General features: G+C 71.1%; 103 protein-coding genes and 1 riboswitch (2 of these 104 cut by a window edge). Of the genes, 57 read left to right on the top strand and 46 right to left on the bottom strand.

Features of this window, described 5'->3' with window-relative positions:
* The 3 genes from NNL39_RS02925 to NNL39_RS02915 all read right to left on the bottom strand — a co-directional run.
* Positions 1–612 carry the 5' portion of a riboflavin synthase gene (locus NNL39_RS02925; protein WP_255160214.1) on the bottom strand. It extends 6 nt beyond the left edge of the window, so only the first 612 of its 618 coding nucleotides appear in the window; it begins with the start codon at positions 610–612; its stop codon lies off the left edge, out of view.
* A gap of 1 nt (position 613) precedes the next feature.
* Positions 614–1,669, bottom strand: a complete 1,056-nt coding sequence (gene ribD / locus NNL39_RS02920) for a bifunctional diaminohydroxyphosphoribosylaminopyrimidine deaminase/5-amino-6-(5-phosphoribosylamino)uracil reductase RibD (RefSeq protein ID WP_255160213.1) — start codon at positions 1,667–1,669, stop codon at positions 614–616.
* A 63-nt stretch (positions 1,670–1,732) separates the two neighbouring features.
* A riboswitch (FMN riboswitch) is annotated at positions 1,733–1,865 on the bottom strand.
* A gap of 125 nt (positions 1,866–1,990) precedes the next feature.
* Positions 1,991–3,829 carry a dienelactone hydrolase family protein gene (locus NNL39_RS02915; RefSeq protein WP_255160212.1) on the bottom strand — a complete coding sequence of 613 codons (1,839 nt, stop codon included), beginning with the start codon at positions 3,827–3,829 and terminating at the stop codon, positions 1,991–1,993.
* A gap of 283 nt (positions 3,830–4,112) precedes the next feature.
* On the opposite strand from NNL39_RS02915, the gene NNL39_RS02910 reads away from it, so the two are divergent.
* From NNL39_RS02910 to NNL39_RS02895, 4 genes are all read left to right on the top strand, one after another.
* Positions 4,113–5,123 (top strand): sugar-binding transcriptional regulator, encoded by a 1,011-nt coding sequence (locus tag NNL39_RS02910; RefSeq protein ID WP_255160211.1) that lies wholly within the window; start codon positions 4,113–4,115, stop codon positions 5,121–5,123.
* 127 nt (positions 5,124–5,250) lie between these two features.
* Positions 5,251–7,020, top strand: coding sequence for a glycerol-3-phosphate dehydrogenase/oxidase (locus NNL39_RS02905; RefSeq protein WP_255160210.1), 1,770 nt, complete (start codon positions 5,251–5,253; stop codon positions 7,018–7,020).
* Entirely contained in the window at positions 7,017–8,534 is a 1,518-nt protein-coding gene (glpK, locus tag NNL39_RS02900) for a glycerol kinase GlpK (RefSeq protein WP_255160209.1), read from the top strand. Before NNL39_RS02905 ends, glpK begins: the two co-directional genes overlap by 4 nt.
* Before the next feature lie 460 nt (positions 8,535–8,994).
* The gene (locus NNL39_RS02895; RefSeq protein ID WP_255160208.1) at positions 8,995–9,642 is read left to right on the top strand and encodes an endonuclease domain-containing protein; all 648 of its coding nucleotides are present in this window, start codon (positions 8,995–8,997) and stop codon (positions 9,640–9,642) included.
* Between the two features lie 166 nt (positions 9,643–9,808).
* Here the strand turns inward: NNL39_RS02895 and NNL39_RS02890 are convergent, their stop codons facing one another.
* From NNL39_RS02890 to sdhC, 8 genes are all read right to left on the bottom strand, one after another.
* Positions 9,809–10,588 (bottom strand): HAD family hydrolase, encoded by a 780-nt coding sequence (locus NNL39_RS02890; protein WP_255160207.1) that lies wholly within the window; start codon positions 10,586–10,588, stop codon positions 9,809–9,811.
* Complete coding sequence (gene trpS, locus NNL39_RS02885; RefSeq protein ID WP_255160206.1) at positions 10,585–11,589, bottom strand: tryptophan--tRNA ligase; 1,005 nt, start codon at positions 11,587–11,589, stop codon at positions 10,585–10,587. Before trpS ends, NNL39_RS02890 begins: the two co-directional genes overlap by 4 nt.
* 35 nt (positions 11,590–11,624) lie before the next feature.
* The gene (locus tag NNL39_RS02880; RefSeq protein WP_255160205.1) at positions 11,625–12,473 is read right to left on the bottom strand and encodes an exodeoxyribonuclease III; all 849 of its coding nucleotides are present in this window, start codon (positions 12,471–12,473) and stop codon (positions 11,625–11,627) included.
* Positions 12,474–12,514: 41 nt separating this feature from the next.
* Positions 12,515–13,555, bottom strand: a complete 1,041-nt coding sequence (locus NNL39_RS02875; protein WP_255160204.1) for a YihY/virulence factor BrkB family protein — start codon at positions 13,553–13,555, stop codon at positions 12,515–12,517.
* A gap of 61 nt (positions 13,556–13,616) precedes the next feature.
* On the bottom strand, positions 13,617–14,369 hold the full coding sequence (locus NNL39_RS02870; RefSeq protein ID WP_255160203.1) for a succinate dehydrogenase iron-sulfur subunit: 753 nt from the start codon (positions 14,367–14,369) through the stop codon (positions 13,617–13,619).
* Positions 14,369–16,153 (bottom strand): succinate dehydrogenase flavoprotein subunit, encoded by a 1,785-nt coding sequence (gene sdhA, locus NNL39_RS02865; protein ID WP_255160202.1) that lies wholly within the window; start codon positions 16,151–16,153, stop codon positions 14,369–14,371. Before sdhA ends, NNL39_RS02870 begins: the two co-directional genes overlap by 1 nt.
* Before the next feature lie 14 nt (positions 16,154–16,167).
* Positions 16,168–16,638, bottom strand: coding sequence for a succinate dehydrogenase, hydrophobic membrane anchor protein (gene sdhD, locus NNL39_RS02860; protein WP_255160201.1), 471 nt, complete (start codon positions 16,636–16,638; stop codon positions 16,168–16,170).
* A 2-nt stretch (positions 16,639–16,640) separates the two neighbouring features.
* Complete coding sequence (gene sdhC / locus NNL39_RS02855) at positions 16,641–17,057, bottom strand: succinate dehydrogenase, cytochrome b556 subunit (protein WP_255160200.1); 417 nt, start codon at positions 17,055–17,057, stop codon at positions 16,641–16,643.
* A gap of 202 nt (positions 17,058–17,259) precedes the next feature.
* Here sdhC and NNL39_RS02850 point away from each other — a divergent pair, with 202 nt between their 5' ends.
* The 7 genes from NNL39_RS02850 (at position 17,260) to NNL39_RS02820 (ending at position 25,765) form a co-directional block, all read left to right on the top strand.
* A complete protein-coding gene (locus NNL39_RS02850; protein ID WP_255160199.1) occupies positions 17,260–18,381 on the top strand; it encodes a mannose-1-phosphate guanylyltransferase in 1,122 nt (373 codons plus the stop codon).
* A gap of 234 nt (positions 18,382–18,615) precedes the next feature.
* Positions 18,616–19,695 carry a BMP family lipoprotein gene (locus tag NNL39_RS02845; RefSeq protein WP_255160198.1) on the top strand — a complete coding sequence of 360 codons (1,080 nt, stop codon included), beginning with the start codon at positions 18,616–18,618 and terminating at the stop codon, positions 19,693–19,695.
* Positions 19,696–19,935: 240 nt separating this feature from the next.
* Entirely contained in the window at positions 19,936–21,450 is a 1,515-nt protein-coding gene (locus tag NNL39_RS02840) for an ABC transporter ATP-binding protein (RefSeq protein ID WP_255160197.1), read from the top strand.
* Positions 21,447–22,778, top strand: coding sequence for an ABC transporter permease (locus NNL39_RS02835; RefSeq protein WP_407665143.1), 1,332 nt, complete (start codon positions 21,447–21,449; stop codon positions 22,776–22,778). The genes NNL39_RS02840 and NNL39_RS02835 overlap by 4 nt, the downstream gene beginning before the upstream one ends.
* Positions 22,775–24,061 carry an ABC transporter permease gene (locus NNL39_RS02830; protein WP_407665142.1) on the top strand — a complete coding sequence of 429 codons (1,287 nt, stop codon included), beginning with the start codon at positions 22,775–22,777 and terminating at the stop codon, positions 24,059–24,061. Before NNL39_RS02835 ends, NNL39_RS02830 begins: the two co-directional genes overlap by 4 nt.
* A 10-nt stretch (positions 24,062–24,071) precedes the next feature.
* A complete protein-coding gene (locus NNL39_RS02825; protein WP_255160195.1) occupies positions 24,072–24,473 on the top strand; it encodes a cytidine deaminase in 402 nt (133 codons plus the stop codon).
* A complete protein-coding gene (locus NNL39_RS02820) occupies positions 24,470–25,765 on the top strand; it encodes a thymidine phosphorylase (RefSeq protein ID WP_255160194.1) in 1,296 nt (431 codons plus the stop codon). Before NNL39_RS02825 ends, NNL39_RS02820 begins: the two co-directional genes overlap by 4 nt.
* Positions 25,766–25,867: 102 nt before the next feature.
* Here NNL39_RS02820 and uriH read toward each other — a convergent pair whose 3' ends face one another.
* Positions 25,868–26,839, bottom strand: a complete 972-nt coding sequence (gene uriH, locus NNL39_RS02815) for a uridine-preferring nucleoside hydrolase UriH (protein ID WP_255160193.1) — start codon at positions 26,837–26,839, stop codon at positions 25,868–25,870.
* A 62-nt stretch (positions 26,840–26,901) separates the two neighbouring features.
* Between uriH and NNL39_RS02810 the strand changes: the two genes are divergently transcribed.
* The 5 genes from NNL39_RS02810 to NNL39_RS02790 are packed head-to-tail and all read left to right on the top strand — an operon-like array spanning position 26,902 to position 30,666.
* A complete protein-coding gene (locus NNL39_RS02810) occupies positions 26,902–28,128 on the top strand; it encodes an adenosylhomocysteinase (RefSeq protein ID WP_255160192.1) in 1,227 nt (408 codons plus the stop codon).
* Entirely contained in the window at positions 28,125–28,808 is a 684-nt protein-coding gene (locus NNL39_RS02805) for an IclR family transcriptional regulator (protein WP_255160191.1), read from the top strand. The genes NNL39_RS02810 and NNL39_RS02805 overlap by 4 nt, the downstream gene beginning before the upstream one ends.
* Before the next feature lie 21 nt (positions 28,809–28,829).
* Positions 28,830–29,948 carry an adenosine deaminase gene (locus tag NNL39_RS02800; RefSeq protein WP_255160190.1) on the top strand — a complete coding sequence of 373 codons (1,119 nt, stop codon included), beginning with the start codon at positions 28,830–28,832 and terminating at the stop codon, positions 29,946–29,948.
* A complete protein-coding gene (locus tag NNL39_RS02795) occupies positions 29,945–30,397 on the top strand; it encodes a PTS sugar transporter subunit IIA (protein WP_255160189.1) in 453 nt (150 codons plus the stop codon). Before NNL39_RS02800 ends, NNL39_RS02795 begins: the two co-directional genes overlap by 4 nt.
* On the top strand, positions 30,394–30,666 hold the full coding sequence (locus NNL39_RS02790; protein ID WP_255160188.1) for a PTS sugar transporter subunit IIB: 273 nt from the start codon (positions 30,394–30,396) through the stop codon (positions 30,664–30,666). The genes NNL39_RS02795 and NNL39_RS02790 overlap by 4 nt, the downstream gene beginning before the upstream one ends.
* 56 nt (positions 30,667–30,722) lie before the next feature.
* Here the strand turns inward: NNL39_RS02790 and NNL39_RS02785 are convergent, their stop codons facing one another.
* The 4 genes from NNL39_RS02785 to NNL39_RS02770 are packed head-to-tail and all read right to left on the bottom strand — an operon-like array spanning position 30,723 to position 35,160.
* Positions 30,723–31,352, bottom strand: a complete 630-nt coding sequence (locus NNL39_RS02785) for a hypothetical protein (protein WP_255160187.1) — start codon at positions 31,350–31,352, stop codon at positions 30,723–30,725.
* Positions 31,349–32,614, bottom strand: a complete 1,266-nt coding sequence (locus NNL39_RS02780; protein WP_255160186.1) for a hypothetical protein — start codon at positions 32,612–32,614, stop codon at positions 31,349–31,351. Before NNL39_RS02780 ends, NNL39_RS02785 begins: the two co-directional genes overlap by 4 nt.
* A gap of 23 nt (positions 32,615–32,637) precedes the next feature.
* On the bottom strand, positions 32,638–34,317 hold the full coding sequence (locus tag NNL39_RS02775) for a phospho-sugar mutase (RefSeq protein WP_255160185.1): 1,680 nt from the start codon (positions 34,315–34,317) through the stop codon (positions 32,638–32,640).
* A 9-nt stretch (positions 34,318–34,326) separates the two neighbouring features.
* Positions 34,327–35,160 carry a purine-nucleoside phosphorylase gene (locus NNL39_RS02770; protein ID WP_255160184.1) on the bottom strand — a complete coding sequence of 278 codons (834 nt, stop codon included), beginning with the start codon at positions 35,158–35,160 and terminating at the stop codon, positions 34,327–34,329.
* Positions 35,161–35,309: 149 nt separating this feature from the next.
* Between NNL39_RS02770 and NNL39_RS02765 the strand changes: the two genes are divergently transcribed.
* Both NNL39_RS02765 and NNL39_RS02760 read left to right on the top strand, forming a co-directional pair.
* Positions 35,310–36,752: an NAD(P)H-quinone dehydrogenase gene (locus NNL39_RS02765; protein ID WP_255160183.1), complete on the top strand. Its 1,443-nt coding sequence runs from the start codon at positions 35,310–35,312 to the stop codon at positions 36,750–36,752.
* A gap of 3 nt (positions 36,753–36,755) precedes the next feature.
* The gene (locus tag NNL39_RS02760) at positions 36,756–37,529 is read left to right on the top strand and encodes a hypothetical protein (protein WP_255160182.1); all 774 of its coding nucleotides are present in this window, start codon (positions 36,756–36,758) and stop codon (positions 37,527–37,529) included.
* A gap of 17 nt (positions 37,530–37,546) precedes the next feature.
* On the opposite strand, the gene NNL39_RS02755 is transcribed toward NNL39_RS02760, so the two are convergent.
* Positions 37,547–39,322 (bottom strand): acetyl/propionyl/methylcrotonyl-CoA carboxylase subunit alpha, encoded by a 1,776-nt coding sequence (locus NNL39_RS02755; RefSeq protein WP_255160181.1) that lies wholly within the window; start codon positions 39,320–39,322, stop codon positions 37,547–37,549.
* Between the two features lie 69 nt (positions 39,323–39,391).
* Complete coding sequence (locus tag NNL39_RS02750; protein ID WP_255160180.1) at positions 39,392–40,054, bottom strand: Maf family protein; 663 nt, start codon at positions 40,052–40,054, stop codon at positions 39,392–39,394.
* A gap of 35 nt (positions 40,055–40,089) precedes the next feature.
* Between NNL39_RS02750 and NNL39_RS02745 the strand changes: the two genes are divergently transcribed.
* From NNL39_RS02745 to NNL39_RS02730, 4 genes are all read left to right on the top strand, one after another.
* Positions 40,090–41,322: a class I SAM-dependent RNA methyltransferase gene (locus NNL39_RS02745; protein WP_255160179.1), complete on the top strand. Its 1,233-nt coding sequence runs from the start codon at positions 40,090–40,092 to the stop codon at positions 41,320–41,322.
* A gap of 147 nt (positions 41,323–41,469) precedes the next feature.
* The gene (locus NNL39_RS02740; protein ID WP_255160178.1) at positions 41,470–42,147 is read left to right on the top strand and encodes a response regulator transcription factor; all 678 of its coding nucleotides are present in this window, start codon (positions 41,470–41,472) and stop codon (positions 42,145–42,147) included.
* Positions 42,134–43,402, top strand: a complete 1,269-nt coding sequence (locus tag NNL39_RS02735) for a sensor histidine kinase (RefSeq protein ID WP_255160177.1) — start codon at positions 42,134–42,136, stop codon at positions 43,400–43,402. Before NNL39_RS02740 ends, NNL39_RS02735 begins: the two co-directional genes overlap by 14 nt.
* Positions 43,399–44,439 carry a hypothetical protein gene (locus NNL39_RS02730; RefSeq protein ID WP_255160176.1) on the top strand — a complete coding sequence of 347 codons (1,041 nt, stop codon included), beginning with the start codon at positions 43,399–43,401 and terminating at the stop codon, positions 44,437–44,439. Before NNL39_RS02735 ends, NNL39_RS02730 begins: the two co-directional genes overlap by 4 nt.
* Positions 44,440–44,858: 419 nt before the next feature.
* Here the strand turns inward: NNL39_RS02730 and NNL39_RS02725 are convergent, their stop codons facing one another.
* A complete protein-coding gene (locus tag NNL39_RS02725) occupies positions 44,859–45,110 on the bottom strand; it encodes an acyl-CoA carboxylase subunit epsilon (RefSeq protein WP_255160175.1) in 252 nt (83 codons plus the stop codon).
* Positions 45,107–46,720: an acyl-CoA carboxylase subunit beta gene (locus NNL39_RS02720; RefSeq protein WP_255160174.1), complete on the bottom strand. Its 1,614-nt coding sequence runs from the start codon at positions 46,718–46,720 to the stop codon at positions 45,107–45,109. The genes NNL39_RS02725 and NNL39_RS02720 overlap by 4 nt, the downstream gene beginning before the upstream one ends.
* Positions 46,721–46,901: 181 nt before the next feature.
* Between NNL39_RS02720 and NNL39_RS02715 the strand changes: the two genes are divergently transcribed.
* Genes NNL39_RS02715 through NNL39_RS02685 form a run of 7 tightly spaced genes read left to right on the top strand, consistent with a single transcriptional unit; the run spans position 46,902 to position 53,328 of the window.
* Positions 46,902–47,822 carry a hypothetical protein gene (locus NNL39_RS02715; RefSeq protein ID WP_255160173.1) on the top strand — a complete coding sequence of 307 codons (921 nt, stop codon included), beginning with the start codon at positions 46,902–46,904 and terminating at the stop codon, positions 47,820–47,822.
* The gene (locus NNL39_RS02710; RefSeq protein WP_255160172.1) at positions 47,819–48,541 is read left to right on the top strand and encodes an acylneuraminate cytidylyltransferase family protein; all 723 of its coding nucleotides are present in this window, start codon (positions 47,819–47,821) and stop codon (positions 48,539–48,541) included. Before NNL39_RS02715 ends, NNL39_RS02710 begins: the two co-directional genes overlap by 4 nt.
* A 2-nt stretch (positions 48,542–48,543) precedes the next feature.
* Positions 48,544–49,416, top strand: coding sequence for an N-acetylneuraminate synthase family protein (locus NNL39_RS02705; protein WP_255160171.1), 873 nt, complete (start codon positions 48,544–48,546; stop codon positions 49,414–49,416).
* Positions 49,413–50,639 (top strand): DUF6716 putative glycosyltransferase, encoded by a 1,227-nt coding sequence (locus NNL39_RS02700; protein WP_255160170.1) that lies wholly within the window; start codon positions 49,413–49,415, stop codon positions 50,637–50,639. Before NNL39_RS02705 ends, NNL39_RS02700 begins: the two co-directional genes overlap by 4 nt.
* 26 nt (positions 50,640–50,665) lie before the next feature.
* Positions 50,666–51,448, top strand: coding sequence for a biotin--[acetyl-CoA-carboxylase] ligase (locus NNL39_RS02695; RefSeq protein WP_255160169.1), 783 nt, complete (start codon positions 50,666–50,668; stop codon positions 51,446–51,448).
* A gap of 3 nt (positions 51,449–51,451) precedes the next feature.
* Positions 51,452–51,988 (top strand): PH domain-containing protein, encoded by a 537-nt coding sequence (locus NNL39_RS02690; protein ID WP_255160168.1) that lies wholly within the window; start codon positions 51,452–51,454, stop codon positions 51,986–51,988.
* 47 nt (positions 51,989–52,035) lie between these two features.
* The gene (locus tag NNL39_RS02685) at positions 52,036–53,328 is read left to right on the top strand and encodes a UDP-glucose dehydrogenase family protein (RefSeq protein WP_255160167.1); all 1,293 of its coding nucleotides are present in this window, start codon (positions 52,036–52,038) and stop codon (positions 53,326–53,328) included.
* On the opposite strand, the gene NNL39_RS02680 is transcribed toward NNL39_RS02685, so the two are convergent.
* Positions 53,314–53,835: a GtrA family protein gene (locus NNL39_RS02680; RefSeq protein WP_255160166.1), complete on the bottom strand. Its 522-nt coding sequence runs from the start codon at positions 53,833–53,835 to the stop codon at positions 53,314–53,316. The two genes, NNL39_RS02685 and NNL39_RS02680, sit on opposite strands and share 15 nt — an antisense overlap.
* A 31-nt stretch (positions 53,836–53,866) precedes the next feature.
* Here NNL39_RS02680 and NNL39_RS02675 point away from each other — a divergent pair, with 31 nt between their 5' ends.
* Genes NNL39_RS02675 through NNL39_RS02665 form a run of 3 tightly spaced genes read left to right on the top strand, consistent with a single transcriptional unit; the run spans position 53,867 to position 56,833 of the window.
* Positions 53,867–54,967 (top strand): 5-(carboxyamino)imidazole ribonucleotide synthase, encoded by a 1,101-nt coding sequence (locus NNL39_RS02675; RefSeq protein ID WP_255160165.1) that lies wholly within the window; start codon positions 53,867–53,869, stop codon positions 54,965–54,967.
* A 16-nt stretch (positions 54,968–54,983) separates the two neighbouring features.
* The gene (purE, locus tag NNL39_RS02670; protein WP_255160164.1) at positions 54,984–55,496 is read left to right on the top strand and encodes a 5-(carboxyamino)imidazole ribonucleotide mutase; all 513 of its coding nucleotides are present in this window, start codon (positions 54,984–54,986) and stop codon (positions 55,494–55,496) included.
* Entirely contained in the window at positions 55,493–56,833 is a 1,341-nt protein-coding gene (locus tag NNL39_RS02665; RefSeq protein WP_255160163.1) for an LCP family protein, read from the top strand. Before purE ends, NNL39_RS02665 begins: the two co-directional genes overlap by 4 nt.
* Positions 56,834–56,846: 13 nt before the next feature.
* Here NNL39_RS02665 and NNL39_RS02660 read toward each other — a convergent pair whose 3' ends face one another.
* Genes NNL39_RS02660 through NNL39_RS02640 form a run of 5 tightly spaced genes read right to left on the bottom strand, consistent with a single transcriptional unit; the run spans position 56,847 to position 61,367 of the window.
* Positions 56,847–57,986, bottom strand: coding sequence for a glycosyltransferase family 4 protein (locus tag NNL39_RS02660; protein ID WP_255160162.1), 1,140 nt, complete (start codon positions 57,984–57,986; stop codon positions 56,847–56,849).
* 14 nt (positions 57,987–58,000) lie between these two features.
* Positions 58,001–58,765 carry an HAD-IIB family hydrolase gene (locus NNL39_RS02655; protein WP_255160161.1) on the bottom strand — a complete coding sequence of 255 codons (765 nt, stop codon included), beginning with the start codon at positions 58,763–58,765 and terminating at the stop codon, positions 58,001–58,003.
* Positions 58,762–59,703: a dTDP-4-dehydrorhamnose reductase gene (gene rfbD / locus NNL39_RS02650; protein WP_255160160.1), complete on the bottom strand. Its 942-nt coding sequence runs from the start codon at positions 59,701–59,703 to the stop codon at positions 58,762–58,764. Before rfbD ends, NNL39_RS02655 begins: the two co-directional genes overlap by 4 nt.
* Positions 59,700–60,704, bottom strand: coding sequence for a dTDP-glucose 4,6-dehydratase (rfbB, locus tag NNL39_RS02645; protein ID WP_255160159.1), 1,005 nt, complete (start codon positions 60,702–60,704; stop codon positions 59,700–59,702). The genes rfbD and rfbB overlap by 4 nt, the downstream gene beginning before the upstream one ends.
* Before the next feature lie 9 nt (positions 60,705–60,713).
* The gene (locus NNL39_RS02640; RefSeq protein WP_255160158.1) at positions 60,714–61,367 is read right to left on the bottom strand and encodes a glycosyltransferase family 4 protein; all 654 of its coding nucleotides are present in this window, start codon (positions 61,365–61,367) and stop codon (positions 60,714–60,716) included.
* Between the two features lie 72 nt (positions 61,368–61,439).
* On the opposite strand from NNL39_RS02640, the gene NNL39_RS02635 reads away from it, so the two are divergent.
* Positions 61,440–62,057: a dTDP-4-dehydrorhamnose 3,5-epimerase family protein gene (locus NNL39_RS02635; RefSeq protein WP_255160157.1), complete on the top strand. Its 618-nt coding sequence runs from the start codon at positions 61,440–61,442 to the stop codon at positions 62,055–62,057.
* Entirely contained in the window at positions 62,054–62,926 is an 873-nt protein-coding gene (gene rfbA, locus NNL39_RS02630; protein ID WP_255160156.1) for a glucose-1-phosphate thymidylyltransferase RfbA, read from the top strand. The genes NNL39_RS02635 and rfbA overlap by 4 nt, the downstream gene beginning before the upstream one ends.
* A gap of 31 nt (positions 62,927–62,957) precedes the next feature.
* Here the strand turns inward: rfbA and NNL39_RS02625 are convergent, their stop codons facing one another.
* On the bottom strand, positions 62,958–64,298 hold the full coding sequence (locus NNL39_RS02625; RefSeq protein ID WP_255160155.1) for a hypothetical protein: 1,341 nt from the start codon (positions 64,296–64,298) through the stop codon (positions 62,958–62,960).
* A 234-nt stretch (positions 64,299–64,532) separates the two neighbouring features.
* On the opposite strand from NNL39_RS02625, the gene NNL39_RS02620 reads away from it, so the two are divergent.
* Genes NNL39_RS02620 through NNL39_RS02605 form a run of 4 tightly spaced genes read left to right on the top strand, consistent with a single transcriptional unit; the run spans position 64,533 to position 69,917 of the window.
* On the top strand, positions 64,533–65,615 hold the full coding sequence (locus tag NNL39_RS02620) for a nitroreductase family protein (protein ID WP_255160154.1): 1,083 nt from the start codon (positions 64,533–64,535) through the stop codon (positions 65,613–65,615).
* A complete protein-coding gene (locus NNL39_RS02615) occupies positions 65,612–66,580 on the top strand; it encodes a lysylphosphatidylglycerol synthase domain-containing protein (RefSeq protein ID WP_255160153.1) in 969 nt (322 codons plus the stop codon). The genes NNL39_RS02620 and NNL39_RS02615 overlap by 4 nt, the downstream gene beginning before the upstream one ends.
* The gene (locus NNL39_RS02610) at positions 66,577–67,836 is read left to right on the top strand and encodes a polysaccharide pyruvyl transferase family protein (protein ID WP_255160152.1); all 1,260 of its coding nucleotides are present in this window, start codon (positions 66,577–66,579) and stop codon (positions 67,834–67,836) included. Before NNL39_RS02615 ends, NNL39_RS02610 begins: the two co-directional genes overlap by 4 nt.
* Positions 67,833–69,917 carry a hypothetical protein gene (locus NNL39_RS02605; protein WP_255160151.1) on the top strand — a complete coding sequence of 695 codons (2,085 nt, stop codon included), beginning with the start codon at positions 67,833–67,835 and terminating at the stop codon, positions 69,915–69,917. The genes NNL39_RS02610 and NNL39_RS02605 overlap by 4 nt, the downstream gene beginning before the upstream one ends.
* A gap of 42 nt (positions 69,918–69,959) precedes the next feature.
* On the opposite strand, the gene NNL39_RS02600 is transcribed toward NNL39_RS02605, so the two are convergent.
* The 4 genes from NNL39_RS02600 to NNL39_RS02585 form a co-directional block, all read right to left on the bottom strand.
* The gene (locus tag NNL39_RS02600) at positions 69,960–71,207 is read right to left on the bottom strand and encodes a glycosyltransferase family 2 protein (RefSeq protein WP_255160150.1); all 1,248 of its coding nucleotides are present in this window, start codon (positions 71,205–71,207) and stop codon (positions 69,960–69,962) included.
* A gap of 5 nt (positions 71,208–71,212) precedes the next feature.
* Positions 71,213–71,548, bottom strand: coding sequence for a hypothetical protein (locus NNL39_RS02595; protein WP_255160149.1), 336 nt, complete (start codon positions 71,546–71,548; stop codon positions 71,213–71,215).
* Between the two features lie 82 nt (positions 71,549–71,630).
* Positions 71,631–72,506 (bottom strand): glycosyltransferase family 2 protein, encoded by an 876-nt coding sequence (locus NNL39_RS02590; protein ID WP_255160148.1) that lies wholly within the window; start codon positions 72,504–72,506, stop codon positions 71,631–71,633.
* Positions 72,493–73,644, bottom strand: a complete 1,152-nt coding sequence (locus NNL39_RS02585) for a glycosyltransferase family 4 protein (protein WP_255160147.1) — start codon at positions 73,642–73,644, stop codon at positions 72,493–72,495. Before NNL39_RS02585 ends, NNL39_RS02590 begins: the two co-directional genes overlap by 14 nt.
* Before the next feature lie 196 nt (positions 73,645–73,840).
* Here NNL39_RS02585 and NNL39_RS02580 point away from each other — a divergent pair, with 196 nt between their 5' ends.
* Complete coding sequence (locus NNL39_RS02580; RefSeq protein ID WP_255160146.1) at positions 73,841–74,824, top strand: GDP-mannose 4,6-dehydratase; 984 nt, start codon at positions 73,841–73,843, stop codon at positions 74,822–74,824.
* Positions 74,824–75,774, top strand: coding sequence for a GDP-mannose 4,6-dehydratase (locus NNL39_RS02575; RefSeq protein WP_255160145.1), 951 nt, complete (start codon positions 74,824–74,826; stop codon positions 75,772–75,774). The genes NNL39_RS02580 and NNL39_RS02575 overlap by 1 nt, the downstream gene beginning before the upstream one ends.
* Here the strand turns inward: NNL39_RS02575 and NNL39_RS02570 are convergent.
* Positions 75,771–77,354, bottom strand: coding sequence for a DUF4214 domain-containing protein (locus tag NNL39_RS02570; RefSeq protein WP_255160144.1), 1,584 nt, complete (start codon positions 77,352–77,354; stop codon positions 75,771–75,773). The two genes, NNL39_RS02575 and NNL39_RS02570, sit on opposite strands and share 4 nt — an antisense overlap.
* A 269-nt stretch (positions 77,355–77,623) precedes the next feature.
* Here NNL39_RS02570 and NNL39_RS02565 point away from each other — a divergent pair, with 269 nt between their 5' ends.
* Genes NNL39_RS02565 through NNL39_RS02540 form a run of 6 tightly spaced genes read left to right on the top strand, consistent with a single transcriptional unit; the run spans position 77,624 to position 83,395 of the window.
* Positions 77,624–77,773 carry a hypothetical protein gene (locus NNL39_RS02565; protein WP_255160143.1) on the top strand — a complete coding sequence of 50 codons (150 nt, stop codon included), beginning with the start codon at positions 77,624–77,626 and terminating at the stop codon, positions 77,771–77,773.
* Positions 77,770–79,269: a glycosyltransferase gene (locus NNL39_RS02560; protein WP_255160142.1), complete on the top strand. Its 1,500-nt coding sequence runs from the start codon at positions 77,770–77,772 to the stop codon at positions 79,267–79,269. The genes NNL39_RS02565 and NNL39_RS02560 overlap by 4 nt, the downstream gene beginning before the upstream one ends.
* Positions 79,266–80,756, top strand: a complete 1,491-nt coding sequence (locus tag NNL39_RS02555) for a glycosyltransferase family 4 protein (RefSeq protein WP_255160141.1) — start codon at positions 79,266–79,268, stop codon at positions 80,754–80,756. Before NNL39_RS02560 ends, NNL39_RS02555 begins: the two co-directional genes overlap by 4 nt.
* A complete protein-coding gene (locus NNL39_RS02550) occupies positions 80,753–81,724 on the top strand; it encodes a glycosyltransferase family 2 protein (protein ID WP_255160140.1) in 972 nt (323 codons plus the stop codon). Before NNL39_RS02555 ends, NNL39_RS02550 begins: the two co-directional genes overlap by 4 nt.
* Positions 81,717–82,661, top strand: a complete 945-nt coding sequence (locus NNL39_RS02545; protein ID WP_255160139.1) for an ABC transporter permease — start codon at positions 81,717–81,719, stop codon at positions 82,659–82,661. Before NNL39_RS02550 ends, NNL39_RS02545 begins: the two co-directional genes overlap by 8 nt.
* Positions 82,661–83,395 carry an ABC transporter ATP-binding protein gene (locus NNL39_RS02540; RefSeq protein ID WP_255160138.1) on the top strand — a complete coding sequence of 245 codons (735 nt, stop codon included), beginning with the start codon at positions 82,661–82,663 and terminating at the stop codon, positions 83,393–83,395. Before NNL39_RS02545 ends, NNL39_RS02540 begins: the two co-directional genes overlap by 1 nt.
* Here NNL39_RS02540 and NNL39_RS02535 read toward each other — a convergent pair.
* Genes NNL39_RS02535 through NNL39_RS02525 form a run of 3 tightly spaced genes read right to left on the bottom strand, consistent with a single transcriptional unit; the run spans position 83,392 to position 87,458 of the window.
* Positions 83,392–84,876 carry a polysaccharide pyruvyl transferase family protein gene (locus NNL39_RS02535; RefSeq protein WP_255160137.1) on the bottom strand — a complete coding sequence of 495 codons (1,485 nt, stop codon included), beginning with the start codon at positions 84,874–84,876 and terminating at the stop codon, positions 83,392–83,394. The two genes, NNL39_RS02540 and NNL39_RS02535, sit on opposite strands and share 4 nt — an antisense overlap.
* A gap of 27 nt (positions 84,877–84,903) precedes the next feature.
* On the bottom strand, positions 84,904–86,166 hold the full coding sequence (locus tag NNL39_RS02530; protein ID WP_255160136.1) for an O-antigen ligase family protein: 1,263 nt from the start codon (positions 86,164–86,166) through the stop codon (positions 84,904–84,906).
* The gene (locus tag NNL39_RS02525) at positions 86,163–87,458 is read right to left on the bottom strand and encodes an O-antigen ligase family protein (protein ID WP_255160135.1); all 1,296 of its coding nucleotides are present in this window, start codon (positions 87,456–87,458) and stop codon (positions 86,163–86,165) included. The genes NNL39_RS02530 and NNL39_RS02525 overlap by 4 nt, the downstream gene beginning before the upstream one ends.
* A gap of 118 nt (positions 87,459–87,576) precedes the next feature.
* Between NNL39_RS02525 and NNL39_RS02520 the strand changes: the two genes are divergently transcribed.
* Positions 87,577–87,861, top strand: a complete 285-nt coding sequence (locus tag NNL39_RS02520; protein WP_255160134.1) for a hypothetical protein — start codon at positions 87,577–87,579, stop codon at positions 87,859–87,861.
* 7 nt (positions 87,862–87,868) lie between these two features.
* On the top strand, positions 87,869–90,211 hold the full coding sequence (locus tag NNL39_RS02515) for a glycosyltransferase (RefSeq protein WP_255160133.1): 2,343 nt from the start codon (positions 87,869–87,871) through the stop codon (positions 90,209–90,211).
* Here the strand turns inward: NNL39_RS02515 and NNL39_RS02510 are convergent.
* The 5 genes from NNL39_RS02510 to NNL39_RS02490 form a co-directional block, all read right to left on the bottom strand.
* On the bottom strand, positions 90,185–91,279 hold the full coding sequence (locus NNL39_RS02510) for a glycosyltransferase family 2 protein (RefSeq protein ID WP_255160132.1): 1,095 nt from the start codon (positions 91,277–91,279) through the stop codon (positions 90,185–90,187). The two genes, NNL39_RS02515 and NNL39_RS02510, sit on opposite strands and share 27 nt — an antisense overlap.
* A 5-nt stretch (positions 91,280–91,284) precedes the next feature.
* A complete protein-coding gene (locus tag NNL39_RS02505) occupies positions 91,285–91,824 on the bottom strand; it encodes a dTDP-4-dehydrorhamnose 3,5-epimerase family protein (RefSeq protein ID WP_255160131.1) in 540 nt (179 codons plus the stop codon).
* Positions 91,825–91,889: 65 nt separating this feature from the next.
* Positions 91,890–93,593, bottom strand: coding sequence for a serine hydrolase (locus NNL39_RS02500; RefSeq protein WP_255160130.1), 1,704 nt, complete (start codon positions 93,591–93,593; stop codon positions 91,890–91,892).
* A 93-nt stretch (positions 93,594–93,686) separates the two neighbouring features.
* Positions 93,687–94,865, bottom strand: a complete 1,179-nt coding sequence (locus NNL39_RS02495; protein WP_255160129.1) for an acyl-CoA dehydrogenase family protein — start codon at positions 94,863–94,865, stop codon at positions 93,687–93,689.
* A 138-nt stretch (positions 94,866–95,003) separates the two neighbouring features.
* Positions 95,004–97,649 carry a fibronectin type III domain-containing protein gene (locus NNL39_RS02490; protein WP_255160128.1) on the bottom strand — a complete coding sequence of 882 codons (2,646 nt, stop codon included), beginning with the start codon at positions 97,647–97,649 and terminating at the stop codon, positions 95,004–95,006.
* A 152-nt stretch (positions 97,650–97,801) separates the two neighbouring features.
* On the opposite strand from NNL39_RS02490, the gene manA reads away from it, so the two are divergent.
* Positions 97,802–98,923 carry a mannose-6-phosphate isomerase, class I gene (gene manA, locus NNL39_RS02485; protein WP_255160127.1) on the top strand — a complete coding sequence of 374 codons (1,122 nt, stop codon included), beginning with the start codon at positions 97,802–97,804 and terminating at the stop codon, positions 98,921–98,923.
* Here the strand turns inward: manA and NNL39_RS02480 are convergent.
* Both NNL39_RS02480 and NNL39_RS02475 read right to left on the bottom strand, forming a co-directional pair.
* Complete coding sequence (locus NNL39_RS02480) at positions 98,898–100,865, bottom strand: hypothetical protein (RefSeq protein ID WP_255160126.1); 1,968 nt, start codon at positions 100,863–100,865, stop codon at positions 98,898–98,900. The two genes, manA and NNL39_RS02480, sit on opposite strands and share 26 nt — an antisense overlap.
* Positions 100,866–100,912: 47 nt before the next feature.
* Positions 100,913–102,145, bottom strand: a complete 1,233-nt coding sequence (locus tag NNL39_RS02475; protein ID WP_255160125.1) for a hypothetical protein — start codon at positions 102,143–102,145, stop codon at positions 100,913–100,915.
* A gap of 87 nt (positions 102,146–102,232) precedes the next feature.
* Between NNL39_RS02475 and galE the strand changes: the two genes are divergently transcribed.
* From galE to NNL39_RS02455, 4 genes are all read left to right on the top strand, one after another.
* Entirely contained in the window at positions 102,233–103,204 is a 972-nt protein-coding gene (galE, locus tag NNL39_RS02470) for a UDP-glucose 4-epimerase GalE (protein ID WP_255160124.1), read from the top strand.
* A gap of 154 nt (positions 103,205–103,358) precedes the next feature.
* Positions 103,359–103,679 (top strand): WhiB family transcriptional regulator, encoded by a 321-nt coding sequence (locus tag NNL39_RS02465; RefSeq protein ID WP_255160123.1) that lies wholly within the window; start codon positions 103,359–103,361, stop codon positions 103,677–103,679.
* A gap of 55 nt (positions 103,680–103,734) precedes the next feature.
* Positions 103,735–106,611: a glycosyltransferase gene (locus NNL39_RS02460; RefSeq protein ID WP_255160122.1), complete on the top strand. Its 2,877-nt coding sequence runs from the start codon at positions 103,735–103,737 to the stop codon at positions 106,609–106,611.
* Positions 106,598–108,133, top strand: coding sequence for a DUF5719 family protein (locus tag NNL39_RS02455; RefSeq protein WP_255160121.1), 1,536 nt, complete (start codon positions 106,598–106,600; stop codon positions 108,131–108,133). Before NNL39_RS02460 ends, NNL39_RS02455 begins: the two co-directional genes overlap by 14 nt.
* A gap of 13 nt (positions 108,134–108,146) precedes the next feature.
* Here the strand turns inward: NNL39_RS02455 and NNL39_RS02450 are convergent, their stop codons facing one another.
* The gene (locus tag NNL39_RS02450) at positions 108,147–108,575 is read right to left on the bottom strand and encodes a hypothetical protein (protein WP_255160120.1); all 429 of its coding nucleotides are present in this window, start codon (positions 108,573–108,575) and stop codon (positions 108,147–108,149) included.
* 52 nt (positions 108,576–108,627) lie between these two features.
* Here NNL39_RS02450 and NNL39_RS02445 point away from each other — a divergent pair, with 52 nt between their 5' ends.
* On the top strand, positions 108,628–108,840 hold the full coding sequence (locus NNL39_RS02445) for a DUF3499 family protein (RefSeq protein ID WP_255160119.1): 213 nt from the start codon (positions 108,628–108,630) through the stop codon (positions 108,838–108,840).
* Here NNL39_RS02445 and NNL39_RS02440 read toward each other — a convergent pair.
* Genes NNL39_RS02440 through NNL39_RS02430 form a run of 3 tightly spaced genes read right to left on the bottom strand, consistent with a single transcriptional unit; the run spans position 108,813 to position 110,702 of the window.
* Complete coding sequence (locus NNL39_RS02440; RefSeq protein ID WP_255160118.1) at positions 108,813–109,541, bottom strand: DUF2306 domain-containing protein; 729 nt, start codon at positions 109,539–109,541, stop codon at positions 108,813–108,815. The genes NNL39_RS02445 and NNL39_RS02440 overlap by 28 nt on opposite strands.
* Entirely contained in the window at positions 109,541–110,239 is a 699-nt protein-coding gene (locus NNL39_RS02435; RefSeq protein ID WP_255160117.1) for a hypothetical protein, read from the bottom strand. Before NNL39_RS02435 ends, NNL39_RS02440 begins: the two co-directional genes overlap by 1 nt.
* A 7-nt stretch (positions 110,240–110,246) precedes the next feature.
* Positions 110,247–110,702 carry a DUF6326 family protein gene (locus NNL39_RS02430; RefSeq protein WP_255160116.1) on the bottom strand — a complete coding sequence of 152 codons (456 nt, stop codon included), beginning with the start codon at positions 110,700–110,702 and terminating at the stop codon, positions 110,247–110,249.
* A gap of 133 nt (positions 110,703–110,835) precedes the next feature.
* Here NNL39_RS02430 and NNL39_RS02425 point away from each other — a divergent pair, with 133 nt between their 5' ends.
* The 3 genes in view from NNL39_RS02425 to NNL39_RS02415 are tightly spaced (at most 30 nt apart) and all read left to right on the top strand, a layout consistent with a single transcriptional unit that may run on beyond the window.
* Complete coding sequence (locus NNL39_RS02425) at positions 110,836–111,519, top strand: TetR/AcrR family transcriptional regulator (RefSeq protein ID WP_255160115.1); 684 nt, start codon at positions 110,836–110,838, stop codon at positions 111,517–111,519.
* Between the two features lie 30 nt (positions 111,520–111,549).
* Positions 111,550–113,052, top strand: a complete 1,503-nt coding sequence (gene ahcY / locus NNL39_RS02420) for an adenosylhomocysteinase (RefSeq protein WP_255160114.1) — start codon at positions 111,550–111,552, stop codon at positions 113,050–113,052.
* Between the two features lie 24 nt (positions 113,053–113,076).
* Positions 113,077–113,248, top strand: the 5' end (the start) of a protein-coding gene (locus NNL39_RS02415; protein WP_255160113.1) for an FkbM family methyltransferase. Its footprint extends 584 nt past the window's final position; only the first 172 of its 756 coding nucleotides appear in the window; its start codon is at positions 113,077–113,079; its stop codon lies off the right edge, out of view.

Genomic DNA, 113,248 nt, shown 5'->3' with positions numbered 1-113,248 from the left:
CAGGGTCCTTCCGTCAGCGGTGGCGCCGAATCGCACCAGCCGTGCTACGTGTCGAGCGAGGATGTCGGTCTCGAGGTTGGCGGCGTCGCCGACCTCCTTGCGGCCGAGGGTGGTCACGGCGAGCGTCTCGGGGATGAGCGAGACCTCGAACCAGTCGTCGCCGGCCGCGCTCACGGTCAGGCTCACGCCATCGACCGCGATCGAGCCCTTGTCGACGACGAGGGGAGCGTGCGCGGCGTCCAGCGAGAACCGCAGCACCCGCCAGGCGTCGTTCTGGCGCACCTCGAGCACGGTCGTCGTGCCGTCGATGTGGCCCTGCACGATGTGCCCGCCGAGGCGGTCGCCGACCGCCGCGGCGCGCTCGAGGTTGACCGGCTCGCCCTCGGCCCAGCGGCCGATCGTGCTCATCGCGAGGGTCTGCCCCATGACGTCGGCGGTGAACCAGTCGTCACCCTGCTCGACGACGGTGAGGCACACGCCGTTCACCGAGATGGAGTCGCCGTGGGCGGCATCGCTCACGACGAGCGGCCCGCGCACGGTGAGGCGGCCGGCGTCGCCGACGGCCTCCCAGCGCACGATCGCGCCGAGCTCTTCGATCAGTCCGGTGAACATGTCAGTCCTTCATCGCAGGGGTGGGGGTGTCGCGCGGGCGGGCCACGACCAGCAGGTCGTCGCCGAGGGTCTCAATTCGGTGGATGCTCAACCGGTGCACCTCGCTCATCGTGGTCACCCCGAGATCGTCGAGGGCCACCCGCGGACCGCCGATGAGCAGCGGCGCGAGGTACACCAGCACCTCGTCGGCCAGCCCGGCGCGCAGGAACGCGCTGGCGAGCGTCGGCCCGCCTTCCACATACAGACGTCGGATGCCGCGCTCATGCAGGTCGGCGAGCGCCGCGCCGAGGTCGCGATGGCCGAGCTCGATGAGTCCGGCAGGGTGCTGGCGCAGGCGGGCATCCACGGGCACCGCGGTCTCGCCGAACACGACGGGGATCGGCTGGTGGGGCAGCAGCTCGCCACCGTCGCCCCGCGCCGTGAGGGTGGGGTCGTCGGCGAGCACCGTGCCGGTGCCGACGGCGATCGCGTCGTGCATCGCGCGCTGCTCGTGCACGCGCTGGCGGGCCGCGGTGCCGGTGATCCACTGGCTCGTGCCGTCGGCGGCGGCGGCCCGGCCGTCGAGGCTCGAGGCCCACTTGACGGTGACGAAGGGGCGGCCGAGCCGCACGCTCGTGAGCCACGGCCGCAGCAGCTCAGCGGCCTCGTCGGCCAGCACACCACCGATCACCTCGACGCCCGCGGCGCGCAACCGGTCGGCGCCGCCGCCCGCGATCGGGTTGGGGTCATCGAGCGCGTACACGACGCGCGCGACCCCGGCATCGATGAGGGCCTGCGCGCAGGGGCCGGTGCGGCCCGTGTGGTTGCAGGGCTCGAGCGTGACGACGGCCGTGAGGCCTGCCGCGCCGGCCACGTGAGACAGGGCATCGACCTCGGCGTGATCGGTGCCCGCGCCGCGGTGCCAGCCCTCGGCGACGACGGTGCCGGTGGCGTCGAGCAGCACGCAGCCGACCTGCGGGTTCTCGCCGACAGCGGGGCCGTGCGTCGCCAGGCTGAGGGCGCGCCGCATCGCCGCGACGAGTGCCTCGTCAGCGTGTGATGCGGCGGTGCGGGTCATCCGGGGTCCTCAGTGAGATCGGGACGCATCCGGGGTCGCGCGCGCGAACGGCAGGCTGCCGCTCGCGTGTTCCTCCCATCCGGACTTTCACCGTCGGCACCGGATTTCCACCGGTTCAACCGCTCTCGAGTCGCCTCGATCACGGGTCGCGGGCTTTCACCGCCGGCTCGGATTTTCACCGACCCCGGAACACGTACTGCTATCAGAGTAGTCAACCGCCGCGGGCCTGGAGTATTCCCGATCGTTTGCTGGGAATGACGCGCACGAACGGCCCCCGCGCGAGGAGCGCGAGGGCCGTTCGTGAGGGTCGTGCGATGGTCGCTAGTAGGTGATCACCAGCGAGTTCGACACCGACACCAGCGCCACGATCGCGGCGTTCAGGAAGCCCGCGATGTAGGGGTTTCCGGTCGCGCGGTAGAGCTTGCGCGACACGATCGCCGTGACCGCGAGGATCACGATGACCGGGAACAGCCAGATGCTGAAGATGCCGCCGAACCCGGGGATCAGCTCGCCCGACACGGCGAACACCGAGTACTGCGCGATCACGAGCACGAGCGGGGCGAGCGAGTTCGCCGCCGCGAGCACCGCGGTGTTGACCCACTCGCGCCCGGCGATCGTGAACCGGTTGAAGGCGTTGATCGCCACCGAGTTGGCCACGAAGTAGATCAGGAACAGCGGCAGCACGAACAGCGCAAGCCCGATCTTGTCGACCGAGAACCACTTCACGCCGATCACCCAGAGGCGGAAGTCGGTCTTGAAGAGGAAGTCGAGCACGAACACGACCGCGTAGACAGCGACCACGGTGGTGAGCGCGAGCCCGATGCCGTGGAAGAACGCGCGCCAGCCGGGCAGCACGCCCGAGTCACGCAGGCTCATGCCGCCCTTCTTCGCGAACGCCAGGTAGGCGCCGGCCATGATCATCATCGCCGCGAGGCCGTTGATGGCTGCCCAGAGCGCGATGAAGAACACCGAACCCTGCGGCACGATCGACGGCACGGCGTTGAAGGTGATCCCGAGCACGGGCGCCTGCTGGCTCAGCCAGATGTAGCTGACACCCGAGATCAGCGCCGAGACGAGCATCCCGCCCCAGAACCAGATGGCCGGGATGCGCCCGCTGAGCGCGACCGCGGGCGCCGCCGGCGTCGCGAGTGCGCGGAACGCGGGCGTGCCGAGCAGGGCGCGCGGCACGGTGACCAGCAGGATTCCGAAGGCGATGAGGCCGAGGGCGGTGAAGAACTCCTTCAGCTGCCACAGCTGGTTGCCCGAGTCGATGGGCTCCGGGGCGCCGAGCGACTCGTCGAAGAAGTCGACGAGGTGCCCGACCGCGGTGCTCGAGATCGTCGTCCACGGGTGCGTCTGCGGCAGCGAGTAGATCACGCGCATCGCCTCGGTGCCGTCGATCGACTCGGTGTAGACCGTGCCCTGCTCGCGCACCTCACCGGCGATGTCGTCGGGCGCTGCACCGAAGTGCAGGAACGACTGGGCGTTCGGCGTGCCGAGGTAGTCGCGCGGCGCCGTGAGCGGCACGCCCTCGGGGCTGTAGCTGCGGAAGAAGAACTCGTCGTACTGGGCCTGGATCAGCCCGACGTCGCGCGTGCCGTAGGCGTTGACGTACGCACCCTCGGCGTCGGTGTAGATCGGGTCGTAGTCGACCAGCAGCACCGAGGCGATGAGCTGCTCGGCCGCCGCATCGTCGAGCGGGATCGAGAAGTTCGCGGCGCGGGCACCGTTCGAGTGGCCGGTGATGCCGATCTTGTCGGCGTCGACGTAGGGCAGGTCGGCCATGAGCAGCACGGCGTCGTACATGCCCGTGCCGCCCACCATGAGCTCATCGGCGGGCAGCGGGTCGGAGTTGCCGTGGCCGTACATGTCGATCGAGAGCACGACATAGCCGCGGCGCGCGAGCTCGACGTAGTTCGCCGACTGCATTTCGCGGTTGTTCCACCAGCCGTGGCTGACCACGATCGCGGGGGCCGGCGAGTCGGCCGTGGCCGTCTCGGGCGTGAACAGCAGGGCGTTCATCATGCGGCCGCTCGCGGTCTCCCACTTGAGGTCCTTGACCGTGACGGCGCCGGCGCTCGTCTGCACGAGCGATGCGCCGATGGCGGAGACGAGGGCGAGGATCAGGGCGATGACGAGCCAGAACCCGTTGCGTTTCATCAGAGCGGATCTCATTGCAGTTCAAACTCCCTTGTTGTGAACGTGTGCGGGCACGCGTGCGCCGCGGGGGTGGTGATGCGGTCGTGGCGAGGTGGGGATGGTCGTCCCCGCCGCCCGCAGACTATTGGTCACATGAATGCCCGCGGGGCGCATTCTGAGCAATCTGCACACATGTGCACGGTGCCGCCCGGGCGGGCCCGATGATCTCGGGCGTGACATACGGTGAGAAGGCGCACCCCCGTCCAGGCGGCCTGCACGAATACTCACCACGCGGAAGGCATCGATGAGCGAGAGCAATCCGGAGAACGCGAAGATCGTCGCGGCCCTGACGGCTGCGCAGATGTACTACATGCAAGACCTCACGATGGGGGCGATCGCGAGCGAGCTGTCGACCTCGCGTTCCTCGGTGTCGCGCCTGCTGAGCTTCGCGCGGGAGTCGGGACTCGTCGACATTCAGATCCGCTCTCCCTTCGACCGCGGCCTCAAGCTGGAGCACACCATCCACACGCGGCACCGCGTGGTCGCGTACGTGGTGCCGATGCCCGAGTCGATCAGCGACATCGATCGTCTTGAGCGGGTGGCGATGACGGCGGGCCGACTGCTGGGCCGATTCGTCGACTCGAACATGGTCGTCGGAGTCGCCTGGGGCTCGACGCTCGGGGCCATCAGCCGGCACCTGGTCAAGAAGCCGACGCACAACTCGACCATCGTGCAGATGAACGGTGCGGGCAACACGCAGACCACGGGCATCGACTACGCGAGTGAGATCCTGCATCGCTTCGGCGAGGCCTTCTCGGCGCAGGTGCAGCAGTTCCCGGTGCCGGCCTTCTTCGACGATCCGCGCACGAAAGAGGGCCTCTGGCGCGAGCGCAGCACACGGCGCCTCCTCGATATCCAGTCGCGCATGGATGTCGCGGTGTTCGGCCTGGGTTCGCCGTTCGCCGAAGTGCCGAGCCAGGTGTACATCGGCGGCTACCTCGACGCCGAGGACTACCGCAGCCTCAGCGCCGATGGGGTCGTCGGCGACATCGCCACGGTCTTCTACCGGGGCGACGGCACCTTCGCCGACATCGACCTCAATGCTCGGGCGTCCGGACCGAATCTGGAACGGCTTCGTCGGGTGGCGCGCCGCATCTGCGTCGTCTCGGGAGTGCAGAAGCTTCCGAGCCTTCGCGGCGCGCTCGCCGCCGGCCTCATCACCGACCTCATCCTCGACGAGAGCCTGGCGAGCGCGCTCGTGCGCGAGGTCGCCCTCGAGACCCGCGCCACCGGGGCGCCGCGGGCGCTGCGCTGACCCGCGCGCGCCGCGCTCGACCCGCTCTGCACGTTTGTGCAGGGGCCTGGCAAGTTTGTACTCACGCCGCCATGATGAAGACCACCACCGCGCGCGAGCGCCCGCCCACAGAACGGTTCCACCGACGATGACCCCCCGCTCCGCATCGGCTTCCCGCCCCTCCTCGTCCGCCGCCCGCGCCACCGTCGAGGCGCTGCGCGCCCGGCCCGAGTGCGATGTGCTCATCATCGGCGCCGGCATCAACGGCATCGCGACGTTCCGCGATCTCGCGCTCAACGGCGTCGACGTCGTGCTCGTCGACCGCGACGACTACGTCGCGGGTGCCTCCTCGGGCTCATCGCACATGATCCACGGCGGCATCCGCTACCTCGAGAACGGCGAGTTCCGGCTCGTGCAGGAGTCGGTGCACGAGCGCAACGCCCTGCTGCGCCTCGCCCCCCACTACGTGCGGCCGCTGCCGACGACCATCCCCATCTTCTCGACCTTCTCGAGCCTGCTCTCGGCGCCGCTGAAGTTCATCGGCGTGAAGACGCGCGGCAAGAAAGAGCGCGGCGCCCTGATCATCAAGGTCGGGCTCACGATCTACGACATCTTCTCGCGCGACGGCGGGCGCGTGCCGCGGCACCAGTTCCGCGGCGCCACGGCCTCGCGCGCCCTCCTGCCCGCGCTGCGCGGCGACGTCAAGTGGACGGCGACCTACTACGACGCCTCGATGCACGACCCCGAGCGGCTCGCGCTCGACGTGCTGATGGACGGCGTCGCCGTGGGCGACCGTGCGCGCGCATCCAACTATGTCGAAGCGGCCGGCATGGACGCCGAGGGCGCGGTGCTGCTGCGCGACGCGATCACGCGCGAGGAGTTCTCGATGCGCCCGCGCGTCGTCGTCAACGCCTCCGGCCCGTGGACCGACCTGACGAACGACGCGCTCGGAGCGCCCTCGCAGTTCATGGGCGGCACGAAGGGCTCGCACATCGTCGTCGATCACCCCGAGCTGCTCGCCGCCTGCAACGGCCGCGAGATCTTCTTCGAGTTCACCGACGGCCGCATCGTGCTCATCTACCCGCTCAAGGGCCGCGTGCTCATCGGCACGACCGACATCGCGCACGACATGGCCGAGCCGATCCGGTGCACCGAGGAGGAGGTCGACTACTTCTTCGACGTCGTGAAGTACGTCTTCCCGAGCATCCCCGTCGATCGCTCGCACATCGTCTTCCGGTTCTCGGGCGTGCGCCCCCTGCCGCGACAGGACGCGGCGTCGAACGCGCAGATCAGCCGCGACTACCGCGTCGAAGAGGGTGCCGTCGCTGGCACTCCCGTGTTGAGCCTGGTCGGCGGCAAGTGGACCACCTTCCGCGCGCTGGGCGAGCAGCTCGGCGGGCGCGTGCTCGCACTGCTCGGCCGCTCGCGGTCGGTCAGCACCGACGGCCGGCTCATCGGCGGCGCCGTGGGCTATCCGACGACGCCCGAGGCGCGCGCGGAATGGCTCTCCCAGCACGGCGCGACGGTGGGTGCTGAGCGCGCCGCCGAGCTGCTCGAGCGCTACGGCACGAGCGCTGAGGCGATCATCCGCCGCATCGAATCGGTTCCGGATGCGCCCCTCGCCGCGGCACCCGACTATTCGCGCGCCGAGATCGCGCACCTGGCCGAGACCGAGCAGGTCGTCCGGCTCGTCGACGTGCTGCTGCGGCGCACCTCGCTCGCGTTCCGCGGGCTCGTCACCGAGGCGCTGCTCGCCGAGCTCGCCGAGCTGCTCGGAGACTCGCTCGGCTGGGATTCGGGCAGGCGCGCTCAGGAGCGCGACGATGCCAGGCTGTATCTCGCCGACCGGCATGGGATCGATCTCACGCCGGCAGACACGACCGGCGCAGCGTCGCGCCGCGGAAAGGGTGGAGCATGACCACGCACATCGTCGCGATCGACCAGGGCACCACGAGCACGCGGGCGGTCGTCGTCGACCACGCGGGCGCGATCGTGTCGGTCGGGCAGCACCCGCACGAGCAGATCTTCCCGAAGGCGGGCTGGGTCGAGCACGACCCCATGGAGATCTGGCACAACACGCAAGAGGTCATCGGCATGGCGCTCGGCAAGGCCGGCCTCACGCGGCACGACGTCGCCGCGATCGGCATTACCAACCAGCGCGAGACCGCTGTGGTGTGGGACCGCTCCACCGGGAAGCCGGTCTACAACGCCATCGTCTGGCAAGACACCCGCACCCAGGACCTGGTCGACGCGCTCGCCGCTGACGGCGGTGTGCGCCGCTTCGCCGAGACGACGGGTCTTCCGCTCGCCACCTACTTCAGCGCCACCAAGATCGCGTGGATCCTCGATCACGTCGACGGCGCCCGCGCCCGCGCCGAGGCCGGCGAGCTGCTCTTCGGCACGATCGACACCTGGGTGCTCTGGAACCTCACGGGCGGGGTGAACGGCGGCGTGCACGCCACCGACGTGACCAACGCCTCGCGCACGCTGCTCATGGACCTCCGCACGCTCGACTGGGACGACGCGCTGCTCGCCGCCTTCGGCGTGCCGCGGGCCATGCTGCCCGAGATCCGCTCCTCGGCCGAGGTCTTCGGCCACGCCTACCCGGGCTCGCTGCTGCGCGAGGTGCCCGTGGCGGGCATCCTGGGCGATCAGCAGGCGGCCACGTTCGGGCAGGCCGCCTTCGAAGCCGGGGCGTCGAAGAACACCTACGGCACGGGCAACTTCCTCATCGTCAACACGGGCGAGCACATCGTGGCCTCGCAGCACGGGCTGCTCACGACGGTCGCCTACCGGCTGGGCGACGAGGCCCCGCGCTACGCCCTCGAGGGTTCGGTCGCCGTGACGGGCTCGCTCGTGCAGTGGCTGCGCGACAACCTCGGGCTCATCTCCTCGTCGGGCGAGGTCGAGACGCTCGCGGCCTCGGTGCCCGACACCGGGGGCGCCTACATCGTGCCGGCCTTCAGCGGCCTCTTCGCCCCCTACTGGCGACCGGATGCTCGCGGCGCGATCGTCGGACTCACCCGGTTCATCACGCGCGCGCATCTGGCCCGCGCTGCCCTCGAGTCGACGGCGTTCCAGACGCGTGAGGTGCTCGACGCCGCCGACAGCGAGGTGCCCGTGCCTATCGCCGAGCTGCGCGTCGACGGCGGCATGACGGGCAACGAGCTGCTCATGCAGTTCCAGGCCGACATCCTCGGCATCCCCGTCGTGCGGCCGAAGATCATCGAGACGACCGCGCTCGGGGCGGCCTACGCGGCCGGGCTCGCCGTCGGCTTCTGGTCATCGCGTGAGGAACTGACCGCGCTCTGGCACGAAGACCGCCGCTGGCTGCCCGCCATGGACGAGGTCGAGCGCGAGCGTCGCCTGCGCGTCTGGAAGAAGGCGGTCACCCGCACCCTCGACTGGGTCGACGACGACACCTCCGCGTAGCTCGGCTCGCGTCTCCGAGCCTCCGCGCGCCACTGTGTTCGCGGTTCAGGAAGGACCCGCTCGAGCCGCCGCTCGACGGCGTGTCGGGTCTGATTTCGGCGCTGACCACGCGAGCTTCCTGAACGGGCAACAGGATGCTCGTCACCACACGACCGTCGGGCCAGCTCCTCCCCCGGAGTGGGAGGGGTGCACGCGGTGACGAGCCCGGGCGGGCATCCTGCCGGGCATGCGCCCCGTCGACGCCTTCACCACTCTCGGGCACTTCAGCGCCCGCACCCGTCAGCTTTGTCAGCTCGGGGTTGAGCCCCGAGCGCTCGCGGCCGCGGTCCATCGAGGTGAACTCCAGCGCGTGCGCGTCGGACACTTTGCGCTTCCGGGCTCTGATCCTCACACCATCGCGGCGCTCAGAGTCGGGGGCCTTGCGGCGTGCATTTCAGCGACCCGACTGCACGGACTCTGGATGCCCGCCGATGCCGTGCCCCACGTGTGGCTTCGTCGCAACGCTTCCCGGCTTCGGCGCCCCCCGGTGCAGCGCGGGATGATCGCCGAGGAGCACGATCATGTTCGTCACTGGTCGGACCTGCACGCGGCGATCGATCGGCCGCGCGGGGCCGTCGCGCTGCTCGACGCGCTCGCTCAGGTGATCGACTGCCAGCCCGTGCACATCGCGATCGCCGTGCTCGATTCTGCCCTTCACACCGGTCGGATCGACAACGGCGACCTCGGAACGATCGAGTCGTGGATCGCTCGCGATCGGCGGAGCATCCTGCAGCATCTCGACCCTGCCGCGCAATCGGGAACGGAGTCGATTGTGCGGACGGTGCTTCGACGGGCTGGTCTGGAGGTGAGAACGCAAGCAGCGTTTCCCGGGGTCGGAATCGTCGACCTCCTCGTCGGCGGTCGGGTGGTCGTGGAGGTGGACAGCGACCAGTGGCACGCGAAGCCCGAGCAGCAGCGGCGCGATTACACCCGTGATCTCGAACTCACGGCGCGCGGGGCCATCGTGGTCAGGGTGAACTATCTGCAGGCGCTCTACGACCACGACGGCATTCTGCGCGCCGTTCTGGCCGCGCTCGCCACTGCCCGCGGCGAGGGCGCACTGTACTGAGCCGTCGCACCGAGGCCAATCGTGCTCGCCGATCTGCGCGCGGTTCAGGAAGATCGGTGTCGTGAGCCGCGTACGCGGTGTGTCGCTGTCGCTCTACGTCGTGGGCTCGCGCTCTTCCTGAACCGCGAACCTCGCACCGCGAACCAGCGGGCGGTGGGGAGGCGGGCTAGGCGAGCAGGGCCGGCAGGGCGAGCAGGCTCGGGATGCTCGGCACGCCCGCGGGCAGGGCGCCCTCGGCGTGGTCGGTCAGCGGGTTGCGATCGCGGCCGCGGTCGAGCCAGATGCCGAGCATCCCGGCGTCGTGCGCCCCGACGGCGTCGGTGCGCACCCGGTCGCCCACGTAGGCGCACCGCGCGGGCGCGACGTCGAACGCGCGGGCCGCGGCGTGGAAGATCGCCGCGTCGGGCTTGGTCACACCCATCTCGCCCGAGGCGATGACGCGGCCCTGCCGGGCGGGCTCGTCGATCGAGCCCTCGGCGCGGACGGCCGTGAGGTCGAGGCGGTGCCAGAGGTCGATGCGCTGCAGTTTGTCGATCTGAAAGGCGAGGTCACCGTTGGTGATGATGCCCACGCGGTAGCCGTCGAGTACGTCGAGGGCAGGGAGCACGTCGTCGAAGAGCCGCCAGGCGTCGCGGTAGCCGACGAGGTATCGCTCGAACCAGGCGAGCGCCTCATCGTCGCTGACCTCGATGCCGTAGGGCGCGAGCAGGTCGCGCGCCCGCGCGACGCGCTGGCCGAGGTAGGTGAGCTCGCCGGTGAGGTAGCGCGTGTAGTGCCGCTCTTCGAGTCCGGCCCAGCGCCGTTGCACGGCGGCGGTGTCGTCGGCCGCGAACGCCCCGCCTGCGGTCGACTGCGCGAGCGCGATCGCTTCTTGCACGGCGCGGGTGTGCGCCATGAGGGTGTCGTCGAGGTCGAACAGCACGACCTCGATAGCGGCGCCGCTCACGCGCGCGGCAGGAACCCGAGCGCGTCGTACACGCGTGCGAGCGTCGCATCCGCGATGACGGATGCCCGATCTGCGTTGATCGCGAGCAGCCGGTCGAGCTCGGCCGGGTCGTCGAGCAGTTCGAGGGTGCGGGTGCGGATCGGCTCGAACGCCTCGACCACGGCCTCGGCGACCGCCGTCTTGAGCGCGCCGTACTGGAGGCCGTCGAATGACGCGACGAGAGCATCCATGCTCTGACCGGTCAGCAGCGACAGGATCGACAGCAGGTTCGAGACCCCCGGCTTCTCGGCGGGGTCGTAGGCGACGACGCCCGACGAGTCGGTTACCGCCGACTTGACCTTCTTGGTGAGCACCGACGGCTCGTCCATGAGCCACAGGATGCCCGCCGGGCTCTCGCCCGACTTCGACATCTTCGACCCCGGGTTCTGCAGGTCGTAGATCTTCGCGGTCTCTTTCAGGATGCGCACCTCGGGCACGACGAGCGTGTTGCCGAAGCGCGCGTTGAAGCGCGCGGCGAGGTCGCGCGTCAGCTCGATGTGCTGCCGCTGGTCCTCCCCGACGGGCACCACGACGGCGTCGTAGAGCAGGATGTCGGCCGCCTGCAGAATCGGGTAGGTGAAGAGCCCGACCGACGCGAGGTCGGCGCCGCCCTTCGCCGACTTGTCCTTGAACTGCGTCATGCGGCTGGCCTCGCCGAAGCCCGTGATCGTGTTGAGCACCCAGGCGAGCTGCGCGTGCGCGCTCACGTGCGACTGCACGAACAGTGTCGAGTGCTCGGGGTCGATGCCCGCGGCGATGTACTGCGCGGCCGTGCGGCGGGTCTGCTCGCGCAGCGCGGCCGGGTCTTGCGGCACCGTGATGGCGTGCAGGTCGACGACGCAGAACACGGCGTCGTGGGTCGCCTGCATGTCGCGCCACTGCAGCAGGGCTCCGGCGTAGTTGCCGAGGTGCAGGCTGGCGGCGGAGGGCTGCATGCCCGAGAACAGGCGCGGAAGACTCATGCCCTCATTCTTCCAGTGGATGCTCGCGCCGAAGTTCAGGGCAACTCGTAGTCCACGACCACGGGTGCGTGGTCGCTCCACCGGGTGTCCCACGAGGGCGCGCGGTCGACGGCATAGCTCTGCACGGTCGCCGCGAGGGCGGGCGTCGCCACGTGGTAGTCGATGCGCCAGCCGGTGTCGGTGTCGAAGGCCTGCCCGCGCTGCGACCACCAGGTGTAGGGGCCGGGCACCTCTCCGGCGTGCACGCGGCCGACGTCGACCCACCCGAGGCCGGGGCGGGTGACGCCGTCGACGCACTCCACGTCAGCATCCAGCGGCCCGAAGAAGCGGTCGAAGTAGGCGCGCTCTTCGAGCAGGAAGCCCGCGTTCTTGCGGTTGCCCTTCCAGTTCTTGATGTCGAGCTCGCGGTGGCCGACGTTGAGGTCGCCGACGACGAGCGCGTACGGGGAGTGGGCGGCGAGCAGGGGCAGCCGCTCGGTCATCGCCTCCAAGAACTTGTACTTCTCGACCTGCTTGGGGGTGTCTACCTCGCCCGAGTGCACGTAGCAGCTGACGACCGTGAGCGTCGTGCCGTCGATGTCGAGGTCGGCCTCGAGCCAGCGCCCGGCCGAGTCGAAGTCGTCGGGGCCGAGCGCGACACGATGGGCGGCGAACTCGCGGCGCGCGGCGATCGCGACACCCGCGCGGCCCTTCGCGGTCGCGGCGTCGTGCAGCACGGTCCACTCCGGCCCGAGCAGCCCCGTGACGTCATCGGTGGATGCCCGCACCTCCTGCATCGCGAGCACGTCGACATCGCGGCTCGCGAGCCAGTCGCCCATGCCCTTGCGGTACGAGGCGCGGATGCCGTTGACGTTGACGGAGGCGATGCGGATGGGCGTGGGCATGCCCCGATTCTAGGAGCCGCGACTGACGCGCGGCCGTGTGCTCAGCGGCGCCCGAACACTCGTCGGTACCACGGGGGAGTGACCGACTCGGGTTCGGGCTCGTGCGCGGCGACGAGGGCGCGTGCTCGCTCGAGCCGCTCCTCGTGGGCGATCTCATCGAGCACGATGCCCTCATCGGCGACGCTCACGGCGATCCACGAGGCGGCGATGAGGATCGCTTGGCAGACGAAGTTGAACCAGATGAGCAGACCCAGCAGCACCGCGAACGAGGCGAGCAGCGGGTTGTTGCTGGCTCCGCCGAGCAGGCTCGTGCCGAGCACCTTGAGCGCCCCGAGCGCGAGCGCGCCGATGAGGGCGCCCTGGCGCACGTGGCGGAACGGCACTTTCACGCCGGCGAGCACGCGGTAGAGCATCCCGAGCACGACCGCATCGAGCGCGAACATGACCCCGAGGGTGACGATACGGCCGAGCACCGAGTTGAGCGTCGTATCGCGCAGGCCGATCCCGGCGAGCAGCCCCTCGAGCGCGACGGTGCCGAGCACCGCGAGCACCGACGAGAGGGCCAGCAGCGCCCCGAACCCCACGGCGAGCCCGAGGTCTTTGAGCTTCAGCAGCACGGGGTTCATGCGCGAGCCGGGAAGGTCGAGGATCGTGCGCACGGCGTCGCGCGCTCCGGCGAGCCAGCCGAGGGCCGAGAAGAGCAGGCCGATGAGGGCGACGGCGCCCGTCCAGCCGAAGACTCCCGCCGAGAGCAGCGCCTCAGGGTCGATGACCCCCTCGCCCCCGTCGACCGCGATGAGCCCCGGCACGGTCTGCGCGAGCACGTCGATGAGCGCCTCGCGCAGGCCATAGTTCGTGACCAGCACGAGGCCGGCGATCGCGAAGCCCACCCAGAGGCCGGCGAAGACGGCGAAGATCGCCTGGAAGGCGAGCCCCGCGGCCAGCAGCGGCCCCCGCTTCTCGCCGTAGACGACGAACACGCGCACGGGCTTGAGCGCCATGACCCACGTGGTCACGCGGCCGATCCACGCCATGAGGCGCCCCCACCAGCCGGAGGGCTCGGCGGCGGCGGGCTCGGTCACCCCGCCACCATAGCGAAGGCCCCGGGGAGACCCGGGGCCTGTCGCGATGCGATGAGGGATGCTAGGGCTTGCCCCGCAGAATCGCCTGCTTCACTTCCGAGATCGCCTTGGTGACCTCGATGCCGCGCGGGCACGCCTCCGAGCAGTTGAAGGTCGTGCGGCAGCGCCACACGCCCTCTTTGTCGTTGAGGATGTCGAGGCGCACCTGGGCGGCCTCGTCGCGGCTGTCGAAGATGAAGCGGTGCGCGTTGACGATCGCGGCGGGGCCGAAGTACTGCCCGTCGGTCCAGAACACGGGGCACGACGAGGTGCACGCCGCGCACAGGATGCACTTGGTCGTGTCGTCGAAGCGCGCGCGCTCCTCGATCGACTGGATGCGCTCCTTCTCGGGCTTCGAGCTCGACTGCAGGAAGGGCTGCACCTGGCGGTACGACGCGAAGAAGGGCTCCATGTCGACGATGAGGTCCTTCTCCAGCGGCAGGCCCTTGATGGCCTCGATGTAGATGGGCTTCGTGATGTCGAGGTCTTTGATGAGCGTCTTGCACGCGAGGCGGTTGCGGCCGTTGATGCGCATGGCGTCGGATCCGCAGATGCCGTGGGCGCACGAGCGGCGGAACGAGAGCGTGCCGTCCTGGTCCCACTTCACCTTGTGCAGGGCATCCAGCACGCGGTCGGTCGAGTACATCTGCACGTCGAAGTCCTGCCAGTACGGCTCAGCGTCGGTCTCCGGGTCGAAGCGACGGATGATGACCGTGACGGTGAACTCCTGAACGGCTCCCACCTCGGCGGTGGGGGACTCGGTCGCGGTCGCCATCAGTACTTCCTCTCCATCGGCTGGTAGTGCGTGATCACGACGGGCTTCCAGTCCATGCGGATGTGGTCGCTCGCGTCGGCGCTGTGCGCGTCGCCCGTGAGGTAGGCCATCGTGTGCTGCATGTAGTCGGCGTCGTTGCGGTCGGGGTAGTCGTCGCGCATGTGGCCGCCACGGCTCTCCTTGCGGTTGCGCGCCGAGTAGACGACGACCTCGGCGATGTCGAGCAGGAAGCCCAGCTCGATCGCCTCGAGCAGGTCGGTGTTGAACCGCTTGCCGCGGTCCTGGATGCCGATGTTCTGGTAGCGGTCGCGCAGGCGCTGGATGGTGTTCGTGACGCTCTCGAGGCTCTCCTCGGTGCGGAACACCTGAGCGTTCTTGTCCATCTCCTCCTGCAGCTCCTTGCGGATCGCCGCGACCCGCTCGGTGCCGTTCGACGTGCGCAGGCGCTCGACGAGCTCGCGCACCTCCTTCGCGGGGTCCTCCGGCAGCGGCACGAAGTCGGCGCTGTTCGCGTACTCGACCGAGTAGCGGCCGGCTCGCTTGCCGAAGACGTTGATGTCGAGCAGCGAGTTGGTGCCGAGGCGGTTCGAGCCGTGCACCGAGACGCACGCGCACTCGCCCGCGGCATAGAGGCCGGGGATCACGGTGTCGTTGTCGCTCAGCACCTCGGCCTTGATGTTGGTCGGGATACCGCCCATGGCGTAGTGGGCCGTCGGCATGACCGGCACCGGCTCGACGACGGGGTCGACGCCGAGGTAGGTGCGCGCGAACTCGGTGATGTCGGGCAGCTTGGTCTCGAGCACTTCGGCACCCAGGTGGGTGCAGTCGAGCAGCACGTAGTCCTTGTTCGGCCCGGCGCCGCGACCCTCGGCGACCTCCTGCACCATGCAGCGCGAGATGATGTCGCGCGGCGCGAGGTCTTTGATGGTCGGCGCGTAGCGCTCCATGAAGCGCTCGCCGCTCGCGTTGCGCAGGATCGCGCCCTCGCCGCGAGCACCCTCGGTGAGCAGGATGCCCAGGCCCGCGAGTCCGGTCGGGTGGAACTGGAAGAACTCCATGTCCTCCAGCGGGATTCCCTTGCGCCAGATGATGCCGACGCCGTCGCCCGTGAGGGTGTGCGCGTTCGACGTCGTCTTGTAGATCTTGCCGAAGCCGCCCGTCGCGAAGACGACGCTCTTGGCGTGGAAGACGTGCAGGTCGCCGGTGGCGAGCTCGTAGGCGACGACGCCCGCGGCCTTGCCCTCGGCCATGACCAGGTCGAGCACGTAGTACTCGTTGTAGAACTCGATGCCGAGCTTCACGCAGTTCTGGAACAGCGTCTGCAGGATCATGTGGCCCGTGCGGTCGGCCGCGTAGCAGGCGCGGCGCACGGGCGCCTTGCCGTGATCGCGGGTGTGGCCGCCGAAGCGCCGCTGGTCGATCTTGCCGTCGGGCGTGCGGTTGAACGGCAGCCCCATGTTCTCGAGGTCGATGATCGCGTCGATCGCCTCTTTCGCGAGGATCTCCGCAGCGTCCTGGTCGACGAGGTAGTCGCCGCCCTTGACGGTGTCGAAGGTGTGCCACTCCCAGCTGTCCTCCTCGACGTTCGCGAGCGCGGCGGCCATGCCGCCCTGCGCGGCGCCCGTGTGCGAGCGCGTCGGGTAGAGCTTCGAGATGACGGCCGTCTTGGCGTTCGGCCCGGCCTCGATGGCCGCGCGCATGCCCGCGCCGCCGGCGCCGACGATCACGACGTCGAACTGGTGCTGGTGCACGACGGGCGCCGCGGGGGCGCTGGGCGTGGTCACGGTCTCAGTGCTACTCACAGGATGTCCTCACAGAACGAAGCGACGAGCTCGGGGTCGGCCCCGGCCGGGCAGGGGTCGAAGGTGAACAGCACGAGGGTGCCGAGCACGAGCAGCACGGCGGTCGACGCGACCAGGGCGGTGTGCAGGATGCGCCGCACGCTCGCCTTGGCGACGTAGTCGTTGACGATCGTGCGCATGCCGTTGGTGCCGTGGATGAGGGCGAGCGTCAGCAGCAGGAAGTCGTACCACTGCCAGAACGGGTCGCTCAGCTTGCCCGCCACGAAGGCGAAGTCGATCTGGCTCACGCCGTCGCCCAGGAAGAGGTTGACGAACAGGTGGCCGAAGATGAGCACGACGAGCAGCACGCCCGAGACGCGCATGTAGATCCAGCCCCACTTCTCCCAGTTCACGCCGCGCTTCGTGGTGGCGTAGGGCGAGCGGGGGGCGGCGGGGTTCACGTGCTCCGCGGTGATGTCGGTCGTCATGATCAGCCTCCGAAGACGTGCATGAGGTGACGGGGGGTGAAGCCGATCATCAGCACCAGCCAGATACCGAGCACGACGTAGAACATCGCCTTCTGGTGCCGGGTACCGACGCCCCAGAAGTCGACGAGGATGATGCGCAGGCCGTTGAGGGCGTGGAAGCCGATCGCGCCGACGAGGGCCAGCTCGCCCAGGCCCATGATCGGCGTCTTGTACGCGCCGATGACGACGTTGTACGCCTCGGGGCTCACCCGCACGAGCGCGGTATCGAGAATGTGCACGAGCAGGAAGAAGTAGATCGCGACACCCGTGATGCGGTGCAGCACCCACGACCACATGCCTTCGTTCCCGCGGTAGAGCGTGCCGCCGGGAATGACCGAGCGGCGGGGAACGGGTACTTCGATGGTTGCCGACGAGCTCATCGCTCCGGCTCCCGATGCCTTCGCTGGCACGAGAAACCCTCCTCAGGGCAGTGACGACGCGCGCGATCGCTCGCGCTCGTGGACTCCGGTTGGATTCCGATTCTCAGCTGGTGGTCGCCGATACACGCAGTCTACGTCGACTTTTCTGAGTGCTCGGAACGGCGGGCGGAAGAGCGTTCGCCCGCCCGATAGGGTGGCGCGCATGCACCAGATCGAGGGGGCTCTTCCCGACTTCCACGCCGTCATCCCTGCGGGAGGCGTCGGCTCCCGGCTGTGGCCGCTCTCGCGGGCCGAGGCACCCAAGTTCTTGCACGACCTCACGGGCAGCGGGCAGACGCTGCTGCGCGACACGTGGAACCGCGTGCTGCCGCTCGCCGGCAGCGCGGGCATCATGGTCGTGACCGGGCGTGCGCACCGCGCTGCCGTGCAGCAGCAGCTGCCCGAGCTGACCGAGGCGAACATCGTGCTCGAGAGCGAGCCGAAGGAGTCGTCGGCCGCGATCGGGCTCGCGGCGGCCATCCTGCACCGCCGCCACCCCGACGTGATCGTCGGCTCGTTCGCGGCCGACCACGTCATCACCGACGGCGAGCGCTTCCGTCACGCCGTCGCCGAGGCGGTGGCCGTCGCGCGCGAGGGCTACATCACGACGATCGGCATCGCGCCCACCGAGCCCTCGGTGGGATTCGGGTACATCCTGTGCGGCGAGCGACTGCAGGTCGAGGGAGCGACGCACGCGCACCTCGTGCAGAACTTCGTCGAGAAGCCCGACCTCGAGACCGCGACCGCCTACCTCGCCTCGGGCGACTACCTCTGGAACGGCGGCATGTTCATCGCCCGCGCCGACCAGCTGCTCGCGCAACTGGCTGAGACCCAGCCGATGCTGCACGAGGGTCTGCTCGAGATCGCCGCGGCGTGGGACACCTCGAAGCGCGACATCGTCGTCGACGCCATCTGGCCCCTTATGCCCAAGATCGCGATCGACTACAGCGTCGCCGAGCCCGCCGCCGCGGCTGGCCGACTGGCGGTCGTGCGCGGCGACTTCCCCTGGGACGACGTGGGCGACTTCTCGTCGCTCGCCAAGCTGCTCTCGGGTGGCCGCCCCGGCGACCTCGCCATCCTCGGCGAGGGCGCGCGCGTGCTGGCCGACTCGTCGAGCGGCGTCGTGGTCAGCCAGAGCAAGCGGCTCATCTCGCTCGTCGGCGTCACCGACATCGTCGTCGTCGATACTCCGGATGCCCTGCTCGTGACGACGCGCGAGCACGCGCAGCGCGTCAAGAGCGTCGTCGACGCCATCAAGCAGGCCGGGCGCGACGACCTGCTCTAGCCGTTCGGCGGGGCTTCGGAGCGGCGCGTGCCGCGCATCAGTTCTGCTCATTCGCGCACGCGCATGCGCATCTCGTGCGCGCCGCCCAGCATTTCCGCGGGATTACGGCCGCGTCCCGGATTCGTAACGCTTGCATCACCAGGGCCCTTCGGCACTCCTGAAGCCGCCGTGCGTTCGCTAACGTGGAGCCAATTCGCTCCAGCGTCCTGCTGGGCAGCAATTTTGGAGGACACAGTGATCATCACTACCCGTAAGCGCGCCCTGGGCGGGCTTGCCCTGCTCGGCGCGAGCGCCCTCGTGCTCGCCGGCTGCGCGGCAGCTCCGACGGAGGAGCCCACCGAGACCGAGGCGCTCGACTTCCTTCCCTGCATCGTCTCTGACGCCGGTGGCTGGGACGACAAGTCGTTCAACGAGGCCGCGTACGAGGGCATCGAAGAGGCTGCCGCCGAGCTCGGCGTCGAGTTCGTGCCCGTCGAGTCGGCTGACGAGAACGCCTACGAGCCGAACGTGCAGCAGCTCGTCGACCAGGGCTGCGACCTGATCGTGACCGTGGGCTTCCTCCTCGCCGAGGCGACCACCAACGCGGCCACGGCCAACCCCGACATCAACTTCGCGATCATCGATGAGTTCATCGACGCTCCGAACGTCAAGCCGATCCAGTTCAACACGGTCGAGGCGGCGTTCCTCGCCGGCTACGTCGCGGCGAGCTACTCGGAGACCGGCGTCGTCGGCACCTTCGGCGGCATCCCGATCCCGCCCGTCACCATCTTCATGGACGGCTTCGTCCAGGGTGTCGACTACTACAACGAGACCAAGGGCACCTCGGTGCAGGCGCTCGGGTGGGACCTCGAGGGCCAGACCGGCGCGTTCACCGGTGGCTTCGCCCCCGGCACCGAGGCGCTGACCACGGCGCAGGGTCTCATCGACCAGAACGCTGACGTGCTGCTGCCCGTCGGTGGCCCGATCTACTTCAGCGCTGCTGAGGCCATCCGCGACTCGGGCCGCTCGATCGCCCTCATGGGCGTCGACAAGGACATCTTCGTGTCCGACCCCGACATCGCCGACCTGGTGCTCACCTCGGTGCTCAAGAACATCGCCACGGCCGTCTACGACGTCGTGACCGGTGCGGCCACCGCTGAGTTCGACCCGAGCCCGTACGTGGGCACGCTCGACAACGGCGGCGTGGGCATCGCCGAGTTCCACGACTTCGAGTCGGCGGTCGACGCTGAGCTCGCGACCGAGGTCGAGGGACTCATCGCCGGCATCATCGACGGCTCGATCGAGGTCACCTCGCCGGCGTCGCCCGGTCAGTAGTCCGGAATCGTTCCACCCGGGGGAGGTCAGCGCTGCTGGCCTCCCCCGGTCCGTTTCCCCCCTCGGTGGCGTCATCGCCCCTCTGCTCAGATGCGCAGGGAAGCGCTCATATTCCGCTCTGCGCTCTCCCCTACAGTGGTGTCACGAGCACACCGCGGTCGCCTCGGGCGGCCGCGTGAGCGCGCACCCCGCACCCGATACAGCGCCGCCCACGTCGCCGGCGCAGGAAGGCCAAGGAGCATGAAGCTCGAGCTTCGCGGCATCACCAAGCGCTTCGGTGCGCTGACTGCCAATGACCACATAGACCTCGTCGTCGAACCGGGCGAGATCCACTGCCTGCTCGGCGAGAACGGCGCCGGCAAGAGCACGCTCATGAACGTGCTCTACGGCCTCTACCAGGCCGACGAGGGCGAGATCCTGCTCGACGACGTCGTGCAGAAGTTCGCCGGCCCCGGCGACGCCATGAACGCCGGCATCGGCATGGTGCACCAGCACTTCATGCTCATCCCCGTCTTCACCGTCGCTGAGAACGTCATGCTCGGGCACGAGCAGACGAAGGCCGCCGGACTGCTCGACCTCGACGCCGCTCGCGCGATGGTGCGCGAGATCTCGGCCCGCTTCGGCTTCGACATCGACCCCGACGCGAAGATCGAAGACCTGCCGGTCGGCGTGCAGCAGCGCGTCGAGATCATCAAGGCGCTCTCGCGCAACGCCAACGTGCTCGTGTTCGACGAGCCCACCGCCGTGCTCACGCCGCAAGAGACCGACGAGCTCATGGGCATCATGCGACAGCTGCGCGACGAGGGCACCTCGATCGTCTTCATCACCCACAAGCTGCGCGAAGTGCGCGAGGTCGCCGACCGCATCACGGTCATCCGCCTCGGCAAGGTCGTCGGCGAGGCCTCGCCCACCGCGACGAACGCCGAGATGGCCTCGCTCATGGTCGGCCGCGCTGTCGAGCTGACGGTCGACAAGGCCCCCGCCCAGCCGGGGGAGCCCTCGCTCGTCGTGAGCGACCTCGTCGTCACCGATCCGCGCGGCCAGGTGCTCGTCGACCACGTGTCGTTCACGCTGCACCGCGGCGAGATTCTCGCGATCGCGGGCGTGCAGGGCAACGGCCAGACCGAGCTCACCGAGGCCATCATGGGCCTGCAGCCCAAGGTGCACGGCTCGATCTCGCTCGAGGGCAACGAACTCGTCGGCGACTCGGTTCGGCAGGTTCTGGATGCGGGGGTCGGCTTCGTGCCGGAGGACCGCACCGAAGACGGTCTCGTCGGTACCTTCTCGATCGCCGAGAACCTCATGCTCGACCGCTCGACCGGCGAGCCTTTCGTCAAGTGGGGCACGCTGCAGCTCGACGAGCTCGCGCGCTTCGCCGCGGAGCGGGTCGAGGAGTTCGACGTGCGTACGCAGGGCATCACCCAGGCCGCGGGCCGCCTCTCGGGCGGCAACCAGCAGAAGGTGGTGCTGGCGCGCGAGCTCAGCCGCGAGCTCGCCCTCTTCGTCGCCGCGCAGCCCACGCGCGGACTCGACGTCGGTTCGATCGAGTTCGTGCACAAGCGCATCGTGGCGACGCGCGACGCCGGCATCCCCGTCATCGTCGTCTCGACCGAGCTCGACGAGGTCGCGGCGCTCGCCGACCGCATCGCCGTCATGTACCGGGGGCGCATCGTCGGCATCGTGCCGGGCGATACCCCGCGAGACGTTCTGGGCCTCATGATGGCCGGAGAGACCCCCACGGAGGTGGCCGCGTGAGCGACGAGACGAAGAACCCGACCCCCGCCGAGTCGAGCGAGCAGACCACCGCTCAGGCGGTGCACGAGCAGGTCGTCGCCCACGAGACCGGGCGCGACGCATCCGAGCCCCCGGTGCCCCGCAGCAACCAGATCGTCAAGGAGATCTTCGGCGGCAGCGCGGCCATCTCGGTGCTCGCCGTGTTCCTGGCCCTGGTGTTCGGCGGCATCCTCATCGTGCTCACCGACGAGACCGTGGCCCAGACGAGCGCGTACTTCTTCTCGCGCCCGACCGACATGCTCGTCGCGATGTGGGACGCGGTCGCGGGCGCCTACTCCGCGCTCTTCCGCGGCTCGGTGTTCAACACCCTGCGCGCCGACGACCTCGCGGTGGCCTTCCGGCCGCTCACCGAGACGCTCGCCAACGCCACGCCGCTCATCGCGGCGGGCCTCGGCGTCGCCCTCGCCTTCCGCGTCGGGCTGTTCAACATCGGTGGCCGCGGGCAGATGCTCATCGCCGCCGCTGCGGCGGGCTACGTCGGGGCCTACATCCCCATGCCGCCCGTCATCCACCTGCTGGTTGCGCTCATCGTCGGCCTCATCGGCGGCGCGCTGTGGGGCGGCATCGTCGGTCTGCTGAAGGCGCGCACGGGCGCGCACGAGGTGATCGTCACGATCATGCTCAACTACATCGCCTTCTACCTCGTGTCGTTCCTGCTGCGCACCCCGGGCGCGCTGCAGGCGCCGGGGCAGAACAACCCGAAGAGCGGCCCGATCCTCGAGAGCGCCCAGTTCCCGGCGCTGCTGGGCGACCAGTACAACCTCAACCTCGGCTTCATCCTCGTCATCGTGGCGACGATCTACGTCTGGTACCTGCTCAACCGGTCGGCCATGGGCTTCCGGTTCCGCGCGGTCGGCGAGAACCCGAACGCCGCGCGCGTCGCGGGTATCAAGGTCGAGCGGGTCTACGTGCAGGTCATGCTCATCGCGGGCGCCCTCGTCGGCCTCGCCGGTGTCTACCAGGTGCTCGGCAACTTCACCGGCGGGTTCGCATCGGGTCTGGATGCGAGCATCGGCTTCGACGCGATCACCGTCGCCCTGCTGGGGCGCTCGAAGCCCTGGGGAGTCTTCTTCGCGGGCATCCTGTTCGGCGCCCTGAAGGCGGGCAGCTACACGATGCAGGCGGCCGAGGGCATCCCCGTCGACATCGTGCTCGTCGTGCAGTCGTTCATCGTGCTCTTCATCGCGGCGCCGCCGCTCGTGCGATCGATCTTCCGACTTCCCACCCCTGATCCGCTGTTCCAATGGCGGACCCCGAAGCTCGCCCGCAAGGCGGAGGTGACCAAGTGAGCGTCGTGACGACCACCCGCGAAGCCGGTTCGGGGCTCGCCCCCGCCGCGCTCATCGTGCGCAGCTGGAAAGCGCCCATCGCGTTCGCGATCTTCACCGTGCTCGGCGCGGTGCTCTTCATCGCCCTCGCCCGCGGCGGCGACACCACCTACCGGCTCAGCAACGACACCGACGCCATCGTGCTGCCGTCGATCGTGCTGCCCGCTGATGTGACCGGCCTCGTGACCGTCGTGCTCATGGCCGCGGTCGCCGTGTACGGATTCCTCACGGTGCGGGGCGGGCGGCGCATCCCGCTCTGGCTCACCTCGCTCTTCGCGGTGCTGTTCCTGCTCGGGTTCCTCACGTGGGCGGCCGCCGGATCGACCGTTCCGCTCGTGGGCCTGCTCGCGGGTGCCCTGACGGTGAGCACCCCGCTCATCTTCGGCTCGCTCGGCGGCGTCATCAGCGAGCGCGTCGGCGTCGTCAACATCGCCATCGAGGGCCAGTTGCTCGCGGGGGCCTTCGTGGCCGCCCTCGTCGCGACCTTCACGGGTTCGGCGATCGTGGGCCTGCTCGCCGCGATGCTCGCGGGTGCGCTCGTCTCGGCGATCCTCGCGGTGTTCGCCATCAAGTACCTCGTCGACCAGGTCATCGTCGGCGTCGTGCTCAACGTCCTCGTCGTCGGGCTCACGAGCTTCCTGTACTCGACGGTCATGACGGGCAACCCCGACCTGTTCAACAAGCCGGAGCGCTTCGAGCGCATCCCGATCCCGCTGCTGAGCGACATCCCCGTGCTCGGGCCGATCCTCTTCAACCAGACGATCATCGTGTACCTGATGTTCGCGCTCGTGCCCACGGTGTGGTTCGCGCTCTTCAAGACCCGCTGGGGCCTGCGCCTGCGCTCGGTCGGCGAGCACCCGAAGGCGGCCGACACGGTCGGCATCAACGTGCGCGCGACGCGGTTCTGGAACGTGCTGCTCGCGGGCCTCATCGTCGGCGGAGGCGGCGCGTTCTTCACGCTCGCGGCCATCGGATCGTTCACGAAGGAGATGACGAACGGCGCGGGCTTCATCGCGCTCGCCGCAGTGATCTTCGGCCAGTGGAACCCCATCCGTGCGACGCTCGCGGCCCTGCTGTTCGGCTTCGCGACGAACCTGCAGTCGACCCTGTCGATCGTCGGGTCGCCCGTGCCGAGCGAGTTCATGCTCATGCTGCCGTACCTCGTCACGATCTTCGCCGTGGCGGGCCTGGTCGGGTTCTCGCGGCCGCCCGCCGCGTCGGGCAAGCCGTACATCAAGTCGTAGGGGCGCATCCATGACCGACATCGATTGGGATGCTCTGCGCGCCGTCGCCCTCGAGGCGATGTCGCACGCCTACGTGCCGTACTCGAAGTTCCCCGTCGGGGTCGCCGCGATCGTCGATGACGGTCGTGTGATCTCGGGATGCAACGTCGAGAACGCCTCCTACGGGCTCACGCTGTGCGCCGAGTGCGCGCTCGTCTCGAGCCTGCATATGACGGGCGGCGGCAAGCTCGTGGCCTTCACGTGCGTCGACGGCAACGGCGGCGCCCTCATGCCGTGCGGCCGCTGCCGGCAGCTGCTGTTCGAGCACTCGGCCGAAGGCATGCTGCTCGAGACCGTCTCCGGCATCAAGACCATCGATGAGGTGCTGCCCGACGCGTTCGGGCCGCGCACCCTGGAGGAGTTCCGTTCATGAGCATTGAGCCGTTCGACGTCGTCGACCTCATCCGCACCAAGCGCGACAAGGGCGCCCTCACCACCGAGCAGATCGGCTGGATGATCGACGCCTACACGCGCGGCTACGTCGCCGACGAGCAGATGTCGGCCATGACGATGGCGATCTTCCTCAACGGCATGACGCGTGAAGAAGTGCGCGACATGACGCTGGCGATGGTCGCCACGGGCACGCGCCTCGACTTCTCGGGCCTGTCGAAGAAGACGACCGACAAGCACTCGACCGGCGGGGTCGGCGACAAGATCACGCTGCCGCTCGCGCCGCTCGTCGCCTCGTTCGGCGTCGCGGTGCCGCAGCTCAGCGGCCGCGGGCTGGGCCACACGGGGGGCACGCTCGACAAGCTCGAGAGCATCCCGGGTTGGCGCGCGAACGTGACCGTCGACGAGATGATGGCGCAGCTCGAGAGCGCCGGCGCGGTCGTGTGCGCCGCCGGCTCGGGCCTCGCGCCCGCCGACGGCAAGCTCTACGCCCTGCGCGACATCACCGGCACGGTCGAGTGCATCCCGCTCATCGCCTCGTCGATCATGTCGAAGAAGATCGCCGAGGGCACCGCCGCGCTCGTGCTCGACGTGAAGTTCGGCTCGGGCGCCTTCCTGAAAGACATCGAGCAGTCGCGCGAGCTCGCCAAGGTCATGGTGCGTCTCGGTGAGGATGCCGGGGTCGCCACGCGCGCGGTGCTCACGAACATGAACGTGCCGCTGGGCCTCGCGATCGGCAACGCCAACGAGGTGCGCGAGTCGGTCGAGGTGCTCGCCGGCGGCGGTCCCGCTGACGTGGTCGAGCTCACGGTCACGCTCGCGCGCCACATGCTCGAACTCGCGGGGATCACCGACGCCGACGTCGAGGGCGCGCTGCAGAACGGGCAGGCGATGGACACCTGGAACGCGATGATCCGCGCCCAGGGCGGCGACCCCGAGGCGCCTATGGCCGAGGCCGCCGAGCACCACGTCGTCACGGCCGACCGCGACGGCGTGCTCGTCGAGCAGCTCGCGCTGCCCTTCGGCATCGCCGCGTGGCGCCTCGGCGCGGGCCGTGCGCGCAAGGAGGACCCGGTCGACCACGCCGCGGGCATCGATCTGCACGCCAAGCCCGGCGACACCGTGACGAAGGGTCAGCCCCTTTTCACGATGCACACCAACGAGGCGGCGCGCTTCGACCGCGCGCTCGAGGCGCTCGAGGGCGGCTACCGCATCGGCGCGCCCGGCGACGAGGTCGTCACCGGTGGACCGCTCATCGCGGGGGTCGTTGACTGAGGTAACCGACGGAGCGTAGCTCCGTCGGCGCTGGGGTCGCGCGATCGCGATGCGATCGCTTAAGCTCCACCGCGCTGTTGTCGCGCGATCGCGATGCGATCGCTATATCTCCACCGCGCCGATTCTGACGAGCGCGTCGACGACGAGATCCCAGAAGCGGTCGTTGTCGATGTCGAGGGCGACCTGCGTCGTGCATCCCTCGGGGGCGGGGCCGCGCAGATCGGCGACGGTCATGCCGAGCGTGAGGCCGCCCGTGAGCTCGACGTCGAGGGGCGCCGTGACGACCCGCAGCAGCGTGGGGTCGATGAGGTAGGCGACCGCGCACGGGTCGTGCACGGGCGGGTGGTCGAAGCCCTGCGCGTCTTTGTACGAGTGGGCGAAGAACTCCAGCAGCTCGCCGACGAAGCGCGCGGGCGCCGTGCCGACGGCGGCGATGCGCGCGGCGACCTCGTCGGTCGCGAGCGCCTGGTGGGTGGCATCGAGGCCGATCATCGTGAGCGGCCAGGGCTCGTTGAAGACGATGTGCGCGGCCTCGGGGTCGATGATGATGTTGAACTCGGCGACGGCGCTCCAGTTGCCGACGTGCACGCCGCCGCCCATGAGCACGACCTGCTTGACGCGTTCGGCGAGGCGCGGCTCCTTCCGCACGGCGAGCGCGATGTTCGTGAGGGCCCCGGTCGGCACGAGCGACACGGTCTGGGGCGGGTGGCTCATGACCGTGTCGATGATGAGGTCGACCGCGTGGCGCGGGTCGAGCGCGACGGCCGGCTCGGGCAGCACGGGGCCGTCGAGCCCCGATTCGCCGTGGATGTCGGGGGCCGTCTCGACGGTGCGCACGAGCGGGCGGTGGGCGCCGCGGGCGATGGGCACCGCATCCATGCCGATCACCCGCGCGACCGACAGCGCATTGCGCGTGACCTTCTCGATGGTCTGGTTACCCATGACGGTCGTCACGGCGAGCAGCTCGATCGCGGGAGAGCCGTGCGCGAGCAGCATCGCGACCGCGTCATCGTGGCCGGGGTCGCAGTCGAGGATGATCTTCTGCGGTGCGGAGTCGGGGGTGGGGAACGCCATGAGGGGAGCCTAGCGCAGAACTGCACATATGAAACGGGCTTGCGCATGTGTAAAGTGCGTTCATGAGCCCTCAAACCTCCGACGCCGATCTCGCCGTCCGCGGTGCCGCGCGCATCGACTGGATCCGTTCGCGCATGACCCTGCTCGCCGGCGTGCGCGCGCGCTTCGCCGACGAGCAGCCGTTCGCCGGCCATCGCATCGGCATGTCGCTGCACCTCGAGCCCAAGACCGCCGTCCTGCTCGAAACGCTGCAGGCCGGCGGGGCCGAGGTCGTCGCGACCGGCAACCACGGCTCGACGCAGGACGACATCGTCGCCCACCTGCGCGGTCAGGGAATGACAGTGCACGGCACGCGCGCCGACACCCTCGAGCAGCACCACGCCAACGTCGCCGCGGTAGATGCGGCCCGGCCGAGCATCCTGCTCGACAACGGGGCCGACCTCGCCGCACTCGCCGCCGCGCGCGTCGACGCCGCGGCGGTCGCGGCCGGCGACCCCACGGGCGGCACGGGCATCATCGGCGGCACGGAGGAGACGACGAGCGGCGGCATGCGGCTGCGCACCGAGCTCGCCGGGCGCCTTCCGTTCCCGCTCATCGTCATCAACGATTCGCTGCTCAAAGCGATCGGCGAGAACAAGCACTCCGTGGGCCAGTCGGTCGTGGAGAGCATCATGCGCATCACCAACCTGCGCATCGCCGGCCGCCGGTTCCTCGTCGCGGGCTACGGCTGGTGCGGGCGTGGCATCGCGCAGTACCTGCGGGCGATGGGCGGCAAGGTCGCTGTCGCCGAGATCGACGACCTGAAGGCGTTCGAGGCGGCGTGGGACGGCTACCGGGTCGGCAGCATCGTCGACCTCGCCGGTTGGGCCGAGGTCGTCATCACCGCGACCGGCCACCCCGATGTCGTCACGGCTGAGGTCGTCGACGCGCTCGCCGATGGGACGGTGCTCGCCAACGCCGGCCACTTCCCGTGGGAGATCGACGTGCCGGGGCTGTACGCCCTCGCCATCGGCCGCACGACGCTCGACGAGGCGATCGAGCGCGTCGACCTGCCGGGCGGCCGCCATGTTGTGCTGCTCGCAGAAGGCCGCATGATGAATCTCGCCGGCCGCGAGCCGAAGGGCAATTCGATCGAGGCCATGGATCTCGGCTTCCTGCTGCAGGCGCTCTCGCTCGAGCGCGTGGCGCGCGACCCGGCGTCTCTCGTCGCGGGGGCCCAGCCGGTTCCCGACGCGATCGAGCGCGAGATCGCCCGCGGGATGCTCGCCGCGATGGGCGCGCACCGATGAGCATGCCCGCTCCGGAATACAGCGTTCCCGCGCTCGACAAGGCCCTCGACGTGCTCGAACTGCTCGCCGAGGCTCCGGAGCCGCTCACGCAGACCGAGATCGCCGACGCGACCGGCCGCAGCGTGGGGCAGCTCTTCCGCGTGCTCGTGACGCTCGAGCGGAGGGGGTTCCTCGTGCGCGAGCGCGGCGGCGGCTATCTGCTCGGCACGCGGCTGTTCGATCTCGCGCACCGGCACGAGCCCCTGCGCGGTCTGCGCGCGGCCGCGCTGCCGGTGATGCACGAGCTGGCCGACGAGGTGCGCCAGAGCTGCAACCTCGCCGTGCTCGACGGCGACCGCGTGCGCGTCGTCGCGCAGGTCGAGTCACCGGCCGACTTCGGGTACCGGGTTCGCGTGGGCGCGTTGTTCGACGCCGCGACGACGGCGACGGGCGAGGTGCTGCGCGGCGCCGCCGAGGTCGTGCGCGCCGACGCACTGCAGCACGGCATCACCGACGTCGTGGTCGCCGTGCGCGCGCCCGACGGCGCTACCGTCGCAGCCCTCACGGTGCCGTACGTCAGCACGAGTTTCAGCACGGTCGCGCACGACGCCGTCGTCGCTCAGGCGCGGGCCGCGGCCACGGCGATCGGGCTGCGACTCGGCGAGGTCGCGGGTGCCGATTCCGGGGTCACGACTCGGTAACGAACCGGTAGGTTTGAGGGTATGACGACGGCGACTGCGAACATCCTTCCCGGCACCGACCTGGCGATCGAGTCGCTGCCGAAGGTGTCGCTGCACGACCACCTCGATGGGGGTCTGCGGCCGCAGACGATCATCGAGCTCGCCGAGGCGATCGACCTCGAGCTGCCGGCCTCCGACGCCGAGGCGCTGGGCGCCTGGTTCGCCGAGAAGAGCGACTCGGGCTCGCTCGTCGAGTACCTGAAGACCTTCGATGTCACGACCGCCGTCATGCAAACGCGCGAGGGCCTCGAGCGCGTCGCGCGCGAGTTCGTGCTCGACCTCGCCGCCGACGGCGTGGTGTGGGGCGAGATTCGCTGGGCTCCCGAGCAGCACCTCACGCGCGGGTTGAGCCTCGACGAGACCGTCGAGGCCGTGCAGTCGGGTCTGGATGCCGGGGTCGAGGAGGCGCGCGGGGCCGGTCACAGCATCCGCGTCGGCCAGCTCGTCAGTGCCATGCGTCATGCCGATCGCGGGCGTGAGATCGCCGAGCTCGCCCTGCGGCACCGCGATCACGGCGTGGTCGGCTTCGACATCGCGGGCGCCGAGGCCGGCTTCCCGGCGGGGCGCATGAAAGACGCCTTCGACCTGCTCGCCGCGAGCTTCTTCCCCGCCACCATCCACGCGGGCGAGGCCGACGGCCTCGAGTCGATTCGCGGCGCCCTGCTCGACGGCCGCGCCCTGCGCCTCGGCCACGGCGTGCGCCTGGCGGAGGACATCACGCTGCGCGACGAGGGCGGCGCGACGATCGCCGAGCTCGGCCTGCTCGCCGAGTGGGTCAAAGACCGCCAGATCGCCCTCGAGACGAGCCCGAGCTCGAACCTGCAAACCGGCGCGATCGCGGCGTGGGGCGACACGATGGCCGACCACCCGCTCGACCTCTTCTACCAGCTGGGCTTCCGCGTCACCGTCAACACCGACAACCGCCTCATGAGCGCGACGACGCTCAGCCGCGAGCTGCGGCTCGTCGCCGAGGCCTTCGGCTACGACCTCGACGACCTGCTCGCCCTGCAGCTCAACGCCGCCCAGGCCGCCTTCCTGCCGGTGGAAGACCGCGAGGCGCTCATGGACACCCTCATCGACGGCTTCGAGGCCGCCCTGTGAGCCTGCCCGCCCTCGCCGATCGGGCGATCGTGCTGCACGCACGCGCCGCCGATTGGCGCGACGCCATCCGCCTCGCGGGCGACGCCCTCGTCGACAGCGGGTGTACGACCGCCGAGTACACCGAGGCGATGATCCGCATGGTCGACGACCACGGGCCGTACATCGTCATCGCGCCGGGCCTCGCCCTCGCGCACGCCCGCCCCGGTCCGGAGGTGCGCTGCGACGGTCTCTCGGTCGTGACGCTCGCCGAGCCGGTCGAGTTCGGCCACGCCCACAACGATCCCGTGCGCGTCGTCATCGGCCTCGCGGGGGTGGCGGCCGACGGCCACCTCGAGGCGGTGGCCGAGCTCGCCAACGCCTTCAACGATGCCGCGGCGATTCCGGCGCTCGCCGCGGCGACGACGCGGGATGCTGTGCGTCAGATTCTCGCCGGCGAAGGCGTCGCGTGAAGATCGTCACGATCTGCGGAGCCGGCATCGGCTCGAGCGGCATCCTCAAGGTCAACGCGGAGCGCGTGCTGCAGCGGCTCGGCCTCACGGCCACGGTCGTCGCGGCCGATCTCGCGTCGGTCGAGCGCGTCGCCGCCGACGCCCAGGTGATCCTGACGAGCGGCGAGTTCGTCGAGGCCATCGGCCCGACGCGCGCCGACGTCATCGTCATCGACAACTACTTCGACAGCGACGAGCTGAGCACGAAGCTCGAAGCCGCGATCGGCTGAGCGGGCGCAGCGCGCGCCCGGCATGTTCCGGATGCTCGCGTCGCGCTCGCCGCGCGTCAGCTCTGCCCGGCCGGGCCGTTCTTCTGGTCGAATCGACCGGAGCGGATGAGCAGGGCCACGGCCACGCCGAGGGCGCTGAGCGGGGCGGTGTAAGGCGCGAACGAGTAGAGCGCGAGCGCCACGAGCAGGCCCACGCCGGCGGCCACGGCCGCGCGGCGCCCGGGGCTGACGGCGCTCTGCGCGAGCGGCAGAACGGCCGCGCCCGCGAGCGCAGCGGCCACGCCCGTCGTCGCGAGCAGCACCCAGGGCACGAGCGGCCCGAGCGGCAGCAGCACCGAGCCCGGCAGGGCGATGGCCTCGGCGACGAGCGCGAGCGGGCGGATGAGCAGCACGAGGTAGGCGCCGAGCAGGAGCCCGACCGGCTGGGCGCGGCGGCCGATGAGAGCGTGCACCGCGGTGAGCAGCGGCACGAAGCCGAGGAAGGCGAGCACGTTGCCGAGCAGGAGCACGCGCGTGTCGTCGACGCTCGGCGTCGGCACCCCATCGACGATCGGCACCTCGAGGAGCGTCGGCACGAGGACGACGCCGATGAGCATCATCGCCGTCGCCGTGAGCGCCGCGACGAGGCCTGTGACGCGGCTCGGCGGCCCCGCGAGCCCGTCGAGGGAGGGGGAGGAGCCGGTCATGAGCGCACCTTTCGACGGAGGGCGAGGATGGTCGTCGCAACGGCGACGAAGGCGAGCAGCAGGGCGCCGCTCGGCAGCACGATGAGCCACCACACGATCGCGGCGGTCATCGCGAGCATGACGACGGAGCCGAGGCGCATCCCCGCCGCGCGACGGGCGATGAGCCCGGTGATGATCGCGAGCGCGAGCGACTGCAGCGTGATCGCGCTGACGATGACGATGGGCACGGGGGCGGTGGCCATGGCCGCTGAGGCGGCGATGAGCAGGCCGCTCGCGACGGCGAGCGCCTCGCGCAGCGACGTCGCGACGCGCGCCAGCACGGTGACCTGCACGAGCAGCGGCACGGCGCCGAGCGAGGCGAGCGCGAAGCCCTGCCCGGCCACCAGCAGGCCGGCCTCGGCCGCCGCTGATCCGGCTGTCCAGGCGAGGGCGACCACGGCCACCGCGAGGACGCCGAGCCAGATGCTGAGGCGGCGCTCGCCCTCCGACCACGGCCGCTGGGGCCGCGGTGCGCGCGGCAGGGGCGGCATGCCGGGCAGGCCCGAGACCCCGATGCCGCGCCCGCCGTCCCCATGCTCGGCGGCGTATTCGGCCTCAAGCTGCTTGCGGAACTCGACCTCGCGCTCGATCCGCGCCCCGCGCACGCGGTCGACGATGCCGAGACCGATAGCCCCGGCCATGACGAGCGCGGGACTGATGCCGGCGATCATGAACGGCAACGCGAGCCCCGCCCCGGCGATGCCCGCCCACACGTGCGCGACCATCGGATCGACGTAGGGCCGAATGAGCACGACCGCCGAGGCCGAGGCGGCCGCCGTCGTGATCGCGACGACCGCACCGACTTGCACGTCGACGATGCCGATGGGGCGCTCCGGCCCGATCGTGAGCAGGGCCAGCACGCCGACCGCGGCGATCGCGCTCGCGATCGCCATCACGACGGCCGAGACGGCGGGGGTGCGGGTCAGCGGGTCGAAACCGCGACGGTTGTAGAGCATCCCAAGGCCGATCGCGCCGAGAACAATCGCGATCGTCGTCGGCAGGCTCTGCAGCGCGGCGACCTGCTGCGCCAGCGCGAGCAGCTGCTCGTCGACGACCGGCGTGGTGCCGTCGCCGGACGCCGAGAACGGGTCGGGAATCTCGAACACGCCCAGCACGGCGAGTGCCTGGCCGGATGCCCAGCTCACGAGCGCCGCGAACCACAGCACGACGACCGGGGTCGGCAGCAGCGGCGGCCGCACGGGTTCGGGCGTCGGGGTCGTCACGCCCTCCACCCTATGCGCGTGGCTCAGACGATCAGCGCGCGCATGCCCGCCTCGAGCGCCGCGACCTCGGCCTGCGCGGCCGCCCGGCGCTCGTCGACCGAGCCCGTCGTCGACGAGGCGTCGATGTAGACCTTCACCTTGGGCTCGGTGCCGCTCGGCCGCACGATGACGCGGGCGCCGCCGCGCATCCAGAACCGCAGGATGTCACCGGGAGGGAACACGCCGAAGCCGCCGATGAAGTCGTCGACCTGCTCGACGCGCACGCCCCCGACCTCGTTGGGCGGGTTGTCGCGCAGCGCGGCCATGATTGCGCCGATGCGGCTGAGATCGGTGACGCGCAGCGAGACCTGCGCGCTCGCGAAGGCGCCGAAGCGCTCATCGAAGTCGCGCTGGTGGTCGTCGAGCGTGCGGCCCGCCGCCTTGAGCTCGCCGGCGAGGGCGAGGAAGTCGACGGCGGCCGAGATGCCGTCCTTATCGCGCACCTTCTCGGGGTCGACGAGGTAGCCGAGGGCCTCCTCGTAGCCGTAGCCGAGGCCGCCGACGCGCGAGATCCACTTGAAGCCCGTCAGGGTGTCGCTGTAGCTGACGCCGTACGCGGCGGCGACGGCCGAGAGCGCGGGCGACGAGACGAGGGATGCCGCGAACTTCGCCTGCCGCCCCTCGCGCTCGAGGCGCTCCGCGGCCCGCCAGCCGAGCAGGGCACCGACCGCGTTGCCGCTGAGCCGCCGCCAGCCCTCCGGGGTGGACGCGTCGGGGATCGCGACGGCGAGCCGGTCGGCGTCGGGGTCGTTGGCGATGATGAGCTCGGCGCCCGCGGCTCGCGCGGTCGCGAAGGAGAGGTCCATCGCGCCCGGCTCCTCCGGATTGGGGAACGCGACGGTCGGGAAGGCCCCGTCGGGCGCGATCTGCTCGGCGACGACGGTCGGCTCGCCGAGCCCGGCGTCGCGGAACACGCGCTGCGCGACCTCCCACCCGACGCCGTGCATCGCCGTGTAGACGAACGAGACCGGCTCGAGCACGGCCGACTCGGGCGTGTGCGTGACGAGGGCGGCGGTGCGGGCGATGTAGGCGTCGATGATGCTCTCGTCCGCCGTCTCGTAGGCGCTCGAGCGCGGCAGCTCGCCGACGACGCTCGTGTTCGCGACCTCGAGGATGGCGGCATGGATCGCCTCGTCGGCGGGCGCGACGATCTGCGAGCCGCCGTCGCGGCCGCCCAGGTAGACCTTGTAGCCGTTGTCGCGCGGCGGATTGTGGCTCGCCGTCACCATGACGCCGGCGCTCAGGCCGAGCTCGCGCACGGCGAAGGCCAGCACGGGGGTCGGCAGGGCGCGTGGCAGCAGCACGACGCGCACGCCCGCGCCCGCCATGAGCTCGGCCGAGTCGCGCGCGAAGACGTCGCTGTTCACGCGGCCGTCGTAGCCGATGACGACGCTCGCGTTCTCGTCGCGGGCGAGCAGCCAGCGGGCGAATCCGGTGGCCGCCTGCGAGACGAGCACACGGTTCATGCGGTTCGGACCCGCGCCGAGCTCACCGCGCAGACCCGCGGTGCCGAACGTGAGGCGCGTGTCGAAGCGGTCGCGGAGGGCATCCATGGCCGCCGCATCGCCGCCCTCGGCGGCCGGGATGAGCGCCTCGAGCTCGGCGCGCGTGACGGGGTCGGGGTCTTGTTCGAGCCACGACTTGGCGAGATCGAGAGTGGTCATGCGTGCCCCCTACAGTGCGGCGACGATGCGGGCGAGCAGGGCGCTGATGACCGGCTCAGCGTCTTTTCCGGCCTGGATGACCTCGCCGTGGCTCAGCGGTTCGGGCGAGATGCCCGCCGCGAGGTTGGTGATGAGCGAGAGGCCGAGCACCTCCATGCCGGCCTGGCGGGCCGCGATCGCCTCAAGCGCCGTCGACATGCCGACGATGTGGCCGCCGAGCGTCTTCGCCATCTGCACCTCGGCCGGGGTCTCGTAGTGCGGGCCGCGGAACTGCACGTAGACGCCCTCGTCGAGGCTCGGGTCGACCGTGTGCGCGAGGTCGCGCAGGCGCTGCGCATACAGGTCGGTGAGGTCGATGAAGGTCGCGCCCTCGAGCGGCGAGTTCGCCGTCAGGTTGAGGTGGTCGCTGATGAGCACGGGCGTGCCGGGCTTCCAGTGCTCCTTGATGCCACCCGCGCCGTTGGTGAGGATCATGACCGATGCCCCGGCCGCTGCCGCCGTGCGCACCGAGTGCACCACCCGTCGCACGCCATGATTCTCGTAGTAATGGGTGCGGGCGCCGATGACGAGCGCGCGCTTTCCGCTCGGCAGCAGGATCGACCGCAGCGTGCCGACGTGCCCCTCGAGCGCGGGCTTGCTGAAGCCGGCGATCTCGGTGGCGGGGATCGTGTGGGTGGTCTCGCCGATGAGGTCGGCAGCTTTCGCCCAGCCCGACCCGAGGGTGAGGGCGATGTCGTGCCGCTCGACGCCCGTGAGCTCGGCGAGCTGTGCGGCCGCCTGAGCGGCGATCGCGAAGGGGTCGGCGTCGGGCAGGTCGAGAGGGTTCACTGCGCTGTGGTTCATAACCGCCAGCCTACTGAGCGGGCACCGTTCGCGGTTCAGGAACGACGCGCGCACTCGCGCGGTGCCGGGATGCTCGCTCGGCGTGTCGGGCAGTCGTGAGCCGCGCATCCTGAACCGCGCACGCCGCGCGAATGCGGGAGGATGGGGGGATGGACACCTCCACGTTCGACCGCACCCAGCGCATCGCCGTCCTCGGAGGCGGCCCCGGCGGTTATGAGGCGGCGCTCGCCGGCGCGCAGCTCGGCGCCGAGGTGACCCTCGTCGAGCGCGTGGGCGTCGGCGGCTCAGCCGTGCTCACCGATGTTGTGCCGTCGAAGACGCTCATCGCGACGGCCGAGGCGGCGGGCGCCATTCGCGATGCCGCTGATCTCGGGGTTCAGTTCTTCGCGCGCGGCGAATCGGGGCGCGCCGTCAAGCCCGAGGTCGCCGTCAACCTGACGCAGGTCAACAAGCGGCTGCTCAACCTCGCCCAAGACCAGTCGGACGACATGCGCGATCAGCTCATCGCGGCCGGCGTGCGCATCATCGTCGGCGACGGGCGCCTCGATGGCCCGAACCGCATCGTCGTCGCGACCGGCCACGGCAAGAAGCGCACCGACTTCGACCAGTGCGACGCCGACACGGTGATCGTCGCCGTGGGGGCATCACCGCGCGAGCTGCCCAGCGCGAAGCCCGACGGCACGCGCATCCTGACGTGGACGCAGCTCTACACGCTCACCGAGGTTCCCGAGCACCTCATCGTCGTCGGCTCGGGCGTGACCGGCGCCGAGTTCGCCTCGGCCTACCGCGCCCTAGGCGCGCAGGTCACCCTCATCTCGAGCCGCGATCAGGTGCTGCCGGGTGAGGATGCGGATGCCGCGCACCTCATCGAGCAGGTGTTCCGGCGCAACGGCATGACGTTGCTCGCGAAGAGCCGCGCCGACTCGGTCGTGAACACGGGCGACGGCGTCACGGTCACCCTGAGCGACGGCACCGTCATCGAGGGCTCGCACTGCCTCATGGCCGTCGGCTCGATCCCCAACACGGCGGGCATCGGGCTCGAGGAGGCCGGGGTGCAGCTCACGGCCTCCGGCCACATCGCGGTCAACAAGGTCGCGCGAACCTCGATGCCCAGCGTGTATGCGGTCGGCGACTGCAGCGACTCGCTGCCCCTCGCATCCGTCGCCTCGATGCAGGGCCGCACGGCGGTCTACCACGCCATGGGCGACGCCGTGACGCCCATCCGCTTGCGCAACGTCACCTCGAACATCTTCACCGCGCCCGAGATCGCGACCGTCGGCTTCTCGCAGAAGCAGATCGAAGACGGCGAGACCCGGGGCATCGTGCACAAGCTCATGCTCGAGACCAACCCGCGCGCGAAGATGCAGGGCGTCACCGACGGCTTCATCAAGATCTTCGCGGCGAAGACCTCGGGCACCGTCATCGGGGGAGTGATCGTGGCCCCGCGGGCCTCCGAGCTCATCCTGCCGGTCGCCCTCGCCGTCGAGCACCGCCTCACGGTCGACCAGCTCGCGCGTGCCTACTCGGTGTACCCCTCGCTGTCGGGCGGCATCACGGATGCCGCGCGCGCGATGCACGTGCCCCGCGACTAGCCCGTGCCGCCCGCCGCGATCCCGCCGCAGCCGCCCGCGGCGGCCGACCCGCTCGTGCTCGTGATCGCGCGCCGGAGGGTGCTGCGGCTGCTCGTCGGCGCCATCGCCGCCGTGCTGCTCGCGCACGCGGTGCGGTCGGCGCTCGTGCTCTCGTGGCCGCCCCCGCGCGAGTTCGCGCAGACCGAGCTGCTGCGCATCCTCGACATGGGCGGCGAGGCGGCGATCGGCACCTGGCTGACGATCGGCATGATGCTCGGCGTCGTCGTGGTCGCGGGGGTCATCGCTCTCGCCGAGCGGCGGGCCGGCTCGGCGCAATGGCGCGGATGGGTCGGGGTCGCGATCGTGTTCGGCTACGCCTCGATCGACGAGCAGCTGCAACTGCACGAGGCGCTCGTGCTGCCGATGCGCGGGCTGCTCGGCATCACGAGCGGCCCGCTGTGGCTCGCGTGGGTCGTGCCCGCGCTCGTGCTCGTCGCGGTGCTCGCCCTGGTCTTCGCGCCGTTCGCCGCCCGCCTGCCGCGCCGCACCCGCACCGGCGTGGTCGTTGCGATCGGCCTATGGCTGGCCGGCGCGATCGGGGTCGAGATGCTCGACGCCGCGACGTTCCCCTGGCGCGAGGCGATGGAGCCCGTGCGCTCGCACCTCGTCAGCGCCGGGCTCGTGGCGCTCGAAGAGACCATGGAGATGCTCGGCGTCGCGCTGCTGCTGCACGTCCTGCTCGGGCACGTTCGCGACCACGCCCCGGCATCAGCCGGAGCGCGTCTCGTCGTGCGCTGACGGCCGAGAGGCCCGGCTCAGTCGACGATGCTGAGCAGCACGTGGCCCGACGACACCGTCTCGCCGACAGCCGCGCCGATGCCGGTGACGACGCCGTCTTTGTGCGCGGTCATGGGCTGCTCCATCTTCATGGCCTCGAGCACGACCACGAGATCGCCCGCGACGACCTTGTCGCCCTCGGCGACGGCGAGCTTCACGACCGTGGCCTGCATGGGGCTCTTGACGGCATCACCCGAGGCTCCGGCCGCGACGGCCGCGCCCGAGCGGCGCTTCGGCGGGGCAGCGAGCGCCGTCGAGGCGCGCGACGTGGATGCGGGCACGAGCGTCTCGGGCAGCGAGACCTCGAGGCGCTTGCCGGCGACCTCGACGACCACCGTGTGCCGCGCGGCGGGCTCGGCGAGCGGCTCGGCGAGCGAGCCGCTCCACGGCTCGAGCTGGTTGTCGAACTCGGTCTCGATCCAGCGCGTGTAGACGGTGAAGGGCGCGCCGTCCGCCGGAGCGAACGCCGGGTCGTCGACGATCGCGCGGTGGAAGGGCAGCACGGTCGGGAGGCCGGCGACCTCGAACTCGGCGAGGGCCCGGCGCGAGCGCTCGAGCGCGTCTTCTCGGGTCTTGCCGGTGACGATGAGCTTCGCGAGCAGCGAGTCGAAGGCGCCCGAGATGACGTCGCCCGTGGTGACGCCGGAGTCGACGCGCACGCCGGGGCCGCCGGGGAAGCGCAGGGCGTGCACGGGGCCGGGCATGGGCATGAAGTTCAGGCCCGGGTCTTCCCCGTTGATGCGGAACTCGAACGAGTGCCCGTGCGCGACGGGGTCGTCGTAGCCGAGCGGCTCGCCCTCGGCGAGGCGGAACTGCTCGCGCACGAGGTCGATGCCCGTGACCTCTTCCGAGACCGGGTGCTCGACCTGGAGGCGCGTGTTGACCTCGAGGAACGAGACGGTGCCGTCGGCGCCGATGAGGAACTCGCACGTGCCCGCCCCGAGGTAGCCGACCTCTTTCAGGATGGCCTTCGACGAGGAGTACAGCAGCTCGGTCTGCTCGGGCGTGAGGAACGGCGCGGGTGCCTCCTCGACGAGCTTCTGGTGGCGACGCTGCAGCGAGCAGTCGCGCGTCGAGATGACGACGACGGTGCCGTGCGCGTCGGCGAGGCACTGGGTCTCGACGTGGCGGGGCTTGTCGAGGTACTTCTCGACGAAGCACTCGCCGCGGCCGAAGGCCGCGATGGCTTCGCGCGTGGCGGAGTCGAACAGCTCGGGAATCTCCTCGCGCGTGCGGGCGACCTTGAGGCCGCGCCCGCCGCCGCCGAACGCGGCCTTGATCGCCACGGGCAGGCCGTGCACGTCGACGAAGGCGAGCACCTCGTCGGCGCCGCTCACGGGGTTGAGGGTGCCGGGGGCGAGGGGCGCGCCGACCTTCTCGGCGATGTGGCGGGCGCTGACCTTGTCGCCGAGCTTCTCGATCGCATCCGGAGACGGCCCGATCCAGGTGAGGCCGGCGTCGATGACGGCGCGCGCGAAGTCGGCGTTCTCGGCGAGGAAGCCGTAGCCCGGGTGCACCGCGTCGGCGCCGGCCCGGCGGGCGACGCTGAGCAGCTTGTCGATGACGAGGTAGGTCTCGGCGCTCGTCGTGCCGTTGAGCGCGTAGGCCTCGTCGGCGAGGCGCACGTGCCGGGCATCCCGATCCTGATCGGCGTAGACGGCCACCGTCGCGATGCCGGAGTCACGGGCGGCGCGGATGACGCGGACGGCGATCTCGCCTCGGTTGGCGATGAGGATCTTCGTGATGCGGGCCATGGTTCCCCAGCCTAGGGGTGCGCGCGGCCGCCGCGTTTGGCGAGGGCCCACAAAAGGGGCGCGGATCGCTTAGCGATTCCAGAGATCGGTCCAGCGCCCGCCGAGCTCGTGCACGAGCTTGCGCAGCAGCGGCACCGAGAGGCCGACGACGGTGTGCGGGTCGCCCTCGATGCGGTCGATGAACCCGGCGCCCTTCGAGTCGATCGTGAACGCCCCGGCGACCTTCAGCGGTTCGCCTGTGGCGATGTACGCGTCGATCTCGGCCGTCTCGATGTCGTCGGCGAAGTGCACCGTCGCGCGGGATGCCCGACCGACAGCCCCGTTCAGCCGGCCACCCCGGTGGTCGATGAGCCAGTGGCCCGAGTGCAGCACGCCACTGCGGCCGCGCTGCGCGAGCCAGCGCTCGCGGGCGATCGCGGGTTCGTGCGGTTTGCCGAACACCGTGCCGTCGAGTTCGAAGGCCGAGTCGCCGCCGAGGATGAACCCATCGACCTCGGCCGGCGCCAGCCCGGCGTCGCCGAGCACCGCGGGGTCGAGGCCCGCCTCGGCCTTGAGGCGGGCGAGCAGCTGCACCATCTCGTCGGCCGGCAGGCGGCCCTCGGGATGCGCGGCCGCAGCCGCATCCACCGCCCGCTCTTCATCGACCCCGGGGGCGAACGCGATCGGCTCGATGCCGACCGCCCGCAGCGTCGCGAGCCGGGCCGGAGACGTCGAGGCGAGGTAGAGGCGCACGGCTCGATGCTACGGGCCGCACCTAGGCTGAGGGCATGGGAGAGCACATCGGCAGCATCATCGAACTCACGGTCGACAAGATCGCGCACGGCGGCATCGCCGTCGGTCGGCTCGACGGCCGGGTGGTGTTCGTGAGCGACGCGATCCCGGGCGAGACCGTGCGGGCGCGCGTGAGCGACGACCGCAAGAAGAGCTTCTGGCGCGCCGATGCCGTGGAGGTGCTGCAGCCGAGCGAGCACCGCCGCGACCACGTCTGGTCGGCCGCGGCGATCGACCGCGACCCCCGCGGCCGCGCGGGCGGGGCGGAGTTCGGCCACATCGCCCTCGCGCATCAGCGCGAGCTCAAGCGGCAGGTGCTCGCCGAGTCACTGCAGCGCATGGCGGGCATCGAGAGCGACGTCGTCGTCGAGCCGCTGCCGGGCGACCCGGCCGTCAACGGGCTGGGCTGGCGCACGCGCATCCGCCTGCACGTCGACGACCAGGGCCGGCTCGGACCGATGGCGTCGCGCTCGCACTCGGTGATCCCGGTGCAGGATGTTCCGCTCGCGACCGCCGCCGTGCAGGCCGCGACGCCCTTCGCCGAGCGGTTTCTCGGCCTCGGCACCCTCGATGTCATCGCCCCCACGACGAGCGATCCGCGCCTCGTCATCGGCGAGCAGAAGCCCACCGTGATTCGCGAGCTCGTCGGCGAGCGCGAGTTCCAGCTCGACGACACCGGGTTCTGGCAGGTGCACCGCTCGGCGCCGGTCGCCCTCACCCGCGCGGTGCAGGAGGCGATCGATCCGGCGCTCTTCGACCCACGCGCCGAGAACCTCGACCTCTACGGCGGGGTGGGCCTGCTCGCCGCTGCCGTGGCCGACCGCTTCGGCGCCGAGACGCGCATCACGAGCGTCGAGTCCGACGAGCGCGCGACCGACCACGCGAGCGAGAACCTCGCCGAGTGGCTCGGCGCCTCGGCCGAGACGGGCCGGGTCGACCGTTGGCTGCGCGAGCTCGACGCGGGCGCCTCCGCGGCCGACCGCGACCGCCTGCGCGCGGCGACCATCGTGCTCGATCCGCCGCGCTCGGGCGCCGGATCCGAGGTCATGACGGTGCTCGGCCGCCTCGCACCGGCGCAGCTCGTGTACGTGGCGTGCGATCCGGTGGCGCTCGCTCGGGATGTCGCCCTCGCCGCCGAGGCCGGCTACCGGCTGGCGCGCATCCGGGCCTTCGATCTCTTCCCGCACACGCACCATGTCGAAGCGGTGGCGACACTGATCCGAGGGTGACTCAGGACCGGGATTCCGCGGCTCACCGGGCGATTCCCGGCGCGCCCTGCCCCCCGTCCGAGGTGCAAGCGCGGCTAGCATGAGAGGCGCGACCGGCACCGCCGTGCCTCGCTCTCCCGTTCGATGAAGGGTGTGGGTTCTGCTCTCGTGGTTGCTCCGGTGAACAAGCAGGTGCGCGTCGCGGTCGTTGATGATCACGAGTCGGTGCGCCTCGGGCTGCAAGCGGCGTTCACCAACGCGGGCTTCGACGTCGTGTCGACGTCGGCGAGCGTGCCCGAGCTCGTCGAGACCCTCGATGGCCGCGAGATCGATGTCGTCGTGCTCGACCTGTCGCTCGGCGACGGCTCGAGCGTCACCGAGAACGTCAAGGCCGTGCAGGCGACCGGCTCGGCCGTGCTCGTGCACTCGATCGCCGACCGGGTCGCGAGCGTGCGCGAGGCGCTCGCCGCCGGGGCCGCCGGGGTGATCCCGAAGTCGTCGGCGACGAGCACCGTCATCGCCGCCGCCGAGACGGTCGCGCGCGGCGAAGTACTCAACAACCTCGAGTGGGCGAGCGCCATCGACGCCGACCGCGACTTCGCGAAGGCGCAGCTGGGGCGTCGCGAGCGCGAGATCTTGCACTTGTACGCGAGCGGCCTGCCGCTCAAGCTCGCCGCGCAGCAGCTCGGCATCGGCTACTCGACCGCCCGCGAGTACCTCGACCGCATCCGCGCCAAATACGTCGAGGTGGGGCGCCCCGCGCCCACGAAGGTCGACCTGCTGCGTCGAGCCGTCGAAGACGGGATTCTGCCGGGCCTCGATCCGGACGGTGATGAGTCGGCCTGAGGCGCTCGCCGCGGCCCCCGCCTCGAGCAAGCCGCAGCGGAGCCCGCTGAGCCGCAAGCGCGTCGACACGGTCATCTCGCGCTCGGTCGCCTGGTTCGGCATCGTCTTCGGGCTGCAGGCCATTCCCGGGCTGCTCGGCCAGTACGCGCTCGGGCAGCCAATCTGGTCGGCCCTCGCGGTCGCAGCGATCTACGGCTCGCTGCTCGTGGCGCTCATCTGCTCGACGATCAAGCGCTGGGTGGGTGGCGCTCATCTGCTCGTCTCGGGCGTCTACCTCGTCGCGCTGCTGACCTGGCCGTTCTTCCTCGCCGATCCGAGCGTTCCGCAGCAGGGCGACCACTGGCTGTACCAGCTCACGACGGTCGCGACGGCGACCGCCGCGATCGGCCTGCGCGTTCGTGGGGCGCTCATCTACCTCATCGTCGTGCCCCTCATCTACGGCATCATCCGCGCGACCCCGCAGGGCGGTGGCGGGCCCTGGGAGCTCGGCCTCTTCAACGCCATCTACGCGATCATCCTGGGCGGTGCCGTGCTCATCATCGTGACGATGACGCGGTCGGCCGCGACGTCCGTCGACGAGGCCCAGGGGGCCGCCCTCGACCGGTACGCCCGAGCCGTGCGCCAGCACGCTACCGAAGTCGAGCGTGTGCACGTCGATTCGATCGTGCACGACAGCGTGCTCACGACGCTGCTGACAGCCGCTCGCGCGGAAAGCTCCGAGCAGAAGGCGCTCGCGGCGCAGATGGCGTCGAACGCGATGCGGCATCTGCGCGAGGCCGCACTCGTGTCGCCCGATGATGGAACGACCGTGCGGTTCCGGCAGCTCGCCGATCGCATCGTCACCGCCGCGCGGCAGATGCAGGCGCCGTTCACGGTGCGCGTGCGCTCGCTCGACACGCGGGTCATCCCCTCGGCGCAGGCCGAAGCCCTGTACTCCGCGGCCGTGCAGGCCATGATGAACAGCGTGCAGCACGCCGGCCCGCCGGAGGTGCGGCGCTGGCTCAAGGTCTCCGGCGTGCACGGCGGTGCCGTCGAGATCGAGATCGGCGACGCGGGTGCGGGGTTCGACCCCGCCCACCTGCCCGAAGGTCGACTCGGCGTGCGCCGCTCGATCGTCGAGCGCACCGCCAACGCGGGAGGTCACGCCGACGTGCGGTCATCGCCCGGCAAGGGCACGGTCGTCGTGCTCTCGTGGCCCGTGTTCACGCCCGACGACGAGGCCGAGGCGTTCGCGCGCGAGGAGGCCGGCGCATGAGGATCGGTGTTCCCCGCGGGCTCATCGTCACGATGGCTGCCATCTTCGCGGCGTACCACATCGTGCTCGGCCTCTACACGATCGAGATCCCGGCCAACCCGCTGCCGGTGCTCGCGGCCATGGCGCTCTACGCAACGGCCGTCACGATCAGCATGCTGCCGGGTCAGCCCGAGCGCATGTCGACGTGGCTGGCGGTCACCAACGTGCTCGTCTGCATCGCCATGCCCATGCTCATCGCGCCGCAGCTCGACGCCACCCGCGAGGGCGGGCTCGGCTACTCGACCTGGTACGTCGCCGCCGTCGGCACCCTCATGACGATCACATCGACACGGCGTCGGCATCTCTACGCGTGGCTGGGCATCGCGGCGCTCGTCATCCAGACGGTGCTGTGGGACCCGGCCCTGCTGCTGGGCATCGGCGTGATCGGCAGCGCCTCGTGGGTTGCGGTCTCGCACATCCTGTCGCGCGCCCTCGCGAAGGCCTCGCGCGATGCCGCTCGCTTCGCGCGCGCCGAGCGCGAGGCGACCGACTGGCAGGCGGCGCAGGAAGCGCACCTCTATGAGCGCCAGTTCCGGCTCGGGCAGACGGGCACCACCGCCGTGCCGATGCTGCGCATCATCGAAGAGTCGAACGGCGAGCTGACCGAGGAGCAGCGGGCGGAGTGCCTGCACCTCGAGGGCGCGATCCGCGATGAGATCCGCGGGCGCCGCCTGCTCGACGACGTCGTGCGCAGCGAGGTCATGGCCGCCCGGCGTCGGGGCGTGCTCGTGAGCCTCTTCGACGAGGGCGGCCTCGATGAGCTCGACGAGGCCTCGCTGCAGCGCGTGCTGACCACGCTCGCCGAGGCGATCCGCTCGACGAGTGCGACGCGCGTCATCGCGCGCACGGCGCCGCCCGACTCGGAGGTCGCCGTGACCGTCGTGGGACTCACGCCCTCGGGCGACGGGCGCGCGCGCGATCTCGGGCAGTCGGACGACGACGAGGATGACTCGGTCGACCTCTGGCTCGAGATCCCACGGACCGCAGCGCGGGCCTAACGTTCGACGGGCCTTAACGATCGAAGGGCCGGAGTACCCAGCTCCGGCCCTTCGTAACGTATCGAGGTAGGCCCACAACCCGAATGTTGGCCTACCTCGCCCCCCAATCACATGACCGCTACCCGTGCGGTCGTGGTGATCGGTGGTGAGCTCGTAACGAGCATCACCTGACATCAGCAATACTGCCCGTCGAGCCTCGCCAGCACAGTCATCATTTTGGGGGACTACGGGGGACACCGTTCGTACCCCGTTCGCTCAAGATCCCCGGAATTCCGGGGTTCTTCGAGGTCGTCGCAACGAATCCCAGGGTACATTCCCCCCGAAAGGGGGGATTTCTGTGACCGTGCACGGGTCAGTGCCGCGGAATCCGCAGCACAAGGCTTCGGATTCCGTCGCGAAACGGGCTCGATTCGCGCGGTTCAGCAGCCGCGCTGACCCGTCGTTCCCGCCCAGGCGCCCGGCCCGGGGGCGAGCGGGGTACGCAGGGCGCGTGCTCCGCGGCTCCAGCGGTCGACGGGCGGCTCGATGAGCTCGGCCCCGCGCGCGGCCCGCTCGGCCAGCACGGCGACGATCACGGAGTGCGCTGCGGCCAGCTCCTCGTCGGTCGGGCTGCCTGCCACGACGCGCATCGCGGGCGCCGCATCCATCGCCGCAGGGGTCTGCTCGCTCACAGCGGGATGTTCCCGTGCTTCTTCGGCGGCAGGCTCGCCCGCTTGGTCTTGAGCGCCCGCAGGGCCTTGATCACCGCGACGCGCGTCGCCGCCGGTTCGATGATGCCATCGAGCTCGCCGCGCTCGGCGGCGAGGAACGGGCTCGCGACGTTGTAGGTGTACTCGTTCGCGAGCCGCGTGCGCACCGCCGCGACGTCCTCTCCCGCGGCCTCGGCGGCCCTGATCTGGTCGCGGTACAGGATGTTCACCGCACCCTGCCCGCCCATGACGGCGATCTCGGCCGTCGGCCAGGCGAGGTTCATGTCGGCGCCGAGCTGCTTCGAGCCCATGACGATGTAGGCGCCGCCGTAGGCCTTGCGCGTGATGACGGTGACGAGCGGCACGGTCGCCTCGGCGTAGGCGTAGAGCAGCTTGGCGCCGCGGCGGATCACACCCGTCCACTCCTGGTCGGTGCCGGGCAGGTACCCGGGCACGTCGACGAGGGTGAGGATGGGGATCGAGAAGGCGTCGCAGAAGCGCACGAAGCGCGCGGCCTTCTCGCCCGCGTCGATGTTGAGCGTGCCCGCCATCGCGTTGGGCTGATTGGCGATGACGCCGACGCTGCGGCCCTCGACGCGCGCGAAGCCGATGACGATGTTGGGGGCGAACAGCGGCTGCACCTCGAGGAACGAGCCCTCGTCGACGACGTGGTCGATGATGCCGACGACGTCGTAGGGCTGGTTCGGGCTGTCGGGGATCATGCTGTTCAGCCGACGGTCGTCGTCGGTGATCTCGAGCTCGGCCTCGGCCGCGTACTGCGGCAGCTCGGCGAGGTTGTTGTCGGGCAGGTAGCTCAGCAGCGCGCGCGCGAAGTCGAAGGCGTCGTGCTCGTCGCTCGCGAGGTAGTGCGAAACGCCGGACGTGCGGTTGTGGGTGAGCGCGCCGCCGAGCTCCTCCATGCCGACGTCTTCACCCGTGACGGTCTTGATGACGTCGGGGCCGGTGACGAACATCTGGCTGGTCTTGTCGACCATGATGACGAAGTCGGTGAGGGCGGGGGAGTACACCGCGCCGCCCGCGGCCGGGCCGCAGATGATCGAGATCTGCGGGATCACGCCGCTCGCCGCCGTGTTGCGCCGGAAGATCTCGCCGTACTTGCCGAGGGCCACAACGCCCTCCTGGATGCGGGCTCCACCCGAGTCGAGGATGCCGATGATCGGCACGCCCGTCTTGAGCGCGAGCTCCATGACCTTGATGATCTTCTCGCCCGCGACCTCGCCGAGCGAGCCGCCGAAGATCGTGAAGTCCTGGCTGTACACGGCGACCTGCCGCCCGTGGATGGTGCCGGTGCCCGTGACCACCGCATCGCCGTAGGGGCGCTTCGCATCCATGCCGAACGCGTGCGTGCGGTGCCGCACGAACTCGTCGAGCTCGACGAAGCTGCCGTGGTCGAGCAGCGTGTCGATGCGCTCGCGGGCGGTCATCTTGCCCTTGGCGTGCTGCTTCTCGATCGCCGCCTCGCCGCTCGCGGTGACGGCTTCGTGGTAGCGGATCTTCAGGTCGGCGATCTTGCCGGCCGTCGTCGAGAGGTCGGGGGCGGCAGGGGTGGTCGCAGGCGTGGGGTCGGTCACCGTGTCAGCCTATCGACCACAGGGTGCGGGGTGCCGTTGGAGGAGTTCCACAGCATTGGTCGTCGCGGCTGGTGCCCGCCCGTCATGCGTCGCGTGCGATTCGCCTGTTCGACACGAGCAGTGCACCCGCCGTTGGGGCGGCCTGACTACCGTCGGGCCCACCGAGCGGAGGGGGAGTGCGATGCAGGAGGGTGCCATCGCATGGGTCGAGTCGCCGCTGCAGCTGCTCGGAGCACTCGAGCACGCCGCGCTCGCGTCGACACCCCTCGTCATCGTGCCCCGCGCGGGTGACGCTCAGCTCGAGCGCACCGTCACCCACCTCGCTGAGCGCGTCGACGACGGCTCGCGCTTCGCCATCGATCGCCGGGTCCTGCCGGCGCGCCTGTTCACCGACGGTGCGCCGTGGCTCGTCGGCGACGCGTACTCGGGCCAGGTGCAACTGCGACTCGAGCGCGCCCGACCGCGCGCGCTCACGCTCGTCGACGACGGCGGCATCACGCGCCTGCTCGCCGAGCACCTCGACCGCGGCCAGCCGCTGCTGCGTCCGCGCGCGCCGCGGGTGCTCGCAGGACTGCGCAGCGAACTCGCCACCCGCACGACCCGGCGCCTGCTCGGGCTCGCCTCGGAGGGGCGCCTCGCCGTCACGACGTATCTCGCGTCGAACGATCCGGCTGTCCTCCGCCTGCGTGCGCTCGGGGCGATCGTCACGACCCACCGGTTCGACAGGACGCGGCAGTGGGGAGCGCACGCCGCGTCCGTGCCGCCGGATGCGCGCATCCTGCTCGGCACCGCCCGCGTGGTCGACGGCCTCGACGCCGCGAGCACCGCGCTGCAGGCGATCGCGCACCTCGCCCGTGCCGCCCCGCTCGCGTACCTGCCGCACCGTCGCGAGCCGCGCTGGTTCCTCGAGGCCGTCGCGCGGCTTCCCCGCGTCTCGGTGCTCGCCGCCGACCTCCCGATCGAGCTCGCGCTCGCGGGCACCCCGCGGCCCCTCGACATCGTGGCGGGAGCCTCGACGGCCGCCGAGACGCTGCCCGTGGTGCTGCGCGGCACCGGGTCGACCGTGCTGCCCTCGATCGGTCGCGCCGAGGTGGCCTCGTGAGCGGCGAGGTCGTCGCGATCATCCCTGCTCGCGGGGGTTCGGTCGGGATCCCTCGCAAGAATCTGCAACGGGTGGGCGGCGACACCCTGGTCGCGCGGGCCGTGCGCAGCGCGCGGGCGGCGTCCAGCATCCACCGCGTCGTCGTCTCGACCGATGATCGTGAGATCGCTGACGAGGCGCGACGCTCCGGGGCCTTCGTGATCGACCGGCCGCGGTCGCTGGCGACCTCGACCGCGAGCTCGGAGTCTGCGCTGCTGCACGCCATCGACACGCTCGACCGCACCGTCGACATCGTCGTCATGCTGCAGGCCACCTCGCCGTTCATCGCCTCGGACGACCTCGATGCCGCTGTCGCGCGCGTGCGGGGCGCCGAGGCCGATGTGGTGTTCTCGGCCATCGCCACCCCGGTCTTCCTGTGGAGGCCGGCCGACCCGCGCGACGCAGGGTGGGAGGGCGTCAATCACGATGCGGGGTTCCGACCCCGTCGGCAAGACCTGCCGCCCCAGGTGGCCGAGACGGGGGCGTTCTACGTCATGCGCGCGACGGGGCTGCTGCAGGCATCGCACCGGTTCTTCGGGCGCGTCGAGCCGCAGCTCGTCGACGAGCGGTTCGCCGTCGACATCGACACCGAGGTCGAGCTCGAGATCGCCCGAGCTCTCGCCGCCGTTCACCACGACCGGGGCGCCCTGCCCGCGGTTCCCGCCACGAAGGAGTCCTGACCATGACCGTCTCTCTCGCCTCGCGTCTCATCGGCGACGGCCTTCCCGTGTACGTCATCGGGGAGATCGGGCTCAATCACAACGGCGACGTGGCGCTCGCCCTGCGACTCATCGACGTCGCCGCGGAGGCGGGTGCGGACGCCGTGAAGTTTCAGAAGCGCACCCCCGAGATCGCGACGCCCGAGCACATGCGCGACACGCTGCGCGAGACGCCGTGGGGCACGATGACCTACCTCGAGTACCGGCGACGGGTGGAATTCGACGCCGAGCAGTACGCGCAGATCGGCGCCTACGCTGCGGCGCGGGGTCTCGACTGGTTCGCGTCGCCGTGGGATGTCCCGAGCGTCGACGTGCTCGAAGAGCTCGACGTCGTCGCCCACAAGATCGCCTCGGCGTCGGTCACCGACATCGAGCTGCTCGAGCGCGTGGCGATGACGGGCAAGCCCGTCCTCCTCTCGACGGGCATGTCGACCCTGGAGGAGATCGACCGCGCGGTCGACACCCTCGGGCGGGATCAGCTCGTGCTGCTGCACGCGACGTCGACCTACCCCATGCCGGCAGAGGAGGCCAACCTGCGCACGATCGAGACCCTCCGCACCCGGTACCCGGGCGTGCCGATCGGCTACTCGGGCCATGAGCGGGGACTGCAGATCAGTCTCGCCGCTGTCGCCCTCGGCGCTCGCGTCGTCGAACGGCACATCACCCTCGATCGCACGATGTGGGGCTCCGATCACGCCGCGTCGCTCGAACCGCAGGGCTTCGAGCACCTCGTGCGCGACATCCGCATCATCGAGACGGCGCTCGGCGATGGGGTCAAGCGCGTGTTCCCCGGCGAGCTCGCGCCCCGGGCCAAGCTGCGTCGCGTCCTCGCGTGATCGTCGTCGCACTCACCGACTCCGACTCCTACCTCAAGTGGGGCGCGGCGACACTGGATCGCGTCGTTCCCGAGGCTGAGCGACACGTGATCGTCGTTGCGAATCCGGTGATGCCGAGCGTCGCGCAGCGTGACGCGGCCGTGGCGTCGACCTCGTGGCGAGGCGGCGAGGTCGCGGTCATGCAGGCTGACGACGCGGTCGCCTTCGTGCGGGCGATCGAGGCCGATGCCGTGCTCGTCGCGATGCGGGGACCGATGGCCGCACTGCTGCTCGCGATGCTCGCCGAGCTGCCGCGGCGGCCCGTCCTGTGGTCGGGCATCCCGGGTATCGCGCTGCCCGCACGCCGCAAGGCACTGGTCTATCGCGCTCAAGCCGACCTCATCGTCGTGCACTCGCATCGCGAGCGACGGGCCTTCGCCGAACTCGATCGCGATGCGGGTCTCGCCCATCGGTTCGCCCTCACGACGCTCCCCTTCCTCGACCGGCGTCCCGCGCACGGAGACGACGTCGTGCTCGCGGCGCAAGCGCTCGTCCCGGTTTCGCGAGCCGCGCGCACGACGCTCGTGGCGCGCTTCGCCGAGGCCGCTCGCCGACACCCCGAGCGGCGCTTCGTGCTCAAGGTTCGCGCACGAGCGGGAGAGCGGCAGACCCACGATGAGCGCTGGCCGCTCGACGCCGTGCTGCATCGGATCGGCGAGACGCCCGCCAACCTCGTGGTGCAGACCGGATCGATGTCGGCGGCGCTCGACCGCGCGGGCGGTCTGGTCACGGTGAGCTCGACGGCGATCCTCGAGGCGATCGCGCGGGGGATCCCGGCACTCGCGATCAACGACGACGGGGTCGACGACGCGCTGCTCAACACGACCTTCATCGGGAGTGGACTGCTCGGCTCGACGGACGACCTCGTCGCTGGTCGGTTCCGTGAGCCTGATGCGGCGTGGGCCGCCGACAACTACCTGCACGACCCGGCCGACGACGATGCCGCCCAGCACCTTGATGAGCTCCAGCGGCTCCGGTTGCAGGGCGCACTACCCGCTCGCGTTCCCGCCCGGTCGACGCGGGGAGGCGTACTGCGCCGCGCGTGGGATCGTCGTACCGCCCTCGGCCGGCATGATGGCGACCCGCTCGGCCTGGTGGCACTGGTCGTCGGCACCCCCGTGCGGGCCGTCGTCCGAGCGGGGTCACGGCTTCGAGCGCGCGCGGCCACGGTCGGCGCGCGGTGATGGAGCCCGCCTCGTAGGCTCGATTCATGCTCTTGCCCCTGAGTCGCGCGATCAGCCCGTCCCTCGACTGGCGCGAGCGCTGCGCCTCGACTAACTCCGAGCTCGTCGCTCGCGCCGAGCTGCTGCCCGACCTCGCCGTCGTCGCGACGGCAGATCAGACCGCGGGACGCGGGCGGCTCGGCCGCGTCTGGTCGGCGCCCCCCGGCTCGGCGCTCGCCGTCTCGCTGCTCGTGCGGCACGATGGCGCGCCCGACCCGCGACGCCTCGGCTGGCTGCCGCTCATGGCAGGGGTCGCGCTGGCCCGCACCGCTCGCTCGCTCGGCGTCGAGGGGGTCGGGCTCAAGTGGCCGAACGATGTGCTCGTCGACGCGGCGGGCGGCCCGGCGCGCAAGCTCAGCGGCATCCTGACCGAGCTCGCGACGGAAGGCGTCGTGGTCGGGGCAGGGCTCAACCTCTCGATGACCGCCGACGAGCTGCCGGTGCCCACCGCCACCTCGCTCGCCCTCCAGGGGGTGCCGGTCGATGCCGGACTCGTCGACCGCGCGCTCGCTGCTGCCCTGCACGAACTGCTCTCCGTCGTCGCGCAGTGGCGCGCCGTGACCGATCCGGCCGAGCTGCGCGCCGTCATCGAGCCCGAGCTGCGCACGCTCGGTCGCGCGGTCCGTGTCGACCGCCCCGGGCTCGCACCGCTGCTCGGCACGGCTGAGTCCCTCGACGACGACGGGCGGCTGCGCGTGCGATCGCTCGCGGAGGGCGAGGGGATCGTCGCCGTGGCGGCCGGTGATGTGACGCATCTGCGGTATGAATAGGGCATGACGGGGGAGGTTCGGGTTCCGGAGCGGGCGATCGCCCGTCTGCGCCCGCACGCTCGCGCGCTCGTTCTGCCCGCGATTGCCCTCATCGCCATCGTCGGTGCGGCCACCTACGGGGCGTTCGCCCTCGACGAGACGTGGCAGGTGCTGGCGGTGCTGCTCGGTGCGGTCGTCGCCGGGGGACTGCTGTGGGTGCTGCCGCTGCTGCGGTGGCTCAGCACGCAGTACCTCATCACGACGCGACGCATCGTGCTGCGGCGCGGACTGCTGGTGCGCACGCGGCAGGAGGTACTGCTGAGCCGCAGCTTCGACGTCTCGGTGCGCCGTTCGGGCCTGCAATCGGCGTTCCGCTCGGGCGACGTGCTCATCAACACGGGTCTCGATCGACCGATCGTGTTGCGCGACCTGCCGCGCGCCGATCTCGTGCTGCGCGCGCTCGGCGACGTCATGGAGGCCAGCACGACCTCGATCACGACCGTGCGCCGACCGGTCGAGACGACCGACCCGGCGTCGCGACGCGCGCGAACGGGGCGCTGACCCCGACCCCGACCGCGTGCGACCGGCCGTCGCATTAGGCTCAGGGGGTGCGAATCTCAGTGATCGGTTGCGGTTATCTCGGGGCGGTGCACGCGGCGTGCATGGCCGAGCTCGGGCACGACGTCGTCGGCATCGACGTCGATGCGGCGAAGATCGCCGAGCTCGCGGCGGGGCGCTCGCCGTTCTTCGAGCCCGGCCTCGACGAGCTGCTCGGAGCCAAGGACGGCCGCCTGCGGTTCTCGACCGACATCTCCGAGATCGAGCAGGCGCGCGTGCACTTCATCGCCGTCGGCACCCCCCAGGTCGCGGGCGGGCACGCCGCCGACCTGCGCTACGTCGATGCCGCGGTCACCGCGCTGCTGCCGCACATCGGCCCCGGCCACCTCGTCGTCGGCAAGTCGACCGTGCCGGTCGGCACGGCAGCGCGCCTCGCCGAGCTCGTCGAGCCGACCGGGGCGCAGCTCGTCTGGAACCCCGAGTTCCTGCGCGAGGGCTTTGCCGTGAGCGACACGCTCTCTCCCGACCGCCTCGTGTACGGCGTGCGACCGGGCGACGACCGCGCGACGGAGGTGCTCGACCTCGTCTACGCACGTCCGCTCGAGTCGGGCACGCCCCGCATCGTCACCGACTACGCCACCGCCGAGCTCGTCAAGGTCTCGGCCAACGCCTTCCTCGCCACGAAGATCTCGTTCATCAATGCCATGGCCGAGATCGCCGAGGTGACCGGCGCCGACATCACGACCCTCGCCGATGCGATCGGCTTCGACGCGCGCATCGGCCGCCGGTTCTTGAACGCGGGCGTGGGCTTCGGCGGCGGATGCCTGCCGAAGGACATCCGGGCGTTCCAGGCCCGCGCTGCCGAGCTCGGGGTGGGGCAGGCGCTCGACTTCCTCGACGACGTCGACCAGATCAACCTTCGTCGGCGCCAGCGCGTCGTCGATCTGCTCGAGCAGCACTTCGAGGGGCTCGCTGGCCGCACGGTCGCGGTGCTCGGCCTCGCCTTCAAGCCCGACTCCGACGACGTGCGCGACTCGCCCGCGCTCGACATCGCGCAGCGCGTCGCGGCGCTCGGCGCCACCGTGCAGGCCACCGACCCCGAGGCGATCGAGACGGCCCGCCGCTCGCAGCCGCAGCTCGATTACCGGGCGACGGTCGATGAGGCCGTCGCGGGCGCCGACGCGATCGTCGTGCTCACCGAGTGGCGGCAGTTCCGCGAGCTCGACCCGGCCGTTGTCGCCGAGCGCACGTCGGCCCGGCTCGTGATCGACGGACGCAACTGCCTCGACCCTGGCGCGTGGCGCCAGGCGGGCTTCACCTACGTGGGGCTAGGCCGGCCCTAATTCGGCACCGCCGTCGGCGGTCGGCTGCGGCGTGCGCCGCGGGTGGAACACCCACGAGCGGTAGAGCGCGAACCGGAACGCGCTGCCGAGCGCGAGCCCGACGACGTTCGAGGCGATGTTGTCGGCGAGCAGGCTCGTGAAGCCGAACGCGTAGCGCGACAGCGCGAGGCATCCCACGGCGATGAGCAGCCCGCCGATGCTCACGACGGCGAACTCGACGGCCTCCCGCGCGGCCGGTCGGCGGCGTTCGAGCCGGAACGTCCAGTACCGGCTGCCGAGCCAGTTGATCGCGATCGCGACGGAGGTCGACACCACCTTGGCGATGATCGGCCCTTCGGCGATGATGGCCGGATCGAGCACCGTGACGCGCAGCAGGTTGAACAGCGCGACGTCGATCACGAGCCCGACGAGCCCGACGGTGCCGAAGCGGGCGAGCTGCGGAAGAAGGGCGGGCATCTCACCTCGTCGGGGGCGGCCGAGCTGCGCGCGGTCGGCCAGAATAGACATGACTCATCCGCCAGTCTATTGAGGAGCATCCATGGCCGTCGTCGGCGTCATCGGAGGGGGCCAGCTCGCGCGCATGATGATTCCCGCGGCCGTAGCGCTCGGCATCGAGCTGCGGGTGCTCGCCGAGGCGCCCGACGCCTCGGCCCGCCTCGCGGCGACCGTCGTCGGCGACTACCGCGACGTGCCGACCGTGCTGGACTTCGCGCAGGGCTGCGATGCGATCACCTTCGACCACGAGCACGTGCCGCAGGAGGTGCTGCGCGCGCTCACGGCGGCCGGCGCGGCCGTGCGACCCGGTGCGGATGCCCTGCTCTACGCGCAGGACAAGCTCGCGATGCGCGAGCGCCTGGCCGGCCTCGGCGTGCCGCAGCCCGACTGGGCGCGCGTCGACACCGCCGACGATCTGGCCGGATTCCTCGCCGACCACGGCGGCCGCGCCGTCGTGAAGACGCCGCGCGGCGGCTACGACGGCAAGGGCGTGCGCGTCGTCGACGATGCGCACGCGGCTGACGACTGGCTCGCGGCGGGGCCCGTGCTCGTGGAGGAGCTCGTGCGCTTCGAGCGCGAGCTGGCGCAGCTGATCGCGCGCCGGCCGAGCGGCGAGGCCGTGCCGTGGCCGCTCGTCGAGACGGTGCAGCGCGGCGGGGTCTGCGCCGAGGTCATCGCCCCGGCGCCGCACAGCACCGATGCGGTCGAGCGCGCCGCCGCCGAGATCGCGACGACTGTCGCGCACGGGCTCGGTGTCACCGGCGTGCTCGCGGTCGAGCTGTTCCAGTCCACCGACGGGCGCGTGCTCGTCAACGAGCTCGCGATGCGTCCCCACAACAGCGGCCATGTGACGATCGAGGGCTCGACGACGAGCCAGTTCGAGCAGCACCTGCGGGCGGTGCTCGATTGGCCGCTCGGCAGTACTGAGCCGCGCGCGCCGTGGGGGGTCATGATCAACGTCTTCGGCAGCCTGCCCGACGACCGCATCGCCGCCGCACTCGGCCACCAGCCGAGCGCGAAGGTGCACGCCTACGGCAAGGGGCCGCGCGCGGGCCGCAAGGCCGGCCACGTCACGGCGATCGGCGTCGATCTCGACGACGTCGTCTATCGTGCGCGCGCCGCGGCCAGCCACTTCGACGACTGAGTCCTACCCTGGAGGCATGAGCACTCCCCTCGTCGCCGTCGTCATGGGCTCCGACAGCGACTGGTCGGTGATGCAGAACGCCGCCGCCGCGCTCGACGAACTCGGCATCGCGCACGAGGTCGAGGTGCTGAGCGCCCACCGCACCCCGGACGCGATGATCGCGTACGGCCGTGCGGCCGCCGGCAGGGGCATCCGGGTCATCATCGCCGGGGCGGGCGGTGCCGCGCACCTGCCTGGCATGATCGCGAGCGTCACGACCCTGCCCGTCGTGGGTGTGCCCGTGCCGCTCGCCTACCTCGACGGTATGGACTCGCTGCTGAGCATCGTGCAGATGCCCGCGGGCATTCCCGTCGCGACCGTCTCGATCGGCGGGGCGCGCAACGCGGGACTGCTCGCCGCTCGCATCATCGGCTCGACCGACGCGGCCGTGGCCGAGCGCCTCGCCGCCGTCGCCGCCGAGCTCGAGCGGGCCGTGGCCGGCAAGAACGCCGCCCTCAAGGCCGCGATCGCCGCCCCGCCCGCGTCGTGAGCCACACGTCGCCGCTGCGCTACCCCGACACCCGCGACCCGGCGGTCATGAGCCGTCGCGCGTGGTGGCTGCTCGGCCTCAACCTGCTGGTGCCCGGCAGCGCGCAGCTGCTCGCGGGCAATCGCCGGCTCGGCCGCTTCGCCGTCGGCGCGACCTTCGTGCTCTGGGCCCTGGTGGCCGGAGCGATCGCGCTGTTCCTGCTCTGGCGGCCGGCGGCGCTCACGATCGCCACGAACGTCGTCGTGCTGTGGATCGCGCAGCTAGGGCTGCTGTTCTACGCCGTGCTGTGGCTCATCACGACTGTCAACACCTTCACGCTCGCGCGTCTCGTCTCGACGCGGCCCGGCTCGCGCGCCCCGATCGCCCTCTTCGTCGCCCTGAGCCTCGTGGTCGGCACCGGCACCGCGGGCTACGCGGCGTACCTGACGGGCGTCGGGCGTGACGCGCTCGGCGCCGTCTTCGCCGACGGCGGCATCGTGGAGCCGATCGACGGGCGGTACACGATCCTGCTGCTCGGCGGCGACGCGGGCGACGACCGCATCGGGCTGCGTCCCGACAGCATGACGCTCATGAGCATCGACGCCGCCTCGGGTGCCGTGACGATGATCGGCATCCCGCGCAACCTCTATCGCGCGCCCTTCCGCGAGGGCTCGCCCCTGTGGGAGGCCTGGCCGTCGGGCTTCGACTGCGGCGACGACTGCCTGCTCGCGTATCTCTACCCCTGGGCCGAGGAGCATCCCGAGCTCTACCCCGATGCCGAGGCGCGGGGCAGCACGCCCGCGCTCGAGGCCATGAAGGATGCCGTGGCGGGTGTGACGGGAATTCCGGTTCAGTACACGGTGCTCATCGACATGGCGGGGTTCGCGGCGCTCATCGACGCGCTCGGCGGGGTGGTCGTGACGGTCGAGGAGCCGGTCTCGCGCGGCATCAACGGCGGCACGGTGCACGGGGTCATCCCCGCGGGAGAGCAGCGCATGAACGGCGAGACGGCGCTCTGGTACGCCCGCAGCCGCTACAACCTGACCGACTTCGACCGCATGCGGCACCAGCGCGACATCCAGGAGGCGATGCTGCGTCAGCTCGATCCGGCGACCGTGCTGACACGGTTCGAGGCGATCGCGCAGGCCTCGAGCGGGCTCGCGCGCACCGACATCCCGCAGTCGATGCTCGGGCTCTTCACCGACCTCGCGGCCTCGTCGCGCGACTACCCGATCGAGCGGCTCGAGCTCGTCCCGCCGCAGATCGACAACCAGTTCCCCGACTTCGCGCTCATCCACGAACTCGTGCTCGAGGCTGTCGCGCCGCCGCCGACGCCGAGCCCGACACCGCAGCCGTGACCCCGGTGGGCTGCTAGAGGTCGGCGTGCAGCTGCCAGGTCTTCTCGGCCGAGTCGCGCCAGCTGAAGGCTCCGACGCGGTCGTGCCCCGCGACCCGCAGGGTCTCGGCGAGCGCCTCGTCGTCGACGACCGAGCGGATCGCCTCTGCCAGCCGCTCGGGCAGGCCCTCGACCGGGTCGAGCTCGACCGCCAGGCCCGCTGAGCCGGCGACCTCGACGAGCGCGGGGACGTCCGTGTGGATGGTCGGCGCGCCCAGGCTCATGGCCTCGAGCAGCGGCAGGCCGAAGCCCTCGGCCCGGCTGGGCATGACGAACACCGCGGCCCCATGCATGACGGCGGCCACCTGGGCGTCGTCGAGGAAGCCGAGGGCGCGCACGCGATCGCGCCCCAGCCCCGCCTCGTCGGCGAGCACCCCGAGGTCGAGGTCGCCCCAGCCCTGCGGGCCCACGTGCACGAGCGGCAGGTCGTCGCGGTCGAGCAGGGCGAGCGCGCGCACGAGATCGTCGAGACCCTTGCGCGGTTCGACGGTGCCGACGGCCACGACGTAGCGCTCGGGCAGCTCGAGGTCGCGGCGCAGCTGCGCGGCGTCGGCGGGCACGACGAGGTCGGTCGAGACGGCACCCGCGATGATGCGCACGCGGTCGCCCAGGTCGAGCACGTCGAGCAGCGCCTCGGCGACGGCGTGCGTCGGCACGACGACAGCGTCGGCGTAGCGCTCGGCGCGCGCGGCCATGGCGCGGTGCCACGAGACGCCGCGGGGCGTCAAGGTCTCGGGGTGCGTCCACGGCACGGCGTCGTGGATCGTCACGACGATCTGATCACCGGGGTTGTTGACGCGGTCGTGCCGGAAGAGCGGGGCGAGCAGGCTCGGCGCGTGCGTGGTCGAGCGGGCGCCGAGGCGCGTGAAGCCGTGCTGCCACGCCGCGGCGATCTGCCGGCGGTCGAAGACGCTCTTCTCGAGCTCGGCGAGGCCCGGCAGGCTCGCCTCGATCTCGCGGTAGACGCTCTCGGGCGAGGCGGGAACCCAGCCCGTCACCGAGCATCCACGCGGCTGCGTCGCGATGAGCGCGCGCGTGAGCTCACGCGTGTAACGGCCGATACCGCCCGGGACGGGCGCGGCCAGCTGGTCGAGGATCACGCGGAGGGTCGTCATGTCTGCCCGCCAGGCTAGTCGGTGAGCGTGGGCACGAGCGCCGCGACGACGTCGACGGTCTCCTCCCAGTCGCTCACGGCGCGGGTCTGCACCCCCACCGCGATCACCGGGAAGTCGTTGCCGCCCTCGTCGAGGCGGTCGCCGATGAACAGCATCTGCTCGGGCGCGATGCCCGTGATCTCGGCGAGCTTGCGCATGCCGTAGGCCTTGTCGATGCCTCGGCGCGTGATGTCGACCGAGGTCGATCCGCCCGACCGCACCTCGAGGCCGGGCAGGCGCTCGGCCACGGCGGCACGCAGGGCCTCCTTCTTGCGGCCATCGGCATCCCACGCCTTCTTGGCGTCGACGGGGGCCTCCTGCCCGAGGGCCGAGAACGTGATCTGCGAGCCGCGATCCTCGAGGATGGGGCCCCAGGTCTCCGATTCCCAGAGCCCGAGCCGACGGGCCTCCTCCTCGACGATCGCGAGCGCTTCGTGCCGCTCGTCCTCGGTGAGGTTCTCGGCGTAGCGCTGCGTCCACTCGCCGTCGTCGAAGCGCCAGTACTGCGTGCCGCACGTCGGCATGAGGTGCAGGCGGTCGAGCAGCGCGGTGCTCGACTCCGGCAGCAGCTCGAGGATCTGGCTGCGGAACTGCCCGTACTGGCCGCCCGAGATGATGCACACGGGCCGGCGCTCGAGCAGGGCCACGAGCTGCTCGAGCATCGCGGCCGGCATCGGCGACTTCGAGGGGGCGAGGGTGTCGTCGAGGTCGAAGGCGACGAGCGCGGGGGGCAGGGTCATGACGAGGCTCCTGGGATCGATGGGGAGGTCGGGGGCGCGGGGGGCGCGGTCGCGGGATGCGGTGCGACGACGGGCGGGTCGGTCCAGCCGATCGCGGCGGCCGCCTCGGCGAACGCCGCGGGCCACGGTCGAAGCGGTGCGACGCCCAGCCGCGCCCATCCATCATGCCCGAGAACCGACCAATGCGGGCGCGCGGCCGCCCGGGCGCCGGGCACGGTCGCGGCCGGGCGAACGAGCGCGGGGTCGAGCCCCGCGGCGGCGACGATCGCGCGGGCGAAGCCGAACCACGTCGTGCGGCCCCCCGCCGTGGCATGCACGATGCCCGCCCGCACCCCGTGATCGAGCAGCGCGATCGTGCGCTCCGCGACGTCGTGCGTCCACGTCGGCTGACCCCACTGGTCGTCGACGACGTCGAGCGGCTCGCCGGTTGCGGCCCGCTCGCGGATCGCCGTGACGAAGCTGCGTCCGTGCGCGCCGTACAGCCACGCCGTGCGCGCGATGATGACGCCCTCGGGATGCTCGGCGCGCGCCCGGCGCTCGCCCTCGGCCTTGCTGCTGCCGTAGACGGAGATCGGCCGCAACGGGGCGTCCTCGGCCCACGGGTGCTCGTTGCCGGGCGGCGTATCGCCCCCGAAGACGTAGTCGGTCGAGTACTGCACGAGCACGGCTCCCGCCTCGGCCGCGGCCCGTGCGAGGTGCTGCGGGCCGAGCGCGTTGACGCGGTGGGCCGCCTCGGGGTCGTGCTCGGCCGCGTCGACCGCCGTGTACGCCGCGGTGTTGAGCACGACGTCGTGCCCGTGCACAGCCGCCCGGCAGGCCTCGGGGTCGGTGATGTCGAGCTCGGCGCGCGCGAGGGCCGTGACCGGTCGGTCGGCGAGCACGGCGCGCAGGTCGTGCGCGAGCATGCCCCCGGCGCCCGTGATGAGGTAGCGGGTCATGCGCGGGCGGTGTGCTGGGCCCGGTAGCGGTCTTCTGCCGCCTGCTTCTGCGGCGCCCACCACGCCTCGTTGCGGCGGTACCAGTCGATCGTCGCCGCGAGTCCGGCCGAGAAGTCGGCGAAGCGCGGCATCCAGCCGAGCTCGCCCCTCAGCTTCGACGAGTCGATCGCATAGCGCAGGTCGTGGCCGGGCCGGTCGGCCACTTCGTCGAATTCGTCGGCCGGGCGCCCCATCGCCTCGAGGATGAGCGCGAGCACCTCGCGATTGCTGCGCTCGCCGTCGGCACCGATCAGGTAGGTCTCGCCGAGGCGACCGCGCTCGAGAATCGCGAGCACGGCGGCCGAGTGGTCGTCGGCGTGGATCCAGTCGCGCACGTTCCGCCCCGCTCCGTAGAGCTTCGGCCGCTCGCCGCGCAGCACGTTCGTGATCTGGCGCGGGATGAACTTCTCGACGTGCTGGTAGGGCCCGTAGTTGTTCGAGCAGTTCGAGAGGGTCGCCCGCAGGCCGAACGAGCGCACCCAGGCGCGCACGAGCAGGTCGCTGCCCGCCTTCGTCGACGAGTAGGGGCTCGAGGGGTTGTACGGCGTCGACTCGGTGAAGCGCGCGGGGTCGTCGAGCTCGAGGTCGCCGTAGACCTCGTCGGTCGAGATGTGGTGAAAGCGCGTGCCGTGGCGTCGCACGGCCTCGAGCAGCGTGAAGGTGCCGATGATGTTGGTGTCGACGAAGGGGCGCGGGTCGTCGAGCGAGTTGTCGTTGTGGCTCTCGGCGGCGAAGTGCACGACCGCCTCGCTCTCGCCGACGAGCCGGTCGACGAGCGGGGCGTCGAGGATGTCGCCGTGCACGAACTGCAGGCGCGATGCCGGCAGCCCCTCGAGCGAGGCCCGGTTGCCCGCGTAGGTGAGCTTGTCGATGACCGTCACGTGGTGGTCGCCGGCGCCGAGCACGTGGTGCACGAAGTTCGAGCCGATGAAGCCGGCGCCGCCGGTGACGAGGATTCTCACAGGCCGAGTCTACCGAGCGGGCGTCTCGGGCCCCCGGGCGGTCGGCAGCGTGATCGGCCCTGTCGCGGCGGGCACCATGGCCGCGGCGGCACGGTAGGCGACCCGGTGAGCGGCGGCGAAGCGCGCGGCATCCTCGCTCGCGGGCACGACGAGCACCTCCTGTGCGGGGAACCCGCACGCCTCTTCGATCGCGCGCGCCGTCTGGGCGTCGGGGGCGACGACCTCGTCGGCGAGCCGCGCGGCGACGCGGACGCCCGCGCGGCGCGCGGCTCCGAGGGGTCCGCGACGACCGGCGAAGGCGGCCACCTCGTGCAGGGTGACGACGCGCGGGCGGGCGATGAGCAGGGGGATGGGCGGCTGCGGCGAGTGCACCGCATCGACATCGTGGCGGCGTGCCATGCGCGGCAGGGCGAGCTGGCGCCACAGCATCCGGATGCCCCGCCAGCGCAGCGCCGACGTTCCCGCCTCGATCGCCGCCGTCGGGGCCAGGGCCCGAAAGTGCGCGAGATCGGGCCGGCGGCACACGATGACGAGCTCGTCGCCGAGCGCGGCGGTGAGCGCGTCGAGGTAGGCGTCGAGGCGCGCGTCTCCCCGGTGGGCCGAGGTCGCGTCGAGCAGCACGAGCACCCGCTCGCGGCGCGGACCGTCGGTCGCCCTCGTCATTCCCACACCCTATGCACGTCGGCCGCCGAGCGCACCCGGGAGGCGGCGGTGCCCGTTGCTAGGCTGGCCTCCGTGCGAATCCGCGAGCTCTCGGTGCCCGGCGCCCTCGCGGTCACGCCGCGCCAGTTCGCCGACGAGCGTGGCGTCTTCTACGAGCACTACCGATTCGAGGCGCTCGCCGAGGCCGTGGGGCACCCGCTCGAGCTTCGCCAGGGCAACACCTCGGTGTCGCGGCGGGGTGTCGTGCGCGGCATCCACTTTGCGCAGGTGCCGCCGAGCCAGGCCAAATACGTCACGGTGCCGCACGGTGCGGCCATCGATTACGTCGTCGATATCCGCGTCGGCTCGCCGACGTTCGGGCACTGGGATGCGGTGCGTCTCGACGGAACAGAGCGCACGGCCGTCTACATCGCCGAAGGGCTGGGGCACTGCGTCGTCGCGCTCGACGATGACACGGTCGTCAGCTACCTCGTCAACCAGGTGTTCACGCCCGAGCGCGAGCACGGCATCACCCCCTTCGACGAGACGATCGGTCTCGAGCTGCCGCTGCCGCGCGAGCAGCTCGTGCTCGCCCCCAAAGACGCCGCGGCGCCCACGCTCGCCGAGGCCGAGCGGCTCGGCCTGCTGCCGACCTGGGATGCGGCGATCGGGCTGACGACGGCGCTCGACGAGGCCTGGAGGGCACGATGAAGGGCATCATCCTCGCGGGCGGCACGGGCACGCGGCTGTGGCCGATCACCAAGGGCATCTCGAAGCAGCTCATGCCGGTCTTCGACAAGCCCATGATCTACTACCCGCTGTCGACGCTCATGATGGCGGGCATCCGCGAGATCCTGATCATCACGACCCCCGAGTACCGGGCGCAGTTCGAGCAGCTGCTGGGCGACGGCACCGATCTCGGCATCGTTTTGTCGTACGCCGAGCAGCACTCGCCCGACGGCCTCGCCCAGGCCTTTCTCATCGGCGAGCGGTTCATCGGCGACGACAGTGTCGCGCTCGTGCTCGGCGACAACATCTTTCACGGTGCCGGCCTCGGCACGGCGTTGCGCCAGTACCGCGAGATCGACGGCGGGCTCATCTTCGCCTACCAGGTGGCGAACCCCAGCGACTACGGCGTCGTCGAGTTCGATGCCACGGGCCGCGCGATCGCGATCGAAGAGAAGCCCGCGACCCCGCGCAGCGCCTTCGCCGTACCCGGTCTCTACTTCTACGACGCCGGCGTGGTCGAGGTAGCCCACGGCATCACGCCGAGCGCGCGCGGCGAGCTCGAGATCTCGAGCATCAACGAGCACTACCTGCGGCAGGGGCGCCTACAGGTGCAGGTGCTCGACCGGGGCACCGCCTGGCTCGACACGGGCACGGTCGAGTCGATGATGCAGGCCTCGGAGTACGTGCGCGTGATCGAAGACCGTCAGGGCTTCAAGATCGGCTGCATCGAAGAGGTCGCCTGGCGCGCCGGCTGGATCGATGACACGCAGCTCGCGGCGCTCGCCGAGCCGCTCGCCAAGAGCGGCTACGGGCTCTACCTGCAGCGGCTGCTGAGTCTGCCGCGCGGCTGAGGCCGGTGCGGCAGCGGCGAGGTGTCGCGCGTCAGCCCGCGGGTCGCGTGCGCACCAGCAGGTCGGCGCGGTAGTCGGTGAACCAGGCGTACCGGCTCATCTGTTGGATCATCACGAGCCGCTCGGTATCGCTGTAGACCACATAGGGGCGCACCATGCGGCCGGCGCTGCGCGTCGTGGTGAAGGTGCTCGTCGCCCGGCACCCGGCACCCCAGGTGCAGCGCCAGTAGGTGATGGTCCACGACCCCGAGGTCGAGGTCGTCGGGGTCTGCCGCGAGGTGATGAGCCCGCCATCGATGAACGCCGCACCCCCCACATATCGCGTGGCGTACGTGTAGCCGAAGGGGCGCCCGGTCAGCTGACCCCACGTGCCCGAGGTCCAGCGCGATCCGTTCCAGATCTTGTACCGGTAGTGGGCGGTGTCGGTGCCCTTCCACGCCGCGTAGACCACGGCCGGGGCGCCGTTGACCCTGCCCACGTCGTGCAGTCTCACCCGGGTCGTGCCGGTCGGCACGACGACCTGGTCGAACTCGCCCGGCAGCAGCGCGGGGCCGCCCGGCTCGTCGAGCGAGCCGATGACGGTGCCGTCGACGAGGGCGATCTCACCGGTGCTCAGGTCGAGGGTGGCCGTACCGACCGAGCGCCAATCCGGTGCGGTGGGATGCGCGTAGTGGGCGAGCGAGACGAGGTGGCGGTCGTCGGCGTGGCCCGGGCGGGCGAGCAGGTACATGCCCCGCACCGTCTCGCCGCTCGTGAGGGTCGCCGGTTCGCTCCACGTCGCGCCCCAGTCGGTCGAGCGCACGTACTTCCAGTTCTGCCCCGCGCGCACGATGAGCGTGAGGGTGTCGTCGGTCTGCAGCAGCTGCGCGTAGGTCGTCGGCGCCCCGAACTCGATGCGTTGCTCCTCCGACGCCACGAGGGTCTGCCGGTCGACCCATCGAAAGCGGGCGTGGGTGCGCGCCGCGTGGGTCGAGTAGACGGCGAGCAGCTGCGGCTCGTCGGGGTCGATCGCGATGGCCGTCGCGTTGTGGTCGTCAGCGCGCTCGGGCCCGCCGAGCGCAACGCGGTCGACGACGCCCGTCGCGCAGTCGACGCGGCTCACGGCGTTCGTGCCGTCGCGCGAGATCGAGCCGATCCACCAGTACCCGCCGTCGGCCGCGGCGAGCGGGTTGACCCAGCTCGAGTAGATGCCATCCGGCACGATCGCGCAGGCCGGGTGCCGCGCGGCCTCGGCAGGGCGCGCGTCTGCCATCGCCAGCAGGCCCGCCGTGAGGGCGAGGGCCGCCGCGAGGGCCACGCCCGCTCGCCCGCGCGTCATGACGGCGGCTCGGCGCGCGGCGGCGCTCGGGCGCTCGAGGGGGGTGGACGGCATGGTTCGTGCACTGCTTTCGATCGGTGCGGGCATCGACCGCGCTCGTCTCCACGCTACCGAACGCCCCCGTCACCCGGGGCCCATCGCCCCTCGCGCGAGGCTGTCGCGCACCGTCGCCGGCCGCCTCCGGGCCCGCGCTTTCACCGCGTATACTGGGCCAGGCTGTGCCGCGTCGGCGCGTCCCGCGTCCGGATGCCGATTCGCGACGCGCAGCCCCGCTCGTACGGAGAGATCGTGCTCAAGAGACTCAAGCGCATCGCCAAGCAGCTTCTGGCGATCACCTGGATCCGTCGGACCTACGAGGTCGTGAACCGCGTGTTCCTCGAGACCTTCGGCTCCAGCCGCATCCTCACGCACCTGTTCTTCACGATCGGGTTCCTCACCTTCAACCGCGAGCAGGCGGCCGTGCTGCGGGGTCGGCGCAACTACTACCGCAACAAGGGCACGGCACGCACGACGCACGTCGAGCTGCGGCGCAACATCCACCGTCTCGAAAAGGGCATCATCATGCGCCCCCGCCGCGATGTCTTCGCTCGCGACTACATCGGCGAGACGGTCGAGTTCTACGCGGCCGCGGTGGCGCAGTACACCTCGCAGCAGAACGGCATGGAGACCGCCGAGATGGAGTGGGCGCACGACGTGCTCACCGAGTACTTCCGGGTGAGCACAGGCAGCCACCCCATCGTCGATGCCGCTCGCGCACGGTTCGAGGCCATGCCCGCCCCGACCGCGCCCAGCGGCAAGGTGCCCTACGTCAAGAAGCAGCTCTCGGGCGTCACCTACGACGAGCTTCACGAGCTCGCCATGCAGCGCCGGTCGGTGCGCTGGTTCGAGCAGCGGCCGGTCGAGCGAGAGCTGATCGACCAGGCGCTGCTCGTCGCGCGGCAGGCACCCACGGCCTGCAACCGCCTGCCGTACGAGTTCCGCGTCTACGACGAGCCGAGCGCCGTCTCGACGGTGGTCGGGCTGCCGTTCGGCGCTGCCGGATACGCCCACAACGTTCCCGCGGTCGTCGTGGTCGTCGGCAAGCTCGAGTCGTACTTCAGCCCGCGCGACCGCCACGCCATCTACGTCGACTCCTCGCTCGCGGCGATGTCGTTCATGTTCGCGCTCGAGACCCTGGGTCTCTCGTCGAGCGTCATCAACTGGCCCGACTTCGAGCCGCTCGAGGCGAAGATGCAGAAGACCCTCGGGCTCGATGTCTCTGACCGCGTCGTCATGCTCATCGCCGTGGGCTACGCGCACCCCGAGGGCATGGTGCCCTACTCGCAGAAGAAGGAGCTCGACACCTTCCGCTCGTACAACGTGCTGCGATGAGCGAGGCCCGGTCGCCGCGCGTGCGGACGATCCTGCGCTACGCCCTGACGGCCGTCGTGCTCGTGGCCGTGGGCTGGTTGTTCTGGCTGGCGCTCGCCCAGAACTGGGAGCAGGTGCAGCAGGCCGATCTGCGGCCGAACCTGCTCATGGTGGTCGCGGTCGTCGTCTTCGCGGCCGCGGTGCCCGTCTCGGGCCTGCTCTGGGGCGTCATCGTGACCGATCTGGCACCGGATGCCCGCGTCACCGCTCGCGACGCCGTCGAGGTGCACAGCGCCTCGTGGCTGCTCAAGTACATCCCCGGCCAGGTCGGGTCGCTCGTGAACAAGGTCGTCTGGGGAGGGCGCCGCGGCATCAGCCGCATGGTGATCCTCATCAGCTTCATCTACGAGAACGTCTTCTTGCAGATCGTGTCGATCGTGCCGAGCCTCGTGATCATCGCGCTGTCGGTGGGGGTCGGCGTGCTCGCGGGCAACGTCGCGACGGCGATCGTCGTGGGCGTGGCCCTGGTGCCGCTCATCGCCGTGCTCGACCGGCGCATCTTCCGCCGCCTGCTCGACCTGGCCACCCGGCGGCTGACCAAGCAGCCCCTGCCGGTCGAGTACTTCTTGCCGACGCGCCGCACGGCGGCGCTGCTGGCGGGATTCACCGTGCCGCGCATCATCAACGGCGTCGGCATCGTTCTCGTCGCCGCGTCGATCACCGCGGTGCCCGCGACCGACTGGCTGCTCATCGGTGCGGCCTACGCCCTCGCGGGCGCCCTCGGTATCCTGGCCTTCTTCGTGCCGAGCGGGCTCGGGGTGCGCGAGGCGGTGCTGTTCGCCTGCCTGGTGGCGGCCGGGTACTCGGCCGCCGACGCCGTGCTGATCTCGTTGCTCGCCCGCTTGCTCAGCACCATCGCCGATGCCGTTCTCGCCCTGCTCTACGCTCTGCTCCGCATCCTGCCCCGTAAGGAACCCACCGCATGACCACCACCGCCCCCGCCCCCCGCATCGCGATCATCGGCTCGGCGCTCTCTGGCAACAAGGGCGCGTCGGCGATGCTCGAGAGCTCGATCGCGACGCTCAGCGAGCGCATCCCCGGCGTGCGGTTCACGCTCTTCAGCATGTACCCGGCCGAAGACCGGGCTCAGAACGAGTACGAGTCGCTCGACATCATCGACGCGCGCCCGCGCCAACTGGGCGTGACGATCAACACCCTGGCGCTGCTGTACCGCGTGCTGCCGTTCCTGCGCCCGATGCTGCGCTCGCGCTCGCGCGCGATCGGTGCGCTCGCGAGCTCGCAGGTGCTGCTCGACCAGGGCGGCATCACGTTCACCGATGGGCGCGAGAAGTTCTTGCTCTACAACGTGGCGTCGATCCTGCCGGCGCTCATGGTGAAGACCCCCGTCTTCAAGTGCGCGCAGGCGGTCGGGCCGTTCCGCAACTCCGTCAACCGGTGGGCGGCTCGGCGGTTCCTCCCCCGCGTACACACGCTCGTGACGCGCGGGCGCATCACGCACGAGTTCGCCGAGCAGCTGGGCCTCACCAACCTCTTCGCCGGCGCGGACTACGCCTTCTCGCTCGAGCTCGACGGCACCGAGCAGGCGTCGGCCGCCGCGCACTTCGACCTCGGCTTCTTCGACACCGATGCCGTCGTCGTCGGCATCTCTCCGAGCGTCGTGCTGCAGAAGAAGGTCGAGGCGCGGGGTGCCGACTACGTCGCCGAGGTCGCGGGCTTCATCGACGCCATGACCGCCTCGGGCCGGCGGGTCGTGCTGTTCCCGCACAGCGTGCGCACCGGCACCGACAAGACCCACAACAACGACCTGCCCCTCTGCACGCGCATCTTCGAGCGGCTCGAGCGCCGCGATGGCGTTCTCTTCATCGACCGCGAGCTCTCGTCGCAGACGCTGCGGTACCTCATCGGCCGCTGCGACTACTTCGTGGCGAGCCGTTTTCACGCCATGGTGTCGTCGCTCGCGATGTCGGTGCCGACCCTCGTGATCGGCTGGAGCCACAAGTACCAAGAGGTGCTCGAGATGTTCCAGCTCGACGAGTGGGCGTTCGGGCATGACAAGCTCGAACCGGCGTTCCTGCTCGAGCGGTTCGACGCGCTCGTGCAGGCCGAGTCGACGGTGCGCGAGAAGCTGCGCAGCAACCTGCCGACCGTCAAGGCGACCTCGGTCGCGCAAGCCGATCTCATCGCCGCGATCGTGAACGAGTCCACGGGGGCGCGCGCATGACCGTGCTCGGCATCATCGCCCTGACGATGCTCGCGTGCGTCGTGCTCGGCGCGCCCATCGCGGTGCTCGCGCGCGAGCGCCACGAGGGCTGGGGCGCGCTCTCGGCCGATGCCGCCGTGTTCGGCTACCTCGTGCTCATGCTGCTGCCGACCGTCTTCGCCTGGTGGGGCGCGGTGCCCCTCGCGCTGCTCGCCGCCGGCTGGGTCGTTCTCGTCGTGCTCGCCGTGCGCCGGCGCGCACTGCCGCCCCGTCTCGCTCTCGATCGCCGCAGCCGCTGGTTCTGGGGCGGCGCCGCCGTGGTGGCCGTCGTCACGGTCGTGCCGCGCGTCGATTCGGTCAATTTCTTGCCCTGGCTCGGCGACATGGGTGCCTACATCAACTGGGCGAACCAGTTCGCGCGCACGGGCGAGCTCTCGTCGTCGTGGCCCCCGTTGCTGCCGGCCTATCTCGGCCTCAACAGCGCCGTGTTCGGCTTCGAGCACGTCGCCTCGGGGCTGGCGGTCTCGGGCCTCGTGCTCGCGATCGCGATCGCACGCACGCTGCAGCGCATGGGCATCAACCGCTGGATCGTGCTCGCCGTCTCGGGCGTCGTCGCCGTGCACGTGCACGCCATCTGGTATTCGACCTTCCCCAGCAGCGAGACGCTCAACGCGCCCCTCTTCGTCATCTGGGTGCTCACGGCCTACACGGCACTGCGGTCGCCGCGCCCGATCGGGCCCGTGCTGCTCAATGCGCTCGCGATGGTCGCGCTCGGCCTCTTGCGCGGCACAGGGCCTCTGCTGCTCGTGCCGCTCATCGCCCTCGCCATCTGCTCGTTCGTCGTTCCCGACTTCCGCGCGATGCGCCGATCGGTGTGGATGCTCGTCGCGGGCAACCTCGTGGCCGCCGTGCTCGGCTTCTGGTACGGCATCACCGAGATCCGGCGCTACTACGTCGAGACCCAGCTCACGAACCTGCTTCCCGACGCGGTGATGTCGCTCGTCGGCGGCCGACTCGGACTCTTCGATGCGACCGCCACGACCGCGGCGGTGCTCGTCGTGGTCTGCGCGGCCGCGGTGCTCGCGGCCGTGCTGTTCGCTCGTCGACCCGTCGTCGAGAGCCGCGCCACGCGCATCCCGGGCATTCTCGGCATCGTCGTCGCGGCCGTGCTGACGGCGGGGGTCATCGCGACCGCGATCGGCGGCACGTCGCTGTGGACCATCGCGCTGCGCCTGGGCCTCGTGCTCGTCATCATCGGCATCGTCACGATCGTCGCCGCCACGCGCTCGTCTGACGATGCGGCGCTCGTGGCGACCGTGCTCATGCTCGGCACGACGATCACGATGTTCTACGGGCTGCAGACCGTGCGTCTCGGGCTGCTGTCTGACCACTCGTTCTTCTTGTACTGGGATCGCTACGCGGTCAGCGAGATCCTTCCCGCGCTGCTGCTGCTGCTCGGCATCGGGCTCGAGCTCGTGCGGCGCCGGTTCGCGGCCGCCGAGAACCTGCGGCGCCGGGTTCCCGAGGCGCTGCTCACGGCACCGGCGCTGCTGGGCGTCGGAGCGCTCGCCATGGTGCTCGTCGCGCTGCCGCAGCAGCAGAATCTGCGGCTCATGCTCGCCGACAGCTACATGCGGGGCGCTTACGAGCTGCAGGTCGACCTCAACGCCTCGGTCGAGCGCGAGCAGGTTCCCGTGGTGTGGGCATCGACCTCGACCGCCACGGTTCCGGGCTTCTTCTTCCCGAACACCTGGATGGCCTTCGCGCGTCCGATGCAGATCTCGTACGGCTTCGAGGTGCTGCGGCTCGCTGGCCGCGACAACTTCGGTCGCGACGAGGTGCTCGATCTCGCCGCGGTCGAGTCGTCGCTCGCCTGCTCGCCCACCGGCCGCATCCTCGTGCACGAGGTCCGCAACGGCGGCGCGGGGCTCGGCGCTCGGATCGACGACCCGAGCGTGAGCGTGCGCCTCGACGAGACCGTCTCGGGGTCGATGTCTCTGCTGAGCCAGCCCCCCGGAGCGGGATGGCAAGAGGTCGCGTTCACGGTCGACGTCTGGATCGTCGAGGCCGCCGACGCTGTCGATGCGGAGTGCGTGCGCTGAGCCGGTCGCCGTCTCGCGACGGCTGCCGTGCGGCGGCGAGCGTCAGGCGGAGGTCGACGCGAACCGTTCGGTGAGGCGGCGGGCGCCGCGCGCGCGCGCCGCCCGCCAGGGCGACGTCGAGACGTCGACCGCGCTGATCCAGACCCCGTGGTCGAAGTCGATGTGGTCGCGGTGCGGGGTCGGGGCGATGAGATGCACGATCTGGCCCTCGGCCGCGAGCGCGCGGCCGCGCTCGCGGGCGGCGGCGATGCTCGCGGCGCCGGGCCCGGCGACGAGGACGCGCCGCACGATCTCCGGCCCCTCGACGATGGTGGGGAACCGGCGGAACATCGACCCCCGCGCGCCGCGCGGTAGTTGCCCGCGGTGGGCGGTCGGTCTGACAGCGCGCGCCGCGCGCAGCCCGGTGTCGACCGCCTCGTCGCGGTACTGCAGAAACCGGTCGAGGTCGTCGCGGTCGATGAGCCCGTCGGCGACCGCCTGCACCATCTCGACCTGGTGCATGTGGGCGAAGGCCCGCTGCTCCTCGATGATCGTGCGCTCGTCGTAGAACGCGAGACCGTGCCGCAGCGCGAAGTAGGCGTGATTCTTGACCACGGGGTAGCGGTGCCGGGCGACGCGGCGGTGGTCGCGGATCGTGCTCGGCGCGAACCGGTGGTGCAGGTGCGCGCCCGACACCTGCCGAACGTCGTAGCCCCGGTCGATGATGCGCACCACGAGGTCGGTGTCATCCAGGTAGTACTCGTACTGCTCGTCGAAGCCTCCGACGTCGTCGAGCGCCGTGCGGCGGAACGCCATGTTGGTGCCGATGAGGTGGGGGAACGTGAAGCTGTAGGGGAAGACCCGCTCGGGACTCGCTCTGCCGGGCGATGCCACGGGGTCGCCGAGGCGCGTGAACAGGGCGTAGGTGCTCTGGTAGGCGACTCCCGTGTGGTCGAGCACGTAGCCCCCGGCAGCGCCGACCAGCGGATCGTCGAAGGCGGCGACGAGCTGCCCCAGCCACTCGGGCTCGGGCACCGCGTCGTCGTCGATGAAGGCCACGATCTCGCCGCTCGACGCGGCGATTCCGATGTTGCGCGAGACGCTCAGGTTGGCCACCGGGCACCGCTCGAGCACGACGCGGTCAGACCACGGCGCCAGAAGGGCCTCGGTGGAGTCGGTTGACGGGCCGTTGACGACGACGACCTCGAACTCGCCCGCGTAGGCGATCCACTGCAGCGCTTCGAGCGTCGTGCCGAGCGACTCGGCGCGGTTGAGCGTGTTGATGACGATCGAGACCCGGGGGGCGCTCATCGCGATCAGCGCCCGGGGGGCGTCTGCTCGCCCTCGATGGCGCTCAGGCGCCGCCCGAGCTCGCGCAGTGAGACGGCCACCGAGCCGAGCTCGCCCGTCGACTCGTCGTGCGCGTCGGCGGTGAGGGTGCCCGGTCGCGCCGAGCCGCCCGTGAGCGCGAGGCGCTCGAGCTCGTCCATGCGCACCTCGAGTGCGCGCACCTGGCGGTTGAGCGAGGCCTCGACGAGCGTCATGTGGCGCCGAAAGGAGGGCAGCGCGACGAGCGCTCGGGCGAACGCCGAGAGCCAGCCGAGCGGGCCCAGTCGGGGTTCGTCGGCGGAGGGGGGTGTGGTGCGGGTCACCGTCGACCTGCTTCCTCGTTCGGGGACAACGTGGTTGACAGCGTGTCACGTTCCGGGCCGTGGGCGCCAGACCGCGCGCGGCTCACCGGGCGGCTCGCCGCAGCTCGCTGCGCAGCCGCCAGCGCAGGCCGAGGTGCGCCACGCCGAGCGCGGGGCGCATGAACCACTGGGGGTACTTCTTCGCGAGGTACCGGTAGGCGCTCTCGTGGTGGGCGCGCAGCATGCGCTCGGAGTGCTGCGAGGTCGAGCTGCCGCCGATGTGCACGACCTCGGCGTCGGGAACGTAGACGCTGCTGAAGCCCGCCTCGAGCATCCGCTTGCCCAGATCGACGTCTTCGAAGTACATGAAGAAGCCCTCGTCGAAGCCGCCGATCGCGTCGAACGCGCTGCGCCGCACGAGCACGCACGCGCCCGAGAGCCAGCCCGTCGGTGTGGGCTCGGTCGCGAGGCCGAGCTCCTCCTGCCGGTACCGGCGCGTCCACGGGTTGCCGGGCCAGCGGTCGGCCAGCAGGGCGTGACCGATCCCGTCGCGGAACGAGGGCAGTCGACGCGCCGAGGGGTAGACGGTGCCGTCGTCGTTGCGGATGAGCGGGCCGACGATGCCGATGCGCTCGTCGGCGCGGATGACCTCGTGCAGCCGCTCGATCGCGCCCGGCCGCAGCGTGAGGTCGCTGTTGCACACGAGGATGTACCCGATCTCGGCACCGAGCTGGGCGGCGCCCGCATTGACGGCGGCGCCGTAGCCCGGGTTCGACTCGTCGACGATGAGCCTCGTGCCCGGTCGTGCCGCGGCGACGCGCTGCGGGGCTCCGTCGGTCGAGCCGTTGTCGGCGAGCACGAGTGCGAGGGGCTCGCGCGAGCCCTCGTCGAGCGAGGCGGCGAAGGCGTCGAGCTCGAGACCGGGGGAGTAGGTGACGACGACGACGCCGATCGCGTCGCCGTACTCAGCCTGCGCCATTCTGCGTCCCTCCCTCGCGCGCCCGCGTGTAGACCGCGGCGTGCGCCTCGGCCGCTGCGCTCCAGGTGAAGCGCGCGGCCCGCTCACGGCCGCGGCGGCCGAGCTCGCTCCGGTGGTCGTCGTCGGCGAGCAAGGCGACGATCGCGGCGCGGATCGACTCCGACGAGGGTTCAGCGTACGCGACGGCGTCACCGCCGACCTCGGGCAGGGCCAGTCGGCGGGTCGTCAGCACGGCGGCGCCGCACGCCATGGCCTCGACCACGGGCAGGCCGAAGCCCTCGCCGAGCGAGGGGTAGGCCACGAGCAGCGAGCCGCCGAGCAGCCCCGGCAGGTCGTCGCGGTCGACGTAGCCGAGCACGCGCACGCGGTCGCCCGCCTCGCGCAGCAGCTCATCGACCTCGGTATCCCACCCGCGCGCTCCCGCGAGCACGAGCACAGCATCCGCGAACCGATCGTCGAGCTCGGTGCGTGCGGCGAGCACGGCGCGGATCAGCGCGGGAACGTTCTTGCGGGGCTCGATCGTGCCGAGGAACGCGATCCAGTGCGGCGTTCCGGCGAGCGACCGGGCGCGCTCGATCTGGGCGGGGGTCGGCGGGCGGAAGACGCTCGTATCGACGCCGTGGTGGGCGACGGCGCACGCGGCGGCCCGCGGGCCGACGAAGCGCTCGAGCTCGCTGCGCGTGGCGGCGCTCGGCACGATGCACGCCGCGGCGAGACGCACCGAGACGCGGCTCCAGAACCGGAAGAACACGCGCTTGACGGGGCTGTGCAGCTGCGGATCCGAGAAGAACGTGGCGTCGTGCAGCGTCACGACGACGGGCCGCCGGGCCAGCAGCGGCATCGTGTAGTGCGGCGAGTGGATGACCGCCGCGCGGTGCCGCCGTGCGAGCAGCACGAGCCCCACCTGCTCCCATAGCAGGCGCACCGCGGTGCGGGCGACCGCGGCGGGCACCGCGTGCACGCGGGCGTGCGGAGCGGCGTCGGCGATCCAGGCCGCGTCGCGCTGCTGGCACGCGATCACGAGGGGAGTGCCGAGCGCGTCGAGTGCGGGGATGAGCTGCTCGAGGTACCGGCCCACGCCGCCCACCTGAGCGGGGATCGCGGTCGCGTCGATCACGATCGGCGGCGCAGCGCTCACGGTCGACCTTTCTGCTCGGGGGGACGACCCATTATCCCGTCGCGCGCGACCCCGACGCGGCGCCGACGCTGAGCCGCGGCCCGCGCACGGTAGAGTCGTGCGGACGAACGCCGATCTGCCCCTGCCCGGGCCGGCGCTCGCTCCGGGCGCGCACCACCGGCGCAGAACCCCCGCACATCGACGAAAGATCGCACTGATGACACGAGCACTGATCACCGGAGTCACGGGTCAGGACGGCTACTACCTCAGCAAGCTGCTGCACGAGAAGGGCTACGAGGTCTACGGCCTCGTGCGTGGCCAGAACAACCCGAAGATCGAGTTCCTCGAGCGCGAGCTGCCCTTCGTGCGCATCCTCACGGGCGACCTGCTCGACCTCTCGAGCCTCATCCGCGCGCTCGACGTCGCGAAGCCCGACGAGTTCTACAACCTCGGCGCGATCTCGTTCGTGGCCTACTCGTGGGAGAACGCCATGCTCACGAGCGACGTCACGGGCAAGGGCGTGCTCAACGCCCTCGAGGCCGTGCGCCTCTACTCGGGCGACGACCCCGGCAAGGTGCGGTTCTACCAGGCCTCGAGCTCGGAGATGTTCGGCAAGGTGCAGCACGTGCCCCAGTCGGAGTCGACCCTGCTGTGGCCGCGCTCGCCCTACGGTGTGGCGAAGGTCTTCGGGCACTACATGACGATCAACTACCGCGAGTCGTACGGCATGCACGCCTCGAGCGGAATACTCTTCAACCACGAGTCGCCCATGCGCGGGCCGGAGTTCGTCACGCGCAAGATCAGCATGGCCGTCGCCAACATCGCGCGCGGCCGGCAGGAGACCATCACCCTCGGCAACACCGACGCCAAGCGCGACTGGGGCTTCGCGGGCGACTACGTCGACGCCATGTGGCGCATGCTGCAGCAGGACGAGGCCGACGACTACGTCGTCTCGACGAACGAGACGCACTCGGTGCACGAGTTCCTCGAAGTCGCCTTCGCGCACGTCGGCATCGACGACTGGCAGTCGAAGGTGCTGCAGGACCCGCGCTTCATGCGCCCTGCCGAGGTCGACCTGCTCATCGGCGACGCGAGCAAGGCGCACGAGAAGCTCGGCTGGACGCCGACCGTCTCGTTCCCCGAGCTCGTGCGCATGATGGTCGACGCCGACCTCGCACGCATCGACGCCGAATCGGCCTGATGCGCCGGGCTCTCGTCACCGGTATCACCGGGCAGACGGGCAGCTACCTCGCCGAGCTGCTCGCCGCGCACGGTTGGGAGGTGCACGGGGCCGTGCGCACCGCCGGCGAGACCGCGCCGACCGGAGCTCCCACGCTGCACGTGGCCGACCTCGCGCGCCCCGACGAGATCGCCACGGTCATCGACCGCGTACGCCCTGACGCTGTCTTCCACCTCGGCGGCCTCACCTCGGTGGCGGAATCGTGGACCGACCCCGCCGCCTACGCCGTGACGATCGGGGGGTCGACGGCGTCGATCCTCGCGACCGCGCGGCGGCTGGGGGATGCGGGGCACGAGGTGCGCGTCGTCAACGCCTCGAGCGCCGAGGTCTTCGGTCGCGCCGCCGAGCAGCCGCAGACCGCGTCCACCCCGATCGCCCCCGTGACGCCCTACGGCGCCGCGAAGGCTCTGGGGCACCGCCTCGTGAAGATGTATCGCGAGACGGGCGTGCCGGCCGCGAACGGCATCCTGTTCAATCACGAGTCGCCGCGGCGACCGCTCGCGTTCGTGACCCGCAAGATCACGCACGGCGTCGCGCTCATCGCTGCGGGGCGCGCGCCGAGCATCACGCTCGGCAACCTCGACGCCCGCCGCGACTGGGGCTGGGCACCCGACTACGCCGAGGCGCTGCGGCTCGCTGTCGACGCCCCCGGCGACTACATCATCGCGACGGGCGTGAGCCATTCGGTGCGCGACTTCGTGGCGGCCGCGTTCGCCGCGGTCGGCATCGACGACTGGCAGCAGCTCGTGCTGCAGGACCCTCGCTTCATGCGCCCCAATGACGCGCCCGAGCAGCGCGGCGACCCGGCCGCCACCGAAGCGGCCCTCAGCTGGCGCCGCACCGTCGACTTCGAGGGCATGGTCGCCGCGATGGTCGCGGCCGATCTCGCCGCCCTCGCCGACCGGGCCTAGCCGGCCGGCTGCTCGCTGGGCTCGCTCGTCGGCGACTCGCTCGGCGACGGCAGGGGTGCCGTCGGCGCGGGTGTCGGCGTCGTGGGTGACGACGGGGTCGGCGTCGGAGTGGGGCTCGCCGTCGGGGCGGGCGCCGGCTCGACCGTCGGGGCCACGGGCTCTGCGGCCCGGGCCTGCGCGACATCCCAGTACTCGTCCGTCGCCAGGATCGCCGCACGGAACGCGAGCTGCCCGCGCGAGCGGATGTAGCTGCCCCACGTGATGCGCTCCTCGAGCGTCGCCTCGCGGCCCAGGTAGTCGAGGAAGGCCTCGTTCGCGCGATTGCGCGAGGTCTCGACCGAGTTGTAGATCGCGTCGACGACCCACTTGCGGCTCTTGTCGGCCACGAGACCGGCCCAGTGCGCCTGCTCGCCCTCGCTCGCGGGGCGCCCGATGACGCGCTGGTAGAGCGCGTTGACGAAGCCCGTGTCGGTGCCGCCCGCCTTGATGTAGAACTCCTTGGTCGAGAGGAAGACCTCGAAGACGTCATCAGGGGTCAGGATGCCGCGTCGGATCCCCTCGAGCCAGCTGGCCCGCCCACCCGCGTCGGGCTCGCGATCGAGCACCGTGCGGTAGGCCTCGTCGATCTTGCGCAGCCGGTACTCGGTCGAGTTCACGAAGCCGCTCGCGACCTGCTGGCGGGGCATGCCGTTCAGGATGGCGCGCACCCAGCCCGGATACTCCCGCGAGCTCGCCGGCCGGCCCAGCACGTCGTCATAGACGGCCACGACGAAGTTGATGTGGTCCTGGGGCAGGACGGGGGAGCCGAACCAGTTGTTGAAGAACCGCCAGAAGTTGCGGTTGCCGTACGAGCTGCACGAATCGCCCGTGCCCGTGAGGTTGGCGAGGGCTGCGGTGTTGGGCGTGTAGGGGGTGTAGTAGTAGAGAGCGGCGGTCGCCTCGGAGCGGATGGTGACGCGCTTGGAGCCGCACGCGGCGTTGGGGTGGTAGCGAACGTTCGACGCGGTGCCCACCGGGAACCAGTTGAAGGTCGCGGGCAGGTCGCCGTAGCGCAGCAGTTGGCGGCCCGCCATGTAGACCTGGTTGTAGAAGCCGTAGTAGCGCGCATCGCACGGAGCCGTGTCCGGGCATCCGTACCCCATCGCGATCCTGTACTTCGTCGAGCTCGGCGCCGTCGAGGTGACGAGCGACTGCTCCTTCTGCAGCGTCACGAGCAGAACCTGGGGGTTGATGCCGCACGCCTGTGCCACCTTGAAGATGATGGTCGCCGCGGTCTCGTTGCTGGCCCCCGTGTAGCTGGCGCACGTCGAGTCGGCCGCGCGCGTGAACGTCGTCTGGCGGTAGTCGGCGAGGCACGTGTAGCCGCTCTGGCAGGTGCCGCCCTTGTCGTCGAGGAAGGCCTGGATGGCGTCGCGCGACATCGCGGACTTGTTGAAGAAGACTTCGTCGCTGATGATCAGGCCGGGGTCGAACTCCGAGCCCGAGAGTGCGGTCGCGGGCGCAGCAGGAAGCGCGATGAGCCCGCTCACCACGATCGCGGCGGCGCTCAGCATGCCGATCAGCCGTGCTCGAATCGTCACGATCCCAGACCCCCCGTCCGTCGCCGCGTTCCCGTCAACGCGAGCGGTGCCGCGGTTGGCAGACACCGAGGCGACCCTGTTAGGGTATAACGCTTTGGCGCGTCTCCCCTGCTTAACGACGATCGGGTTGCTGAGTGCGCCCCTCGATGGTCGATTATCGAATAGGGATTTCTGTGCAGTCACGACGAGATGATGAGACACCGGTCAGTGATCCTGAGCTCATCTCCTGGATCACTGATGCTGGGCATGCGGCGGCTCGTCATCGGCGCATGTACGCGCTGTCGACCGGAGCCGGATTCGGGCCGTACCTCGCGATCGTGATCCGGCTGCGCGACAAGGTACGCGAGATCGGCCCGGCCCGCACGGCGGCGCTCGCGTGGTCGATCGTGCGGGCTCGACTGAAGCGAGCGGCGTCGTGAGCGCCGTGCCGAGCTCGGTCTTCGCCCAGGCGACGGCCCAGCGGGTCGATGCGGCCCTGACGGCGCTCGGCGAGACGCCCGCGAACGGTGTCGCCGAGCGACTGGCGCGGCTCGTCGAGCTCGCCCGCCGGGCGGAGTCGACCGACGCCGTGTGGCTGCTGATCATCGCGGTGTGCGGCGCGTTCCCGCGCCAGGACGACGTTCGCGCGGTGCGGCGCGTGCTCGACCTCGTCGAGGGTCCGCGCGCCGTCCGTCGCGTTCTCGCCACCCTGCGCCCGCTCATCATCGAGTGCGGCGGTCTCGAGCGACGGCTGCAGATTCTCGATCATGTCGTCGTCGTCGACGTCGACTTCAGCGCCACCCACGAGCACAACACCGGGATTCAGCGCGTCGTGCGCGAGACGATGGCGAGCTGGGTCGGTACGCGCGCCGACGTGCACCTCGCCGCGTGGACCCGGGCCAGCTCGGCGCTGCGGGCCGTGAGCGCCGCGGAGCGGGACCGGGTCGTCGACTGGGGCTCGCCCACGCGGTTCCGCGGAGCCGAGAGCTCGGCTGCCGACGGCGACATCGTGGTTCCGTGGCGCAGCGACGTCGTCATCGTCGAGGTCCCGAGTGCCGCATCCAGCGAGCGCATGGCCGCGCTCGCGGAGTTCTCGGGCAATCGCGTGCACCTCGTCGGCTACGACACCATCCCGATCGTGAGCGCCGACATGCTGCACCCGCGCGAGGCGGAGAAGTTCGCGAGCTATCTCACCCTCGTCAAGCACTCGACGTCGATCGTCGGCATCAGCGAGTCGGCTGCTCAGGAGTTCTCGGGCTACATCTCGGCGCTGCGCTCGCAAGGAGTGACGGGTCCGCAGGTGAGCTCCTGCGCACTGCCGGCCGAGCTGACCGCCGCGAGCGAGATCGTCGACGATCCCGCCGACGACCGCATGCTCGTGCTCTCGGTGGGCAGCCACGAGGCGCGCAAGAACCACCGGGCTCTCCTGTTCGCCTCTGAGGTGCTCTGGCGCGAGGGATTCGAGTTCGAGCTCGCGCTCGTCGGTCGCGGCAGCGCCGAGTACATCGGCGCATTCGATGCCGAGATCGCCCGCATGGTCGCCCGCGGGCGCCCGATCACGGTGCGGCGCGACGCCGGTGACGAGGAGCTGGCCGAGTTCTATCGCCGCGCGCGGGTGATGGTCTTCCCCTCGCTGCACGAGGGCTACGGCCTCCCGGTCGCCGAGGCGCTGTCGCGCGCGACCCCCGTGATCACCACGGCCTACGGCAGCACCGCCGAGATCGCGCGTGATGGTGGATGCCTCGTGATCGATCCGCGCGACGACGACAGTCTCGTCGACGCTCTGCGCTCGGTGCTCGCCGACGATTCGCTCGTCGAGCGACTGCGGGACGAGGCGCGCCGCCGCCCCGAGCGCACGTGGAAGCAGTACGCCGACGAACTCTGGGCGGCGATGATCCAGGCCTCGCCCGCGGGCTCGGCGGGGGGTGCCGCATGACCGCGTCGACAGCCGTGATGCACCGAGCGCGATCGCGTGACGAGCGAGTCGCGCTGCTCTGCCGACTGCTCGGAGGCTCCCGTGCGGACGACCGCGAGAGCGGCGTGACCCCGGTTGACCCGGCCGCGGCACTGGCCGAGCTGCTCGACCACGATCCTTCGCCGTCGCGGATCTGGCTGACGATCGCCGTGTTGACGAGCACGCTGCCCCCCTCGGCCGACGTGGTCGCGTGGCGCCGTCGCGTGCGGCTCGACGGCCCCGCTGCACTCCTGGCCCTCCGGCCCGCCCGACGGCTGCGGAGGCGCGCGGTGAGTGTCATCGAGGGCGGTGTCGTCGTCGATGTGCATCACACCGCTCGTACCGATCTGGAGACGGGTATCCAGCGCGTGGTCGTCAACGTCATGCGGCAGTGGACGGCCGCCGAACGGCAGATGACCATCGTCGGCTGGCTGCCGGGCGATGAGGGCTTCGAGCTGCTCGGCGATCGGTGGGATCAGGCGCAGGCGTCGTCGCGCACGACGAGCTCGACCCGTCCGGTGGTCGTGCCGTGGCGATCGACCTACGTTCTTCCCGAGCTCGCGGTCGAGGCCGACCGCCTCGACCGGGTGCAGTCGCTCGCTCAGTACAGCGGATCCGCCACGGCCGTCGTCGGCTATGACTGCGTTCCCCTCACCGTGCCCGAGACGGCGGGCGGGGGGATGCGCGGAGCATTCGCTCGCAACCTGGCTGCGGTGGCCTGGTTCGACCGCGTCGCGACCATCTCCGAAGCCGCGGCTGTCGAGTACCGCGGGTGGGCGCGCATGGTCGAGGCCGCCGGTATCGAGGGGCCGCAGATCTCAGCGGTCGTGCTCGCCGACGAGTCGGTGCCGAGCGACGCCGATGTCGCGTCGATCCAGGGAATCGTGCGTGCCGGGCACCCTCTCGTGCTGTGCGTCGGCAGCCATGAGCCGCGCAAGAACCACCTCGCCGTGTTGCACGCGGCCGAGCTGGTGTGGCGCGAGGGCCTCGACTTCGACCTTCTCTTCGTCGGCGGCAACGCGTGGAACTCCGCCCGCTTCCTGGAACGCCTCACCGAGCTGCAGCGCGCCGGGCGATCTGTGCGCAGCCTGCGCCGCGTCGACGACGCGACGCTCGCCGCGCTCTACCGCCGGGCATCCTTCTCGGTGTTCCCCTCCGTGAACGAGGGCTACGGGCTGCCGATCGTCGAGTCGCTCGCGCTCGGCACTCCCGTCATCACCTCGGGGTTCGGCAGCATGCGCGAGATCGCGACCTCAGGATCGGTCCTCGTCGACCCGCGTGACGACCGCTCGATCGCCGACGCGATCGCCGGTCTTCTGCGCGACGAAGAGCGTCGCGAGACGCTCGCCGAGGAGGCCCGCTCACGCGGAGTGCGGAGTTGGGAAGCCTACGCCGATGAACTATGGTCGTTCATGGTCCACGGGGGTCACGGTCGCACCGGTCCTCAGTCGAACTCAGGAGTGTCATGAAGCTGTTCGTGCAGGTTCCGTGTCTCAACGAGGAGCAGACACTTCCCTCGGTGCTCGCCACCATCCCGAAGCAGATCGACGGCATCGACGAGATCCACATCCTTATCATCGATGACGGATCGACCGACCGCACCGTCGAGGTGGCGCGCGAGCTCGGGGTCGAGCACTTCGTGCACCACGTGCGCAACATGGGGCTCGCCCGCTCGTTCCGCGACGGCGTTCACTACGCCCTGCTCAACGGCGCCGACATCATCGTCAACACCGATGGCGACAACCAGTACCCGCAAGACCGGATCCCCGACCTCGTCGCCCCGATCGTGGCCGGTGAGGCCGACATCGTCATCGGCGACCGGCAGACGCACACGATCGAGCACTTCTCGTGGTTCAAGAAGCGCCTGCAGAAGCTCGGCAGCACGGTCGTGAACCTCGCGGCGAGCACCGACCTGCCCGATGCCGCGAGCGGGTTCCGCGCCTACTCGCGCGACGCGCTCATCAAGCTCAACATCGTCACGCAGTTCAGCTACTGCATGGAGACGATCATCCAGGCGGGCAACAAGCGTCTGCGCATCGGCAGCGTGCCCATCGACACCAACCCGAAGACGCGCGAGTCCCGGCTGTTCTCGAGCATGGGGCAGCACGTCACGAAGTCGGCCCAGGCCATCCTGCGCAGCTACATCATGTTCAAGCCCTTCGCGTTCTTCGCGGTCATCGGCTCGTTCATGTTCATCGGGGCGATGGTGCCCTTCGTTCGCTACCTCATCCTCATCTGGGTCTTCGGCGACGACGCCGGCCAGCACCTGCAGTCGCTCATCCTCGGTGTCGCGCTGCTCATCGGCTCACTGCTCTCGTTCGCGCTCGGCGTGCTCGCCGACCTCCAGCGCACCAACCGCGTGCTGGCGGAAGAGTCGCTCGAACGCTTGAAAGAGATGCAGTACGGCATCGTTCGCACCGGAACCTCGATTGGATAAGGCGCAGCGGGTCGCGCACGTCGAGGCCCTGCCGTTCGAGCGCACCGTCGCCGGGCGGGTCGGGGTCTTCGCCGGGCTCTGGCGCGCCATCCGCGACGTCATCGCGCGCCGCGAGCTGCTGGGCCTGCTCGTGCGCCGCGAGCTCAAGGCCCGCTACAAAGACAGCTCGCTGGGGTTCCTGTGGAGCCTCATCAAGCCGCTCACGATGCTGCTCATCTACTTCGTGGCGATCGGCCAGTTCCTCGGTGCCGCGCGCGCCATTCCCGACTTCGCGATCTTCGTGTATGCCGGGCTCACGCTCTGGGCCCTGTACAGCGAGATCGTCGTCACCGGCACCCAGTCGATCCTCTCGAACGCCGGCCTCATCAAGAAGGTCTACCTGCCGCGCGAGATCTTCCCGCTCGCCGCGACCGGGTCGGCGTTCGTGAACTTCGGCGTGCAGTTCCTCATCCTGATCGTCGCCGTCGTCGCGCTCGGCCAGTTCCCGATCTCGTGGAACCTGCTCTACATCCCCGTCGCCGTCGCGATCGCCGCCGTCTACGGCGTCGCGCTGGCCCTCCTGCTCTCGGCCGTCAACGTGTACCTCCGCGATATCCAGTACCTCGTCGAGGTCGGGCTGCTGGTCTTCTTCTGGGCCTCCCCGATCGTGTACTCGTGGTCGTTCGTCGTCGAGGCGGGCGAGCGCTCTGATCTGCCGTGGCTCGAGAGCACGTACCTCATCAACCCGATGTCGACCGCGATCCTGGCGTTCCAGCGGGGAATCTGGGCCGCCGGCTCCGAGGAGCGCGTGCTCGGCGGCGTCACCGTGCCGCCCCAGCCGTGGCCCGCCGACCTCGACCTGCGACTGCTCATCACCTTCGTCGTCGGCCTCGTGCTCGTCGTCGTGGCGCAGCGAGTGTTCTCGCGCCTGCAGGGCAACTTCGCACAGGAGATCTGATGGCCACCGCATCCACGATCGTGCGCGTCGACGGCGTCGCCAAGCGCTTCGTCATTCGCAAGGAGAAGTCGCTCAAAGAGCGCCTCGTCAACTTCGGCCGCTCGAACCAGCACAAAGACGACTTCTGGGCGCTCGACGAGGTGTCGTTCGAGGTGCCGATCGGCGCCTCGGTCGGCCTGCTCGGCGCGAACGGCTCGGGCAAGAGCACCCTGCTCAAGGTCATCGGCGGCATCATCGAGCCCACGCGCGGCGCCGTCGAGCGCCGCGGCCGCGTCGCCGCCCTGCTCGAGCTGGGCGCGGGCTTCCACCCCGACCTCACGGGGCGCGAGAACGTGTACCTCAACGGCTCGATCCTCGGCCTCTCGCGCAAGCAGACCGACCGCTACTTCGACTCGATCGTCGACTTCGCCGAAGTGCACGACTTCATCGACACGCAGGTGAAGTTCTACTCGTCGGGCATGTACGTGCGGCTCGCCTTCGCGATCGCCGTGCACGTCGACCCCGACCTGCTGCTCGTCGACGAGGTGCTCGCCGTCGGCGACGAACGGTTCCAAAAGAAGTGCATGGACAAGATCCGTGAGTTCCAGCAGGAAGGGCGCACGATCCTGTTCGTGAGCCACTCGGCCGATCAGGTGACGCGCGTCTGCGACCGCGCCATCGTGCTCTCGCACGGTCGCGTCGTCTTCGACGGCGACACCACGGGCGGCATCGCCGCGCTGCGCAGCTCGTTCTAGCGGGGCGGTGCCGGCCGGCGCCCGGGACGCCGCGCCATCACGGCGCGCAGCGGCGCCGTGATGCGCCACGACGTGCTGCGCTCGAGCTCGAGGGCGCGCGTGCGCCAGTCGACGGGGTCGGGCTCGGGGGCGGCTCCGGACTGCTCGACGAGCAGCGTCAGCGCAGAGAGCCGTGCGAGTTCGTCGCGCAGCGGCGCCGCGACCGGCAGCTCGGCGGGCGCGGGGTACGCACCAGGGATGTCGGGGTCGCGGCCGGCGAACACCGCGGCCACCGCATCCCACCACGATTCGGCGTGTGCGACCGCCGCGGGCCGCGATCGCGAGAGGTGCGCGGCGATCGTGCCGCGCTCGGCCCACGCCGCCTCGACGAGTCGGACGGCGTGCCCCGTGCCGAGGGCCGTGAGCGGTGCGCACCAGGTCGAGAGGCCGTGGTGCGCGAGCAGGCCCTGCATCTTCTGCTGCGAGTAGAGCTCGGGCCAGAGGGCGACGCAGGGCACGCCGCCCGCCAGGGCGAACACCGCGCCGTGGTAGCGGCTCGTGACGCACAACGCGGCGGCGCGGGTCAGTGCAGCGGTCGTGCGGGCATCCTGCACGGGGATCGAGCTCACGCCGTCGAGGTCGGCCAGGGCATCGGCGATGGCGTCGTCGGCCAGCGACCGCGCCGGATCGATCGAGCCCTCGTGGCGCAGCAGCACGACCGGCAGCCCTGAGGCGCGCGCGATCGCGGTGACGAGACCGCGCAGGTCGTCGAGCAGCTGGCGATAGCCCAGGGTGCCCGCCGCGGGCGAGAAGCTCACGGCAACGAAGCCGCCCGGCTCGAGCCCGTGCCGGCGGGCGACCGCCGTGTCGGGCTCATCGGCGGTGCCGAGCAGCGTGGCGTCGTCACCCGTTTCGACGACGGTGGCGTGCGGGGCGAGCGAGCGTGCGAGGGCGAACGAGCCGGGTTCGCGCGCGGCCGCGAGGCGCGCCCCCTCGAGCAGCGTGGCGACGAGCGCGGCGTCGCCGTCGTCGAAACGCGGGCCGAGACTCTGCCCGCCGATCACGAGCGGGATGCCATGGTGCGCGGCCATCGCGCCGACGGCCGAGCGCTCGGCGAGGTGCTCGGCATAGAGGGTCGTGATGTTGCCGCCGCCCGTGATGAGCACGCCGTCGGCGGCCGCGACGGCGTCGATGACCCCGCGGGCCGGGTCGTCGGTGGGCAGGGCGTCGTCGTCGCCGGCGAGCAGGGCCAGCACGCGGTCGTGGCGGCGCATCACCGCGTCGTGGGCGAGCCCCGCGAAGCCGATGCGTTCGACGCTCTCGACCCCGTACCGGTGCCGTGTGTCGCGCGGGTCGCGCGAGAGGAGTACGAGGTCGGCCTCGAGCCGCCGGCGCAGCTGCGCGATCGCCGCTTCGGCCATCGCCTCATCGCCGACGTGCAGCGTGCTGCTCGCCCCGACGTCGCCGACGAGCAGGATGTGGCGACGCGGCGACAACGGCATGGACTCCATCGTGCCACGCGGTCGCGATCAGTCGAGGCGGCGGCGCCACGAGCGGTTGCGCGCCGCCGCGAAAGCGCTCGTGACGAACAGCAGGAGTCCGCCCTCGAACAGCAGGTAGCTCTCGGTCATGCTCGTCGTCGCGAGCAGCACGAGCGTGAGCGCCGGCCACACGTACACGGTGCTGCGGCGGTCGCTCGCGACCAGCCAGGCCCGCACGAACGCGAGCCCGAGCGCGGCGACGAGCACGATGAGCCCCGCGAGCCCGAGCTGCAGCCAGATGTCGCCGTAGGCGTTGAGCGCGGAATCGGGCTGGAACCCGCTGCTCGACCGCACGCTCGAGAAGGGGTAGACCTCCGTGGGCCAGGGCCCCACCCAGCCCCAGCCGAGCACCGGCTGCTGGTCGATGAGCGCACGCACCGAGCCCCACACGCTCGTGCGCACCGCGACGTCGGCCGCGGCATCCACGACCGAGATGAGCGCGCTGCGGAAGACCCACGCGATGAGCGCGAACACCGCGGCGGCCACGAGCAGCGCGCTCTGCGTCGCGCGACGGGCGAGGGGCTGCTGGCGACGGATGACGACGAGCGCGAGGCCGGTGACGAGCACGGCGAGCAGGACGAGCAGGGAGACGGGGGAGCGCGCGAGCACGATCGTGGCGGCCGCGAGCGTGAGCGAGTAGGCCGTGAGCGCCCGCGACACCGAGCGCGTGCGGAACTCGATCCAGAAGCTCAGCACTGCGAGCGCGCCGAGGAAGCCCAGGGCGTTGCGCGTGCCCGCGAGCCCCTGCACGGGGCCCCCGAGCGCCAGATCGCCCGTGATGCCGATCCAGGTGAAGGGCGTGTCGAGGATCACGCCGCTGAGGATCTCGAGCACGAAGGATGCGGTGAGGATCACGCGGAGCGCGTTTCCCACGGCGCGCACGAGCTGGATGAGGTCGCGAACGAGGGCGATGTACACCCCGAGGAACCCGAAGGCGAGGGCGTAGGCGATGCCCCCCACGGTTGCCCACGTGTACTGGCTCCAGATGATGCTGACGGTGAGCAGCGAGAACAGGGCGAGCAGCGAGAGCGGCAGTACGCCCCGCCACTCCGTGCGCTCGGGCTGGCTCGCGAGCGACGCCGAGGCGAGCACGACGAGCGCGGCGATGATCGCGATCGTTCCCGGCCACCCGACAAGCGCGCGCACGGCGTGCGTTACGAGGGCGACGCCGACGATGGCCTCGGTCAGCGCCTGGGTGACGCGGGGCGACCCGAGCAGGGTGCGAGCGGCGGCCAGGGCATCCGGCTTCATCGCGCCCTCGCGGCGGTGACGGCGGCCCGGTGCATCGTGCGATGCCCGCGCGAGGCGACCGCGAGCCAGACCAGCAGGACCATGCCGGCCTCGATGAGCAGCCGTGACTCGGCGAGACTGTGCACGAGCAGCACCGCGAGCAGCAGCGCCGGCAGCAGGCGCAGCGTCGGGGTCTCGGTGCTGTCACGGGGGGAGTCGACCGACCAGGCGAGCGTGCGCACGCCCGTCGTGATCACGAGGATGCCGAACACGACCACCCCGACGACGCCCAGCTGCAGCCACACATCGAGCCAGGCGTTGTGCGCCTGCAGGTAGGCGACGCCGCGGATGACCGCGAGGTCGTCGAAGGGCTCGACCCAGGGAGCCCAGTAGCTGACCCAGCCCCAGCCGAGAACGGGACGCTGCTGTGCCAGCTCGATGACGGCGGCCCAGATGTCGAGCCGCCCGGTGAGGTCGTCGCTGCGCCCCAGCAGAGCCAGCAGGGTCTCACGGCCCGCGATCGCGGCGGCCACGATGCCCGCGACGACGCCCGTCGCGACGCCGTAGACGACGAGCTGGCCGCGCAGCGAGAAGCGGCGCGCGAGCAGCACGATGACGAGCACCGCAGCCGCGCCGACGGCGCACACGATGACGGTCGACGAGCGGGTGAGACCGAGGGTGAGCACGGCGGCGCCGAGCCAGCCCCAACCCGCCGCCCGCCCGACCCGCCGCTCGGCGAGCTGGATGCCGAACACGATGACGCCGAGCAGCGCCGCGAAGGCGAGCAGATTCGCGTTGCCGGGGATGCCCTGGATGCGGCCGCCCTCGAAGAGCAGCGCGCGCGACCAGTAGAAGGCGCGCGGCACGGGTTCGTCGTAGTCGACCCAGAGCGGCAGCACGGGCCGCTGCAGCACGGCCGCGACGACGAGCTCGAAGGCGAGCGAGAGACCGAGGATCCACCGCAGGGCCACGCCGAGCGCGCGCAGCACCTGGTCGAGCGGCACCGTGTGCGCGAGCACGACCCCGACGAGCATCGTGGCGAGGGTGAGCGGGATGCCGATCGCTGAGGCGGAGGGGTACGCCGACCACACGATCGACAGGGTCACGACCCCGGCGAACACCCCCAGCGCGATCGGGATGCGCCGCAGGTCGACACGCTGACCGATCGCGATGGCGACCCACCCTGCGATGATGAGGGCCACGACGACACCCCAGCCGTACCAGCTGATTGAGTAGCGCCAGGCGTCTCCCGCGAGCAGCGTGAAGAACGTGACTGCGGCGAGGGCCACGCGCCGGTCGCGGAGCCAGGACATGACCGTCAGCCTACCGGCGCGCCGCTGATCGGCGGTGTGGGACGATTCTCTCGGCGCACCGCGATGCGCCGCGGGTGCGAGCCTCCCCCTGACCCCGTCGCACCCCGAGGAGGACCCGGTGGCATCGTTCGTGCGGCGCATCAGCGCTCCCTTCCGCGGGTACATCAACCGTCGGTTCGCCGCGGTGCACGACCACCTCGCTCGCGTCGAGAGCCTCGTCGAGGCGCAGTCCGCCGCCCGCCTGGAGCGCGAGCTCGCCGAGGTGCGCGAGGTGAATCAGGCGCTCCTCGACTCGGTGCAGGTGCTCGGCGAGTCCGTGGCCCGCTTGCGCGATGAGGTGCGCTCCGCCGCGCAGGCCTCGCCGACTCCGGCCGATCTCGGGTCGTCCGCCGACGGCCGCTGAGATGCCGATGTCGGTGCACGTCGATCTGCGCTGCCTCCAAGATCCGACGCATCCCGAGCGGGGCATCCCGACCTACACGGCACAGCTCGCCGTCGCGACCGAGGCGGCGCGCGCGCATCGCGATCTCCTGTGGGTTCTCTCCGCCGATGGCCCGGTTCCCCGGGGGGCTCGTGACCTGCTGCACTCGGGGCGCGTCGTGCGCGACGACGACCACGCGGTGCGCGACGGCGCTGACGTGCTGCACATCACCTCACCCTTCTACGGACTGCCCGCGCGCATCGAGCCCGCGCCCGCCCGGTACCGCGCCACGGTTGCGACGCTCTACGATCTGATCCCCCTGCGGTATCCCGAGGTGTACCTGTCGAGCCGGCACATGGTGGCCGCGTACCGTTCACGGCTCGAGCTCGTGCGGCAGGCCGACCGCGTTCTCAGCATCTCTCGGGCGACGACGCGCGACGCTATCGACCTCGCCGGCATCGATCCCGGCCGGATCGTGACGATCGGCGCGGGCGTCTCGGCCGACCATGTTCCGGCGAGCGACCCGTCGGTGGCGTACGACGGTGCGCGGGCGGCGCTCCCCGACGTGCGCCCCGGCTTCGTGCTCTACACCGGCGGCTGGGACTTCCGGAAGAACCTCGAGGGGCTGCTGCAGGGGTACGCCCAGCTTCCGCGAGCGCTGCGTGCCCAGCATCAGCTCGTGATCGTGTGCAGCTTGCAGCCGCAGCAGCGCGAGCACCTCGAGCACATCGCCCGTGATCTCGGCGTCATCGACGACTTTCTCCTGACGGGCTACGTGTCCGATGCGGTGCTCATCGCGCTCTATCAATCGACGGCCCTGTTCGTCTTCCCCTCGCTCTTCGAGGGTTTCGGCCTGCCCGTCGCCGAGGCGCTCGCCTGCGGAGCCCCGTGCATCGTCGCCGACACATCCTCGCTCGTCGAGATCGTGCCCGACCCCGCCGGGCGATTCGATCCCGGGGATGCCCGCTCGATCGCCGATCGCATGGCCGCGGCTCTGACCCCGGGCGCCCTGCGCGATGATCTGCTCGAGCTCGCCGCGACGCAGCGCTACTCGTGGCACGACGTCGCGGGGCGCACCTTGCAGGCCTACGACGAGGCCGCGCCGCGGCGGCGCGCACCGCTCGCGGCCCGTCCGCGTTGCCGAATCGCGCTCGTGAGCCCGATGCCGCCCGTTGCGAGCGGTGTCGCCGACTACTCGGCGCGGTTGCTGCCCGAGTTGGCGCGTCACGCCGACGTCGATGTCTTCGCCCAGGCCGGCGCCGACCCGATCGAGGTCGAGGGAGTGCGCTGTTTCGCGGCGGCGGCGCTGCCGGCGGTGCGCGCCGCGCAGGGCGAGTACGACGACATCGTCTACAGCATCGGCAACAGCGAGTACCACTACGAGGTCTTCGCGCAGGCGCGCCGCCATCGGGGCGGTACGGCCCTGCTGCACGACGTCGCCCTGCAGGGCGTGCTGCGGCTCGCGCGAACCCGGCGCCCCGACATCGTCGACGTGGATGCCCTGATCGCGCTCGAGGCGCTCGAGGCGGGCGACCTCGTCATCGAGCACGCCGGCTACCCGGCGCACCGATCGCCCGACTACGCCGACCTCAACCGCCCCCTCGTGCGCTCGATCGCCCGGCGGGTCGATCGCCTGCTCGTGCACTCACGCTTCGCCGCCTCCCTCGCCCGCCTCGAACTCGCCCCGGGTGATCGCGCTGATGTTCAGACGGTCGCCTTCGCGCACCGCACGATGCCCGCCCCCGCCGAAGGCCCGCGCGATGCCGTCGTCTCGATGGGCATCCTCAGCTCGGTCAAGCAATCGGTCGAGGTCTGGGAGGCCTTCCTCCTCGCCGCGACCCGGCACCCTCATCTCGTGTTCGCCCTCGTGGGGGAGAACCACCTCGATCAGCAGACGCTCGACCGACTTCAGGAGCGCGCTCGAACCACCGGCGTCGCCGGGCGCGTCATCGCGACCGGACGCGTCAGCGACGCGCAGTACAACGCGTGGCTGGCACGGGCGATGGTCGCCGTGCAGCTGCGAGCCACGTCGCGGGGCGAGAGCTCGGCCGCGGTCGCTGACTGCTTCGCCGCGGGTGTTCCCGTCATCGTCTCGGCACTCGGGTCGGCACTCGAGCTCCCGCCCGGTTCGGTGGTGCGGATTCCCGTCACGACACGACCCGATCGCATCGCCGCAGAGATCGATGACGTCATCTCCGACCCGATCCGTCGTCAGACGTTGGGTTCTGCGGCGAGGAGTCATGCTGTTGCGCACGACTTCGCGAGGGCGGCGCGCGACATCCTGATCGCCGGTGGAGCGGATCTGTCAGGCGTCGTCTCGCGCACGGGGTGAGGCGGTCGCGCCGGACCGGCGTGCTCCGATGCGGCGCAGGGGGGCGGTGAGGCGCCACGATCGCGACGCGCGCATCGCCGCGAGCTCGAGTTCGGCGAGCCGCGCTCGGTGCTCCGCGGCGGCGATCCGTGCCTCGCTGTCGTCGCGCTGCGACGACAGGTCGGCGTGCCGCTCGCGAGTCCGTTCGAGCTCGGCGTGATCGAGCTCGATGCGATCGGCCAGCTCGCGCACGAGCGAGGCGGCGGCGCGCGCGATCGTCGCGACGAGTGCGGGCTCGATGCGAGCATCCACCGCCCCCTCGACGCTCGGGACCCTCCCAGCCGGGCCGTTCGCGTGCTTCTGCCGCAGCAGCGAGAGATTGCGGTGCCAGAGCACCGCCGAGTACTGCGTGGTCGTTGAGGCGGACTGCTCGTGGGAGCAGTGCGCATCGCGAACCGAGCGGAACCGCAGGCCGCGCGCAAGCAGGGTGCTGCACAGATCGACGTCGACCCACATGACGGGGTAGAAGCGGGGGTCCATGCCTCCGACGGCGTCCCACATCGCCGTGCGCACGAGCATGCCGCGACTGCCCACGTAGGCGAAGCCCTCGAGCCGGTCGACGTCGTCGAGAGGCGTGTCGACCTCCGGGTACCAGCCCGAGAACTCCCACGCGTCGTCGCGGTCGGCCCCGACGGTTCGCGCGACGACCAGGCCGTCGCGCATCACCATGGGTGCAACGAGGGCGAGCCCGGGGTCGTCGGCCAGCGCCGCGCGCAGAGCGCTGAGGCAGCCGGGGTCGAGCACCATGTCGTCTTGCACCAGCCAGAGCTGCTCGGCGCGCACGAGCGACCGGCCGAACGCGAGGCCTCCAGCCCAGCCGAGGTTGAGGCCTGCGTGCACGACCGCGACGCGCGGGTCGAGCGTCGTCGGTGACGATGTTTCCGCGTTGACGATGACGAGCACGGCGAGTCGGGCGTCGCCCTGCTGGTCGACAAGCGACGCGACGGCGCGCGCCAGTCGGGTCGGACTCGCGCCGAGCGTCGGGATGAGGGCGACGACGTCAGGGTGGTCGTCGAGGGTGACGAGCACGCCGTTCAGGTGATCGGCAGGTGCGCCCGCACGTCGACGGGAATCTCCGGGGCGTCCCACGGCAGCAGCAACCGATCGGGCGACTCGTGGTGGTACGCCTCGGTCGGAAAGTTGATGAGGTACGCCTCGAGCGAGCTGACGTTCACCGACAGGTGCCAGACGAACTGCGGGATCGTCACCTGGCGAACACCGCGGTCAGAGAGCACGAGGCGCATCGACTGGCCGTGCGTGGGCGAATCGGCCCGCGAATCGTAGAGGAACAGAATGACCTCGCCCGAGATGATCGTGTACCGGTCTCGTTTGCGCTCGTGCAGGCCCCATCCCTTGACCTGTCCCGGGCGCACCGAGAACTGGTAGGCGTAGATGATCGGTTCGTCCCAGTAGTCGTTGAGGTCTTCGTAGATCTCGAACACCGAGCCGCGATGATCGACGTGATGGGGCGTGGAGCGGATGCGCACGCCCTCGATCGTGCGGGTGATCGGAGCCCCGTCTTTCGTGACGGTCTGCGTGTCTCGCGTACCCGCGGTGAGGCTCGGATCGGTCATGGTGTGCTCCTCGCTCGTCCTCTCGCTCGACCCTGCCACCGTATCGGTCCGAGCGGCAGCGCGTGCTACTGCGGTTCAGCGGGGCGCGGGTAGTCGTAGACGTTGCGCACGCGACCGCTGTGCACGTAGTAGGTGTTGCCGTTGTACGTCACCTGGTACCACAGTCGGGCGCTGTACCGGGCGATCAGCCGCGTGCCCTCGGGCACCCCGCGCAGGGGAATGCGCCCGGCGTATCGATAGAGCACCGCTGTCTGGGTCGTGACGAGATTCGCTGAGGAGTAGGTCGCTCGATCGACGACGTTGCCGTTCAGGTGTTCATAGACGATCTGGCCGAGGATGCGCACGCCGTATCCCGAGGCGTTCTGGCTGCCGATGATCGAGATCGCGTAGCGGGTCTCGGGGCCGTAGACGATCGCGGCGTCGGCTTCGATCATGCCGGAGGTGACCCACAGCTGCCCGGTCTTGTTGGCCACGGCGACCCCGACGGGAACGCCCGAGGGAACGCGGTGTCGCCAGAGCTGCGTGAGCAGCAGGTCGCGCAGATGGTCGGCCTGCGGGTCGGCCAGAAGCGAGTCGGTCTCGAGCCGGTGCAGCATGAGCGAGACGTTCGAGGTGGTCGTGCGCTTGGTGTCGAAGTAGCGGCCCGTCATCGAGCGCCCCTGATAGACCGAGTGGATGAAGCCGTCGTAGGCGAGCGTGTCGTTGATGCGCTGGTTGCCGATCTTCGCCACGAGATCCCAGTGGCAGAGGTTGTCCGAGATGTGGATCATGACGCGCAGGCACGATCCGATCGAGACACCCGACCGGGTCGCGGTCGAGAGGCTGAGGGCTTTCCGCTCGATGCGATCGAGAACGGCGTAGGCGGCGAAGAGCTTCATGACGCTCGCCGGCTCCTGCTGCCGCATGGCGTCGATGTGCACTTCGCGATCGAGGCCGCCGATCTCGCGCACGCTCACCGAGTACCGACCGGGGAGGCTCGCCATGCGCGCGACGAGCGCGGCGCGCAGTGCGCTCTCGGACTCGAGCGCCTCGGCGCTGAGTGCGGGCGACGTGACGGCGATCTGCTGCGGCGCAGACTCGCCGGCGGCATTCACGGCGACGACCCTGACGAGCATCGGGGTGCCGCTCTGAACGCCGAAGGTGTACCGGGTGACCGGCCCGATCGGATCGCGCTGCGTGACCCACGTCGTTCCCTCGTCGCGACTGATCGCGATGCGGTAGTCGAGGATCGCGCTCGAGCCCGCCGAGCTGGGACTCTGCCAGGTGAGCGTCATCGTGCGGGCGCCGATGAAGCGAGCGTCGAGCGAGCGCGCCTCGCTCGGTGCTCCGCTCGGCACCGCCGCGGGAACGGACGTCGGCTCGGGCGGGGTCGTCACGAGCACCTGCACGCCCACGCTCGCGGCGCCGTCGGCGACGACCTGCACGCGCCAGATCCAGCTGGCGTCTGCGGGCATCGTCGCCGTCGCGCCCGTCGTGGGGGTGACGGGGTCCGGATGCTCGAGCCACGTCGCTCCGCCGTCGGCGCTCCACGACACCACGTAGTCGAGCACCACGGCATCGGTCGCCGGAGCGAGCCAGGCGAGGGTGACCACGCGCTCCGCGTCGAGGGCCGCACTGAGCTCGACCACCTCGAGCACGGGTGTGGGGGCCACGTCGATCGGCGGCTCTGCGGGTTGCGCGTGCGCACTCGGCACAATGCTCAGCGCCGTGACCAGCGCGAGGGCGAGCGCCGTCGCTGGCACCCGCCAGAATCCCGTTCGTGTGCCCATCGAGCACGCCCCCTGTCGATGCGCGCCCCCCGACGCGCTCGCTCTACGCTAACCCGGACCCGTCGAGAAGTCGATCAGCCCGCCGCGGGGACGTCACACGAAGGCGCCGACCCCCGTGATGGCGCGGCCGACGATGAGGCTGTTCATCTCGCGCGTGCCCTCGTAGCTGTAGAGGGCCTCGGCGTCGGCGTGGAAGCGCGCGACGTCGTAGTCGAGCACGATGCCGTTGCCGCCGAGCAGCTCGCGACAGAGCCCGACGGTCTCGCGCATCGCGGTCGTGGCGAAGGCCTTCGCGAGGGAGGCGTGCTCGTCGCGCTGAACGCCGTCGTCGAGCATCTGTGAGACGCGCGTGCACAGGGCGATGCTCGCGGTGATGTTGCCGAGGCTGCGGCTGAGCAGGTCCTGCACGAGCTGGTGGTTCGCGATGGGCTTGCCGAACTGCTCGCGGCTCGTCGCGTACGCGACCGCTGCTTCGTAGGCCCCGATGGCCGTGCCGACAGCAGCCCAGGCCACTTCGGCGCGTGTCAGGCGCAGCACCGCGGCCGTGTCGCGGAACGAATTGGCGTTCTGCAGGCGGTGGGACTCGGGCACGCGCACGTTCTCGAGCGTGATGTCAGCGTTCTGCACGATGCGCAGTGCCTGCTTGCGCTCGATCTTCGTGGCCGTGTAGCCGGGCGTGCTCGTGGGCACGATGAATCCCTTGACCTGCCCGTCCTCCGTGCTCTTGGCCCAGATGATCGTGATGTCGCTCCAGGTCGCGTTCCCGATCCAGCGCTTGCTGCCGTTCAGCACCCAGTCGTCGCCGTCGCGGGTCGCGGTCGTGCGCAGACCCTGCGCCGAGTCGCTGCCCGAGAGCGGTTCGGTGAGGCCGAACGCACCGATCACCTCGCCGCTCGCGAGCTTCGGCAGCCACTCGGCGCGCTGCTCGGCCGAACCGGCGACGCCGATGGACCCCATCGCCAGCCCGTTCTGCACGCCGACGTACGTCGCCACGCTCGCGTCGACGCGGGCGAGCTCGAGTGCCGTCCATCCGCCGTAGACGGCGCTGTAGTCTCCCGCTTTCGTCTCGGCCCACAGGTTGCCGAACACCTGCTGCTGGTGAAGCCCGGGCAGAATCTGCCGGGGGAACTCGGCGCGATCCCAGTAGTCGTTGACGACCGGCTTCACCTCCGACTCCAGGAAGGTGCGCAGGCGCTCGAGCGCCTGCTTCTCGTGGTCGGCGAGCAGGGCCTCGAAGCCGTAGAAATCGCTGATGAGCGTCGGGAAGGTCATGATCGCCACGCTAGGACACCGCGATGGGGTGCCGCGGGTTTTCAGCGTTCCTGCGCGGCTCAGTGGGGGGTCAGGCGCGCATTCTTTGTCGAGAGGCCACGAACCGCATCGGGTCGCGGCTGTCGAGGTCGCACCGCCTCAGACGGCGGGCAGCGTGCGGGTGGCCACGGTGACCGAGGTTCCCGTGTACCCGTTGTTCACGGCAGCGACACGCAGCAGGTATGCGCGGTCGGGAATGCGGCCGCTCACGGTCGCTATCGTGTCCGTGCTGATGCCGTCGCTGAAGGTGTACCAGGTCTTGCCGTTGTCGCCGGAGTACTGGACGCGGTAGTCCTTCACGGGTGTCGAACCCTGCCACGCGGGTGCCGTCCAGCTCAGGGACATGGTCGTCGACGTGGTGCCGGTGACCGTGAGCCCCGTCACGGCACCGGGTGCCGCCGAGAGCGTCTTCGCGGTGACCTTCGTGTAGGCGCCGGTGTAGGCGCTGTTCACGGCGGCGACGCGCAACAGATAGGTGCGGTTCGACAGGCGCCCGCTGACGGTGGCCGACGTGCCGGTGCTGATGCCGTCGGTGAACGTCTTCCAGGTCTTGCCGTTGTCCCCGGAGTACTGGATGCGGTAGTCGCGGATGGCGCTGGATCCCGACCAGCTCGGTGCGGTCCACGAGATGGACATGCTCGAGGTCGTCACCCCCGTCACCGTGAGTCCCGTGACGGCTGCCGGGGATGCCGTTCGGGTTCGCGTGCTCACCGTGGCGGTCGCGCCGGTGTACGCGCTGTTCACGGCGGCGACGCGCAGCAGGTAGCTGCGGTTGGGCACGCGTCCGCTCACGATCGCGGTCGTCGCCGGGCTCTTGCCATCGCTGAAGGTGTACCAGGTCTTGCCGTTGTCGCCGGAGTACTGGATGCGGTAGTCCGTCACGGGCGTCGAGCCCTCCCACGGGGGCGCCGTCCAGCTCAGGGACATGCTCGTCGCTGTCGTCTCGGTCACGGTGAGCGACGTGACGGCCGCGGGCGACATCGTTCGCGTGCGGCCGATCACGGTCGTCCAGGCGCCCGAGTAGTCGTCGTTCACGGCCCGCACTCGAAGCCGGTACTCCCGGTTCGACGCGAGACCGGTGACGAGTCCTGTCGTGGCTGAACTGGTGCCGTCGGCGACGGTTCTCCAGGTCGAACCGCCATCGCTCGAGAAGCCCAGTTCGTAGTCGACGACGCCGCTCGCACCCGCCGTCTCGGGTGCCGACCAGCTGAGCGAGAGCGAGTTCCAGGTCGTGTCGACGACGGTCAGCGTGCTGACGGCCGTGGGCGAGAGTCGCGGAGCCGTCGCCTGCACGGTCGACCAGGCGCCGAGGCCGGTGCCGCTCACGGCGGCGACCCGCACGTCGTAGGTCGTGGCCTCCGCGAGCGACGAGAACGTGTACGACGTCGTCGTGCTCGTGCCGTCATTCACGCGCGACCAGGTCGACGACGAGGCCGGCTTGTACTCGATGGCGTAGTCGGTGACGACGAGGCCGGTCTGCGCGGCAGGAGCCTGCCAGGCCACGCTCACGCGCGCCTGCTCGTCGATGCTCGACGAGATGCCGGTCAGCGATCCGGGCCGCAGCGGCAGGAAGCTGACGCGGGCCAGGCGGTTCGGCGATCCGGTGCCCGCACTCGTGACGACGCCCGTCTGCGCGCCCGCCACGATCATGCTCGTAACCTGCGCGGGCGTGAGCCCCGGGTTCTGGCTCATCACGAGCGCGCCGATACCGGCCACGTGCGGTGAGGCCATGGATGTTCCGCTCATCGTCATCGGCGAGCTGGAGTTCCAGTCGACCGACGTGATGCTCGAGCCCGGGGCGAAGAGATCGACGCACGTTCCGAAGTTCGAGAAGCTGGAGCGGGCATCCTGAGACGTCGTCGCCCCCACCGTGATGGCGTTCGGCGCGCCCGCGGGCGACACCGTGCAGGCGTCTTTGGCGTCGTTGCCGGCGGCGACGACCACGAGGTGCCCGTCGTCCACAACGGTCTGGATGCGGTCGTCGAGCGGGGCGAAGACGCTGCTCGTGACGAGGCTGAGGTTCACGACCCCGGCGGGCTGCGTCATGATCCAGTCGAGCGCGGCGAGCAGTTCGATCGTCGACCCGGTGCCGGAGCAGGTGAAGACGCGCACCGGCACGATCGTCGCGGCCTTGGCCACGCCGTAGCTCGCGCTCGCGGCCGTGCCGGCCACGTGGGTGCCGTGCCCGCTGCCGCAGTCGGCGGTGCTCGAGTTGGGCACGGCTCCGCGGTCGGTGGCGAAGTTGCGGCCCGACACGAGGCGCGAGCCGAACTGCGTCGAGTTCGGCGAGACGCCCGTGTCGACGACGTAGATGCGCACGCCCGAGCCGGCCGAGTCGGGGTAGGTGTATTGACCGTCGCTCGTGGCGCTGTCGCTGTCGAGGCGCGAGAGCCCCCACGGCGCCGACGGCTGTGTTGTTCCGGGGCGGATGGCGACGTGCTCGACGACATCGACGACGCCGGGCAATGCGTCGAGTGCGGCCGCCTGCTCCTCGGTCAGCTCGGCGGTGAAGCCCTCGATGACCTGCTCGTACTGCTCGACGAGCGCTCCCTCGGCGATCACGGCCTGCTCCGCCGCGCGCCCAGCGGCGTTCTCGGTGACCTCGACGAGGTAGGCGCTCGTCTCGCCGTCGGTGGAGGGCAGCGCGGTCGACTGGGCGGTCGCGGGGCCGGGCGCGATGAGCGAGCCGAGCACGACGATGGTCGTGAGCCCGGCCGTGAGCCCCATGAAACGCGAATACTGCACGAGCGAACCCCCCGTCGACTGTGCGTGCTCATGGTACTTCGGAGCCCCCATCGCGGTCGATGGCCCCAAGTGGGGGGTGTTCCGTCTGCGAACATGGTCTGCACGGCAGGAGTAGCCTGTGCCTGCCCGAGCCGCCCCGTCGAGAGGTTCCCGTGCTGCTGCGCATCACCAACGATCCCCGTCCGTATCCCTGGGGCTCGCTCGACGCGATCGCCGGGTTCCGAGGCACTCCCGCGTCTGGCCAGCCCGAGGCCGAGGTGTGGCTCGGCACGCACCCCGGGTCGCCCGCCCGCCTCGTCGAGACCCCGACCACGACACTCGCGGCCTGGCTCGCCGAGCACCGTCCCGCCGCCTCGCTGCCCTTCCTCGTCAAGATCCTCGCCGCGGCCGCGCCCCTGTCGCTGCAGGCGCACCCCACGCCCGAGCAGGCGCGTGCCGGCTTCGCGCGGGAGAATGCGGCCGGTATCCCCGTCGACGCGCCGTACCGCAACTACCGCGACGACAATGCGAAGCCCGAGATGATCGTCGCGCTCAGCGAGCCGTTCCTCGCCCTGTGCGGATTCCGCCCCGTCGCCGAAGCACGCTCCGAGCTCGCGGCCATCGGCGATGCGCGCCTCGCCCCGCTCATCGATCGCCTCGGCGACGAGTCGGCGCTGCGCGTCGCGGTGCCGTGGCTTCTGGGTCGTGGCCCCGAGGTCGACGCGGTCATCGCGGCGCTCCAGCAGTGGAGTGTGCTCGCCGAGGCGCCGACCGCCCGCACCGTGCGCGTGCTCGCGAACGCCTACCCGGGCGATCCGGGGGTCGCGATCTCGACGCTCATGCACACCGTGCGGCTCGCGCGCGGCGAGGCGCTGTACCTGCCCGCCGGCAACCTGCACGCCTACCTCGACGGCCTCGGCATCGAGGTCATGGCGACGAGCGACAACGTGCTGCGCGGCGGCCTGACGAGCAAGCACGTCGACATCGACGAGCTGCTGAGCGTCGTCGACTTCACTCCGCTGCCCGCCCCGCGCATGGTGCCCTCGATCGAGGGGCGTCGAGCGGTCTACCGGCCCGATGTTCCCGACTTCGCGGTGCAGGTGGTCGTGGCCGACGCGGCGGCAGAGCGGGTTCCGCTCTCCGGGCACGCGATCGCGATCGTGATCGAGGGCGAGTGCCTGCTCGAGGGCGAGGAGCGTCTGCGGCAGGGTGAATCGGTGTACATCGACGAGGTCGAGCAGCTGCTCGTCGAGGGTTCCGGCACCCTGCTCATCGCGACGGCGAACCCCGCCTGACTCCTTCGACCATGCGTGCGGCGATCGTGTCGCGCTCGAGCTCGGGTCGGTCGAGATCGACGTGCCGCACCGTCAGCCGCTCGGTGCTCCACAGCGGATCGACGATCGGGTGCGAGCCCGCGGGGCGCAGCGCGCGGGCGTGATGGGGGGCGGCGACGAGCAGCTCACCGTAGCCGAGTGCGCCGAGCAACCGGGCCTGCACGCCGACTTCGATGCCGCGCAGCAGCCGGTCGCGGTCGAGCACACCGCCGAGCAGGGCGACGGCGAGGGGATCGAGTCGCACCACGGGGGCGCCGATCGCGGCCCCGAGCGCCTCGGCGACCGCCGCGGGGGACTCGAGGTGGTGGCCCGCGGCAGAGGCGATCGCGGCATCCGCGGTCGCGAGGGGGCTGAGCGCCGCGACCTTCCCGCGCCGCGCGAGCGCCGACGCGATGGCGGCGTTCGACTCGTCGACCAGCAGCACGGCGCCGCGGCCCGCGGGGGAGGGCGGGCCCGCATCGGCGTGCACGGCCACGCGGTCGACCCACGTGGGGTACCAGCTCGCGAGCACGTCCTGCGCGGTCGCGACATGTGCGAGCAGGCGCGCCGACACGGGTTGCTCGACCTGCAGGGGGGCGCCCAGCAGCATCGCTGGCAGGAGCCCGAGCAGCAGGGCGAGGTCGCCCGGCAGCGTCGTGTCGGTCGGGTCGATCGCCCCGGGCAGCGCGGCGGAGACTGATTCGGGGATGCCGAGCGCCGTCATCCCGATCGTCACCGTCACCTTCGCACCCGCCGCGCCCCCGCTCACGATCGTCGACGGCCGCACCGCCGGCACCGCGGATCGGTCGAGTTCCTGCGGCAGACGCGGAGGCGGCAGTCGCTCGAGCAGCTGCACGAGCGACGGCCGCCCGCCTGCCCGTTCGACGCGATAGGTCTCGGCGGCGGCCTCGAAGGCGCGGGCGAGCCGGCGGTGCCGACCCGTGCGCTGCAGCGCGCGCGCGGCCATGATCGCGTAGGTGCGGTGCTCCTCGGCGTGCAGCGGCCGGCGGGCGAGGGGCACGAGCGATCGCGGGCGGCGGAAGGTGCGCACGTGCGGCAGATCGCCGGTCGCGAGCAGCAGGCTCATGGTGCGCAGGCATTTCTCGCAGCGCGAGCAGTTCAGGGCGTCGAAGCGCTCCCAGCACACCCGAAGATGGTCGCGCACGATCTCATCCCGACCGATCGCCGCGACCTTGCCGCTGCGCTCGCTGCCGGCGCCGTCGTGCACGACTTCGGTCGCTTCGGTCGACCAGAGCGGGTCGAGCAGCGGGTGCGAGCCCCACGGGTTGAGCGTGTTGTAGGAGGCCGTCGACGGGATCAGCACGGTCGACCAGCCGAGCGCCCCGAGCACGAGGCCCGTCGCGGCGAGCGCGTGGCCATGCCCGAGGTAGCCCCAGTCGACCTCGGTCGTGCCGGCAGCGCGCGCCGTCGACCGCAGGGTGAGCATGGGCCGATCCAGCCGTCGGGCGATCTGGTCGAGCTCGCCGTGGACGCGCGCGAGCATGGCGCCCTGCTCGAGGGGCACGTCGAACCCGTCGACGTAGATGCCCGCATCGATCGACTCGCGATGCCGCAGCATGGTGAAGAACGAGTCGACGCCGCCCGTGAAGAAGGCCGCCGTGCGCGGCGCAGGGTGCGCGGGCAGGGGCTGGCCCTCGGCGATGAGCGGCACCGCGGCGACGGCGTCGGGGAACCAGGCAGCCTGGATGCGCTGGAACTGCTCGAGCCCGTCGAGCAGGCGGGCCGACACCGGCAGTTCGACGCGTAGCGCCCGCCCGGCCGCCATCGCGGGCAGGAGGCCGGTCGCGAGCGCGATCGTGCCACGGTGCACGTCGCTGAGGTCCCGCTCGCTCGTGCTCTCGGGCAGCGTCAGCGCGAGGGGGGCGATGGTGGCGCCTTCGCCCTCGACGCGGGTCGTCAGCACGAGGCGATCATCGCCGTCTCGGTGCAGCTCGACCCGCGCGTCGAGGGTCATACGCGGGGGAGCGGGGGGCTCGGCAGGGGCGATCGCCGCTCGAGGCGACGGGCCCGGCGCTGCGTGAGCCGCAGGGTCAGGCGGTGGGCGAGGTCGCGCGGCGGCAGCGTCTCGCCCTCGTGGAGCGGGTACCGGCGGCTCACGTACCGCACACGGTCGGCGAGAAGCGCGCCGTAGCGCTCGGTGCGAGGGTTGCGCTGCAGGGCCGCCGCGACGAGGCGGGCGTTGAAGACGTCGTTCGCGCCGCGGAAGCCGTCGTCGAGCATGCTCGCGAGCGAGATCGTCCCGGGGAAGGTGCGCAGCAGGTGCCCCGCGTCGACCGCCTCGAACAGCAGTCGCGTGCGCGAGCACTTGATGCACTGACCGCAGTTGTCGGCGTCGAACTGCACCCAGCACACGCGGAGGTGCTCGTGCACGAGCGGCTCGTGCGCGATGCGCGCGATCTTGCCCGTGCGCGGGGCATCGGCCCCGTCGTGGACGACCCGCATGACCTCGGTCGACCAGAGCGGATCGATGAGCGGCTGGCTGCCCCACGGGTCGATCTGGGCGTAGCTCTTGCCCGAGGGGATGCGCACCGTGCCGATGCCGAGCGCCGCCAGGGCGAGCGCGACCGAGGCGAGCGCCGCTCCGTGGGTCATGCGCCCCCAGTCCCCGACGCCGGCGAAGAGCGTGCGGATGCTCGACTCGACCTCGAGCAGCTCCACCTGCGCGGCCTCGGCGACCGCCACGAGGTGCTGTCGCGTGCGGTCGAGCGCGTCCGGGCGCGTGAGCGGGATGTCGAAGCCACTGACATAGATCAGCGCGGTGATGGTGGCCCGGTTCTGCAGCAGGGTGTCGAACGAGTCGACTCCCGCGGTGAAGAAGGTGGCCTCGCCGGCCCCGCGCGGGCGCGTGTCGATGCCAGCCTCGGCGTGCACCTCGATTCGCTGCAGCAGCTCGGGGTACCAGGTCGTGAACACGGCCTGGTACTGCGGCATGCTCGCGAGCAGGGTGGGCGAGGCGGGCTGCTCGAGTCGCAGCGCGGCGCCCCGGCGCATTGCGGTGAGCATGCCGATGGCGAGCGAGACGTTGCCGAGGTCGACGGGGGTGAGGTCGTCGAGCCGGGCGCGCGGCGGCAGCGCCATCTCGACCTCGGGCAGTGCGTCGTCAGTGCCCGTCAGTCGCGTGGTGATGATGACCCGCCCGTCGTCGCGGCGCCGCGCGGTCGACGAGACGGTCAGCTCTGACACGGGCGGGTGCTCCAACGGTCGGGGCGACGCGGGGTGAGGTCGTCGCAGCGCGGAGCTTCGACTCTACCGAGCGATAGCGTGGGACGCATGTCCTCCTCGACCTGGCTGGTGACCGGCGGTGCCGGGTACATCGGCGCGCACGTCGTGCGCGCTCTCTCGGCGGCCGGGATGCCCCCCGTCGTGCTCGACGACCTCTCGAGCGGGCACGCCGCCTTCGTGCCCGAGGGGGTGCCCTTCGTGCGCGCATCCGTGCTCGACGCCCGCGCGGTCGAGGCGGCGCTCGCCGATCACGCGGTCGCGGGTGTCATCCACGTGGCGGGCTTCAAGTACGCGGGCGTGAGCGTGCAGCGCCCGCTGCACACCTACGAGCAGAACGTGACGGGCATGGCGGTGCTGCTCGGCGCGATGGAGCGCGCGGGGGTGCAGCGCTGCGTGTTCTCCTCCTCGGCCGCCGTGTTCGGCGCCGTGGATGTCGATCTCGTCACCGAGGACACGCCCAAGAGCCCGACGAGCCCCTACGGCGAGTCGAAGCTCATCGGCGAGTGGCTGCTGCGCGACCAGGAGGTCGCGGTCGGCCTGCGGCACACGAGCCTGCGCTACTTCAACGTCGTCGGCTCGGGCGATCCGGCCTTGCGCGATACGAGTCCGCACAACCTCTTCCCGCTCGTCTTCGACGCGCTCGTCGAGGGTCGCGTGCCCCGCATCAACGGCACCGACTACCCGACGCCCGACGGCACGTGCGTGCGCGACTACATCCACGTGAGTGATCTCGCCCTCGCGCACGTCGAGGCGGCGCGCCGCCTCGAGGCAGGGCAGTCCATCGAGCCCGCCTACAACCTCGGCTCGGGCGACGGGGTGTCGGTGCGGCAGATCATGGATGCGGTCGCGCACGTCACCGGCATCGATTTCGAGCCCGAGCTGGCCGAGCGCCGGCCCGGCGACCCGCCCCGCATCGTGGCGAGCGGCGAGCTCGCGGCGCGCGATCTCGACTGGGAAATGCGCCACACGCTCGAGCAGATGGTGCGGTCGGCGTGGGACGCGCGCCGGGCATCCGTCTGAGCTTCGCTCGCCCTTCTATCGTTCTCTGCGGCGCGTCGCAACTCTGAATAGCGAGTCGAACCTTTTACTATCCGCGACTTGACGCGAGCGAATGACACGAGTGTAATTAGGGCATCCCGCGCACCGGGGGTCGCGTGGGGGAGGGAGTCTGAGCATGAGCGAGTACCGGAACACCGTTCCTGGAGACTGGTTCGTCGACCCCGTCCGCCTCGGCGTTCCGGGCGTTCGTCGCCCGCGCTCGGTCGACGACGACGACACCGCGCTCGCCTGGCAGGCCGATGCCCTCTGCGCGCAGACGGACCCGGAGGCGTTCTTCCCGGAGAAGGGCGGCTCGACCCGCGACGCGAAGAAGATTTGCACGACGTGCGAGGTGAAGGCCGAGTGCCTCGAGTACGCGCTGCAGAACGACGAGCGGTTCGGCATCTGGGGCGGGCTGAGCGAGCGCGAGCGCCGCAAGCTTCGCCGCCGCGCGTGACCGCCGCGACCGCGTCCGCCGCCGCGTAGCGTCGCCGCCGTTGAGGGTCGAGAGGGTGCAGCCCCGAGTCATCGCGATCGTCGCCGCCCGCCGGGGGGGCGAGGCGTTGCAGCAGACCCTGGATGCCCTGGCCCAGCAGAGCCGCCGCCCCGACCTGCTCGTGGTCGTCGACGCCGCGGGCGCCGACGCCGTGACGAGCCAGCTCGCCGCCGCGAACCCCACCCAGTTCGTCACCGCATCGTCGGGGCTCGGATTCGGCGAACTGGTGCACCGCGGCCTCGCCGCCGTGCCCGTGCCGCAGCCCACCTCGTCGCCCTACGGCGGGGTCGATGAGTGGGTCTGGCTGCTGCGGCACGACACCGTGCCCGACCCGCGCGCGCTCGAGCGGCTGCTCGCGGCCGTCGAGATCGCGCCCTCCGTGGCGGCTGCAGGCCCCAAGCAGCTCGAGGCCGAGCACCCGACCGTGATTGCGGGCTACGGCGAGACTCTCACGCGCTGGGGCGCCTCGATCGGCTTCGCCGAGCGCGAGCTCGACCAGGCGCAGCACGACCGCATGAGCGACGTGCTGGCGATGGGCGAGGCGGGCTTGCTCGTGCGCCGCACCGTCTACAACGCGGTCGAGGGCTTCGACCCGGCCCTGCCCTCGGTCGATGCCGCGCTCGACCTGTGCGTGCGCATCCGCCTCGCGGGGCACCGCGTGATCGGCGTGCCCCAGGCGCGCGTGTTCGTGCACGAGGGGTCGGCGCTGGCCGCTCGGCCCGGTGCGGCGCCGCGCCCCGTTTCGGCGCGCACGCACGCCCGGTGGCGCCGCACGGCTCAGTTGCACCGGCGACTCGTGTACGCGCCCGCCGCGGCGGTGCCGCTGCACTGGCTGAGCCTCGTGCCGCTGGCGGTCGCGCGCGCGCTCGGTCACCTGCTGCGCAAACGGCCCACGCTCGTCGGGGCCGAGTTCGCGGCCGCGCTCGCTGTGGCCTTCTCGGGCGGTGCCGTGCCGAGCGCGCGCCGTCGCCTCGCCCGCGGGCGCACGCTCGGCTGGGGCGCGATCGACCCGCTGCGCCTCCCGCCCGACGAGGTGCGGCGCCGCCGCGCCATCGCCCGCGACGCTGAGGTGAGCGCGCAGGAGGACGATCGGCCGCCGCGCCCCGACTTCCTTCCCGGCGGGGCTGCGGCCGTCGCCGTGGCCGCGCTCGTCGGGGTGATCGCGTCGGCTCCGCTGCTCGGTGCGCCGGCACTGCTCGGCGGGGCGCTCGCGCCGCTCGCCCCCGACGTGGCGAGCCTGCTCGCCGGTCTCGAAGGCTCGAGTGCGGGTGCCGCTGATCCCTTCGCCTTCGTGCTCGCGCTGCTCGGTGTGCTGACCCCGTGGCAGCCCTCGCTCTCGCTCGTCGTGCTGTGGGTGGCTGCGCTGCCGCTTGCGGCACTCGGCGGCTGGTGGGCCGCGGCCGCGGTCGTGCGCCGCCCGGTGCCGGCGTTCGTCGTCGCCCTGGTGTGGGCCTTCTCGCCCGCGCTGCTCAGCGCGCTCGCTCTCGGTCGCCCGGCGGCCGTCATCGCTCACCTCGCGCTGCCCTGGCTCATCGTGAGCGCGGCGCGCGCCCCCCGGTCGTGGAGCGCCGCCGCCGTGGTCGGCCTGACGGGAGCGGTCGTCGTCGCGAGCGCCCCGAGCCTGCTACCGGCTCTGCTCATCGCGTGGGTGGTGTGGATGCTCGCCAACCCTCGTCGCGCCGGCCGGCTGCTGACGCTCGTCGTGCCCACCGCGGCCCTGCTCGCGCCGCTCGTCGTCGACCAGCTGCGCCGCGGCACGCCGGGGGGGCTCCTCGCCGACCCGGGGCTCCCCGCCCCGCCCGGAGCGGTCTCGGCTCCGACCCTGCTGCTCGGCTGGCCGGCGCCCGAGCTCGTGCTCGCGCCGCTGACCGCTCTGCTGCCGGGTGTCGGGGCGACGGCGCTGCTCGTCGCCCTCGCGGTGCTCGCCGCGCCGCTCGTGGTGCTCGCGCTGCTCGGCACGGCCCTTCCCGAGGGGCGCCGCGGCATCGTGCCGCTCGTGCTCGCGGCGCTCGGCCTCGTGACGGCGTGGGCCGTCGCAGGCATCTCGGTGTCGGTCGCTGAGGGTCGACCCGTGCTGCTCGACACGGCTCCGGCGCTGAGCCTGCTCGGCATGGGGCTCGCGCTCGCGGCGGGCATCGCCCTCGACGGCCTGCAGGCCGCGCCGCGTCACCGTGCGGCCCGCGCGGTCGGTGGCGGGTTCGCCGGTGTCGCCGTCATCGCGTCCGCGCTGGCCATCGCCCCGCTCGTGGTCGTCGCCGCGACGGGCGGCACGGCCGTCACACCGAGCGAGCCCAGTACGCTGCCGGCGCTCGTCGCGGCCGAAGCGCAGCGTGATCCGGCGCTCGGCACGATCGTGCTCACGCCCGTCGAGGGCGGCCTCGCAGTGCGTCTCGAGCGCGGAGCGGGCGCAACGCTCATCGCGCAGCGCACGGTCGAGGCCACTGCGGTGCTCGCCGGGGACGGGCCTGCGCCCGCGGCCGAGGCGCTCGCACTGCTGGCCGGCAACCTCGCGGCGCCGAGCGGTCGCGATGTCGCGCCCGAGCTCGACGCCCTCGACGCGCGCTTCGTGCTGCTCGAGCAGGCCGACCCGGGCGTCGCGGGCTCGACCGTCGACGGCATCACCGCGGCGCTCGACGGCAACGCCGTGCTGGCTCCCGTCGGCGCGGCGGATGCTGGCCAGCTGTGGAGGGTCGTGCCCGACGACACCTCGCGCACGGCGGAGCCTGAGCGGCCGGCCTCGAGCGCGATCGTGCTGGCCGTGCAGCTCGGAATTCTCGCCCTCACCCTGCTGCTCGCGGTGCCCACGAGCCTGCGGCCGCGTCGTGCCCGCGCCGATCTGCGCGCCGATGACACGCCCGCGTCGACCTTCGAGGCGGGTGATGACGATGAGTGACGCTGTGCACCCCGACGCACCGACACCCGACGCACCCACACCCGACGCGCCGACACCCGACGCGCCCACACCCGGTGCCGTTCCGTCCGCCCCGGTCGACGCCGCTCCGCGACGTCCGGCGACGAGCGGGCGCGGGTCGCGGCTGCTCGCGGCCGGCGGCCGGGCATCCCTCGCCCTCGTCGCGGCAGGAGCCGCCGTGACGCTCGGTGCCGGCGTGCTGCTCGTGCCAGCACCGACGTCGGCGCCCGTCATCCCGTCGGTCGCCGTGCAGCCCGACCGGCCCGACCAGTCGCTCGTGTGCGCGGGGGCCGCCCTCGGGCTGACTCGCGGCGCCGATCCGCAACTGACGTCCGTCGCCGCCGACCGTCGGCGGAGCGTCGGCGAGGGGCTCGTCGAGTCGCGCATCTCGACGAGCGATGCGATCGACGGTGGCGCGGTCGTCGTGACGCTGCCGCGCGAGGCGCCCGGTGAGGGTCTCGCCGCCAGCCAGTCGGTGCTCGCCGCCACGCCCGAGGTCGCGGGGCTCGCGGCGGCCGAGTGCCTCGCGCCCACGCGCAGCGCCTGGCTCGTGGGCGGGGCCACCACGGTCGGTCGCACCTCGTGGGTCGTGCTGACCAACGCCGACGACGTCGATGCGACCGTCGACCTGCGCCTGTGGGGTGCGACGGGCCCCCTCGAGGCGCCCGGAACTTCCGGCATCACGGTGCCCGCGGGCGCGCAACGCGTCGTGCCCCTCGCCGGTCTCGCGGTCGACGAGCCCTCGCCCGTCGTGCAGGTGGCGAGCACGGGCGGGTCGGTCGCGGCGACGCTGCAGACCTCGATCGTGCGCGGGCTGACGCCGAGCGGCCTCAGCATCGTGACGCCGCTCGCCGAGCCGGCCGAACGTCATGTCATCGCCGGCCTGCCGGTGATCGGCGGCCAGCTGGTGCTCGAGCGGTCGACGGTCGACGGCGGCGTCGACGGCCTCACCGCTCTGCGGATGCTCGCACCCGGTGAGGCGGACGCCGCGGTGACGGTGACCCTCGTCGCCCAGGATGGCGGGGTCGGTCTGGCGACCGAGGCCGTGCTCGAGGCCGGCACCGTGCTCGACCTGCCCATCACGCTGCTGGCCGACGGCGAGTACGGCGTCATCGTGCAGTCCGACGAGCCCATCGTCGTAGCGGCGCGCACGAGCACCGCGACCGCCGACGCGATCGACGTCGAGTGGTTCACACCGAGCCCCGTGCTCGAGGCGGGAGTCGAGGTGCTCACCGCGGTCGCCCCGCTCGACGACGCGGGCGCCGCCGTGCTGCATCTCGTGGCACCGGAGGGCGCGGCCGAGGTGACGGTCGACGGCCGCGTCGTGTCGGTGCCCGCGGGCGGCGGGGTCGTCGTGCCCTCGCCGGCGAACACGGGGCTGCGCCTGAGCTCGACGGCCCCCGTGCACGCGAGCCTGAGCTATCGCGGCCCGGGCCTGCTCGCGGGCTCGCGCGTCCTCCCGCCGCCCGCGGCGGGCAGCGCGCTCACGATCTTCCCGCGCTGACGGGGCACGCCGTTCACCAGTGGCGGAAGCGCTCCGGCGCCAGATCCCATGGGTCCTTGCCGATGAGTTCGCCCACGGCGCGGAACACGCAGCTCTCGACCATGAGGCGCCGGTGCCAGTCGTCGTCGCGGTGCAGCCGGCTCATGCGCTCGATGGGGATGCGGAAGAGCACCACGAGGCTCTGCTCGGGCACGACCCGCCAGCGGGCGACGCCGCGCACGCCGAGCGGCTGATCGGGCATCGGCGTGACATCGATGCGCAGCGTTGCGAGGTCATCGGGCCACAGGTCGACGAGGTAATCGGCCGTCGACTGCACGGCGGTCTCGAAGAGGTCGCGCCGCGTGTGGGCGAGCGGGAGGTGCGGCCCGGTGACGGGCGAGCGTCCGGTGCGGCCGTGGCGGGCGCGGGCCCGCGCACTCGGGGTGCGGGGTGCTCGTGCCACGCGCCCAGCCTATCGTCGTGGTGGTGCGGGCCCGCCGTATGCTGTGAGAACCATGATCGGTCGACCGTGCAGCAAGGTGGCGTGCAGCGAGCCCGCGGCCCGCACGCTCACCTACGTCTACGCCGATTCGATGGCCGTGCTCGGGCCGTTGAGCGCTCGGCCCGAGCCGCACAGCTATGACCTCTGCGAGCGGCACTCCGAGCGGCTCTCGGCGCCGAACGGGTGGCAGATCGTGCGCTACAGCGCGCTCGGCGAGGTGGGCTGACCGCCGGGCACCGACGTGCCCCGAACTCGAGACCCGACCCGGCGCCCGATGATCACCTCCGCGACGATGCTGTTGATCAGGAAGCCCACGCCGACGAGCCAGGTCTCACTCACGACGGAGGTCTCGCCGCCGAGCATCGACCACACGATGAGCACGAGCGCCTGGGTTCCGCCGGTGACGGCGATCGCGAAGGCGCGCTTCATCCACGCTCCGTGAGCGACGAACCTGCGTCGCACGATGGCGATCGTAGCCAGCACCAGGAACACCAGCATGGGTACGGCGAAGGCGATTCGCACCAACGCCAGAGCGAACCCCTCGGGGGGCCCGGAGAAGAAGACCGCCAGGCTGATGCTCGCGAGCGCCCCGATCATCCCGGCGGGGATCAGCAGTCGACCGGCGCGGCGGTGCCACGCGCGGCGTCCCCGCAGCGCGGGGGAGAACTGGAACGCGCCGAGGACGCAGTACACGCTCATTCCCACGATGTGCGCCACGATCGCGACCGTGAGAGCGGGCGACGAGGGCGCGCTCGTGGGGTCGGTGCCCAGTTCTTCCAGCCGAAGAGCGCCTCCCAGGATGGGGAGTGCGCTGAGCAGCAGGAGGCCGGTGACCGCGGGCCACCCGCTGCGCCTCCGCGCCGACGCCCGGGGCGTCGACGGTCGCGGTCCGGTCGCCGTCGCGGCTGGCGTCGAGGTCGGTCCCATTACCGTCCTCCGGTCCCGGTGGATGCGCGGACCGAGCCGTCGGCACCGCCCGCCCGCAGCATCCGGACGCCGGTGACGAGGAGCCAGATGATCCAGACGGCGAGGCCCGGGAGTCCGACGAAGAGCATCGGCGAGCCGGCTGCGATGTCGAGGCTGAACGCGCCGACGGCGAGGAGCAGGACACCGCCCGTGAGGGCGAGCAATCGCTGCCAGGGCGGGCTCAGCCTGCTGCGGTGGGTCGCGAGTGCGACCGCGATCATGGTGACGCCGAGAGCCGGCAGCGACAGGGCGAATGCCGCGGCATGCAGTTGCCAGAGCATCGAGAACAGTGCCCGGGCGTCGGCGCTCTCGGCGGTGGCGAGCACCGCTCCGATCCACGTGACGCTGTAGAGGGCGAGGATCGCCGCGACGGTGGCGCCCGCGAGCATCGCGAGGCGCGACCAGTCTGCCCCAGCGCCCCCGCGTCGCCCGATGATCCCGTGAAGGCCTGCCAGGACTCCGAGCAGCAGCGGCACGTGCACGGCCTCCTGCGCGACCGCGATCGCGACGACAGCCCGGTTCTGCTCGTGCCATGCGATGACTGTGTCGATCGGATCCCCATAGCCGGGAGCGCCCGTCACCGCGAACATGATGTTCTGCGCCACCATCGACAGCGCGAGCGCGATCGCCGTCACGCCCACGACGCGCTTCGTCATCATCCCCGCCCTACTTCTCGACCGCGACGGCGGCAACGCGGGGCCACCGGGCGGCGGTGCGCAGGATGTAGACCATGATCGCCAGCTCGACGCCGATGGTGAGCACGTAGTAGAAGGCGTAGTCCGGCGTCGCTCCCGCCGCGTTGAAGACGATCAGCGGGATGTAGAGCGACGTGAAGACCAGGTTCGTCATGCGGTTCGCTCGCGCGGGCAGTGCCGCCGAGAGCAGCACCATGAGGCCCGGCAGCGCGATGATCACGAAGAAGACGCTCATCAGGGCGCCGCTGATGGCGAACTCGAAGATGACGCCGTTGCGGATGGAGTCGATCTCACCCGGCTGGTACAGGTGGAAGTAGTCGATGTAGAGGATGAGGAAGATCAGGCTCCCCCACGCGGAGGCGAGCTTCCCCCGCACCGACATCGGAGCGGCGTCGAGGGGTGTCGAGGTGGTCGTTCGGGCTGTCATCGTTCTTCCTTCTGGCGCGAGTGATTCCGGTCGGGGCACGGTGAGTTTCGTACACCGTACGTCGTACGCCGTACTATGGCCCGTACGCTGTACGGTTGTCAAGCCCATCAACCAGACGAGCGGAAGGATCGGGGTGCCAGCGAGCGGAGAACGCCCCGTCGGGTCCGACGCGGGGCTCAGCACGACGAGGGTCGTCGCCGAAGCGATCCGGCTCGCCGACCGCGAGGGGGTCGAGGGGCTCAGCATGCGTCGCCTGGCCAGCGAGCTCGGCGCCGGTGCGATGTCGCTGTACCACTACGTGGCGAGCAAGGACGAGTTGCTCGACGCCATGATCGACGTCGTGTTCGACGAGATCGAGCTGCCCGCCGAGACGATCGACTGGCAGTCAGCGATGCGGCGGCAAGCGGTCTCGGCCCGCACGGTGCTCGCCCGGCACCCCTGGGCGATCGGGCTCATGGAGTCGCGGACGACGCCTGGGCCGGCCAATCTGCGCCACCGCGAAGCGTTCACTGCGTGTCTGAGACGGGCTGGTTTCTCGATCGTGACGGCGACGCACGCCAACTGGTTGCTCAACAGCTACGTGTACGGATTCGCGCTCCAGGAGGCGAGCCTCCCGTTCGACACCGCCGACGGGCTTGCCGACATGACCGAGAGCGTCTACCTGCCGCAGCTGCCCGCCGAGCAGTTCCCGTATCTGCGGGAGTCGGCCGAGGGGCTCCTGGCGGCGGGCTACGACCCCCAGGCGGAGTTCCTCGTCGGTCTCGACCTCATTCTCGCCGCTCTCGAATCGCTGAGAGCGTCCGACTCCTCGGCGTAACTCCAGCCCGGTTGCTGTCAGAATGTGAGCATGAGCATCGACATCCCCGCGCGGCCCGCCGCCCTCTCCGTCGACACCCGCAACGGGGTCGCGTACCGCGTCGCCGACCTCGGCCTCGCCGAAGCCGGTCGTCACCAGATCCGCCTCGCCGAGCACGAAATGCCGGGCCTCATGAGCCTGCGCGAGGAGTTCGGCCCGCACCAGCCGCTCAAGGGCGCTCGCATCGCGGGCTCGCTGCACATGACGGTGCAGACGGCGGTGCTCATCGAGACCCTGCGCGCCCTCGGCGCCGAGGTGCGCTGGGCCAGCTGCAACATCTTCTCGACGCAAGACGAGGCCGCCGCCGCAGTCGTCGTGGGCACGACCGGCACGCCCGAGCGCCCCGAGGGCACCCCCGTCTTCGCCTGGAAGGGCGAGACGCTGGAGGAGTACTGGTGGGCCACCCAGCAGATCTTCGACTTCGGTGCTGACGAGAACGGCGCACCGCAGGGCCCGACGCTCATCCTCGACGATGGCGGCGACGCCACGATGCTCGTGCACAAGGGCACCGAGTTCGAGGCCGCGGGCGCGGTTCCCGACGCGGCCGAGGGCGACAGCCACGAGTGGCGCGTCGTGCTCGATGTGCTGCGCGACTCGCTGCAGAGCGACCCGCAGCGCTGGACCCGCATGGGCCAGGGCATCCTGGGCGTGACGGAGGAGACGACGACGGGCGTGCACCGCCTCTACGAGCTGCACCGCGACGGAAAGCTGCTCTTCCCGGCGATCAACGTCAACGACTCGGTCACCAAGAGCAAGTTCGACAACAAGTACGGCATCCGGCACTCGCTGCCCGACGGCCTCAACCGCGCGACCGACGTGCTCATGGGCGGCAAGACCGTCTTCGTGTGCGGCTACGGCGACGTGGGCAAGGGCTCGGCGGATGCTCTGCGCGGTCAGGGCGCGCGCGTCATCGTGAGCGAGATCGACCCGATCAACGCGCTGCAGGCGGCCATGGACGGCTACCAGGTGGCCCGCCTCGACGACGTCATCGGCGACATCGACATCCTCGTCACGGCCACTGGCAACGAGAACGTCGTGACGGTCGACCAGCTGCAGGCTCTCAAGCACCTCGCGATCGTCGCCAATGTCGGCCACTTCGACAACGAGATCGACATGGCCGGCCTCGAGTCGCTGCCCGGCGCCGAGCGCATCGAGATCAAGCCGCAGGTGCACGAGTGGCGCCTGCCGACCGGCCGCAGCATCCTCGTGCTCAGCGAGGGCCGGCTCATGAACCTCGGCAACGCCACCGGGCACCCGAGCTTCGTCATGAGCGCCTCGTTCACGAACCAGGTGCTCGCACAGCTCGAACTGCACACGAAGCTCGATGAGTACCCGATCGGCGTCTACGTTCTTCCCAAGTTCCTCGACGAGAAGGTCGCGCGACTGCACCTCGACGCGCTCGGCGTGAAGCTCACCGAGCTGACGCCGCGCCAGGCGCAGTACATCGGCGTGGATCCCGCCGGTCCCTTCAAGGTCGATCACTACCGCTACTAGCGGTTCGACGATCTGATGACCGGGATGACGGACGGCACGACGGCGCGGCTGCGCCTCGGCTACGCGGCGATGATGCTCGCGAGCCGGATCAACTGGGCTGAGCCCGAACTGCGCGGCCTGCGCGCCATCATCGGCAGCGGCGACGCCGTCATCGACATCGGCGCCGCGCACGGCATGTACACGATCCCGCTCGCGC

The organism is Microcella humidisoli (assembly GCF_024362325.1).
Classification (GTDB): domain Bacteria; phylum Actinomycetota; class Actinomycetes; order Actinomycetales; family Microbacteriaceae; genus Microcella; species Microcella humidisoli.
Note: the sequence above shows the minus strand (reverse complement) of the source record. Positions and strands in the feature narration are given on the sequence as shown.

Bases quoted from the DNA above. Each gene is read 5' to 3' on its own strand.
- ribD (WP_255160213.1), bottom strand. From the start codon at position 1,669: ATGACCCGCACCGCCGCATCACACGCTGACGAGGCACTCGTCGCGGCG.
- NNL39_RS02915 (WP_255160212.1), bottom strand. From the start codon at position 3,829: ATGAAACGCAACGGGTTCTGGCTCGTCATCGCCCTGATCCTCGCCCTC.
- NNL39_RS02910 (WP_255160211.1), top strand. From the start codon at position 4,113: ATGAGCGAGAGCAATCCGGAGAACGCGAAGATCGTCGCGGCCCTGACG.
- NNL39_RS02905 (WP_255160210.1), top strand. From the start codon at position 5,251: ATGACCCCCCGCTCCGCATCGGCTTCCCGCCCCTCCTCGTCCGCCGCC.
- glpK (WP_255160209.1), top strand. From the start codon at position 7,017: ATGACCACGCACATCGTCGCGATCGACCAGGGCACCACGAGCACGCGG.
- NNL39_RS02895 (WP_255160208.1), top strand. From the start codon at position 8,995: ATGCCCGCCGATGCCGTGCCCCACGTGTGGCTTCGTCGCAACGCTTCC.
- trpS (WP_255160206.1), bottom strand. From the start codon at position 11,589: ATGAGTCTTCCGCGCCTGTTCTCGGGCATGCAGCCCTCCGCCGCCAGC.
- NNL39_RS02880 (WP_255160205.1), bottom strand. From the start codon at position 12,473: ATGCCCACGCCCATCCGCATCGCCTCCGTCAACGTCAACGGCATCCGC.
- NNL39_RS02870 (WP_255160203.1), bottom strand. From the start codon at position 14,369: ATGGCGACCGCGACCGAGTCCCCCACCGCCGAGGTGGGAGCCGTTCAG.
- sdhD (WP_255160201.1), bottom strand. From the start codon at position 16,638: ATGACGACCGACATCACCGCGGAGCACGTGAACCCCGCCGCCCCCCGC.
- sdhC (WP_255160200.1), bottom strand. From the start codon at position 17,057: ATGAGCTCGTCGGCAACCATCGAAGTACCCGTTCCCCGCCGCTCGGTC.
- NNL39_RS02850 (WP_255160199.1), top strand. From the start codon at position 17,260: ATGCACCAGATCGAGGGGGCTCTTCCCGACTTCCACGCCGTCATCCCT.
- NNL39_RS02840 (WP_255160197.1), top strand. From the start codon at position 19,936: ATGAAGCTCGAGCTTCGCGGCATCACCAAGCGCTTCGGTGCGCTGACT.
- NNL39_RS02825 (WP_255160195.1), top strand. From the start codon at position 24,072: ATGACCGACATCGATTGGGATGCTCTGCGCGCCGTCGCCCTCGAGGCG.
- NNL39_RS02820 (WP_255160194.1), top strand. From the start codon at position 24,470: ATGAGCATTGAGCCGTTCGACGTCGTCGACCTCATCCGCACCAAGCGC.
- uriH (WP_255160193.1), bottom strand. From the start codon at position 26,839: ATGGCGTTCCCCACCCCCGACTCCGCACCGCAGAAGATCATCCTCGAC.
- NNL39_RS02810 (WP_255160192.1), top strand. From the start codon at position 26,902: ATGAGCCCTCAAACCTCCGACGCCGATCTCGCCGTCCGCGGTGCCGCG.
- NNL39_RS02805 (WP_255160191.1), top strand. From the start codon at position 28,125: ATGAGCATGCCCGCTCCGGAATACAGCGTTCCCGCGCTCGACAAGGCC.
- NNL39_RS02800 (WP_255160190.1), top strand. From the start codon at position 28,830: ATGACGACGGCGACTGCGAACATCCTTCCCGGCACCGACCTGGCGATC.
- NNL39_RS02785 (WP_255160187.1), bottom strand. From the start codon at position 31,352: ATGACCGGCTCCTCCCCCTCCCTCGACGGGCTCGCGGGGCCGCCGAGC.
- NNL39_RS02775 (WP_255160185.1), bottom strand. From the start codon at position 34,317: ATGACCACTCTCGATCTCGCCAAGTCGTGGCTCGAACAAGACCCCGAC.
- NNL39_RS02770 (WP_255160184.1), bottom strand. From the start codon at position 35,160: ATGAACCACAGCGCAGTGAACCCTCTCGACCTGCCCGACGCCGACCCC.
- NNL39_RS02765 (WP_255160183.1), top strand. From the start codon at position 35,310: ATGGACACCTCCACGTTCGACCGCACCCAGCGCATCGCCGTCCTCGGA.
- NNL39_RS02755 (WP_255160181.1), bottom strand. From the start codon at position 39,322: ATGGCCCGCATCACGAAGATCCTCATCGCCAACCGAGGCGAGATCGCC.
- NNL39_RS02745 (WP_255160179.1), top strand. From the start codon at position 40,090: ATGGGAGAGCACATCGGCAGCATCATCGAACTCACGGTCGACAAGATC.
- NNL39_RS02735 (WP_255160177.1), top strand. From the start codon at position 42,134: ATGAGTCGGCCTGAGGCGCTCGCCGCGGCCCCCGCCTCGAGCAAGCCG.
- NNL39_RS02730 (WP_255160176.1), top strand. From the start codon at position 43,399: ATGAGGATCGGTGTTCCCCGCGGGCTCATCGTCACGATGGCTGCCATC.
- NNL39_RS02715 (WP_255160173.1), top strand. From the start codon at position 46,902: ATGCAGGAGGGTGCCATCGCATGGGTCGAGTCGCCGCTGCAGCTGCTC.
- NNL39_RS02705 (WP_255160171.1), top strand. From the start codon at position 48,544: ATGACCGTCTCTCTCGCCTCGCGTCTCATCGGCGACGGCCTTCCCGTG.
- NNL39_RS02695 (WP_255160169.1), top strand. From the start codon at position 50,666: ATGCTCTTGCCCCTGAGTCGCGCGATCAGCCCGTCCCTCGACTGGCGC.
- NNL39_RS02690 (WP_255160168.1), top strand. From the start codon at position 51,452: ATGACGGGGGAGGTTCGGGTTCCGGAGCGGGCGATCGCCCGTCTGCGC.
- NNL39_RS02680 (WP_255160166.1), bottom strand. From the start codon at position 53,835: ATGTCTATTCTGGCCGACCGCGCGCAGCTCGGCCGCCCCCGACGAGGT.
- NNL39_RS02675 (WP_255160165.1), top strand. From the start codon at position 53,867: ATGGCCGTCGTCGGCGTCATCGGAGGGGGCCAGCTCGCGCGCATGATG.
- purE (WP_255160164.1), top strand. From the start codon at position 54,984: ATGAGCACTCCCCTCGTCGCCGTCGTCATGGGCTCCGACAGCGACTGG.
- NNL39_RS02660 (WP_255160162.1), bottom strand. From the start codon at position 57,986: ATGACGACCCTCCGCGTGATCCTCGACCAGCTGGCCGCGCCCGTCCCG.
- NNL39_RS02655 (WP_255160161.1), bottom strand. From the start codon at position 58,765: ATGACCCTGCCCCCCGCGCTCGTCGCCTTCGACCTCGACGACACCCTC.
- rfbD (WP_255160160.1), bottom strand. From the start codon at position 59,703: ATGACCCGCTACCTCATCACGGGCGCCGGGGGCATGCTCGCGCACGAC.
- NNL39_RS02640 (WP_255160158.1), bottom strand. From the start codon at position 61,367: ATGACGAGGGCGACCGACGGTCCGCGCCGCGAGCGGGTGCTCGTGCTG.
- rfbA (WP_255160156.1), top strand. From the start codon at position 62,054: ATGAAGGGCATCATCCTCGCGGGCGGCACGGGCACGCGGCTGTGGCCG.
- NNL39_RS02625 (WP_255160155.1), bottom strand. From the start codon at position 64,298: ATGCCGTCCACCCCCCTCGAGCGCCCGAGCGCCGCCGCGCGCCGAGCC.
- NNL39_RS02615 (WP_255160153.1), top strand. From the start codon at position 65,612: ATGAGCGAGGCCCGGTCGCCGCGCGTGCGGACGATCCTGCGCTACGCC.
- NNL39_RS02610 (WP_255160152.1), top strand. From the start codon at position 66,577: ATGACCACCACCGCCCCCGCCCCCCGCATCGCGATCATCGGCTCGGCG.
- NNL39_RS02605 (WP_255160151.1), top strand. From the start codon at position 67,833: ATGACCGTGCTCGGCATCATCGCCCTGACGATGCTCGCGTGCGTCGTG.
- NNL39_RS02600 (WP_255160150.1), bottom strand. From the start codon at position 71,207: ATGAGCGCCCCCCGGGTCTCGATCGTCATCAACACGCTCAACCGCGCC.
- NNL39_RS02590 (WP_255160148.1), bottom strand. From the start codon at position 72,506: ATGGCGCAGGCTGAGTACGGCGACGCGATCGGCGTCGTCGTCGTCACC.
- NNL39_RS02580 (WP_255160146.1), top strand. From the start codon at position 73,841: ATGACACGAGCACTGATCACCGGAGTCACGGGTCAGGACGGCTACTAC.
- NNL39_RS02575 (WP_255160145.1), top strand. From the start codon at position 74,824: ATGCGCCGGGCTCTCGTCACCGGTATCACCGGGCAGACGGGCAGCTAC.
- NNL39_RS02565 (WP_255160143.1), top strand. From the start codon at position 77,624: ATGTACGCGCTGTCGACCGGAGCCGGATTCGGGCCGTACCTCGCGATC.
- NNL39_RS02555 (WP_255160141.1), top strand. From the start codon at position 79,266: ATGACCGCGTCGACAGCCGTGATGCACCGAGCGCGATCGCGTGACGAG.
- NNL39_RS02550 (WP_255160140.1), top strand. From the start codon at position 80,753: ATGAAGCTGTTCGTGCAGGTTCCGTGTCTCAACGAGGAGCAGACACTT.
- NNL39_RS02540 (WP_255160138.1), top strand. From the start codon at position 82,661: ATGGCCACCGCATCCACGATCGTGCGCGTCGACGGCGTCGCCAAGCGC.
- NNL39_RS02535 (WP_255160137.1), bottom strand. From the start codon at position 84,876: ATGCCGTTGTCGCCGCGTCGCCACATCCTGCTCGTCGGCGACGTCGGG.
- NNL39_RS02530 (WP_255160136.1), bottom strand. From the start codon at position 86,166: ATGAAGCCGGATGCCCTGGCCGCCGCTCGCACCCTGCTCGGGTCGCCC.
- NNL39_RS02525 (WP_255160135.1), bottom strand. From the start codon at position 87,458: ATGTCCTGGCTCCGCGACCGGCGCGTGGCCCTCGCCGCAGTCACGTTC.
- NNL39_RS02515 (WP_255160133.1), top strand. From the start codon at position 87,869: ATGTCGGTGCACGTCGATCTGCGCTGCCTCCAAGATCCGACGCATCCC.
- NNL39_RS02505 (WP_255160131.1), bottom strand. From the start codon at position 91,824: ATGACCGATCCGAGCCTCACCGCGGGTACGCGAGACACGCAGACCGTC.
- NNL39_RS02500 (WP_255160130.1), bottom strand. From the start codon at position 93,593: ATGGGCACACGAACGGGATTCTGGCGGGTGCCAGCGACGGCGCTCGCC.
- NNL39_RS02495 (WP_255160129.1), bottom strand. From the start codon at position 94,865: ATGACCTTCCCGACGCTCATCAGCGATTTCTACGGCTTCGAGGCCCTG.
- galE (WP_255160124.1), top strand. From the start codon at position 102,233: ATGTCCTCCTCGACCTGGCTGGTGACCGGCGGTGCCGGGTACATCGGC.
- NNL39_RS02465 (WP_255160123.1), top strand. From the start codon at position 103,359: ATGAGCGAGTACCGGAACACCGTTCCTGGAGACTGGTTCGTCGACCCC.
- NNL39_RS02455 (WP_255160121.1), top strand. From the start codon at position 106,598: ATGACGATGAGTGACGCTGTGCACCCCGACGCACCGACACCCGACGCA.
- NNL39_RS02445 (WP_255160119.1), top strand. From the start codon at position 108,628: ATGATCGGTCGACCGTGCAGCAAGGTGGCGTGCAGCGAGCCCGCGGCC.
- NNL39_RS02440 (WP_255160118.1), bottom strand. From the start codon at position 109,541: ATGGGACCGACCTCGACGCCAGCCGCGACGGCGACCGGACCGCGACCG.
- NNL39_RS02435 (WP_255160117.1), bottom strand. From the start codon at position 110,239: ATGATGACGAAGCGCGTCGTGGGCGTGACGGCGATCGCGCTCGCGCTG.
- NNL39_RS02430 (WP_255160116.1), bottom strand. From the start codon at position 110,702: ATGACAGCCCGAACGACCACCTCGACACCCCTCGACGCCGCTCCGATG.
- ahcY (WP_255160114.1), top strand. From the start codon at position 111,550: ATGAGCATCGACATCCCCGCGCGGCCCGCCGCCCTCTCCGTCGACACC.